The organism is Xylanibacter rodentium, from assembly GCF_013166575.1.
In the GTDB taxonomy this organism is placed as follows: Bacteria; Bacteroidota; Bacteroidia; order Bacteroidales; family Bacteroidaceae; genus Prevotella; species Prevotella rodentium.
Window position 1 is genome coordinate 1 of record NZ_JABKKE010000006.1, and the last position, 115343, is coordinate 115343.

77 protein-coding genes and 1 tRNA gene (1 of these 78 running past the window's edge) are annotated in these 115343 nt (G+C 49.2%); 40 read left to right on the plus strand and 38 right to left on the minus strand.

What is annotated here, in order from left to right; translation table 11 throughout:
- Nucleotides 1–150: 150 nt before the first annotated feature.
- From HPS55_RS04680 to HPS55_RS04740, 13 genes are all read right to left on the minus strand, one after another.
- On the minus strand, nucleotides 151–741 hold the full coding sequence (locus HPS55_RS04680) for a T6SS immunity protein Tdi1 domain-containing protein (protein ID WP_172324726.1): 591 nt from the start codon (nucleotides 739–741) through the stop codon (nucleotides 151–153).
- Nucleotides 742–822: 81 nt separating this feature from the next.
- Nucleotides 823–1239 (minus strand): hypothetical protein, encoded by a 417-nt coding sequence (locus tag HPS55_RS04685; RefSeq protein WP_009291867.1) that lies wholly within the window; start codon nucleotides 1237–1239, stop codon nucleotides 823–825.
- A gap of 80 nt (nucleotides 1240–1319) precedes the next feature.
- Entirely contained in the window at nucleotides 1320–1658 is a 339-nt protein-coding gene (locus tag HPS55_RS04690) for a hypothetical protein (protein ID WP_149968744.1), read from the minus strand.
- 106 nt (nucleotides 1659–1764) lie between these two features.
- The gene (locus tag HPS55_RS04695; protein ID WP_154956076.1) at nucleotides 1765–2358 is read right to left on the minus strand and encodes a hypothetical protein; all 594 of its coding nucleotides are present in this window, start codon (nucleotides 2356–2358) and stop codon (nucleotides 1765–1767) included.
- Between the two features lie 551 nt (nucleotides 2359–2909).
- The gene (locus HPS55_RS04700; RefSeq protein ID WP_239653897.1) at nucleotides 2910–3590 is read right to left on the minus strand and encodes a BatD family protein; all 681 of its coding nucleotides are present in this window, start codon (nucleotides 3588–3590) and stop codon (nucleotides 2910–2912) included.
- 141 nt (nucleotides 3591–3731) lie between these two features.
- Nucleotides 3732–4838, minus strand: coding sequence for a tyrosine-type recombinase/integrase (locus HPS55_RS04705; protein ID WP_172324728.1), 1107 nt, complete (start codon nucleotides 4836–4838; stop codon nucleotides 3732–3734).
- 126 nt (nucleotides 4839–4964) lie between these two features.
- Nucleotides 4965–5576: a TetR/AcrR family transcriptional regulator gene (locus HPS55_RS04710; RefSeq protein WP_065540271.1), complete on the minus strand. Its 612-nt coding sequence runs from the start codon at nucleotides 5574–5576 to the stop codon at nucleotides 4965–4967.
- 147 nt (nucleotides 5577–5723) lie between these two features.
- A complete protein-coding gene (locus tag HPS55_RS04715; RefSeq protein ID WP_172324730.1) occupies nucleotides 5724–11534 on the minus strand; it encodes an N-6 DNA methylase in 5811 nt (1936 codons plus the stop codon).
- Nucleotides 11524–11976, minus strand: a complete 453-nt coding sequence (locus HPS55_RS04720) for a DUF1896 domain-containing protein (RefSeq protein ID WP_172324732.1) — start codon at nucleotides 11974–11976, stop codon at nucleotides 11524–11526. The genes HPS55_RS04715 and HPS55_RS04720 overlap by 11 nt, the downstream gene beginning before the upstream one ends.
- A gap of 167 nt (nucleotides 11977–12143) precedes the next feature.
- Complete coding sequence (locus HPS55_RS04725; RefSeq protein ID WP_172178371.1) at nucleotides 12144–14234, minus strand: type IA DNA topoisomerase; 2091 nt, start codon at nucleotides 14232–14234, stop codon at nucleotides 12144–12146.
- 62 nt (nucleotides 14235–14296) lie between these two features.
- Nucleotides 14297–15898 (minus strand): DUF3945 domain-containing protein, encoded by a 1602-nt coding sequence (locus HPS55_RS04730; RefSeq protein ID WP_172178373.1) that lies wholly within the window; start codon nucleotides 15896–15898, stop codon nucleotides 14297–14299.
- 20 nt (nucleotides 15899–15918) lie between these two features.
- A complete protein-coding gene (locus HPS55_RS04735; RefSeq protein ID WP_172178375.1) occupies nucleotides 15919–16269 on the minus strand; it encodes a helix-turn-helix domain-containing protein in 351 nt (116 codons plus the stop codon).
- A gap of 3 nt (nucleotides 16270–16272) precedes the next feature.
- Nucleotides 16273–16629, minus strand: coding sequence for a helix-turn-helix domain-containing protein (locus HPS55_RS04740; protein WP_172178377.1), 357 nt, complete (start codon nucleotides 16627–16629; stop codon nucleotides 16273–16275).
- 204 nt (nucleotides 16630–16833) lie between these two features.
- Here HPS55_RS04740 and HPS55_RS04745 point away from each other — a divergent pair, with 204 nt between their 5' ends.
- Together HPS55_RS04745 and HPS55_RS04750 are read left to right on the plus strand one after the other, a co-directional pair.
- The gene (locus HPS55_RS04745) at nucleotides 16834–17133 is read left to right on the plus strand and encodes a helix-turn-helix domain-containing protein (protein ID WP_458695155.1); all 300 of its coding nucleotides are present in this window, start codon (nucleotides 16834–16836) and stop codon (nucleotides 17131–17133) included.
- Nucleotides 17134–17163: 30 nt separating this feature from the next.
- The gene (locus tag HPS55_RS04750) at nucleotides 17164–17469 is read left to right on the plus strand and encodes a helix-turn-helix domain-containing protein (protein ID WP_172178379.1); all 306 of its coding nucleotides are present in this window, start codon (nucleotides 17164–17166) and stop codon (nucleotides 17467–17469) included.
- Between the two features lie 82 nt (nucleotides 17470–17551).
- On the opposite strand, the gene HPS55_RS04755 is transcribed toward HPS55_RS04750, so the two are convergent.
- Nucleotides 17552–17914, minus strand: a complete 363-nt coding sequence (locus HPS55_RS04755) for a RhuM protein (RefSeq protein ID WP_172178381.1) — start codon at nucleotides 17912–17914, stop codon at nucleotides 17552–17554.
- Between the two features lie 12 nt (nucleotides 17915–17926).
- The gene (locus HPS55_RS04760) at nucleotides 17927–19162 is read right to left on the minus strand and encodes a site-specific integrase (protein WP_172324734.1); all 1236 of its coding nucleotides are present in this window, start codon (nucleotides 19160–19162) and stop codon (nucleotides 17927–17929) included.
- A 333-nt stretch (nucleotides 19163–19495) separates the two neighbouring features.
- On the opposite strand from HPS55_RS04760, the gene HPS55_RS04765 reads away from it, so the two are divergent.
- On the plus strand, nucleotides 19496–20923 hold the full coding sequence (locus HPS55_RS04765) for a sodium:solute symporter (protein WP_172176938.1): 1428 nt from the start codon (nucleotides 19496–19498) through the stop codon (nucleotides 20921–20923).
- Nucleotides 20924–20939: 16 nt separating this feature from the next.
- Here HPS55_RS04765 and HPS55_RS04770 read toward each other — a convergent pair whose 3' ends face one another.
- From HPS55_RS04770 to HPS55_RS04785, 4 genes are all read right to left on the minus strand, one after another.
- A complete protein-coding gene (locus HPS55_RS04770; protein ID WP_172176940.1) occupies nucleotides 20940–22394 on the minus strand; it encodes a sensor histidine kinase in 1455 nt (484 codons plus the stop codon).
- The gene (locus HPS55_RS04775; protein WP_172176941.1) at nucleotides 22378–23076 is read right to left on the minus strand and encodes a response regulator transcription factor; all 699 of its coding nucleotides are present in this window, start codon (nucleotides 23074–23076) and stop codon (nucleotides 22378–22380) included. Before HPS55_RS04775 ends, HPS55_RS04770 begins: the two co-directional genes overlap by 17 nt.
- 227 nt (nucleotides 23077–23303) lie before the next feature.
- Nucleotides 23304–23380: transfer RNA gene (locus tag HPS55_RS04780), tRNA-Asp, on the minus strand.
- Between the two features lie 84 nt (nucleotides 23381–23464).
- Nucleotides 23465–27829 carry a hybrid sensor histidine kinase/response regulator transcription factor gene (locus HPS55_RS04785; protein WP_172176943.1) on the minus strand — a complete coding sequence of 1455 codons (4365 nt, stop codon included), beginning with the start codon at nucleotides 27827–27829 and terminating at the stop codon, nucleotides 23465–23467.
- A gap of 205 nt (nucleotides 27830–28034) precedes the next feature.
- Between HPS55_RS04785 and HPS55_RS04790 the strand changes: the two genes are divergently transcribed.
- From HPS55_RS04790 to HPS55_RS04805, 4 genes are all read left to right on the plus strand, one after another.
- Entirely contained in the window at nucleotides 28035–29648 is a 1614-nt protein-coding gene (locus HPS55_RS04790) for an alpha-galactosidase (protein ID WP_172176945.1), read from the plus strand.
- Nucleotides 29649–29705: 57 nt separating this feature from the next.
- The gene (locus HPS55_RS04795; protein ID WP_172176947.1) at nucleotides 29706–32387 is read left to right on the plus strand and encodes a family 78 glycoside hydrolase catalytic domain; all 2682 of its coding nucleotides are present in this window, start codon (nucleotides 29706–29708) and stop codon (nucleotides 32385–32387) included.
- 58 nt (nucleotides 32388–32445) lie between these two features.
- Nucleotides 32446–33822, plus strand: a complete 1377-nt coding sequence (locus tag HPS55_RS04800; protein ID WP_172176949.1) for a sialate O-acetylesterase — start codon at nucleotides 32446–32448, stop codon at nucleotides 33820–33822.
- Nucleotides 33823–34008: 186 nt separating this feature from the next.
- Entirely contained in the window at nucleotides 34009–35478 is a 1470-nt protein-coding gene (locus HPS55_RS04805; RefSeq protein WP_172176951.1) for a rhamnogalacturonidase, read from the plus strand.
- A gap of 172 nt (nucleotides 35479–35650) precedes the next feature.
- Here the strand turns inward: HPS55_RS04805 and HPS55_RS04810 are convergent, their stop codons facing one another.
- The 6 genes from HPS55_RS04810 to HPS55_RS04840 all read right to left on the minus strand — a co-directional run bounded on the left by HPS55_RS04810 (nucleotide 35651) and on the right by HPS55_RS04840 (nucleotide 45893).
- Nucleotides 35651–37093 (minus strand): glycoside hydrolase family protein, encoded by a 1443-nt coding sequence (locus tag HPS55_RS04810; protein WP_172176953.1) that lies wholly within the window; start codon nucleotides 37091–37093, stop codon nucleotides 35651–35653.
- Entirely contained in the window at nucleotides 37090–38277 is a 1188-nt protein-coding gene (locus HPS55_RS04815) for a glycoside hydrolase family 88 protein (protein ID WP_172176955.1), read from the minus strand. Before HPS55_RS04815 ends, HPS55_RS04810 begins: the two co-directional genes overlap by 4 nt.
- On the minus strand, nucleotides 38274–40613 hold the full coding sequence (locus HPS55_RS04820; RefSeq protein WP_172176957.1) for a heparinase II/III family protein: 2340 nt from the start codon (nucleotides 40611–40613) through the stop codon (nucleotides 38274–38276). Before HPS55_RS04820 ends, HPS55_RS04815 begins: the two co-directional genes overlap by 4 nt.
- A gap of 269 nt (nucleotides 40614–40882) precedes the next feature.
- Complete coding sequence (locus HPS55_RS14205) at nucleotides 40883–43066, minus strand: rhamnogalacturonan lyase (RefSeq protein ID WP_253945838.1); 2184 nt, start codon at nucleotides 43064–43066, stop codon at nucleotides 40883–40885.
- Between the two features lie 1170 nt (nucleotides 43067–44236).
- Nucleotides 44237–44548: an MGMT family protein gene (locus HPS55_RS04835; RefSeq protein WP_172176959.1), complete on the minus strand. Its 312-nt coding sequence runs from the start codon at nucleotides 44546–44548 to the stop codon at nucleotides 44237–44239.
- A gap of 67 nt (nucleotides 44549–44615) precedes the next feature.
- Nucleotides 44616–45893, minus strand: a complete 1278-nt coding sequence (locus HPS55_RS04840; RefSeq protein WP_172176961.1) for an ATP-binding protein — start codon at nucleotides 45891–45893, stop codon at nucleotides 44616–44618.
- Between the two features lie 320 nt (nucleotides 45894–46213).
- Here HPS55_RS04840 and hflX point away from each other — a divergent pair, with 320 nt between their 5' ends.
- The 3 genes from hflX (at nucleotide 46214) to HPS55_RS04855 (ending at nucleotide 52400) form a co-directional block, all read left to right on the plus strand.
- Nucleotides 46214–47464 (plus strand): GTPase HflX, encoded by a 1251-nt coding sequence (gene hflX, locus HPS55_RS04845; protein ID WP_172176963.1) that lies wholly within the window; start codon nucleotides 46214–46216, stop codon nucleotides 47462–47464.
- A complete protein-coding gene (locus HPS55_RS04850) occupies nucleotides 47454–49310 on the plus strand; it encodes a DUF4954 family protein (protein ID WP_172176965.1) in 1857 nt (618 codons plus the stop codon). The genes hflX and HPS55_RS04850 overlap by 11 nt, the downstream gene beginning before the upstream one ends.
- Before the next feature lie 186 nt (nucleotides 49311–49496).
- Nucleotides 49497–52400, plus strand: coding sequence for a M16 family metallopeptidase (locus HPS55_RS04855; RefSeq protein ID WP_172176967.1), 2904 nt, complete (start codon nucleotides 49497–49499; stop codon nucleotides 52398–52400).
- A 117-nt stretch (nucleotides 52401–52517) separates the two neighbouring features.
- On the opposite strand, the gene HPS55_RS04860 is transcribed toward HPS55_RS04855, so the two are convergent.
- Nucleotides 52518–52961 (minus strand): copper resistance protein NlpE, encoded by a 444-nt coding sequence (locus HPS55_RS04860; protein WP_172176968.1) that lies wholly within the window; start codon nucleotides 52959–52961, stop codon nucleotides 52518–52520.
- A gap of 429 nt (nucleotides 52962–53390) precedes the next feature.
- Here HPS55_RS04860 and HPS55_RS04865 point away from each other — a divergent pair, with 429 nt between their 5' ends.
- The 3 genes from HPS55_RS04865 to HPS55_RS04875 all read left to right on the plus strand — a co-directional run bounded on the left by HPS55_RS04865 (nucleotide 53391) and on the right by HPS55_RS04875 (nucleotide 59442).
- On the plus strand, nucleotides 53391–55040 hold the full coding sequence (locus HPS55_RS04865) for a fumarate hydratase (RefSeq protein ID WP_172176970.1): 1650 nt from the start codon (nucleotides 53391–53393) through the stop codon (nucleotides 55038–55040).
- 189 nt (nucleotides 55041–55229) lie between these two features.
- Nucleotides 55230–55814 carry an HD domain-containing protein gene (locus tag HPS55_RS04870; RefSeq protein WP_172176972.1) on the plus strand — a complete coding sequence of 195 codons (585 nt, stop codon included), beginning with the start codon at nucleotides 55230–55232 and terminating at the stop codon, nucleotides 55812–55814.
- 538 nt (nucleotides 55815–56352) lie between these two features.
- Complete coding sequence (locus HPS55_RS04875; RefSeq protein WP_172176974.1) at nucleotides 56353–59442, plus strand: leucine-rich repeat domain-containing protein; 3090 nt, start codon at nucleotides 56353–56355, stop codon at nucleotides 59440–59442.
- Between the two features lie 220 nt (nucleotides 59443–59662).
- On the opposite strand, the gene HPS55_RS04880 is transcribed toward HPS55_RS04875, so the two are convergent.
- Nucleotides 59663–60205, minus strand: a complete 543-nt coding sequence (locus tag HPS55_RS04880) for a beta-class carbonic anhydrase (protein ID WP_172176976.1) — start codon at nucleotides 60203–60205, stop codon at nucleotides 59663–59665.
- A gap of 388 nt (nucleotides 60206–60593) precedes the next feature.
- Here HPS55_RS04880 and HPS55_RS04885 point away from each other — a divergent pair, with 388 nt between their 5' ends.
- Nucleotides 60594–61067 carry a GNAT family N-acetyltransferase gene (locus HPS55_RS04885; protein ID WP_172176978.1) on the plus strand — a complete coding sequence of 158 codons (474 nt, stop codon included), beginning with the start codon at nucleotides 60594–60596 and terminating at the stop codon, nucleotides 61065–61067.
- A gap of 373 nt (nucleotides 61068–61440) precedes the next feature.
- On the opposite strand, the gene HPS55_RS04890 is transcribed toward HPS55_RS04885, so the two are convergent.
- Nucleotides 61441–62733, minus strand: coding sequence for an aminoacetone oxidase family FAD-binding enzyme (locus HPS55_RS04890; RefSeq protein WP_172176980.1), 1293 nt, complete (start codon nucleotides 62731–62733; stop codon nucleotides 61441–61443).
- A gap of 103 nt (nucleotides 62734–62836) precedes the next feature.
- Nucleotides 62837–63319, minus strand: a complete 483-nt coding sequence (locus HPS55_RS04895; protein ID WP_172176982.1) for a ferritin — start codon at nucleotides 63317–63319, stop codon at nucleotides 62837–62839.
- A gap of 308 nt (nucleotides 63320–63627) precedes the next feature.
- Here HPS55_RS04895 and kdsA point away from each other — a divergent pair, with 308 nt between their 5' ends.
- The 5 genes from kdsA (at nucleotide 63628) to HPS55_RS04920 (ending at nucleotide 71778) form a co-directional block, all read left to right on the plus strand.
- A complete protein-coding gene (kdsA, locus tag HPS55_RS04900) occupies nucleotides 63628–64404 on the plus strand; it encodes a 3-deoxy-8-phosphooctulonate synthase (RefSeq protein WP_256372665.1) in 777 nt (258 codons plus the stop codon).
- Nucleotides 64405–64592: 188 nt separating this feature from the next.
- A complete protein-coding gene (locus tag HPS55_RS04905) occupies nucleotides 64593–65540 on the plus strand; it encodes a KpsF/GutQ family sugar-phosphate isomerase (RefSeq protein WP_172176984.1) in 948 nt (315 codons plus the stop codon).
- Between the two features lie 47 nt (nucleotides 65541–65587).
- The gene (locus tag HPS55_RS04910; RefSeq protein ID WP_172176986.1) at nucleotides 65588–69337 is read left to right on the plus strand and encodes a two-component regulator propeller domain-containing protein; all 3750 of its coding nucleotides are present in this window, start codon (nucleotides 65588–65590) and stop codon (nucleotides 69335–69337) included.
- A gap of 2 nt (nucleotides 69338–69339) precedes the next feature.
- Complete coding sequence (gene cls / locus HPS55_RS04915; protein WP_172176988.1) at nucleotides 69340–70602, plus strand: cardiolipin synthase; 1263 nt, start codon at nucleotides 69340–69342, stop codon at nucleotides 70600–70602.
- A 27-nt stretch (nucleotides 70603–70629) separates the two neighbouring features.
- Nucleotides 70630–71778: an acyltransferase family protein gene (locus HPS55_RS04920; protein ID WP_172176990.1), complete on the plus strand. Its 1149-nt coding sequence runs from the start codon at nucleotides 70630–70632 to the stop codon at nucleotides 71776–71778.
- Here HPS55_RS04920 and HPS55_RS04925 read toward each other — a convergent pair.
- Together HPS55_RS04925 and HPS55_RS04930 are read right to left on the minus strand one after the other, a co-directional pair.
- Nucleotides 71736–73994, minus strand: a complete 2259-nt coding sequence (locus HPS55_RS04925; RefSeq protein ID WP_172176992.1) for a tetratricopeptide repeat protein — start codon at nucleotides 73992–73994, stop codon at nucleotides 71736–71738. The genes HPS55_RS04920 and HPS55_RS04925 overlap by 43 nt on opposite strands.
- Entirely contained in the window at nucleotides 73981–74943 is a 963-nt protein-coding gene (locus tag HPS55_RS04930) for an ABC transporter substrate-binding protein (protein WP_172176994.1), read from the minus strand. The genes HPS55_RS04925 and HPS55_RS04930 overlap by 14 nt, the downstream gene beginning before the upstream one ends.
- Nucleotides 74944–75210: 267 nt before the next feature.
- Between HPS55_RS04930 and HPS55_RS04935 the strand changes: the two genes are divergently transcribed.
- Entirely contained in the window at nucleotides 75211–77730 is a 2520-nt protein-coding gene (locus tag HPS55_RS04935; RefSeq protein WP_253945839.1) for a glycoside hydrolase family 2 TIM barrel-domain containing protein, read from the plus strand.
- A gap of 157 nt (nucleotides 77731–77887) precedes the next feature.
- Nucleotides 77888–79279 carry a DNA repair protein RadA gene (gene radA, locus HPS55_RS04940; RefSeq protein WP_172176996.1) on the plus strand — a complete coding sequence of 464 codons (1392 nt, stop codon included), beginning with the start codon at nucleotides 77888–77890 and terminating at the stop codon, nucleotides 79277–79279.
- Between the two features lie 659 nt (nucleotides 79280–79938).
- Here radA and HPS55_RS04945 read toward each other — a convergent pair.
- Nucleotides 79939–80733, minus strand: coding sequence for a M48 family metallopeptidase (locus tag HPS55_RS04945; RefSeq protein WP_172176998.1), 795 nt, complete (start codon nucleotides 80731–80733; stop codon nucleotides 79939–79941).
- Nucleotides 80734–81231: 498 nt separating this feature from the next.
- Between HPS55_RS04945 and HPS55_RS04950 the strand changes: the two genes are divergently transcribed.
- Together HPS55_RS04950 and HPS55_RS04955 are read left to right on the plus strand one after the other, a co-directional pair.
- The gene (locus tag HPS55_RS04950; protein WP_172177000.1) at nucleotides 81232–81477 is read left to right on the plus strand and encodes a hypothetical protein; all 246 of its coding nucleotides are present in this window, start codon (nucleotides 81232–81234) and stop codon (nucleotides 81475–81477) included.
- 168 nt (nucleotides 81478–81645) lie between these two features.
- Complete coding sequence (locus HPS55_RS04955; RefSeq protein WP_172177002.1) at nucleotides 81646–81834, plus strand: hypothetical protein; 189 nt, start codon at nucleotides 81646–81648, stop codon at nucleotides 81832–81834.
- A gap of 157 nt (nucleotides 81835–81991) precedes the next feature.
- Here the strand turns inward: HPS55_RS04955 and queC are convergent, their stop codons facing one another.
- The gene (gene queC, locus HPS55_RS04960) at nucleotides 81992–82666 is read right to left on the minus strand and encodes a 7-cyano-7-deazaguanine synthase QueC (protein WP_172177004.1); all 675 of its coding nucleotides are present in this window, start codon (nucleotides 82664–82666) and stop codon (nucleotides 81992–81994) included.
- Nucleotides 82667–82823: 157 nt separating this feature from the next.
- On the opposite strand from queC, the gene HPS55_RS04965 reads away from it, so the two are divergent.
- The 6 genes from HPS55_RS04965 (at nucleotide 82824) to HPS55_RS04990 (ending at nucleotide 89117) form a co-directional block, all read left to right on the plus strand.
- Entirely contained in the window at nucleotides 82824–83459 is a 636-nt protein-coding gene (locus tag HPS55_RS04965; RefSeq protein ID WP_172177006.1) for a C40 family peptidase, read from the plus strand.
- A gap of 182 nt (nucleotides 83460–83641) precedes the next feature.
- Nucleotides 83642–84061 carry a nuclear transport factor 2 family protein gene (locus HPS55_RS04970; protein WP_172177008.1) on the plus strand — a complete coding sequence of 140 codons (420 nt, stop codon included), beginning with the start codon at nucleotides 83642–83644 and terminating at the stop codon, nucleotides 84059–84061.
- Nucleotides 84062–84314: 253 nt separating this feature from the next.
- Entirely contained in the window at nucleotides 84315–85565 is a 1251-nt protein-coding gene (locus tag HPS55_RS04975; RefSeq protein WP_172177010.1) for a phosphoglycerate kinase, read from the plus strand.
- 89 nt (nucleotides 85566–85654) lie between these two features.
- Nucleotides 85655–86479 (plus strand): RsiV family protein, encoded by an 825-nt coding sequence (locus tag HPS55_RS04980; RefSeq protein WP_172177012.1) that lies wholly within the window; start codon nucleotides 85655–85657, stop codon nucleotides 86477–86479.
- A gap of 59 nt (nucleotides 86480–86538) precedes the next feature.
- Complete coding sequence (locus tag HPS55_RS04985) at nucleotides 86539–88371, plus strand: SLC13 family permease (protein WP_172177014.1); 1833 nt, start codon at nucleotides 86539–86541, stop codon at nucleotides 88369–88371.
- Nucleotides 88372–88415: 44 nt separating this feature from the next.
- Nucleotides 88416–89117 (plus strand): 4Fe-4S binding protein, encoded by a 702-nt coding sequence (locus HPS55_RS04990; RefSeq protein ID WP_172177015.1) that lies wholly within the window; start codon nucleotides 88416–88418, stop codon nucleotides 89115–89117.
- 261 nt (nucleotides 89118–89378) lie between these two features.
- Here the strand turns inward: HPS55_RS04990 and HPS55_RS04995 are convergent, their stop codons facing one another.
- Both HPS55_RS04995 and HPS55_RS05000 read right to left on the minus strand, forming a co-directional pair.
- The gene (locus HPS55_RS04995) at nucleotides 89379–90278 is read right to left on the minus strand and encodes a diaminopimelate dehydrogenase (RefSeq protein ID WP_172177017.1); all 900 of its coding nucleotides are present in this window, start codon (nucleotides 90276–90278) and stop codon (nucleotides 89379–89381) included.
- Between the two features lie 278 nt (nucleotides 90279–90556).
- Nucleotides 90557–91693, minus strand: a complete 1137-nt coding sequence (locus HPS55_RS05000) for an AAA family ATPase (RefSeq protein ID WP_172177019.1) — start codon at nucleotides 91691–91693, stop codon at nucleotides 90557–90559.
- A 703-nt stretch (nucleotides 91694–92396) separates the two neighbouring features.
- On the opposite strand from HPS55_RS05000, the gene ruvA reads away from it, so the two are divergent.
- From ruvA to HPS55_RS05015, 3 genes are all read left to right on the plus strand, one after another.
- Complete coding sequence (ruvA, locus tag HPS55_RS05005; protein WP_172177021.1) at nucleotides 92397–92999, plus strand: Holliday junction branch migration protein RuvA; 603 nt, start codon at nucleotides 92397–92399, stop codon at nucleotides 92997–92999.
- A gap of 185 nt (nucleotides 93000–93184) precedes the next feature.
- On the plus strand, nucleotides 93185–100882 hold the full coding sequence (gene sov, locus HPS55_RS05010; RefSeq protein WP_172177023.1) for a T9SS outer membrane translocon Sov/SprA: 7698 nt from the start codon (nucleotides 93185–93187) through the stop codon (nucleotides 100880–100882).
- Between the two features lie 111 nt (nucleotides 100883–100993).
- Nucleotides 100994–102433: a glycoside hydrolase family 28 protein gene (locus HPS55_RS05015; protein WP_172177025.1), complete on the plus strand. Its 1440-nt coding sequence runs from the start codon at nucleotides 100994–100996 to the stop codon at nucleotides 102431–102433.
- 104 nt (nucleotides 102434–102537) lie between these two features.
- On the opposite strand, the gene HPS55_RS05020 is transcribed toward HPS55_RS05015, so the two are convergent.
- Genes HPS55_RS05020 through HPS55_RS05030 form a run of 3 tightly spaced genes read right to left on the minus strand, consistent with a single transcriptional unit; the run spans nucleotide 102538 to nucleotide 106025 of the window.
- Nucleotides 102538–103722 (minus strand): MalY/PatB family protein, encoded by a 1185-nt coding sequence (locus tag HPS55_RS05020; protein ID WP_172324736.1) that lies wholly within the window; start codon nucleotides 103720–103722, stop codon nucleotides 102538–102540.
- Nucleotides 103723–103750: 28 nt separating this feature from the next.
- Nucleotides 103751–105160, minus strand: a complete 1410-nt coding sequence (locus HPS55_RS05025) for an MATE family efflux transporter (RefSeq protein WP_172177029.1) — start codon at nucleotides 105158–105160, stop codon at nucleotides 103751–103753.
- Between the two features lie 28 nt (nucleotides 105161–105188).
- Nucleotides 105189–106025 carry a DUF3737 family protein gene (locus tag HPS55_RS05030; protein ID WP_172177031.1) on the minus strand — a complete coding sequence of 279 codons (837 nt, stop codon included), beginning with the start codon at nucleotides 106023–106025 and terminating at the stop codon, nucleotides 105189–105191.
- Between the two features lie 929 nt (nucleotides 106026–106954).
- Here HPS55_RS05030 and HPS55_RS05035 point away from each other — a divergent pair.
- The 8 genes from HPS55_RS05035 to HPS55_RS05065 all read left to right on the plus strand — a co-directional run.
- Nucleotides 106955–107209 carry a helix-turn-helix transcriptional regulator gene (locus HPS55_RS05035; protein WP_172177032.1) on the plus strand — a complete coding sequence of 85 codons (255 nt, stop codon included), beginning with the start codon at nucleotides 106955–106957 and terminating at the stop codon, nucleotides 107207–107209.
- A gap of 186 nt (nucleotides 107210–107395) precedes the next feature.
- Nucleotides 107396–109441, plus strand: a complete 2046-nt coding sequence (locus HPS55_RS05040; protein ID WP_172177034.1) for an AIPR family protein — start codon at nucleotides 107396–107398, stop codon at nucleotides 109439–109441.
- A 171-nt stretch (nucleotides 109442–109612) separates the two neighbouring features.
- Nucleotides 109613–109741 (plus strand): hypothetical protein, encoded by a 129-nt coding sequence (locus HPS55_RS14290; RefSeq protein WP_256372666.1) that lies wholly within the window; start codon nucleotides 109613–109615, stop codon nucleotides 109739–109741.
- A 19-nt stretch (nucleotides 109742–109760) separates the two neighbouring features.
- Nucleotides 109761–110897: a DNA cytosine methyltransferase gene (locus HPS55_RS05045; protein WP_172177036.1), complete on the plus strand. Its 1137-nt coding sequence runs from the start codon at nucleotides 109761–109763 to the stop codon at nucleotides 110895–110897.
- Between the two features lie 3 nt (nucleotides 110898–110900).
- A complete protein-coding gene (locus HPS55_RS05050) occupies nucleotides 110901–111974 on the plus strand; it encodes a DNA cytosine methyltransferase (RefSeq protein WP_172177038.1) in 1074 nt (357 codons plus the stop codon).
- Nucleotides 111967–113031: a protein NO VEIN domain-containing protein gene (locus HPS55_RS05055; RefSeq protein ID WP_172177040.1), complete on the plus strand. Its 1065-nt coding sequence runs from the start codon at nucleotides 111967–111969 to the stop codon at nucleotides 113029–113031. Before HPS55_RS05050 ends, HPS55_RS05055 begins: the two co-directional genes overlap by 8 nt.
- Before the next feature lie 583 nt (nucleotides 113032–113614).
- The gene (locus HPS55_RS05060; RefSeq protein WP_253945840.1) at nucleotides 113615–115090 is read left to right on the plus strand and encodes an AAA family ATPase; all 1476 of its coding nucleotides are present in this window, start codon (nucleotides 113615–113617) and stop codon (nucleotides 115088–115090) included.
- 13 nt (nucleotides 115091–115103) lie between these two features.
- Nucleotides 115104–115343 carry the 5' end (the start) of a restriction endonuclease gene (locus HPS55_RS05065; RefSeq protein ID WP_253945841.1) on the plus strand. The gene runs 1896 nt beyond the window's last position, so the window shows 240 of its 2136 coding nt (coding positions 1–240); its start codon is at nucleotides 115104–115106; its stop codon lies beyond the right edge, outside the window.

Sequence of the window (115343 nt, forward strand, 5' to 3'; positions counted from 1 at the left end):
CTATCAATTCAGGAAAATAGTCTTTGTGTATAATAAATGGTTTCAGATAATCCGGTATATATTCCATATATTTCTGTATTAAGTTGTCTGTAATGGTTAGCAGGGAACGGCTTGTCCGTTATCCTGCGTTGTTATCAACCTGTTCTAACCTCAAAGTTTATCAGACCGCTTAAATCTGCCGATTGTTTGCGTGCTAATATCAATGTATGAAAGTGTCTTGACTATCTCAATATTTTCAAGGTTCTCACTTCCACCCATTGCCAGTAGTGGGGAATACCCGAAACACTCGTCAAAGTCCGGTGTTCCGAGTTTCTCTTGTATTGTAAGATAATTTTCCAAATCAAACCAACCTTTCAAGGTGCTTTTATTGAAAATTATTTTATTCAGCAGTAATACAAGATTATCAGGGAGTATTAAATACGTTCCGTATCTGACATTCAAATAAACGATGTAGTTATTCAATTTCGGATTCTTTACATAAGCAAAGACATCACCGAAAGCCGTACACATGAACGGCAGAAACGATTTATCATACTCCATGACATAACAAGAGTTTAGCACATCTTGGTAATCAGACGGATTAATGATTTTAAGCATCCCGTCACAATAATTGCCGAACCCGACTTCCTGCCATAAAGTAGTCAGTTCGGGATAAGACAAATCGGCATATTTAGCAATAAAGGTATCATCTACTGCTTGTCTGATACTATTGAGGTTCTTTTCTAAAAATTTCTCGTACATATTTGTGCGCTTTATGGTTGATAATGGTTAGCAGGGAACGGCTTGCCCGTTATCCTGCGTTGTTAGCATCATATTTAACTATCAGCAGAAAGCGACATCTCCAGTTCCCACTTCGATAATATCATATTTGCCATTATCGACCTTTATCTTAATACCACAACCATGTTCAACGTCAAATTCAACTCTGAACTCTACTCCAAACAGTTCATCTTCATTTTGTTCAAACAAGACGAAAATGTTTATCAATTCTATATCTTGTACGTGTGCATCAATCTTGTAAGTATCTTTAGCCCATGCTATAATAGAATTACAAGCTCTACTATACCATTGTGGCATATTGTTTACAAAAGAAGCTATCTTTCCTTTATAATCTTCTGTCAGTTCTTCTTCTGATGCAGATAAACTATCTGATAAAGTGATACAAACCTCATCATCCAAGTCTTTCAAGAACACATACATTTCGAGGTCTTCATTAAAAATTATTTCTGTCGCTTTCATATCTTATTACTTTTTAGTTTGTTGATGCTAATGGCTGGACGGGGAACGGCGTTAGTCCGTTATCCCGGCTTGTTATGAACTTACTTTACCTCTTGTGCCTTTTTATAATTTGCATAGCGAGCATTTAGAGTGTCCCGCCATTCTTGGCTTGGGCAAGAGTTTATTAACTGAATATACTTATTCTCATCGTCAACACAAACAGACTCCACAAGTTTTAATAAACTCCATTGCAAATCATAAAAAGCATTCTCAGGAAAGATTTGTATCAACACCATAGCTTCATCAAATGATATGGGAAGTTGTATTTGTTCTAATAAGGCATCATAAGTATTTACTAATTCATCAATACTCTCTGTATCATTGATGCTTTCATTAGGCATACGACCCAAATCTTTCAACTGTAAAATTTCATTTCTCATATAGTGTACTCTAATTGTTCATAATGGCTTGGCGGGGAACGGCGTTAGTCCGTTATCCCGGCTTGTTACCAATATTTTTTTAAGTATTAGCCAAAGATTTCTATTCCTAATTATTAAGAGCAATCTCTTTACCAACAAATATGGCATCACCACATTTCATATAGAAACCATTTTGACCGTTGTATTTCCTAAGAGCATAGGGATATGCAACAATTCCTTTTTGTGGCTTTATACTAATTTCACAACATCCATGTGATGTTTGGTAAAGCAAAAAAACTTTTTCCCCATGCCTTTTTAAAATGTCATATACCTTATTCTTCCATTCTTTTTCATCCTTATCTTCAATGTTATATGAATCAGCAATACGACCATTTCTTAAAAAATGGGAATCATTAACATCCGGCTTAGAGCGTAAGAACTGCATTTGCTCCCTTGCAATACTACCAAAATGGTAATATTCGCCATATTTTTTGTATCTCGTTTTTAATTCTTCCATTGTCATCAAATCAAAATTTACGATAGAGAAGAAAGAACTTGATGAATTTACAACAGACGTATATAGTCTTTTGCTAATGTCAGCTTCCAAAGAAGGAGAAATATCTAAAAAGAATATATTAGGATTGTACCCTCGTAATTCATCACAAAATTGCTGCTCATCATTTTGAGTCATAAATAACTGAAAATCTCTACTTTTCTCCATTGTATTTAATTTTGATGATGATAAAATCTTTGGCTTACCTTATCGCACTGTTATTGGTAATGTATTTATAAGATCACCTGTTGGTGTTGTTTGTTTTGGTAAACGACACCCAGCAGGTGTGTTTCCTAATCTCTATTAGCAACAATCAAATCATTATCGTTATTATGGACATTTAAAGTAAAAAAGATATTCCTATAATGATTAAAGCAATAGATGCAAATATGTATCTATATCTTTTTGTAGAAAACATTGCACCTATACAGGAGATAGATACAGCAAATTGCATACATTTCAAACTTAACTCTGTAGTCTTAAATATACACATAGACAAAAAAGATAATGCCAAAACAAATATTATAGCATTCAATATATATTTCAGTTTCATATTACTTTGATTTACATTGACCTTATTATCAGTAGCATATAAATTGCTCATCCTATCCCAATAACCAATCCTATACAAGAGAACAAGGTGAATCTCTTTTCCTTGTATTTCAGCACATAGACCAGCCCGATAATAGCACATAAAGGAATAATAGCTGCACCTTTTGTTAATGCCTCTTTTTGCACTTTCGTGGTCGGAGTTTATATGCTTTCCCTCCAAAGGTCAGTTTCTCGCAAGCTACTTTATAGCCTTCGCTGTTAAAATAATACCGGTAAACATATTCTTCCTTGCCTTCTGAACCTGAATAGGATGTGCTGCTTGGACGGGTTGTTTCCCCGTTAATTGACAACAACGGAGGATTCTGATCGGGACGAGTATTGCAGGTAAGGGTGGCACAGTATCTCACGTAATCTCCGACCAGTTGCTCCACATTCAAACTGCATTTCAATCTTTTTCTGTCCACTCCGGCAGAATTTACATGCACACGACATTCAGGAGTGGTATAGGTACGGTTCCCTACCGTTACAGATGCGGCAGGGAGCTGAATCTCGCCGCTTTTCCTGAACCGCACAAGATAGCTGAAACAGGTTTCATCACTCTTGCTTCCCACTCCGTTCACAAGTGTGTAACTGCTACATTTATGTTGTTTCGGACCACTCACCACTTCAATGTTGTCATTGAATACCGGATAAGAAGCCGTGTCGAACTGGGAATTGACCAAAGCATACGTCAGTTCCACCACTTGTCCCGCACGGATTTCCCGTATTGTGTCTGCCTTTATGTGGAAATACACGGAGTCTGCGGTAGTCGAGGCGTACACTCGAACTCCCGAAAAAAATACATACATCCATATACAACAGATTTGTATGTTCCTGATTGACTTTCTTGTTATGTATCTGACCTCTTTTTTCATTTATTGATGTATCATATCAAACATTGCCGTAATCTATTCTTTCTTGCTCTCACTATAATAATGACGGAACAACATTCATGAATCGTCCAATGAATCAAGCGGATTCGGTATGCTCGACTTGTGGGCACTTGTAACATGAAGGTAGATGCTCGTAGTCTTGATGTCGTTGTGTCCCAACAACTCCTGTATGGTTCTCAGGTCCGTTCCCTGCTCCAGCAGGTGAGTGGCAAAGGAGTGGCGGAGCATGTGTACGTGTACCCGGTGCTTGATGCCTGCACGATCGGCGGCTTCCTTCAACACTTTCACCAATGCACTTGCCGAATATTGCTCTCCGGGTGTTTCGCCCTCGAACAGCCATTTTTGCGGGCGATATTCCTTGAAATATTCCCGAAGTTCGCACAATACCTTCTCCGACAGCAGCGAGTAGCGGCATTTTTTGCCCTTGCCCATAATGCGAATCAGCATACGTTCGCTCATAATATCCTGCGGAGTGAGGTTAAGCAACTCGCTCCTTCTCAATCCTGCGGAATAAATCAACGAAATCATACAGCGATGCTTGCGGTTTGCAAGGCATGAAAGAATGCGCCGCACCTCGTTGCGGCTCAACACTTCGGGCAGGCTCTTGTACTCTTTGGCACGGGTGATACCGCCGTAGTATTGCCGTTTGCCGCCACGCACCTGCTCATAGTAGAACTTGATGGCGTTGATGCGCATATTCTGTTGCGACACCGAGATTTTCTTCTCGTTCACAAGGTAGAGTATGTAGCGGTTGATGTCGGCAACCTTCAGACGGTCGATGTTACGCCCCTTGTGATATTCCATGAAGTCGCTGAAATAAGCCTTGTAGGTCTTGACGGTCGAAGGGCTGTAACGCTTCTGTTCCAGCAGTTCAAGATAGCCTTTCGGCAGCACATATTCCCGTTTTGGCTTGGGATGGCGTACATATACACGGCTGTAGTCAATATAGGCGTGCGGAGAATAGCGGTCATAGAAGGCGGGAAGGCGGAAAACGGTGGCTGGAATGTAGCCGGAGCCGTCCACGACCGCAGCCACGTCGGTGTCCTGTGTCAGCAGCAGGGTTATGGCTTGGCTGTCCGCGTAGTCCACCCGGATGCACTCCTCACCGTTGTACCTGTCTTTATGCAGGACGATGCTGCCACGTTGTTTTAGTATCTTATCCATAATTTCCCGGCTATAGATTCCATGACCCCAAAATTAGCGAAATAATCCGAAAAACAAACCGATTGGTTTGTTTTTAACACAAAAAAAAAGCGGCTGAAAACACAAAACCGCTCGAATTTTAACATTTCAGGCTTTTAACAGCGAATAGACGAAGCGCAGTTCCCTTGCAAGCCGTTGTATGTCAAGCCCCCTCAAAAAAGACTGCTCAAAAGACAGACCGAAAAACACCTGCCGGAACAGCATGGCTGTGTCCTCGATGTCCACATCCTGCCGTATCTCCCCTGTGTCCTTTGCCGACTGTATGGCGGCTCTCCAAAACTCGTAGTCCTGCCGGAACATGCCTGCTATCTTTTCCTCCACATCCGGATAATAAAGCCGTACCTGCATCATAAGATGGTAATAATAGAAATTGAAGCTGCATCCTGCCGGATTGTTGCCGTCATCAAGAAGCGATATGAGTTTCCGCATGGTCTGTTCCACACCTTTTATATATTGTTCGATAAATTCCGACAGGGTGGCAGCCTTGAACCGGAACTTGTTTGCCACCGACTGCATCCCGAACACGTATTTATCTATAACCGCCACGAAAAGGTCCAGCTTTATCGGATAATAGTACACCAGCCCGGCTTTCGTCAGCCCGCAGGCTTTTCCGATCTCTACCTGACTTGCCTTCTCATAATTCATCTTGGCGAAAACGCGCAGTGCGTTTTCAAGCACTTCTTCACGGTTGGTTATCATGATAAAATTAAATTGATTGATATTTATCTTCCAAAGATAGGACATTATCTTGAGATACAGGTAAGAAACGCTGAAGAATCTTCCATATTCAGATAGATAGACCGACCGCGTCTGCATAACAGTGCGGTCGGTCTGTAATGGCATGGGTCATATCTTTATCCCTTTCGGGCGGTTTTCATTCTTTAACTGAAAACCCGGACGTCCGATGATGACACGGTCGGCAATGAAGTTGCCTGACGGACTGCGTATCTGCGGGGATTCCCCGGTGTGCTGTGGCGGCACGTTCCGTACACCTTCCGAAACCGGCTTGACCTCCTGCCCGTCGTTCTCCTTTTCGGCGACTTCCGGCGCGGGCGGTGCAAGCTCCAACTGAATCTTTCGGTCAAGCGCGGCAAGTTCGGACTTCAGCTGTTTCAGCTCGTCCTCTTTCTTCCACACCTTGCCCGCTATCTCCTGCAACTGCGGAATCTCCTTTTCCAGCACCTCGTTCTTTGCCTTGTACTGGTCGATGGTGGAGGGTATCTTCTCCAGCGCGTTCAGGAAGTTGCGTGCAGCGGCTACCGGGTCAGCCATCGCCAGATGCCCGTTGTTGTAGGTGTACTTGTAGTTGCCCTCCACCACAAAGCGGTTGTCGGTAAACTCCAATCCTTCTTTGAGCATCCTTTCGCTGACCACCTTTATCGGGAATCCGTACAGCTCCCCGACAGCCTTGTACAGTCCGCCCGTCGTGGCATTCTTGGCTATCTCCTGCAAACGCTTTCCGAGAACCTTCTCGTCCATTGAATCCACGCCGTCCAGCTTGACAAGATTAAGGCGGCTACCTTCCTTATCTGTCTGCACAACGGAAAGAAAACGGTTCCAGTCTTCCGTCATGGCTTCGATGACCGCCGTGTTGTTGCGCAGTTCTCCTGTTTTGGATTCCAGCTTGAACTCCGAATCGCGCTTGCCCTTGTTGAACGACTTGCGTTCCCCTTCGAGCGAGGCGATACGCTTCTCTAATTTCGCCTTGTCGAGCAGGTCAGTATTGCCGGAGAGCAACGCCATATACTCCGAGAAGTTCATACCCGATTTTTCGTCCATCGCCCCCTCATCAATGGTACGTGCGCCCATAGCCCCACTTTTGAGCTGCGATATGAATGTCTGTTTACAGTGCAGCAGGTTGAACTTGTAGCTGTCCAGCGACTTCTCCACGGCATAGATGATGACATCCACGTTGTTCCCGGCAAAATGCTTGGCAATCTCGTTTCCGGCTCTAACTCCCCGTCCGTCACGCTGTTGCAGGTCGGATGGTCGCCACGGCGTATCAAGATGATGGATAGCCACGCACCGTTTCTGCGCGTTTACGCCCGTTCCGAGCATGGAGGTGGAACCGAACAGCACGCGCACCCTCCCGACGTTCATGGCATCTATCACCGCCTTGCGTGCCTTATCGGTCTTGCACTCCTGAATGAAGCGTACCTCGCTTGCCGGTATGCCGTAGTCCTCCGTCAGTTTCCGCTTTATCTCGCTGTACACGTTCCACCCGTCGCCCGGCTGGTATGTCCCCAAATCCGAGAAGACGAACTGTGTTCCCTTGTGCGCGTCGTATTTATGGTAATACTCCGCTATCATCTTGGCGCAGTGGCTCGCCTTGTTGTCGGGATGGTCTTCGTAATTGGGGTCTATCATACGCATATCCAAAGCCATCTTCCGCGCATAGTCGGTAGCGATAAGCATCTTTGCCTTCTCCTCCGTTTCAGACAGCGGCAACCTGCCCAACAGCGTGGCGTCGCCCGTCTTCGCAAATTCCATCAGCTGTTTGATGAAATACTCTTGGTCGGGTGTGGGCGGTATGTGGTGCAGTATCTCGTTCTTGTGCGGACGATCCACACCCACGTCCTCCGCCGTGCGGTAGTCGGTGATTTCGTTGTAAAAGGCGGCAAGCTCCGGCACTTTGATGAAGTAGCGGAAACGCTCCTTTTGAACCACGTTGTTCGTTACATTGAACTCAAAGTCGGTCGTCTTCTTTGCAAAAATCGCCGCCCATGCGTCGAAGCACCGAATATCCTGCCGTTCCAGTTCCTTCGGACGCAGGTACTTGAAGAGCAGGTACAATTCCGTCAGGCTGTTGGAAATGGTTGTGCCGGACAGGAACGTAGCCCCCAAGTCCTTGCCCGTACGCTCCTGTATGGTGCGTATGGCAAAAAGCATATTCAGGGCTTTCTGGCTTCCTTCCGAGTTTCCCAACCCCGCCACACGGTCATGCCGGGTGTTGAAAGTCAAGTTCTTAAATTGGTGGCTCTCGTCCACGAAGATATGGTCGATGCCCATCTGCTTGAAGTCCACCACGTCGTCCGTGCGCGATTGGATGGCGTGTTCCACCTTCTCCAGTTTCGCCACAAGGTTGTGTTTGCGTTTCTCCAATCCTTTCAGCATCGCCCGCGACACGTTCTTGCCCTGCTGCCGCAAGACTTCGAGGTTTTCCTCCACCGTGTCAAGCTCCGCTTGCAGGATGCGTTGCTGCAACTCCGGTGACTGTGGTATCTTGCCGAACTGGTCGTGTGACATGATGACGCAATCATAGTCATTGTTTTTGATGTTGTTGAAGAAACGCACACGGTTGGCGGTCGAGAAATCCTTTTCCGAAGCGTAGAGGATGCGGGCATTCGGATAGGCAGCTTGATAAGTGGCGGCAATCTCCGCGACATTGGCTTTCAGACCAATAATCATCGGCTTATGCGCCAAGTGCAGACGCTTCATTTCATGCGCTGCAATGCACATTATCAGCGTCTTACCTGTTCCAACCTCGTGGTCGCAGATCCCGCCGCCGTTCTGTTTTATCATCCAGACGCAATCCTTTTGTGACGGATAAACGCTCTGAATACCACGGCTTGCCAGCCCTTTGAGGTTGAGGTCGGGGAAGGTCTGGTGCGAGCCGTCATACTTGGGGCGCACGAAACAATTGAACTTGCGATTGTACATCGTCGTAAGCCGTTCCTTGAACTGCGGCGACTGCTCTTCGAGCCATTCGGAGAACCCGTTGCGAATCTCGTCAATCTTGGCGTTGGCAAGCTGGATACCTTCGCTGTCACGCACCTTGATATCGTTGCCATGTTCGTCCTTGCCTATGGACTTCATCATGTCCGGACAGGTGTTGTGCAAGGCGTGTTTCAACAGGTGCATACCGTCATAGTTCCGGTAATAGCCCTTCACCAGAAACTCGTCCGTGATCTTCATGGTGCGGTAGCCGCACGCCACAGAAAATTCGTCCATGCTGGCGGAATAGGCGATTTTCACGTCCGTACCGAAAAGATGGCTCATGTAGGCGGCATACACTCCCGTGGGAATCCAGCGTTCACCGAAGTTGAAGTCGAGATCTTCAAAGGCGATACGCTGCGGTTCGGCTTCTTTCAAAGCCTCCAAAGCCTGTTTCACATCCGACAATCTTTCGCTTTCCGTATTATTTTCCATCCATGCCTCTATGCGTTCCGCTTTCTCTATCACGTTCCCCGCAATGAAGCGGTCTTTAATCTCGTAACCGGTTACGAGCGGATTGTAGAAGACACGTCCTTTGAGGGCATTGAGCAGCTCCTCTTCCGTACTGTCGGTGATCTCCCGCATATAGTCGAGATTGACCGTACCGAACTTGTTGAGCGAAGCGGACAAGGCTTCTTCGGGAGAACCGACATTGGCGTGATTCTCCACCGAGAAGGAAACGGGACGTTCGAAGATGTCCGCCTTGACAAACTTGCCGTCCTCCGCACGTTCCAGCGAAAGGATGTCGCGCCCGCCGGCATCCATCATCACTAACTTCACGTTTTGTTTGGCGTTGAGGTTGCCATAACGCATGACAAACTCGTCGTAGCAGGTGTTCAACGCCTCACGTTGCGCCACCCCTTCATCGTGATACTCCGCTTCGTAGTTGTATAAACGCTCGTATGTGTCACGGAGCGACACATACAGCATAGCTTTCTCCTTCTGGTAACCGATCAGGTCAAGCGGCTGGAATGTCGCGCCGTAAGGCGTGATGTCTTTCAGGTAGCCGAGATTGCGTGAAGCGTCCAACACCATCGAGCCGTCACGATGGTGCGGCTCCAGCATACCATTAAACGGACGGGGAGAAAGGTCGAGAGGTTCTTCCTTCGGCTTTTCCGTTTCAAATTCCGGGAAAAGAGAAGTCGCCGGTTTCACACTTGCATTATTGTCTGTAACGTGATCGGGGGTGACTTCCTGCTGTGCTTCGGGCTGTTTCCTCGCTTCTTTTTCCGGTATGGCAGGAGCGGCTTTTACATCCGTGCCGTCTACCCGTTGTTTCTCCTGATGTTCCGCAGCCAGCCTTCGAAGCTCCTTTCGCCGTTCCGGTGTCAAACCCATCATCATCTCGTAAAAGCCGTTGATGGGAGGATTGGTTTCCCAGTCCAGTGTGGCATAAATATCGTCAGGGTCGCTTTGTTTAACGGTATTCTCCGGCTTTGTTTCCTTGTTCCCGTTTACAGCTTTGGCGGTTTCAACAGGAGGTACAGCCGTAACCTGCGGCTTGGGATTAGGTACAGTTCGTTTTGTCGTGTTTCCTTTCTTCGCTGTCTTTTTCTTTTTGACAGGTTCTTCTATGGGCATTCCCCAAAGGTCAAGCAGGGTGAGCTGCACGGCTGCCGAGTGATTTTGTTGGCGTGGCTCTATTTCCGGTTTTTCCTTTATTGGTTGTGTCTGCGGTTTATCCACGTGGATTTCTTCTACCCGTGCCGAAGATACCGTTTCCAGCTTTGCAGTTTGGGGTTCCACCTTTGCTTCAACGGCAAGCCGTTCCCGTGCCTGCCCGGTTACGCCAGAATACAGGCGCATGGCAAGCCTCATGTGGCAGTCCTCGTCAAGCATACGTCGCAAGTCCTCCGCGATACCTGCGGTTTTCCCCTCGTGCAGATAGACCATAGCGGGCTTGCCGTAAGGGTCGGTATCAAGTTTCGCGGTCGTATGCACGATACGTTCGGGATGGTGGATGAAATAGGCGTTGTCCGTCAGGTTTGTCTTCGTATCCGTCTGTATCACGGTCAGTAGCCGTTCATCCTGCGACATTTCCGTCTTGTGCAGGTTCTTTTGCAGAATTATTAGGTCGCTGCCCACCTCTGTCCCCGCGTTATCCGAAAACAGGTTGTTGGGCAGTCGGATTGCCGATACCAGATTCGCCTGACTGAAAAGTTCGTTGCGCACGGAGGTCTTGGCACTGTTCAGCACTCCCTGCGACGTGATGAAAGCTACGATGCCGCCGTCGCGCACCGTGTCCAGTCCTTTTAGGAAAAAATAGTTGTGGATGGCTTTCTGTGATGAGCGTCTGCCGAAAGATTCACTCCTTTGAAATTCAGCGTCAAACACGGCTATGTCACCAAACGGGATGTTGGACATCGCCAAGTCGAAATAGTTGTTGAACGGCTTTTCGATTTTCTCAAAACCGTCTATGCGCATCTTCTTGTCGGGGTGGAGCTGTCGCAGGATCGTACCCGTGAGCAGGTCTTTTTCAAACGCCATCACATCCGCGTCGGGATTGTGCCGCAGCACGGCGTCCACGAACACGCCGACACCGGCCGACGGCTCCAACACACGCGACGGGCGGACACTGTAATCCGCCAGCACATCGGCTATGGTGTCTGTTATCTCTTTCGGTGTGTAGAAGGCTGTCAGCACGGACGCTTTCAGCGAATCCACAAACCGCTTGTACTCCATGTCGTTCCGGCTGTTCTCCCGTATCAGCCTGTGCAGTTCCACGGTAGGGGCAAACAGTTCGAGGTCGGATTTCGCCCAATGGACGGCATCCGTCAGTTCCCTCGCAGGGTTCAGAATACATTTCAGGCCGCCGAAACCGCAATACTTCCGGAGTATCGCCTGTTCTTCGGCTGTCGCCGTTCTCTGTTCCCTCTCAAGGATGAATGCCGTTCGTATCGCCTCGATGTTGTCCCGCAACCTTTGTTTGCGGTTAAACGCCATATTCCTCTATGTAGAGGACGACAGCCCCCGTCAGTTCCGTGTAGAGCAGGTCATAATCGGGCGACAGGGCGAAATTGTCGTCCGAGAGGTCATAAATGGAGAATACGTTTCCGACAAGCGGCAGCAGTTTTCGGGTAAAGGGTTCACGCTCCGCTTCCGGCACTTCGTTGGCAAACTCGTTTTCCACGACTTCGCGCAGGATGGCGTACTTGGAGTAGCGAAGCCCCTCCAGCAATGTGTTCATCGCCAGTTCCTGCGCACCTGCGGCGGGATAGCCTTCGAGTATTGCCCGTTCATACGTTCCGGCGGCACGGTCGGCGCGTTCACGGATGAAGGCTTCGTCGGAAGCCTGTTCAAACCTGTTCGTGCGGAGATAGTCCAGCAGATACAGACCGTAGTAGGAAAAGTCGGTCTGCCCCTCGTTTTTCTTCTTGTTGTTCATTACTTTGGAATTTAGTGGATTGGTAAATCATGACCGGGATAATTGTCTGAAAGGAGAAAGAAAAGGCACTCGGTATCCCTCCGAGTGCCACCACTAAATCCAAAGCATGAGTGTAATCCGGTATCGAAGAACAATTCATTACTCTGAATCAGTGGCAAAGTTACTCATTATTTTCTTCTTCTCGCAGAGGTTGCCTTACTTTTCCTTTCGGGGAACACGAAAGTCGTGTTATACTCCCCGTCAAAGGCTACTATGGCATCGAAACTCTTGCCCTGCTTGCTCTTGAAGCCTTTGAGCAGCTTCGTGTGTCCGTCTGTAAGCAGGTCTTTGATTTCGTCATCGGTGAGGGTACGGTTTGCCTTCAGGCGGAACACGGGCAGCCCGCACTCCGCGTTGTCGCAGCGGACGACCTTGCCGTAGAACTGCATACTGCCCGTTCCGCACTTGGGACACTTGCAGCCGGAATCCTTGCGTGCAAACAGTTTGTCGCACGAGAGCAGTTCGGAGGTAATCTCCTTTGTGTACGCCTCTATCTCCTTGCGGAATGTGTAGGCGGGCAGTTCCCCGCACTCGATGCGTGCCAGTTCCTTCTCCCATTCGCCCGTCATGGCAACGTCGGCGATGCGCATCGTCTTCACGACCGAGTAGAGGGCAAGCCCCTTTTCGGTGGGTACAAGCGATTTCTTGCAGCGTTCCATATAACCCCGTTTGAAGAGCGTTTCGATGATGGCGGCACGGGTGGCGGGGGTGCCGATGCCGCAGTCCTTCAATGCCTGCCGCAGTGCGTCGTCCTCAATCTCCTTGCCTGCCGTTTCCATTGCGGACAGCAGGGTGGCTTCGGTATGCAGCGGCTTGGGTTTGGTCTTTCCCTCCGTGATGGAAGCGGCTTTCAGTGCCAGCGTATCGCCTTCCTGCCAGCCGGGGATGATGGTTTCCTCTTTCTCTTCCTCGACATAAACGGCACGCCACCCGGCTTGTTTGATGATGCTGCCTTTTGCCACGAACTCTACTCCGGCACACTCCGCCGTAACAGTAGCGGTGTCTTTGACGCATTTTTCAGAGAAAGCCTCAATCATGCGTCCGGCAATCATCTGATAGACGGTATTATCTTCTTTGGAGAGGAACAGTGGTTTCTCTCCCGTGACGAGTAGGGCATGGTGGTCTGTTACCTTGCCGCCGTCCACGCTGCGGCGTGTAGGCACTGCCTTCGGATTGACTTTGTCTTTCCATTCGGGCAAGTTGCCGATGAAGGCGAGCAGCTTGGGGATTTCCACGAACACGTCTTCGGGGATGTAGCGGCTTCCGGTTCTCGGATAGGTGATAAGTTTCTTCTCGTAGAGCTTCTGCGCGATTTCAAGTGTCTGCTCCGCCGTGAAGCCGTGTTTGGCGTTGGCCTCCTTCTGGAGCGTGGTCAGGTCGTACAGGAGAGGAGTGTCCTCTATCTTCTCCTTGCGCTCGGCTTTCGTGACGGTGGCTGTGCCTGCTTCCTTCACCTTATTATATAGTTCCGTCGCAGGCTCTTTTGCTTTCCATTTCTCGGAAGAGGAGAATTTCACCACTTCGCCGTTGCCATCGTCGGCGGCAATATGGAGCTGCCAGAAAGGTTCCACCGTGAAACGACGGTTCTCCCAGTAACGTGCGCATACCATTGCCAGCGTGGGTGTCTGTACCCGTCCGACGGAGTACGTGCCGTGTCCGGCGGCGATGGAGAGTGCCTGAGTGCCGTTGATACCCACGAGCCAGTCGGATTCGCTCCGCGCTTTGGCAGCAAGATAGAGGTTGTCATACTTGCTGCCCGTTTCAAGGTTGCGTAATCCCTCGCGGATAGCCTTGTCGGTAAGCGAGCTTATCCAGAGGCGCACGAAAGGAGTAGTACATCCGATATAATGGTAGAGGTATCGGAAGATAAGTTCACCTTCTCGTCCTGCATCGGTCGCCACGATGATCTGCTCGCTTTCCTTGAAAAGACGGGCGATGATTTTTATCTGCGACACCACGCCGCTGTCGGGTTTGTAGCCCTTCTCTGTCTTTTCCTGACGGGGAATGAACGTGAAGGTTCCGGGAATGACGGGCAGGTTGTCACGGACGAAACCGCGTATGCTGTATCCGTCAGGCATGGCAAGCTGGACGAGGTGTCCGAATGCCCATGTCACGGCATAGCCGCCTCCCTCGAAATATCCTTCCTCTCTTTTTGTCGCGCCCACGATGCGGGCGATTTCACGTGCCACGGATGGCTTTTCTGCAATGATTGTCTTCATGTTTTCTTGATTTTTAGTGATACTTTGGATTCTATTTTGGATTTAGTGGTGGACACGGGAGATTACATCTTCATGCCCTTGTTGTTTTTCTTCTGTGGTTTCTCCTGCTGCTGTTGCTGCTTGTCGTCCTTCGGAGCGGTCTGTCCCTTCTGCAACGGCTCTTTCAGGTTCTTGGTCGCCTCGTTGGTCTTGCCCTCGCTGTTCACCGCCACCTGTGTGCGGCTCTCGTTGGAGGGGGCTACCTTCTGTGCGTTGTCAGGATTGGTGTCGTAGCGATAAGGACGACCTTTCTCCGGGTTGAACTTGATATACATCGTGGCGTGGAAGCCCTGTTTGTCGGTCACGTTCTCTAACTTTATCGCCTTACCCGCAGCGTAGTCGGCTTTCTGTTTGTCGGTGAAGTTCACGCCGCTCCATTTGCTGATGGGGCGGATGCTGCCGTCGGAATTCGTCCACGTGTTGCGGCGTTGCTCTTTCTGTGGGGCTGCGGAATTTTCCATGCCCTGCGCCTGTTCCTGTGTGGGATTGTTCTTGGCTTCCTGCGTCTGGGCGGTACGGGGCGACCTGCCGGTTCCCGGTACGAACTCCACGCCTCGCTGCTCCACATTCACTTGCAAGGTGGTGACGAACTTCCTGCCGTCGTTGCGTTCGATGAGCTTGTCGCGCACAGGCAGCCCGGCACGCAGCATATCCTGTTCCTGCTTAGTGATTTCTGTCTTGCCGATACGTTCCGGTATGCGCACCCTGTTTGCGGGAATGTCAGTGATTTCATTCGTCTTGCGGTCTATACTGATGAACGAGGGGATGATTTCACCCGTTTCTTTGTCCACGATGTCCACGACCCTGCCGAGGTTGCCCGTTTCGCGCAGGTTCTTACGGTCTTCGTCGGAGAACTTGTGTTCCTTGTACTCGTCGAGTTTCTGCTCCTTGCGGATGAAGTGCGGCACGAGGCTGATATTGCCTTCACCGTCTTTCTTGAAGGAGAGGCGGGCATCCAGTTCAAAAGCCTCGCCGCCGAACTTGGGCGACACCTTTACCAAGTCGGACTTGCCGTAGTTGAGCATCTTGGTAAGGTCGCCGGACTTTTCAAGGTCGTCACGTTTCACGCCCCATTTCTCTTCCAGTTCCTGCCAGTTGATTTTGCTCTCGTCGATGGGCTGGTAGCCCCGTCTGCCCTGCGTCTGTTGTTGCGGGCTTCCCTGATTCTGTTCCTGTTTCTTTTCCATTTCTTCCTGTTTTTGGGTTTCTTTGGGTTGCTCTTCCTGCTTTTGTTCCGTCTTCTCCGTCTTTCCGGCAGTCTGTTCTTCCTTTACCTGCTTTTCGTAGCCGGAAGTGTCCACCTTGTGGGGCGCAAGCAGTTCCTTGTTGGCTTCGGGGTCTTTCAGCAGGTCTTTCATCACCTCCAGCAGTTTGTCGGCTTGGTCTGCCGCGACACGGTAGAAACCGAAGCGGCTGGGTTCCTTGCACTGCCGGAAGAAGTTTTTGAAGAAGTTGTCCAGCACGTCGCCGTGGCGGTCGAATTGCAGGAAACTCTGCGTGTTCTCCGCTTTCGCGGGAGTGCGCTTGGGGGAACCGTCGGCATCCAGCCCGGCTACCACGCTGATCTCGCCCGTCTTCTCGTCACGGACTATCAGCACGTCCTTTTCAGTTGTTTTCTTTGCCATTTGAAAAATGTTTTAATAGGTTATTTTTGAAAGAAATTATGGATACGAGCCTTGTAGAAGGCTATATCTTCTTTTTTGAAGTCCTTTACGTGTCCGGAAAGGAACGTCAGCACGTCCTCTTCGCTGTAATAGGTCTTTTTGCCGAGCGTCTTGTACGGCAACGCGCCGATGCTGCGGTAGCGTTGCAGGGTGCGCTTGCTTATCTGGAGCAGCATACAGAGGTCTTGGTTGTCGAACATCCTGATACGTTCCATCGGGTCCGGGGCTTTGCCGAACGGCTGCATGGACAGCAGCAGTTCATCCTGACGGTCGAGCCGTTCCATCAGTTTCTGCATCCAGTTCTCGAAATTGTTTCGGGTAAGCAGTTCCATACGTCATGTCCTCCTTCCTTTGGGTTTGCCACCCGTGCGCAGCGTGTGGTTGCGTTTCAGTTCCGTTGGTGTCGCCGCGTCTTCCACGACGGTGCAGTCCGCAAGCAGACGGTCGATTTCCGACTGACGGTAACGGCACTTGCCGCGCAGCACCACATAGCCGATGCGATGTTCGCTGCGCATACGCTGGAGGGTGCGGGTACTCACGTTCAACAGGTGCGCCGCCTCGCGGGTGGTCAGCAGCCTGTCCGCGGATTTTTCCTTCCTTTCGCCGGAAACGGCACGCACGTGTGCCGCTATCTCGGCTATCTGTTCCGTCAATGCGGTGAAGGCGGAACTTTCCATTGTTATTACTTTCATAATTCAGTCCTTTCTTTTGGTTTCTGCGGCAAAATTCGGCAATAAACAAAAGGGGCTTTAACAGCTCACTACGTGTCTCACGTAAGATTTTTATCGGAAATGGCTCCGTTACCCGGACAGACGGCGCAACATACAGCCTTTCAGCGGGAAACGATATGCGTTCATGAGGATGGCGTTACCTTTGCGGCAAACTCTAAAAATATTTTGAATATGGAAATTGTATCTATCGAGAAAAAGACCTTCGAGATGATGCTGGCGTCCTTCAACGCCCTCTCGGAGAAGGTTGCCGCCCTGAGGCACAAGAGCGACGGTGGGCGGCTGGAAAGGTGGCTCACGGGTGAGGAAGTCTGCGGGCAGTTGAGAATCAGCCCGCGCACGTTGCAGACGTTGCGCGACAGGCGGCTTATCGGCTACTCGCAGATAAACCGCAGGTTCTATTACAAGCCGGAAGAGGTCAGGAGGCTGGTTCCGCTTATCGGTACGCTCTATCCCGGCGGCAGGTAATCTTATTATTCACCCACTGAATCCGAAGTTATGATGAACGAGAACAACGATGTTTTTACACTGGAGGACGAGCCGCTTGCCACCGTGGTGCAAAATATGCGCAAAGGATCTAAATGGCTCTCCGCATTTTTGGAAAACTACCGTCCGCCGCTGGACGGGGAACGTTACCTGACTGATAGGGAGGTAGCGGAATTGCTCCGCGTGAGCCGCCGTACCTTGCAGGAATACCGCAACAACAGGGTGCTGCCCTTTATTCTTTTAGGCGGGAAGGTGCTTTACCCCGAATCGGGATTGCGTGAACTGTTGGAGGCGAATTATCGCAAGCCGCTGGAATAAAGGAAGTATGAAAACGAACAAAAAGGAAACGGACAATTCAAATTAGGCTGTCCGTTTCCTTTTTGTTGGCACGTATGCGTGTTCAGCAATACCCGGCTTTCCCGTTCTGTAAGAACATCACGTATGCCTGTCGCTTTTCTTTCGAGAGAGCTTTACCCACCAGCCATGTGCGGAACACGTGCGTGCAATAAGTATTCAGCCGGAAAGCAATGGGTATGATGATCTCAAGCGAGTAAACATCCGCATACAGACCGTTTTCAAGTTGAATGTAGCGGCATACCTCGTAGTCGCTCAATACGTCCGCTTTGAGAATGGCTTTGATGGCGGCGTTTACTGCCGGGACACCCGTGTGGAACAGTCCGGCGATTTCTCCGGCGGTCATCCATACATCGTTACCGGTTACGCTGACCGCCTTGTCCTCAATGATGATTATGTCACGTTTCATGGCGTCTCTGTTTTAGATGGTGCAACCTGCAAATTCCTCGATTTGGTTCAATCTCGCGGCAAGGTTCTCCATGTCTTGATTGAGCTTCTCTTTGGTTATTTTCGCGTATATCTGCGTTGTCTTTATGCTCTTGTGTCCCAGCATGGAACTGACCGTTTCGATGGGTACGCCGTTGGAGAGGAACACCGTCGTGGCTGCCGTGTGGCGGCTTTGATGCCATGTAATATGTTTGGTGATACCGCAACGCTTGGCAACGGCACGGATTCCGGCAAGACACGTGTTGTAGTGGGGTACAGGGAAAATCCTGCCGTCCCCGCACAGCCCACGGTATTTGTCGATGATGCGCTTCGCTATGTCGAGCATACGGATGTTGGACACCACACCCGTCTTCTGGCGGTTGATATTTATCCACTCGTGTTCATCAAAGTAGGTGCGGATATTCTCTTCCGTGAGGTTACGCATATCGGCGAACGACAAGCCCGTGAAGGTGCAGAACAGGTATAGATCACGATACAGTTCTTGCTTCGCATTCTTCAGCTTGCCTTCCATCAGTAGGCGGATTTCATCTTTCGTCAGAAAGCTGCGGGTCGTTTCCTCCTTCCTGATTTCATACTCGCGGAACGGGTCGCGCGTGAGCCACTCATTGTTGATGGCGATGAACACCATCGTCCGAAGCGGGCAGACATACAGCCACACGGTGTTGGTGCAGCAGTGTTTGTCCGTGCGCAGGAACATTTCAAAATCGGAAATGAAAGCGGGAGTAAGCTCTTTCAGGGCGATGTCCTTCACATGGTAGCGGATGGTGAGAAACTCTTGCAGGTGCTTGTAAACGATCTTGTACTTGTCAAACGTGCCTTTGGCTTTCATGCCTGCCTCCACCTGCTTGGCATAGTCCTCGTTGTGTTGCCGGAACACCTGCAACAGCGTGTGGTAGCGGTGTTCCAGTCCGAGAAAGGCGTTTTTCACCTTTTCCGCAGTGACGAAGTTATCACGCTCCATGATTTCCTGATAATGCTTGTTGATGCGTACGCGCATCTTGTCAAGCATACGGTTCGTTTCGAGTGCAGCCGTGCTTCTGCCCGTGACACGTCCTCCTTTGGTGTCCCACAGCTTGGGATCGACGGTCAGTTTGCAGCTGAACTGTGTCTGGCTGCCGTCCACCGTGATACGTCCCATGACGGGTACTGTCCCGTCCTTTTTCACTACCTGACGTTTGAGGTAGTAGATAACTGAAAATGTACTCTTCATCGTCCTTAATTTTTTTAGGTTCAAAATTAGTCGGTGAAGAATCCTTCGTCGGTACGCAAAACACGGAGGAACGGCGCAATCTTTTTCCGTAACCGGATTTGTTGCGTGAGTTGTCAGTAACTCACTATATCACAATGTCTTGTTTTGCCATTCTTACCCATTTCGTCACCTATATGGTGTGGTTACGAACAAGTAACGTAGCGGCGTCTTGACTTGGCTTCGGCAAGGATTGTGGTGGCGTTGGAGATAATCGGCAGATTAAATGAAACCTCTGTAAATCAATTCTATTACTTCATTCTTCCGTATTCCACTTTTTTGTAGTAACTTTGCACCATGATTATCATTATGACTATTCTATTATACTTTGCAGTGCTGCTGGGTGTAAGCCGGCTGACGGCAAAGAAGGCGACAAACGAGACCTTCTATCGTGGTGAGCGCCGTTCACCATGGTACGTTGTCGCGTTCGGCATGATAGGCGCGTCGATAAGCGGCGTGTCGGTGATGTCGGTGCCGGGCATGGTAACCGAAACCGGCATGACCTATCTGCAAGCCTGCATGGGATTCATACTCGGATATTTTGCGGTAGCATTCCTTTTACTTCCGGTTTACTACCGCCTCAACCTTACCACTATATACACCTATCTCGACCAACGGCTCGGGACAGGAGCATACAAGACGGGGGCATGGTTCTTCATGCTGTCCAAGATGACGAGAGCCGCCGTAAGTTTTTATGTGGTATGTGTCATTCTGCAACGCTTTGCGCTCGAACAGACCGGGATGCCGTTTGCCGCTACCGTTGTGTGCATGGTGGCGCTGATATGGCTGTACACCCGCAGAGGCGGCATAAAGACATTGGTATGGACGGACACTCTGCACACTGCATGCCTCTTGACATCGGTAGTACTGATATTGGCCGGAGTGGCCGATGCACTCGGTATGGACGCAGAGGAGGCCGTACGGGCCGTGGCAGCATCACCGATGAGCCGTATGTTTGTATTCGACGACTGGATGTCCACACAAAACTTCTGGAAACAGTTCCTGAGCGGCATATTTATCGTCATTGTAATGACTGGACTCGATCAGGATATGATGCAGAAGAATCTGACATGCAAGACTCTGCGTGAAGCACAAAAAGACATGTGCACCTACGGTTTCGCCTTTCTACCGACCAATCTGCTGTTTCTCTCGCTCGGTGTACTGCTCGTGATGTTGGCTGGCCGCCAAGGCATGCCGCTGCCGGCATCGGGCGACGAACTGCTTCCTATGTTCGCGGCAACGGGAAATTTGGGAACCGCCGTTGTCGTACTCTTCACCATCGGTATCGTGGCAGCTTCGTTCAGCAGTGCCGATTCGGCACTTACATCGCTCACCACGAGTTTCTGCGTGGATATCTGCCGACGTCCTGCCGACGAACGGTTGCGCTGCAGAGTCCATCTGGGCTTATGCGGGTTGTTTGTAATGTTTATCCTGCTGTTCCGCATGATAAACTCAACAAGCGTCATCAATGCCATATACATTCTTTGTTCATATACCTACGGCCCGCTGCTGGGGCTGTTTGCCTTCGGTCTGCTCACAAAGCGATGTGCCGACAACCGTTGTGTGCCGTGGATAGCCATAGGGGCGCCGTTGGCATGCTTCGCAATAGACAAAATGACGGTTGCCACCACGGGCTACCGCTTCGGCTACGAATTGCTTATGATGAACGGCCTGATTACCTTCGCGGGGCTTTGGATTACTGGAAAACGAAGAAAAGCGGCTTGACAACGGCTCTTTACAATCACCGCGAAAGTACAATCGTAAAGAACAGTCCCCCACCCGGCCGATTTTCAACAGATATGCTGCCACCGTGCAAAAGCACGGCATTCTTGACGATGGACAGGCCGAGTCCCGTACCTCCGGCCGTGCGCGAACGTCCCTTGTCTATGCGGTAGAAGCGTTCAAACAGACGCGGAAGATGTTCTTGCGGCACACCACAGCCATTGTCGGACACGGAAAGCACTATTTTGTCGTCGCCATCGAAACAACAACCGGATAACAACGGCATTATGCTGATTCTGTCTCCTCCACTGTAAGCTATGGCATTGTCTATGAGATTGCGGAATACAGACGCAAGGAGCGAGGCATTTCCTGTTATCAGCAACGGTCCGGTGACGCCATTGACAATCTCCATCCCTTTTCCGGCAGCCACAGGGCCGCAGTCGTCTACCACCTCGGCTATGATGGCGGCCAGGTCTATCGGCTCACGCATCACCGATGATGGGGCATCATCCATACGTGTGATGAGCGACACGTCGTTGAGCAAACTCCTCAAACGCCCGGTATCGGCAAGACAACGGCGAAGAAAGTCGTCGCGCTTCTCCTCGCTCAAGTTATTGTGTGCCAGCAATGTTTCCACACACAACTGTATTGAAGCCACCGGTGTTTTCAATTCGTGATTGATGTTGTTGGTGAGCTGTTTCTTTATACGCTCCTTCTCCCGTTGCTCGTGCAATGCCGCACGATGTTCGCGGTCGCGGTCGGCATTGGCTTGTTGCAGACTGGCATAGAGACGCACTATATGATTGGATATGGAACCAAGCTCGTCACGCGGAAACGGCTCAGTATCGTAAATGCGTTCACCACGTTCGGCCCGTTCGGCAAAACGGTTGAGCCTAAGGATATGCTGTCCCAACCGTCGGGTTACAAAGAACCCTAACGTACACATTACAAATGTCACACCGCCCATTATCCAAAGAAAGCCGAAATCAGCACGCAGCAGTTCGATGAGTGATACGGTATAGGGCACCGCGCTGCGAACAACATATCCGCCATTACCTCGTGTGGCAGAATAAAAATATGTCTTGCCCGTACTCTCACTATGTCGGCGTACTGTATAACCGGAACCTGTTTTGAGTGCAAGGGCTATTTCTTCTCGCGAAAGATGACTAGCATGAGGAATGGTGTCAAGGGTATTGTCATAGACAACATTTCCGGAAGTATCAATCACACTGACCCTCAGCTCGTCGAAAGGATGCAGCAATGATTTTGATATATGCAAAGCATCATCGCCACCGGCAAGGTCGTCAAGTATGTAGTGGTTTATCAATTGTAACTGTACATTCAGTTCACCGGTCTTGAACATCTTTTCACGATGATACTGAAAGCATACGAAACACCCCACAAGCAACACCGAATAGCCGAACAGCCACATGAAAAGTCGCTGCGAATATGTTATCTTATTCCATAAAGCCATAACCGTAACCTGAACGTGTAACGATGTTCTTACCGTAAAGACCTATTTTCTGACGTATACGTGTGATATTGACATCAACAACACGGTCGAGCACCACCACCCCATCAGTCCATATACCTTTCAAGAGTTCGGCACGGGTGAATATCCTGCCCCTGTTTGACAACAGTTTCAACAGTATCTCGAACTCCTTGCGTGGCATGTTCACTTCCTTGCCATCCACCATGCACACCTTTTTCGACGGGATAACCCTCAGCCCGAGATAGGATATTTCGTCGTCAGGCTCGTGGACAGCCGGTACTGCATGAATAGTGGCACGACGCAGCACTGCCCTGACACGGGCAAGAACGTTACGCAACGAATAAGGTTTCATGATATAGTCATCGGCACCGAGGTCGAGTCCGGCCACCATATCTTCCTCAGTATCCTTGGCCGTACAGAATATCACGGGCCGTGACGCCGTGGCCGGATTGGACTTTATGATACCGGCAAGCTGTATGCCCGATATCTCTCCCATCATGATGTCAAGCAGGAACAAATCATAACCGGTGAGGTCGAATGCCAGCGCCTCTTCGGCACTGCACGCCGTATCCACCTCATACCCTTCAGACTCAAGATTGAAACGGAGCGCCTCACAGAGCGTCTCTTCATCGTCAACTACAAGTATACGTGTTTTTGTATCCATAAAAAACGACTTTTTATATGTTGCAAAGATACACAATAGCATAATAATAACCACAATGTTACAATAAGTTTAATAAAAAATTATCAATATTTGCCATAAAACAAAGTCTGTAGGAAATTAGTGGGTAAAATTTTTCACGGCCACCGATATTCTTAAAATAGTCATAACAAACGATTATATACAACAAAAAAGGTTTCAAAGCATTTGCTCTGAAACCTCTTAAAAGTTGGCGGTGCGTACGGGACTCGAACCCGTGACCCCATGCGTGACAGGCATGTATTCTAACCAACTGAACTAACGCACCTCTGTGCTTTCTTGATTGCGGATGCAAAGGTAGGAAGTTTTTTCGGATTAACCAAATTTTTTACGAGAAAAATCAATGATTTTTTTAAATCCCATTATTTTTATCCTGTGGTTTATCTTTGTTTTCGTGTATATTTTCTTCTTGATTCAACTGTTCCTTATTTCCTGAATACTTACTTGGAACAACTCCGTATTTAGCCTTAAAACACTTGTTAAAATATGAAGCGTCTTTAATTCCCACACGATAACTAACTTCTGATACGGTAAGATTACCCTCCGCCAACAAGTCGGCGGCTATACGCATACGTTCGTTTTGCAGATACTTGTTTGGCGACATACCGATAAGCTCTTTCATCTTGGAAAAAACCTTTGTACGCCCAATTCCCATCTGAGCCGCAAGCACATCAACAGTAAAATCGGGATCAGCAACATGCTGTGCCACAATCGTTGCCACCCTGTCTATGAAATTCTTGTCAGCCGGTGATGTCAGTATGCACGTCTTTACGCCATATTGTCCGTCAGACCTAACATCAACAGGACAACAATCTGACGGAGAGGTCCCGGAAGAGACATCCGAAGAAGTGGAGGAAAAAGCAGAAGATACCGAAGAAGAATTTACGGCACGTGCCTGCCTTATCAACTGAACGGCACGTCCTATGAGCAGCCGGAAGTTGCAGGGTTTTACCATATAATCATCGGCCCCGGCATTATAGCTGCGCAGCTGATGGTTCTCGTCGTCAAGTGCCGTAAGCATTATCACGGGAATGACAGCCGTAACATCAGCGCTCTTCAACTGTTTCACAATGTCATACCCGCTCATATCAGGCAACATAACATCGCATATGACAAGTGCCGGCATTCTCTCTGCAATACCAGTGAGGGCAGCCAGCCCGGTGGTATAACAGTCGGTGCGGAAATACCGCCCCGTCTCACAGCTTATCTGCTCCATCATATCCGGGTCGTCCTCTATTATAGCTATACGCGTATCGTTGAGAGCCTCCGGACGAAGCTCACGTATTATATCCTCACAACCGTCATCATGCCGTTGACCAACCGATGTGTCCACTGCCATCCCCCGTTTACGGTCGGCATCGGAATAGGCATTGCCGTCAGCCGGCAACATCACCGTAAACACCGAACCACCTTCCGGCTTACGCCTGTATGTCATGGTACCATGGTGCAAAACAGCCATACTGTGAGCCACATAAAGTCCTATTCCCATGCCACCCTGCGATACATGCCCCTGCATGAACGGCTGGAACAGACTTGCCTGCTGTTCGTCGCTGATACCCGGTCCGTCGTCTTCGACAGCTATCACAATGCTATCTCCGTCAAGACGCACTGAAAGTGTGGCCATTCCATGCTCAGGTGCATATTTTATGGCATTGCTCATAAGATTATATACAATGGTCTCCACCATACGATGATCGAACTCCACATCGTAACGTTTGGCAAACGGTGTGAAAACGGTGCGCATATCTTTTCGTCGGGCTATGCTCCAAAAGTCCTGATATATGTTCCGGACAAAACCTATTATATCATCACGCTCCACTTGCAATCTGATATTGCCGGTGTTTACCCGCCTGAACTCCATCAGCATGTCCACCAGACGGAGAAGCCGGCGTGTGCCCCGGCGGGCAGTCTGCAGAGCCGCACGCGACGACCTGTCGTTGTTGAGCTTGTCCACAGCCCCCTGAATGATGGCCAGCGGTGTACGGAACTCATGTGTGATACTGGTAAAGAAATTCAGTCGGAATTCAGTAAGCTGCTTCTCCAACTTCATCTGTTGATGCAAACGTAGACGTTCACGCGCGTTCGTATATATATATAACCCAAACATCATCGACAATGCGGCATATATAAACCACGCAGGCCACGTGCTGTACCATGGTCGACGGATAATTATTGTAACGTCACGCTCCGGACTCCACTTGTTATTGCTCAATGCACGGATATGAAAAATGTATTTACCGGAAGGAAGATTGTTGTATTCTACATGGTTGATGCTCGTCACCGGACGCCACGTGCGGTCGCTTCCTTCCAGATAATACTGATAGAGCGAAGAGTTGATATCGTCATACTCAAAGTTTGAGAATGACAGCGAAATGGTATTCTCGTTATGTCCAAGCACAATTTCGCTTATAAGGCTTACTGCCTGATTCAATACGCTGTCGGCACTGACAGAACGACCGTTGACCAGTATATCAGTGACACACACCTCAGCCGGCCTGCGGCTGTCACTCTCGTAGCGTTGTCTCGGTGTGATCAAAGTAAGTCCATGGCGTGTACCGAACAACAGCCTACCGTCAGCCAGCCGCAAGGCGCAGTTGTCCGAATAGTCGTTTCGTTCGGGCATATTACCGAACATAAATGTCTTGACCTTCATGTCACGGTCGTAAATACGTGAAAGACCGTTTGTCGTGGCCACCCAAATATTGCCGAAACGATCGTCAAGAATCGAACAGACATTGTTGTCTGCCAATCCCTTGCCTGTGGTCAGTGCGGTACATTCGGTGATAGCCATATTCTTGTCAAACTTGCATCTCACCACCCCACTGCCCTTCCCACCGGCCCACAGATACCCTCCGGCATACCTTATCGTACGCATCTCGTCGAACGGGAAACGTCCGTTGGCAGTGTTGAAGCACAGAAAATCATCGTTGGTTATATTTTGCCGCTTGGTATCTACGGCATACAGGCCGTTGCTCGACGCTATCCACAGCCACCCGTCCGGTCCCGGTTCAAACTTATGCAAACGCGACTCGTTTATACTGCGGGTGAGAAGATTGAGGAAACGAAGATTGCCGTCAGCCTCATATTCAGTAACCACTATACCATTTTCATACGATGCCAGCCACACCCGGCCGTAACCATCTTGCCAAATGTCATAAAAATCATTGGTAGGGATATGCCGGCCAGCGTCATGCTTACTATACCGCCGGCCGTCGACATACAGACCGGCACCACGCGTGGCTATCCACTCATGTCCGTCAGTGTCGGTCATGTAGGCATAAGCACAGGCTTTCGTTTCCGTCGGTGTCCCAGGAGTCAGTGTCAAGGCATCCATGGTATACATCTTGTTATCCCGCGTGCTCATCACTATTGAGCCGTCGGGCTTCATAGCCGTCATCATCACATAATTGGCCCAGTCGCCTTTATGTCCTGGTGCCGGCATAATGATATCGGCCACCGGCTGTTCCGTAACCGATATACAGGACACGCCGGCCGACTCCTGCGATGCCCATATATTGCCGCGACGGTCGACAAACAAGCCTGTAAGATAGTTGCTTCCTATCACGGCCTGCTCGTCCGAGGCCGACAAGTGACGTATGGCACCCGTAGTATGGTCGTAGATGAATAGTCCGTTGCCGTAGGAGGCTATATAGAACAAGCCGTCATGTCCTCTCCTGACATTGTATTTCCTTTGACGCTCTGCCGTAAATTTCATGTCGGGCAACAGTGACAGCATCCTCACACTGCCGTCAGGAGCAAATATCCACAGCTTCCCGCTACTGTTCGACTCAAAGAAAAAACCGTCGGCAGAATCGAGCAACAGCCCGTTGGCTACCTGATATTGTTGCGGTTTGGAACATTCCCATGTATTCAGATCTACACAGTAAGTCTCGCCACTGAACACCATCCACTTGTCACGCCATACAAAATTGCTCCTTATCGTCCGAACATTTCCCAATGCCGGCGGTATGACGACAGAGCGCAACAATCGTCCGTCAGGTGCAAACATCTCCACAGTATTGTCTTCCGACAGACACAGCACATTGCCATGATACTCGTTTCCCATGATATATTTGCGTCCCGCCACCACGGTATGCACCTTTCCCGTACTGTCTATACGCAATAGTCCGCTTGAAGTAAAAGCCCAGATATTGTGCCGGCCGTCCTCAACCAGACGGGCTATGGTATCGCTCGGCAGCCGTCCACCGGATTTTGTATAGTCTGTACATGCAAATACGCCATTCTTATAACTCACATGTCTTATTCCCGACCGCGTGTCATACATCCACATATCGTCTCCCGAGAGCAGAAACCGGCGGTATGAACGGTGCTCGTCGCCACGTCCGGTATAGTCGGCAAAACGCCCTTTCTTGAGGTCGTAGCAGGCAAATGTAAACGTCGACGTGTGTACCCACAACAGCCCGTTGCGGCTGTCATGATACAGATTGCCGGGCGTGGCATCTATCTTTCGTGTCCGTTCGCTCCCCAACGAGTAGTAGTTTACGAATGAGTATCCATCGTAACGGCACAGTCCGTATGACGCCCCCATCCACATAAATCCGTCATTGTCCTGTACCATGTCGTATACGGTATTGCTCGAAAGACCGTCAGCCGAAGAAACTGTCTTTCCGGAGAATGCCATGCGATATATGTCTGCACCACCGGCAGAGACATGTATAATGATTGCGATTAGTAGTAGTAAAGTTCTTATGTACATGACATACAGTTTGTTATTTGTCTGCAAATATACTAATAAAAAAGTCATAATCGTACGATTTTACTGTTTTATGAACGATAATACTCTAATTTGAAGTCTGTTTATTGTAATTTTGTTGCGTGAATGTTCCATATCCACAAGGCCGGAATATACGGATATCAAATATTACGAAACATATATGACGATCTATTATAAAAAAACATTTATGAAAAAAGCATTCTTATATGCACTGTCATCGGTTTTCCTGCTCGTACCTGTCATCTCTTCGGCATCATCATATAACGACGTAAAAGCGAAGACAGTACAGTCACCGATAATGGGCTGGAGTTCGTGGAACACTTACCACGTCAACATCAGCGACTCGCTTATCATACGGCAGGCCGACGCTCTGGTCTCCACAGGCCTATCACGTGCAGGCTACCGTCAGATAAACATCGACGACGGTTTCTTCGGATGGCGCGACTCCACAGGCACTATGCATCCTCATCCACAACGCTTTCCACGCGGCATGCGCTTCGTTTCCGACCATATCCATTCGCTCGGCCTCAAAGCCGGCATATATTCGGACGCCGGAGCAAACACCTGCGGTTCGCGGTATGACGATGACGAGAACGGTTTTGGCGCCGGCCTCTACGGTCACGAGGAACAAGACGCGCGTCTCTATTTCGGAGAATGGGGGTTCGACTTCATCAAGATAGACTATTGCGGCGCAGGCCACGAGCTCAATCTCAACGAACAGAAACGATACACCGAAATAAGCCGTGCTTTCCGCGCTGCCGGTCACGGTGATGTGGCGGTGAACATCTGCCGGTGGACATTCCCCGGAACGTGGGCGGCAGAGCTGGCCGGTTCGTGGCGCATCAGTCAGGACATACGTCCACGGTGGTCGTCGGTGTCCGACATCATCGGCAAGAACATGTATCTGTCGGCCTATTGCAGCCCCGGACACTACAACGACATGGACATGCTCGAAATAGGTCGCGGACTGAGCGACAACGAAGAAGAAGTACACTTTGGCATGTGGTGCATAATGAGCTCACCGCTACTTATCGGTTGCGACCTCACCCGCTTGTCCGAAGCATCGCTGAATCTGCTATCCAATCCCGAACTTATAGCACTCAACCAGGATTCCCTCGGTCTTCAGGCCCGTGTGGTAGCACGTTGCGGCAATGGCTATGTGCTGGCCAAAGACATCGAACGGCGCCATGGGAAAGTACAGGCTGTAGCTCTATACAATCCGTCGGACTCTGCGTGCCATTTCTCCGTACCGCTCTCACAGTTGGGCATGGGCGGCCGTGTGAGTCTGCGCAACCTTATCCGCCGTTGCGACATGAAACCTGTACGCGACAGCATTGTCCACACCCTGTCTCCGCGCAGCGTCCTGATTATGCGTGCCGAAGCCACCCGTCGCATAGAGACATCACACTATGAGGCGGAGTGGGCCTATCTTCCGTGTTTCGACGCCCTCGGGAAACGCAAATACCAGGTTATCTACGCCCGCAACGAGGCGGCATCGGGCGGCATGGTAGTGTCATATCTCGGCGGTAGACCAGAGAACACAGCCCGATGGACCGACGTCTGGAGCGACCGCGGAGGCCGCTATCTACTCACTGTGAGATATGTCCCTGCCGTACGTCGTGCACTTGAGATTTCCGTTAACGGTGGCAAACCGACACGTCTTGACCGGCTTTCCTACACGGACAGCATGGCCGAAGTAACCGTTCCCATCACACTTCATCCGGGATATAACACCATCGAGATGGGCAATCCATACGGTTGGGCACCGGACATAGACTGCTTCAAACTGTCCAAACTATAACCGATGAATTGTTACACGGCCCGTATAATAAAAGAAAAAAAACAACTCAAACAATATATGAGAACAATAATCATATTGCTTGCCGCGATAGTACTGACCGGCACTACTGCTCAAGCCAAGATCTCACTGCCCCGCCTCACCGTCGAAGGACAGACACATCCAGTCGGCATAGATGTTGCGACACCACGCTTCGGATGGCAGATATGGTCAGACCGCAACAATGTTGTCCAACGCTCCTACCGCATACTTGTTGCCTCTTCCATGGAAAATATAGAGCGCAGTGTAGGTGATGTATGGGACAGCGGCACAGTCATATCCGGCTCATCACAGTGGGTTGCCTTCAAAGGCCATCCACTGCGGCCCAACACCGAATACTTCTGGAAAGTGCAGGTGGCCACCAACCGCGGAACAACAGAATGGAGCCACGTGTCCAGCTGGAGCACCGGACTGATGTGTCCCGGCCAATGGCAAGGCCACTGGATAGGTCTCGACTCACTGCTGCCCGACGAGAGCGACAGCCGTCACAGCCGCATAGCCTCGCGATACCTCAGACGCGAGTTTGAGACAGCCGGCTGTAGCGTACGCCGCGCCACAATACACATCTGCGGTCTCGGTCTATATACATTATATATAAACGGACACCGCGTAGGCAATGGCGACGTACTGACACCGGCACCTACTGATTATACCAAGTCCGTCATATACAACACATACGACGTAACGACACTCATCAGCCGGCGCAATGCTTTGGGTGTAGCACTGGCCGGCGGCCATTATTTCGCCCAGACGCAGAATTATCATACAAACGTGCGCGTCACTTACGGATATCCCAAGCTCATGGCAACACTGTTTGTCGAATATACCGACGGCCACACGGACACCCTGTCGGCAGACAGCACATGGCGCATCAGTGCCGAAGGGCCCGTACGCTATGCCAACGAATACGACGGAGAACTCTATGATGCACGCAGGCAGCTTGCAGGATGGACGGAATGGGGGTATGACGACAGCAAGTGGATGAAAGCCCGCAACGTGGGTGCGCCCGGCGGACGGCTACGCGGAAATGTAACACCACCGATGGAGGTCTATGAGAAAAACCGTCCCGTGGCTTTACGGCGATATGGCCGGCGGTATATCGCTGACTTCGGGACCAACGGCGCCGGTCGCATACGCATGATGATGCGAGGCCAAGCGGGCGACACCATTGTCATACGCCATGCCGAACGGTTGGACCGCGGCGACAGTACGCTATACACCGACAACCTGCGCAGCGCCGAAGCAACGGTGCGCTATGTCTCCGACGGGCAACAGCGGGAGTGGGCACCGGAGTTCACATACTACGGATTCCGTTATGCCGAGATAACGGGTACAGGACCATTGACCGAGAACGACATTGTGCGCGAACTGATAGCCGACCGCATGGACGACACCAACACAGACTTCCATGCCGGGACCACCGACGGCAGCACCATGCTCAACGACATCATATCATGTGCGCGCCGGGGCATCAGGAGCAACTACAAGGGCATGCCCGTCGACTGCCCGCAGCGTGACGAGCGCATGCCTTGGCTGGGCGACCGCACTACGGGATGCTTCGGTGAGAGCTACACGGCCGACTGCCACAGTCTTTACGCAAAATGGGTGGCCGACATATGTCAGTCGCAACGCAACGACGGATGCATCAGCGATGTGGCTCCGGCCTACTGGCGACTGTACAACGGCAATGTGACATGGCCCGCGGCACTGCCTTTCGCCTGCGACATGCTATACCGCCAATACGGAGACCTGCGCCCCATGCAGGAGAGCTACGAACCGATAAAGCGCTTCATGGAATATGTCGAAAAGAAGCACCAGCGAGATGGTTTGATACAGTACGACCGCTATGGCGACTGGTGTGTGCCGCCGGAATCGCCAACGCTTGTCCACAGCAAAGACCCTGCAAGACAAACCGACGGCCGGCTGATTGCATCGGCATATTATCTGTATCTGTGCCGTATGATGGAAGGCTACGCATCGTTGCTGGGCCATACGGCCGATGCAAAGTATTTCCGCCACAAGGCCGATGCCATGACCGTGGCTGTCAACGACACTTTCTTAGTCAACGGACGCTATGCCAACGGCACCGTCACGGCCAATCTATTGCCGCTGGCTATGGGAATCGTTCCGCAGAACCACGCCGCGGCACTGTCCGACAGCATTGTCAGCACAATCACCAAGCGGCACAACGGACACATCGGCGCCGGAGTAATCGGCATACAGTGGCTCATGCGATGGTTGTCCGACTCCGGTCATGGTGACATGGCTTATACCATGGCCACATCCGATACATATCCCGGATGGGGATATATGGTACGGCAAGGCGCCACAACCATTTGGGAACTATGGAACGGTGACACGGCCAATCCGTCTATGAACAGCGGCAATCATGTGATGCTGCTCGGCGACCTTCTCCCCTGGTGCTATGAACGGCTGGGCGGAATACGCCCGGATATCAGCCGGCCCGGCTTCCGTCATATCATTCTTAAGCCCGACTTTTCTGTCAAAGAGCTGGAAAGCATCACAGTTGCCCACCCGTCACCATACGGTATCATACGGAGCAACTGGAAAAGAGATGCCGGAAAGATAGTCTGGAATGTCAGCATTCCTGCCAATACCACGGCTGAAATACATCTGCCGAACGGTCGGGTCAAGCATATCGGCTCGGGAGAGTACCGGTTTAAATGCCGTAATGGATTGTAACATCTATAAGTAAGTGAACAACATTATTATTTTATATAAGTTAGTCCAAACAACTACAATGAAAAGATTATTTTATATTTTAGGATTGTTACCCCTCATAACGATACAAGTAGTAGCACAGAGTCTGACGCTTGGTCCCATATTCTCTGACAACATGATTCTGCAGCAAGGACAACCGTTGCCTGTATGGGGCAAAGCGGCACCAAAAACAAAAGTGACCGTAACCTTCGGCAAATTCAAGGCGAAAGCCGTAGCCGACGGCAAAGGCCACTGGCAGGCCATGCTACCATCACAAAAAGCATCTTTCGAAGGGTGTGTGTTTACCGTCAAGGCAGGCAAGCAGCAGCTGACACTCGACAATGTGGTAGTGGGCGAGGTATGGGTGGCCGCCGGACAGTCAAACATGGAGTATACAATGAAGAAGTATCGCACTTACCAAAAACCATACAAAGGCAAAGATCTGGCCGCAGAAGAGCTGACAAAATCCGAGAACACCAAGATACGCGTGTTCACGTGTCCGCGCAAAGGAAATGATACAGGCTGGAACAATGCCAATAGTGAGAGTCTGCCTATGGTCTCGGCTCCCGGCTATTTCTGTGTACGCCATCTGCAAGACTCCCTACAGGTGCCTGTTGGCATCATCAGTACAGCAGTAGGCGGTACGATGGTTGAGACATGGCGTAAGGGAGGTGAGTGGTACAACAAAATGATTGCACCTTACGTGCCTTTCGCCATACGCGGCTTTCTGTGGTATCAAGGCGAGAACAACTGCACTAACCGTGAGCGCAATTACGCCTCAATGTTCAAGGCGATGACAGAAGAGTGGCGACAGGAATGGGGTGTCAGCGAAGCCCCTTTCCTTACTGTAATGCTGGCTCCTCATATATATAGCGACCGTCACCATAGGCGCGGTGTAGTGGATGCCGAGGAACTTCCGCGTTTCCGGCAACAGCAGATGGCCTGCCTGGACAGCGTCAGCAATACGGAAATAATCTTCAACCCCGACCTTGTGGACGACCTCTTCGATATACACCACTCTTATAAATGGGAAGTAGGCCGGCGTCTTTCCGTACTTGCACTGAACAAAGTATATGGCCGTACGGAATTGGAGTGGAGCGGTCCGAGAGCCGACACCATGACACGTGAAAAGAACAGATTGACAGTACACTTCACACACGTAGGCACCGGATTTGAAAAAAAGCAGAAAGGCCTGGAGCGTAAGTCGGGAAGCATGCTCCGATGGTTTGAAATGGCCGGTAGCGACGGCGTGTGGCATGCCGCCAATGCAGAAATCATCGACAACAGTCACGTCAGCGTATGGTCGGAAGCCGTACCCCACCCCGTCAGCGTGCGGTATCTGTGGCACGAGACCGCCACATCTGTCGATCTGCGTAACTCCGAAGGTCTTTGCGCATTTCCTTTTCTTCTACAATAGTTTCATCATAGATACGCAGATATTCGTCTGCCTCCGACAGAAAGCCGACAGCAGACGATTTTTTTCTTTGTTTGAACTAGATGAATATATATTATTTAATTAAAGAAAGAGGCTTCTGCAGTATAAACCCAAGATTATATTCACTTTATCAGTATACAACAATAACTTAAAAAAACAAATAACAAAATGAAAAGAATACTTTTACTGTCAGCACTCATGATGAGCCTCGTCATCAATGCCGCGACCGATTATGACGTGAGAGACTTCGGAGCCTTGGGCGACGGCAAGACACTCGACCACACGGCCATCAACCGTGCCATAGACACTTGCGTGGCACATGGCGGCGGTCGTGTGGTGCTGCCTGCAGGCACGTATCTGTGCGGAAGCATACGTATGAAGAGCAATGTAGAGCTGCACATTTCGGCCGGTGCCACTATCCTGGCCGCACCGGCATCCATGAAAGCATATGACGAGGCCGAGCCATGGGAGGGGCCGGCCTATCAGGATGGCGGCCACACCTATTTCCACAACAGTCTCATATGGGCCGTGGGACAGAACAACGTTTCTATCACAGGCCGCGGAATGATAGACGGCAAGGGGCTGACCAAGAAAGATACAGAGAAAGGCGGCAATCTGCAGGGCGGCAACATAGGCACCGGTGACAAGGCCATCGCACTGAAAGAGTGCCGCAACGTACTCATACGCGACGTGACGATATATCGCGGAGGTCACTTTGCCATCATCATGACCGGTTGCGACATAGGCACAGTGGACAACGTGACGATAGACACCAACCGCGACGGCTTCGACATCGACTGCTGCAAATATCTCACAGTGAGCAACTGCAAGATAAACACTCCGAGCGACGACGCGTTGGTGCTCAAAAGTTCGTATGCGCTGAAACGTCCTGTGCTATGCGAACACATCGCAGTGACCAACTGTGTCATCACAGGTTACAAGATGGGTACGCTACTCGACGGAACTTACATACCGGAAAAGGTGAACTGGGTGTGCGGCCGCTTCAAGCTGGGAACGGAGTCAAACGGCGGCTACCGCAACATCGCTCTGAGCAACTGCACGTTCATGTACAGCAGCGGACTGGCATTCGAGGAAGTGGACCAGGGACTGATGGAAAACATCGTTGTCAGCAACATCACCATGAGCCACGTCCACCACTATCCTATATACATCACTACAGGCTGCCGAAACCGAGGACCTAAGGAGCGCAACACAGTGTCTTCGGGTGCCGACATACAGATAAGCAATGTCATAGCCGACGATGTGGACTCATTGGCAGGCATCATCGTGACCGGCATGCCGGGCCATCCGCTGCGCAACATCGCACTGAACAACATCCGTATAAAATACCGTGGCGGCGGCACAGCAGACCTTGCCAAACGCGAATACCGTGAACAAGGCACCAACTATCCCGAACCACGCTTCGCCGGTCCTACTCCTGCATACGGCCTGTATGCCCGGCACGTGGACGGACTTGACCTAAACCACATCACGTTCTACACCGAACGTCCCGACTATCGGCCTGCAGTGATGCTGGACGATGTCAAGAACGAGAGCATCACCGATCTGAAAGCACCTGAGGTGAAGGGCGTGAAAAAGGTGGTGAAACTGTCCGGCAACAACCGAAACAATAAATGAACTGAACTCCAGGCTACCTGAAGAACAAAGATAAAATCGAAGAATCCGAACGGAGAGTTGACACTATGAATATGCCGTCTCTCCATTCGGATTCTTTAATTTCGGGATGTTTAAGAAGTGATTCCCGAACGTTTTTCCTATCGCTTAGGAATCACTTCATCCGATATATTCACTACTTGGTGAATGTAACGTTCTCCACATGCTCGCCCAAAAATATGCCGGCATAGTCGGAAGTCTTATACCACTTCAGTTTTTCCGGCATGTCGTCATATATGGTCCGCCCGTTGATTCGCAGATTCTCAAAGTGTATGTTCTTCACCGTACGCTCCTCGTTATATCCTGCAATAATGGACATCTCCGGCTTCACACCGTTATATGATATGTCGCGCAAGTAAATGTCATGTATGCCACGGCCCGGAGCAGCACAATATTTCTTGTTGTAGCACACACGGAAATTGAACAGCATACCACCGCGTGAAAGACTCTCCACCCTTATGTTCTGGAATGTAACGCGTCTGACAAGATTGTTGTCACCGTTGTTAATGCCTATACACCCCTTGTAGTCTATCTGCCGCTCGGGATTTTCCAATATGTCAATATCCTCGTATACCACGTTCTCTATCACTTCGTTCTTGTTTATATCACCGTGCAAACCTATCATTATGGGATGGGCCACGTCCGCCCAGTACACGGCATCCGTCACACGTATGTCACGACAACCGCCGGCATACCCCTTGCGGGTGCAATATATGGTGGAGCAGTCGTCGCTGGTGCGGCAGAACACATGTTCATAACTGACATGGTTGCTCGCAAACACATTCATACCGTCACCCCAACCGTACCACGACATAACCTTGGCATTGCGCACTCTCACCGAACTGCTGCCACCGACGGGAATCTGCGTGGTAAACGGTCCGTCGATAACGACATTGTCAGAATAGCGCACCATTATGCCTTCGTGCTGACGTTCAGGATTGACCATGCCGTGGCCTATAACTTTCACATTGCGGGCTCCATACACCGACATCCACCCCTTGATATAAGCACCGCCGTCGATATATACGGTCGCTCCGGTAGGAATGCTTATGGAATCGCCACCAAGGTCATAATAACCAGGACCGTAATATATGAAACTCTTGCTTTTGCGCATCTCCTTTGTCACCACAGGAGCAGGATTGTTGGCGAATATCTGCAGATTATGGAAAATATCACCGTTCACCTCTACCGACACATAACGTGATTCTGTCAGCGAAAAACGTATGGTATCACCGTTTACGGTATGCTTTATGTCATAAGACAACGGGCGTACACGGCAACTGTCCACCCGTTGGCGGCGGCTCACAACTGCAAGTTCAACAGCCTGCCCAGTGGAAAAATCAAAGTCGAACGAAGCTACGGAAGTGTTCTCCACACTATGCTTACCGCTAATGGCGTTGTCGACCTTCCACAAATACGTGGGAACCGTCTGCCATGTTCCTCCCGGCTGACGCACGAGCAAAGTAAAGTCATCGTTCAACGGAGCTCCGTCGGGAGCCGGATAGGTCTTCAGTCCGGCGGCATAGCCGACCATGGACAGCATTGTCAAAAGCATCAATAATGATAGTTTGCGTTTCATTGTATTTTATTTAGTTTTAGTAATGCTTCAATATAATAATAGTCTGCATAGACGATACTCGCGTCAATCTCGCTCCCCGCCGGATGATGACCGGTGGAATGCCTGAGAAAAGCCACATTACGCTTGCCGCTCTGATATCTGTCGGTACTCAAATCGGACAGCATCCGTATTGCCGCATCACGATAAAAGTCGCCTTTGAATCCGCCGACATATCCACTCAGTTCGAGCAGGGCGGAAGCTACGACACAAGCAGCCGAAGCGTCCTTGGGAGCATTGGAACGCAGGTCGTCCATATCCCACAACGGCACCCAGTCGTCACTGGTCTCTTTCAAACGCTTCAGATATATATCGGTAACCTTTTGGGCAAAGTCGAGAAACAGCTTGTCTTTGGTATAACGATACACCATCGTATAGCCATAGACGGCCCAAGACTGCCCACGCGACCACATGGAACAGTCGGACAAACCCTGATGTGTCTGTCCGCGGAGGAACTTGCCGGTCAAAGTGTCATATACAGCCACGTGATAACAAGAACCGTCGGCACGGAAATGATGACGCATTGTTGTCACGGCATGGCTCACAGCCAAATCTTCCAACAACCTGTTTCCACCGTTCCGGGCTGCCCAAAACAGCAGTTCAAGATTCATCATGTTGTCCATGATTGTGTTGTGTCCTTGATAATCGTTGACATGACGCGGCCAACTAAGCATCGTGCCGGCCTTGGGATTGAAAAGTGTCGCCAATGTATCGGCCGCATCCAATATCACCTTTTTATAAGTTTCGCTCTTGGTCTGCTCATATCCTTTCATAAAAGAGTTGATGATAATAAAACCCAGATCGTGGTCATAGGCCGGCCTACCTGACAGATATGCAAGCTGACCGGTATAGCCCTCGGCGGCTTTGCGCACTTCCTTGTCGCCGGTATAGGCATAATCCATCCACAGTATGCCCGGCCAAAATCCCGAACACCATTCCTCAGCCACTGCTTTACGGCAGTTCCACCCTTCCTGCTTGTCGGTGGCAAGAATATTGCGTGGTGCTATTTTGAAATCATACGGTCTGAGCAACCTCAATGCCCTGCCTACCTGCGATGAGCAATACTCCAGCTGTTTGTCCGCATCAAATGTTCCGGCATTCGCATACATCGAAGCGATACATGCCAGAATAAATACAATCCGTTTCATCTGCACAATATTGTTTTTCCATTGGATATTATAGAATATACGGCATCAACCTTCATGCCGTCATATTTCATCTTCGTCTTTTGCGGGGCCGAGAAGATATAGTCCGTACGTCCGTTCTTCAAAACGACCTTTATACCGACGGCATCCTTGCCCGACGGCTTGAAAAACTCTACGGTCCGTATCTCTGAAGGCTCATCGGTGTCGCTCGGTTCGAACACGGCTACAAAAGGCTTTGTCCATGCTTCGCCGCACTGCCGGGCCACATAGGTCAATACAGGCTGCTCCCCGACATTATACGGCATAAACTTGGGCAACCGTTCATACTCGAGATTTACAGGCGACAACGCCTTGAACACCTCACGGTCACGGTATCCCTGCATCCACATCGTCATGTCAATCTTCCTCCCGTCAGGGCACTCTGTGGTGAAGGTCGCCTTGACGTCGTTGCCCGTACGTGCGCTTTTCTTGTCGTATATATAAGAATAAGCATACAGATTTCCACCGGCAAAGGCCAGCTCTTCACTCGGTTTCAGTGCCAGGTCCCCGTTGTCTGCACCCGTCAATGTCATCGTCTGTCCAAGGTTGTGATAGAAGTAATCATGAAACTGTCCGTCACCGACGGCCCTGCTTCGGAATATGTCTATATAGTATCCGCCGGCATCGCTTGTCCTGACAATACCGTTGGTACGCATCTGACGCGCCTGTGTCTCAGGCTCGACAAAGCTCACCTGACTGAATGTCGCCGGGCCGAATCCTACCTTGTCATTGGTATCAGGATAACGCGCCTCAACCTTGAAAGCATGGTTGGACATCATCACGGCATAGCCCGACTTTCCGTTGACGCACACCGTATTGTGGGCAGGAAACTGCGAATAGTACTCTTTATAGTCGTCACCGCTATACAGCGTACGTCCGATACCACCGTCAGGACCAAGCACAAACCCCTTGCCATACAGTTCCATTGATATGCCATTGGCGTGCATATGGTTGCCCAACGAGCCGTTGAGGGATATGGCAAGATCGTGACGCTCGTCCATGCCTGTACGCTGCATGAGCCACGACACGTTGGGAGCATAGAATGACGGAGACACATATTGCTCGATCTTCTCTTTAGGAGCATCTGAGGCTATTGCCTCCTTAAGGCCAACAAACTCCTGCTCAAGGGCTTTGTCTCCGTGTCTGCGGGCATAGTCGAGCACCTGGTCGGCAGCCCTCATACTAAGATAGTTGGGATGTGTGTCGCCAAAACCACATATCATCCGGTTGGGCATCAGATACTGGGGCGATGCCATAACAGCCCTTTTCAGCACAGGCAAGTCCTTGAACATATCCATTCCGGCCTCTACATCCATGCGGTTGGCAAAGGAGGCGAAGTCGTTAAGCACAGTAGTACTATATCCGGGAGACTCGTACCATATGGCTGTGTTGTGGTCAAAACAATAGTCAGTCATGCGCTTCATGCTCCATTGGCGTATGCTCGACTTATTTAGCACCCTGTCCTGATAGTATTCCCTGCCCTTTCCGTCACTGTAGGCACTGTTCGGCTGCAACGCTGAAGCTATCTTTGCCACAAACTCGGCTTGAAACAGGTTCCAGTTGTTATGGGGTACACCGTTGGCAATGATGTTTTCCGCCCACTTCTTCATGGCAGCCTCATGCAAATCCGACCGTCCGTAACGCGGCACAAGCAGCCTGTATGTCTCCGTGACTTCGTTCACGGCATCTTCGTGTATCACCTCGAACGTCGTCATTCCGACGAGTGTCTGCATATGACCGTGCATCAAGTCTGTCGGAACGTTGCGATGGTATATACCTTTCAGATAAGTGTCGAGCACAGGCCTCGCGAGATTAGCATAAGCCGTATCGCCGGTGGCGGCAAAGATGCGGGCCGCATCCCGGGCAATACCGAGAATCTCACGGTTCACACCGGCTATGTTGCATCCCGTCTTCGCCGGACTTACCTTTTCCTTAATGCCTGTTGCCTTGTTGATGTACGTGACGTTCGACTGTGCGTCGTCGTCATACGGAACAATATCCTCCAATTTAGGCCGAGAATAGGCCGCACCGTTGCTCCGCGTACCGTTAAACCTGACCGTAGGAACCGGTGCCCGGTTGCCGCCCGCATGGTCAAAAGTCTCACCGTTTACATATACATCCGTAGCATGCGAATGCCAATACATCTGCAAACGCGACGTGAGCCAGTCGCTTTGTACGGCCACTTTGTTCATATACACGTCTACACGCTGTTTCAGTTTGCTTGCGTCATAGTCTTGCGCGTGGCCCGAGAACTGCATGCACAGGCAAAGGCACAGACTTATCATTGCCTTTCTTTTCATATTTTGAATTCGTCGTTATTAAATATGAGTATGACAGATTGTTCCTACAGGAACACCTTTTATATAAATACGGATAAACAACATGTCTTACTCAAACGAACGGGATGAAATTTAGACCAAACATCAACTTTTTACAGACAAAAATGCCGCATGGCTTCGGAATCGTACCAAAGTTCCAATACCGGTATGGACTTTGATGTGACTCCGAAGCCATGCAACACTCTTATTAAAAACGTCAAGAGCAGAAAACCTTAACGGCCCGCGCCCGTTCATTTCAGGAATTCCACGACCGTATTGTCTGGACCGAGATAAAATCCTGTCCACGGCGGCTGGTTGTACGCCACATTCTCCGTGGCCACGCCAAGACGATATGGTATGTCTTCCATAAGACAGTTGATGCGGTAGTCGGTAGGTATGGGCGACACGTATATGCGCAACTCGCTGCTGTCATCGGTGCGGGTGACGACCTCCTCACGCCAGTCGCCGAGTATATCGGCACTGACACAGGGGTTTGACTTGGTGCCGTTGTTGAACTGACATCCGTCAAACTTCACTATCGGATAAACCTTTCCCGTGGTCCAGTCATACTTTGATACTGTGGCATGATCGAGCATCTCGCGCAGCAGGTCACCGTCCCACCATATACCGAAATTGGTAGGCAGACGCATACCGCGCATATACAGAGCCGTATCGTCCGAATTGGAAGAGTCCTGATTGTCATTTTCAGATGCTTTCTTGACTGCCGGCTTGGTCGGCTTTGACGCTGCTCCGTCAGAATGGCCTTCAGCGTTACGCTGTGACAGAGGCTTCAATATCTCACCTTTTATCGTCCTTATCCCCTTGCTGTCTGAGCTCCACATCTCCAGTCCAGGGTTTGTCGGGTCAATATCGGCAGCCATGCAGCGGCCGACATCTATACCGCTCTTTATCTGGAAGAGTATCTTGCCCGTCGCGGCATCGCGCAATTCGCTGCCGTCACGTCGGTTTTCATGACAGTCCCACAACTGCAAACGGTCGGACGAAGGGTCAAATACAGTCAAATGCATAGCGTCGCCATGCCCCATACCCGTATTATATAATCCCGTGCCGTCATTATCTACAGCCATCGAGCCGTATATAATCTCGTCGCATCCGTCACCATCTACGTCGGCTATGCGTATGTTGTGGTTGCCCTGCCCGGCATAGCTGCGCCAACGCTCGTCGTCGGTGTCAAAGGTCCATCGGTTTTTCAGTTCCTTTCCGTCCCAGTCCCATGCCGCAATGACGGTGCGGGTGTAGTATCCGCGACAGAAAATGCCGCTCGCCCTACGACCGTCAAGATAGCCTACAGCGGCCAGATAGCGCTCCGAACGGTTGCCACGTTCGTCGCCCCACGCCCTAAGCTCGCCACGTTCGGGAACATAATCCACCGTTGCCATGGCCTCACCCGTCAGTCCGTTGAACACCGTGAGATATTCCGGTCCGTCAAGTATGCGGCCGGACTTTGACATGATTCCGGGCCATTGGTAGCGGTTGGCGTTTCTGTTGGCATTGCCACGTCGGTTCCGCTGCTGTCCGCGTCGGTCTTGCTGTCCTTTCATTTGTCCCTGCCGCTTTACCTGCCGGCTGTCACGCTGCCTGCCGTTCTGCCATTGCTTGCGCATCTTCTCGCGTTCTGCGGCCTCCTTCACGGCATAGGTACGGTTTTCCTCGAAATGTTCCATAGCCTCCTTTATTCCATACCGCCAGTCGGCTTTGGCGTCACCGATAACCTTGCCACGCCCGTCAACAGTGCCGTCGGCTGTCTTTACCATCATCTCGGCACGGCCGTCACCGTCGAAATCATATACCATAAACTGCGTGTAGTGTGCACCTGCACGGATATTCGGTCCCATATCGATGCGCCACAGACGCTCACCGCTGATACGGTAGCAGTCGAAAAGTACCGGACCTGTAAATCCGTCGTGCGAATTGTCGTGCGCGTTAGACGGTTCCCATTTCAGTATTATCTCGTATTGTCCGTCACCATCGACATCGCCCACGCTTGCATCGTTGGCCGAATACGTGAATGCACGGCCATCGGGTGTGATGCCTCCCTCCGGCTTGTCGAGCTTTATCGGCAGATAGCCGACCGGAGCATCGGCCCTGAGAGTATAGATGCCGTTACGGCTGCCGCCGCGAATCTCGTATGTCACGTCGCCCCCGCCTGTGTTCCTGTCGATGAAAAACGTACCGCCTTCGGTGAGCGGCTTGTCGTTCAGCTTCACTCCGTTGCGGTATATGTCGAACGGTTCTCCCTTACGGTCGCTCATCAGTGTGCGCCACGTAACCACGGCCGAGCCGTCCGATTGTCGCAAAGCCACAATACCACGATCAAGCCTTTCGCGGCTTATCCGTTTCATGTCATAGCGCGGCTGGCACCACGATGCCGTAAAGGCGAGTGCGGCAACGGTTGATAAAAGTATCTTCTTCATTATTTATTAGTAGATTGTTTTTATATATAATAATAGATGTGGCCGTGTGCCACCCTCCTATTTGTTTTGACGCATTGAATACGGAAAGGTTTAATGTCGGTTGAATTTATCGATATGTTTTCTAATATCCATATTGATTGTATTCCAAAAACACTGTAATTTTGCAGAGAATTTTGAATAAACAATAACAAGGTTAGTGCTGCAGAAAAAATAGTTCTGAGCTATTAAGTTGGTCAACAAAATTAAACTACATAATCGTCCGGATATAGAGTGGATGCGCCTTGAAAAGGCAACAAGCACATAGCCCGGGGCAGAGCGAAGCGGCACCCCGGGAATCAAACACCGACACTCCGCGCCCTGCAAGGGCAAAAGCATAAAAACATACAATATATAAACTGTAAATACCTGATAATTAATGCTTTTGCCCTTTCTGGGCGAGTGTATACAATCGTGTTGTTCCCGGGGTGCCGCTTCGCTCTGCCCCGGGCTGTGTGCTTATTGCCCCGTTGGGGCGCGTTATAGTTTAATACTGTGACTAACTTATATATTATTTGACTATGATTTTAGAAATGAACGACAAGTTTTGGACACCCTATCCGTTGGACACGTTCTGTCCGGACACGTTCTGTCCGGACACGTTTTGTTCGGAGGATGATATAGTTTAATTTTGTTGACAAACTTATCCGTATAAGGTTGACTGTTTTTATTTTTAGAGAATATCATGTCATATGTCTTGATAATTCCGAATTTCGCACATCACGAAATAGAAACGGAAATGCACCGGTTTCTCGTTTCCGGCTCTGCTGAATCGCCAAAATTCCATCAAAGTTCTGCCGTAAAGGCCTTATTGGGTTGCCATAACGGCCTCTTTACCCTCCCATTACGGCCTCGTTGCAATGCAACTACGGCGCCGTTGCAACCTCGGGAGGCCCTTACGGCAAAACCCGCAAAGCAAAAATGAGGTGATTTTATTGCACACTTACGTTACAAACACGACTATACCTCTGATAGACAGGCTATTAAAGATACACGCTCAAAACTCGCATATTTGCACAAAAAAAATATTCTGTCGAGAATTTGCGAGTTTTACGGGCTATAGGTAAAGTATTTTCAGTACAAACATTTGATGATGTTCCAACATATCCGCAATGCCTCATGCTTGTACTGCTCCTACAGTAACTGCCAACGACACGCTTTCATGTCAACGAAACCGGATTTCCGGAACACCACCCCCTCGACTTCGAGCAATGCCTGTTGCTGCGGCCAGCACGGGGCCGTGCGCCCTTGGGAGTTGACGACACGCCACGCCGGAACATGATGTCCGGCCGGCAATGAAGACAAGGCACGGGCCACAAGGCGCGAATGGCAAGGATAGCCTACGAGCCGTGCCACATCTCCGTATGTGAGAACCTTGCCCTCGGGTATATGACACACCACCTCGCAAACTTCCTTATAAAACTGTTCGATGTCAGGTCTAAGCATTAATACCGGTATTTCAATTTCCAAATGGCGGTCAAAACCGTCTGTCTGCCGAGCAGCCTGGCTGCAACTAATCTTTCAGACATCCCACGGGAACAACATACACCCCATCTTCGCGCCGATAGGCATAAAAGCCTACCGCTGTAAGCACCATAAGGAACGACGGCTGTTTCATTCGGCCGGTATCTATCTTGCCAGAAAGTTCCTTTAATGTCTTTACTCCTTCATTTATCAAATCGTCCCCCCCGAGCTTGATTTCCACAAGTCCGTATGAGCCGTTTCGGAGATGCACCACCGCATCACACTCCAGTCCATTCCTGTCTCTGAAGTGATAAACACGCCCGTTAAGAGCCTCGGCATACACCCGCAAGTCCCTCACACAGAGCGTTTCGAATATCAATCCGAATGTATTCAGGTCGTTGATAAGGTCGGACGGGCCCAGTCCCAAGGCTGCCGTTGCTATCGACGGGTCGGTGAAATAGCGGGTATCCGACGTTCTTATAGCCGACTTTGAGCGCAGATTCGGATTCCACGCCTCCGAATCCTCGATTACGAATATCTTCTTCAGTGCGTTTATATACGATGCTATCGTATCTTCGGCAAACGAGTCGGACTCGTTTGCCATCAAGTCGGCTTTGATAGTGCCATAAGAAGCCTGCGCCCCCTGATGGCGGGCATACGAACGCAGAAGCCGATGGGTGCGCGCCGGGTCGCGGCTCACGCCATCGACCATCGATACATCGCGCTTTTCCACTGCATCGATATAATCGAAAGCCTGGTCGAGAGCTATGTCACCGCTCATGTTTACGGCCAACGGCCATCCGCCACGGCATGCGAGAAAAGCCATCTTTTCAAGGTTCATCGACGACATCCCGCCTATAATCTCGGGGGTAGTAAACAGCTCTGCCAGCGACACTTCGCCCGTTGATTCGCCTGATTCCCACAACGACATAGGCCGCATGCGCAACCATCCAATCCGCCCCGTGCCGGAATGAACGACCTCACTCATGTCGGCCGGAACCGACGAGCCTGTAAGAATGAACAATCCCAAATGCGGACTGTGGTCGGCCTCGAACCTTATACTGTCCCACAGGGCCGGTGCCACCTGCCATTCGTCTATCAGTCGCGGTTTGTCGCCCTGCAGCAATATAGCCGGATTTATCTTGGCCAACTGCTTGTTCTGCTCCACCTTTCCCGTTTCAGACATATAAAGAACGCTCTTGGCTATCTGTTCGGCGGTTGTTGTCTTGCCGCACCATTTGGCACCTTCAAGCAACACGGCGCCCTTGCCTGCCAATTTGCGGGCAAGAAGTCGGTCGGCTATTCTATTTTTATATGCTTTTTTCATCTTCTTATGCTGTTTACAGCGGCAAAAATACAACTATTTTTTCATCCGAACAAATATTTTTGAAGATAATTCGGCCGTTTGACGTAATTTCGTTCGGTCATTTGACGCAATTTCGTTCGGTCGTTTGACGCAATTTCATTCGGCTATTTGACACAATTCTGTTCGGCTATTTGACGTAATTTCGTTCCGGCGTTTGACGCGATTCCGTTCCACCGTCTGGCATTTTGCAACGCTGTGTAACAATAAATACATATATATCTTGTGTAATTCGCGGTAAATCGTTAATTTTGTGGCGAATTATATATATTAATGTATATTGGATGAAAGAATTTGTAATATCCGAAGCAAAAACAGAAACCGCCGTGCTCGTCGGCCTGATAACCAAAGACCAGGACGAGGCCAAGACCAAAGAATATCTCGACGAACTGGAATTTCTGGCCGATACCGCCGGTGCCGTCACCGTGAAACGATTTACACAGAAGGTGAACGGACCGAGTTCGGTAACATACGTAGGCTCCGGAAAGCTGGAAGAAATAAGACAATACATAGAGGCAGAGGAAGACGCCGAACGCGAAGTGGGCATGGTGATTTTCGACGACGAACTGTCGGCCAAACAGATACGCAACATTGAGAAAGAACTGAAAGTGAAGATACTCGACCGCACAAGTCTGATACTCGACATATTCGCCATGCGGGCACAGACGGCCGAGGCCAAGACACAGGTAGAGCTGGCACAACACCGCTACATGCTGCCGCGTCTGCAACGCTTGTGGACCCACCTCGAGCGTCAGGGCGGAGGCTCGGGAAGCGGCGGCGGAAAGGGAAGTGTAGGTCTGCGCGGACCGGGCGAGACACAGCTCGAAATGGACCGCCGCATCATCCTGCAGCGCATCACACTGCTCAAACAGCGCCTTGAGGAAATCGACAAGCAGAAGACTACGCAGAGGAAAAATCGCGGACGCATGATTCGCGTGGCCCTTGTGGGATATACCAATGTGGGAAAGTCGACGATGATGAACCTGCTGTCTAAGAGTGAAGTGTTTGCCGAGAACAAGCTCTTTGCAACGCTTGACACGACGGTCCGGAAGATGGTGATAGACAATCTGCCGTTTCTGCTGGCCGACACAGTGGGTTTCATCCGAAAACTGCCCACCGACCTTGTCGACTCTTTCAAGTCGACACTCGACGAGGTGCGCGAGGCCGACCTGCTGGTGCACGTGGTTGACATTTCGCATCCCGACTTCGAGGAACAGATAAAAGTGGTGGAGACGACACTTTCCGAGTTAGGCTGTGCCGACAAACCGTCGATGATTGTATTCAACAAGATAGATGCATATACATGGGTGGAGAAGGACGACGACGACCTGACGCCGCCTACGCGCGAAAACGTGTCGCTCGACGAGCTGAAAGCAACATGGATGGCCAGGATGGCGGACAGTTGTCTGTTTATCTCGGCACGCGAGAAACAGAACATTGACGAACTTCGCGACGTGCTATACAAGCGCGTACGCGAACTGCATGTGCAGAAGTATCCGTACAACGACTTCCTTTACGAAAATTATGAGCAGTAATCCCGATACCATCCCCGACGGATATCGCAGTCTGACCCTCGACGAGATAAGCTCTCTCGAGAAAAGCGGATGCCACGCAGAAGACTGGGGAGACATCAGCGTGGCGGCCGACTTCACACCGGAACGCATAACCGGTGTGTCGTTCTTCGGCAGCGTGTGCCTCGGAATATTCGACAAGAGGATAGAGACGGAAGAAGGATTCCGGCGCCCTACCGGTATACACAATGCCGTTCTGCGCGACGTAACCGTGGGCGACAACTGTCTGATAGAGAACATCGGATGCCATATCAACCGCTACGACATAGGCGAGGAATGCTACATAGCCAATGTTGGACGGATGACAACCGACGAGGCTGCGACCTATGGCGAGATGAACATAATACCGGTGATGAATGAGGCGGGCGACGGCAACGTCATCATCTACGACGGACTGACATCGCAAATGGCGGCATTCATGGTGGCCCATGCCTCCGAACGCGATGTGTGGCCGGCACTGAAATCGGCCGTAAAGAGACTCACCGACGGTCACCAGCGACAACGGGGCATGATAGGCAGCAGGGTGAAGATAGTAAACACACAAGAGATAATCAACACCATCATCGGCGACGACTGCGAGGTGAGCTGCGCATCGCGGCTGAACGAATGCACACTGACGGGCAATGACAATGCCGGCATATACATCGGCAACGACGTAATATGCGAGAACACCGTGATTGCGGCAGGCGCATCTGTACTCGGCGGAGCAAAGACCGACAACTGTTTCATCGGTGAGGCCTGTCACATCGGAAAAGGCTTCTCGGCCGAAAACAGTGTGTTCTTCGCCAACTCATACATGGACAACGGTGAGGCTTGCGCGGCTTTTTGCGGCCCGTTCACCGTCAGTCATCACAAATCGACACTGCTCATCGGCGGCATGTTCTCATTCTACAACGCCGGTTCGGGCACCAACTACAGCAACCATGCCTACAAGCTCGGCCCCATACACCACGGTACATTGGAGAGAGGGGCAAAGACGGCAAGCGGAGCACATCTGCTCATGCCGGCACATATAGGGGCATTCTCCATGCTTATGGGCAAGGTGCAGAATCATCCCGACACGCGCGACCTGCCTTTCTCCTACATAATAGCCTCCGGAGACACCACGTTCGTCGTTCCGGGACGCAACCTTGTAACCGTGGGAACATACCGCGACACGGAGAAATGGCCCAGACGCGACATGCGGCCGCGGACAAACCGCACCGCCATTGTCAACTTCGACTGGCTCGGTCCCTATACCATACAGGCTGTGATACGTGGAAAACATACGCTCGAAAAACTGAAGAAAGAGCAGGGCGAGGACGCTGCAACATACGTCTATGGCGGATGCACAATACGCAACAGCGCCCTGCAAAAGGGCATCAAATATTACGACATGGCCATACGCCTGTATATGGGCGAAGCCGTACGCGACCATTTCTGCGAACTTCCCGAAAGCAGCATCGGCACCGGCGAATGGACAGACATGGCCGGACTGATGGTTCCGGAAAGCGAAGTGTCGCTATTGGCAAACGAAATAAGCAGCGGAGCCGTGGACGATATCCAGACTATTGAAGAGCGTTTCGGCACGATGCACGCCAACTACGATACTTACAAATGGAACTGGACTTACAGTGTAATCCTCGACTACTTCGGCCTCGACACTCTTACCGAAGACGATATTATAAGCATAGGCAGGGAATACGAGACAGCACGCCGCGAATGGCTCGGTGCCATCCGTCACGATGCAGAACGGGAATATGCATTGGGAGACATGGACGAAAATCTGCTTGGCAGCTTTCTGGCAAAACTTGAACAGGAACAGATATGAAACTGTATGTCTATAGATAGTTTCCTTATGTCAGAAAGAAACGCGATATACATATCATACTGACCATTTTACACGAATAAACATGAAATAATGCAATTTTTCATTTGTCTTGTTGATAGAAAACATTAACTTTGCAGACAATTTAGATTAAACTTATAAAAAATCAATAAAACAATAAACAGCACAATGAGGTTAAAAACATTTATTACAACCTGTATGTTCACGGCTGCCGCACTTACGGCACAAGCCAAGGACTACAAGTATCAGACCGTTGAAGGCGACCTGATGAACACACGCATCTACACACTCGACAACGGACTGAAGGTCTATCTTTCGGTCAACAAGGATGCACCGCGCATACAGACTTACATAGCCGTACGCACCGGAAGCCGGAACGATCCGGCCGAGACAACAGGACTGGCACACTATCTGGAACACCTGATGTTCAAGGGCACAAAATCGTTCGGTACAACCGACTACAGCAAGGAGACTCCACTGCTCGACGCCATAGAGGCACGCTACGAAACATACCGCAAACTCACCGACCCGCAGGAACGCCGGACGGCATATCGGGAGATTGACAGCCTGTCGCAGTTGGCCGCACAATACTTCATCCCCAACGAGTACGACAAGATGATGGCATCTATAGGTGCAGAGGGCACCAACGCCTACACGTCAAACGACGTGACATGTTACACGGAAGATATTCCGGCCAACGAAGTCGAGAACTGGCTTAAGGTGGAAAGCGACCGCTTCCAGAACATGGTGATACGCGGTTTCCACACCGAACTCGAGGCCGTATACGAGGAGTACAACATTGGTATCGCGAAAGACAGTTACAAGATGTATGACGCCCTTTTTGAACTTGCTTTCCCCGGACATCCCTATGGCACACAGACCACAATCGGTACGCAGGAACACTTGAAGAATCCTTCGATAACAAACATCAAGAACTACTTCAACCGTTACTATGTGCCCAACAACACGGCCATCTGCATGGCCGGTGACATGAACCCCGACGAGGTGATAGTCTTGATAGACAAGTATTTCGGCACATGGAAACCTAATCCCGCCCTCTCACGTCCGGAATATCCGGCGCTGAAACCGCTGACGGCAATCAAAGACTCTACCGTAATAGGTCAGGAGGCAGAGAGGCTGATGATGGCATGGCGGTTCAAGAATGCTGCCGATGCACAGGCAGACACGCTCGAAGTCATATCAAAAATGCTCGCCAACGGCAAAGCCGGACTGTTTGAGGTGAATCTGGAACAGAAGATGCTGAGCGGTGGCATAGGAGCTTTCTGCTACGGACTGACAGACTACTCCGGATTCGTTGTCAGCGGGCAGCCTAAGGACAACCAGACGCTCGAAGAGCTGCGCGGACTCATACTCGGCGAAATGGACAAGCTGAAAAGCGGCGACTTCTCGGACGATCTGCTGCCGTCTGTAATCAACAACATGAAACTTGAGTACTACAAGAACTTGAAGCAGAACGACTACCGTGCCGACGCTTTCGTAAGCGCATTCGTCAACGGAGAGCAGTGGGCCGATGTTACTGGCAAATACGGACGTATAGAGAAGATGACCAAACAGCAGATTGTGGATTTTGCCGGCAGACACTTCGGTGACAATTTCGTTTGTGTATACAAGAAAATGGGCAACGACACCACACTCAAGAAGATAGACAAGCCGCAGATAACGGCAATACCCACCAACCGCGACCTGAGCAGCAAGTTCCTTATGGAAATAACCAACACTAAGACCGAACCGATACAGCCGCGATTCATTGATTTCAAGACAGACATGACTGTTTCGAAAATTAAGAACCTGCCGCTGCTATACAAGCACAACAACGAGGATGATCTCTTCACTTTGGCTTTCTGCTACGACTTCGGAACGGAAGACGTAAAGGGAATAGATCTCGTGGCCGACTATCTCTACTACATCGGCACCGACAAGAAGACATCGGCTGAAATAAAGCAGGAGTTCTATAAACTGGCATGCAACTATTCGCTTTCCGTCAGCCAGAACACATTGTGGGTATACCTCAACGGTCTCAACGAGAATCTGCCAAAAGCCCTCGCTCTGTTTGAAGACTTCCTGAAGAACGCAAAGGGCGATGCCGAATCGTACGAACAATATGTCAACCTGCTGAAGAAGAACCGCGATGACCAAAAGACCAACCAGAACTACAACTTCGCCTATCTGCGACAGTACGGACAATACGGGCCTTACAACCCCTACCGCAACACTCTGAGTGAAAAGGAACTGCGCGAAGGCGGGGCACAGATGTTGCCGGATATGGTGAAAAACCTCAATTCAATGGAACATACTGTGATGTACTACGGCCCATACACAGAGAAACAACTGGCCGCACTCATCACCAAGACCCACAAGACACCGAAGAAGCTCGCTCCCTTACCCTCGGGAAAGAAGTATGCCATGCAGCCCACTCCGAGCAACGAGGTATACATAGCACCATACGATGCAAAGAACATATACATGGTACAGTTCCACAACGAAAACCGTCCGTGGAATGTAGATGAAGCTCCGGTAAAGGCTGTATTCAACGAATACTTCGGCGGCAGCATGAACGGCATCGTGTTCCAGGAACTGCGTGAGGCCCGCGGTCTGGCGTACAGCGCATCCGCCTATTACCGCGAGCCGTGGCGCAAGACGGAGCCGGAATCATTCTACACATATATCATATCACAGAACGACAAGATGGGCGACTGTATCAATGTGTTCAACAATATAGTGGACACCATCCCGCAGTCACAGGCCGCTTTCGACATAGCCCGCCAAAGCATCACCAAGAAACTGCAGAGCCAGCGCACACTCCGCGAGAACGTACTCTATGCTTACTATTTCGCCAAACAGCGCGGCATAGACTATGACATCGACGAGAAGATATACAACGCCCTACCCTCGCTCACAATGAACGACATCGTCAAGTTTGAACAGCTGAACATGGCACACAAGCCGTATAGATACATAATACTCGGCGACGAGAAGCAACTCGACATGAAGTTGCTTGAGAAAATCGGCCCTGTAAAGAGACTGACAACAGAAGAGATTTTCGGATATTAATCAGACAGAAAGGCATTCCATACGATTTAACCGGAATACCTTATTATACTATCAAGAGCGGCAGTACCTGTTCCAATGGTACTGCCGCTCTTGATGATATGGAATGATTGGTCTGTATCACTGCTTTTTAAGAATATAGTATTCTGCAAGTTCTCCCTTGGTAATCATTCCTGTGCTGTCTGACAGTGCAATCGCTCCGTCAAGAATCTTATAATAGGTCCTGTACCCCGAAGACGGAGTTATAAGTTCTATAACGTCTTCAGCCACAATATTATAAACTCCGCTTTCCTCAAACACGGCGTCTTTCTTGCCAAGATATTCGCTACGCAACTCGTATGTCGTATCTCTGTTAATCTTAAGTCGGGTTTTTATACCGCCACAGTCTGCACATGGAAGCGTACCGGTATACGTTCCGTAAAAATCGGCCGGTAACACTTTGGCCTTATTTGTTTCAACCACAGCGGCTCCGTCTTTGTTATAGCAACACGACTTATTCCTACACCCGCTACAACCTACGACTGCCATTACGGCAATACCTGCCAATAAATAAAATCCTTTCATACCTTATGAGTTTTAATTAGTTGATAAAAATAAACAGCGCGTTTTCCCGTCATGACAAGCCCAAGGCAAATTCGCCCGTCTCATTCGTCCTGACGTGAAACGTTCATAATTCCGTTGCAAATTTAATGCTTTTCCACAACGTCACTCCAATTATTATCTTATCTTTCCTAAATGCGAATACAAATAATCTTAATGTTGCAGACAGGTTGCAAATTATTATAAAAAAACACGATCTATAACCGACGGTTCATAATCTGTGCAGCTATATTGCAACGTCAGATAGAAACGAACGCCACATCATAATAACGCCGCAGAGCAAGGCTCATGTTTCACATTTTTACGCATTTTATACATATATGGAGCCGTATATCGGAAAAAAATCATAACTTTGCAGTCACGACATTAACATATAACAATATATAACTTATTATGGCAACAACACCCGAATTCAAGTACGCTCCTATGTTCCAGGTGGGCAAGGACGACACCGAATACCGCCTGCTCACTAAAGAAGGCGTGTCAACCGGCGACTTTGAGGGCCACGAAATCCTCAAAGTATCCAAAGAAGCTCTCACACTGCTCGCACAGCAGGCTTTCCACGACGTGGAATTCATGCTGCGTCGATCGCACAACGAACAGGTGGCACAGATACTCACTGACCCGGAAGCGTCGGAGAACGACAAATATGTTGCTCTCCAGTTCTTGCGCAATGCCGAGACGGCATGTAAGGGCGTGCTGCCTTTCTGTCAGGACACCGGCACCGCCATCATCCACGGCGAGAAAGGACAGCAGGTATGGACCGGCTTCGAGGACGAGGAGGCCCTGTCGCTCGGCGTATACAACACATTTACACAGGACAACCTACGCTATTCGCAGAACGCCCCGCTCAATATGTACGACGAGGTGAATACACGCTGCAACCTTCCGGCACAGATAGACATCGAGGCTGTAGAAGGCACGGAATACCGCTTTGTAATGGTGGCTAAGGGTGGCGGCTCGGCCAACAAGACATATTTCTACCCCATGACCAAGGCTACCATACAAAACGAGGGCACCCTGCTGCCATTCCTCGTGGAGAAGATGAAGAGCCTCGGCACAGCAGCATGCCCGCCTTATCACATTGCATTCGTTATCGGCGGAACATCGGCAGAGAAGAATCTGCTCACTGTGAAGCTGGCATCAATAAAGTATTACGACAACCTTCCCACCACCGGTGACGAGACCGGCCGTGCCTTCCGCGACATCGACCTCGAGAAGAAACTGCTCGTCGAGGCTCAGAAAATCGGTCTCGGAGCACAGTTCGGCGGCAAGGCCCTGGCCCACGACATCCGCGTAATCCGTCTGCCGCGTCACGGTGCAAGCTGCCCCATCGGTATGGGTGTGAGCTGCTCGGCCGACCGCAACATCAAGGCCAAGATCAACAAGGACGGTATCTGGCTGGAAAAGATGGACAGCAATCCAACCGAACTCATCCCGGAAGAAATGCGCAATCCGGGTGAAGGAACCACAGGTATAGTGATAGACCTCGACAAAGGCATGGATTCGGTACGAGCCGAACTGACCAGATATCCCGTCAGCACACGCGTGAACCTGAAAGGAACGATCATCGTTGCCCGTGACATTGCCCACGCCAAACTTAAGGCACGTCTTGACGCCGGTGAGGACATGCCACAGTACTTCAAGGACTATCCCGTACTCTACGCCGGACCGGCCAAGACTCCGGAGGGTTATCCCTGCGGCTCGATGGGGCCGACCACGGCCAATCGTATGGACCCCTATGTCGACGAGTTCCAGGATCATGGTGCCAGTCTTGTGATGATAGCCAAGGGAAACCGCAGCGACGTTGTTACCGAGGCTTGCCGGAAACACGGCGGATTCTATCTCGGCACCATCGGCGGTGTGGCTGCCGTATTGTCGCAGAGCAGCATCAAGAGCATCGAGTGCGTTGAATATCCGGAACTGGGCATGGAGGCTATATGGAAAATCACAGTCGAGGACTTCCCCGCATTCATACTTGTAGACGACAAGGGTAACGACTTCTTCAAGCAATTGAAGCCGTGGACACCGTGCGCTAAGTAAAGGGAGGCCCCCTATAATCCCCCAAGGGGGATGTGCTGTGTCAAAATATTAATATTGCACAGTAGGGACATATTCTTGGATTTGTCCGCAAAATATATATCTATATATTATATAAACGGACAAATACAAAAATATGTCCCTACATATGAACTGAACCACCCTCCATTCACAAACAAACCATGTGCACTTATGAAAGACAAGTTTGTATCTCTGCTCAACGCCACAGGACGTCAAGGCATCAACAGCGTGATAACATATCTGGAAAAGGTTGGCTTCTTTGAGGCCCCGGCATCAATAAACCGCCATCTGAGCTATGAGGGCGGGCTCGTGGAGCATTCGCTCAACGTATACCGCATGGCGATGATGCTACGTGAACAGATGATACTGATGAAGCCCGACACAGCCGAACAGCTCACCAAAGAAAGCATCACCATAGCTGCGCTACTGCACGACGTGTGCAAGGCCAACATATACAAACAGGCAAAGAAATGGCGCAAGGACGAACAGAACCGCTGGGAGCAGTATGACACATACGAGGCCGACTACTCGCGCTTTCCACTCGGCCACGGCGAGAAATCGGTGATAATGCTGCTGCGCCTCGGCCTACAGCTCACCAACGACGAGGTGCTGGCCATTCGCTGGCACATGGGGGCTTGGAACCTCCCTTTCCAAAGCTACGAGGACAAGTGCAACATATCAGAAGCAAGCGACCATCCGCTCACTGCCATCATCCAGGCAGCCGACGGTCTGGCCACGCATATTATGGAGAAATAGACCGCTTTTCAATCTATTTATATCGCTGTATTAGATTTTATTCGTATCTTTGCAAACGTATGGCCACTGCTATGCGGACAGTGTCGCGTACATCCCTCCGGACAGCAGCCGTATGCGGTGGGTATTATATACCATGCCATAGATAACCGAAGTTTAAATAAAATAAACAATTTAAAAGAAAGAAAGGAACAAACAAGGAAAGAAACGGAAAGATAAAAGATATCGGATTATAATATAGGATATACTGAGCGTTAGCTTTTATTCTCACAGTAGAAAATCGCCAATTAACTCTTGTAGAGAATCAAACACAGCTAATAAAAGTAAACACTCGCCCTGAAAAGGCGTGGGTTTACTGGTTGTGTTTGATAGGCGTTTGGCGATGCCTCTACTGTGGACAAGTAAAAAACCACGCCTTTATCTCTTTTGTTTATGCTGTTCAAGACGAAACAGCCCGATGAAAAACTCAGACTACACCTATTTTTATTTACCAAGACAAAAGTTGCACACAACAACTTGCGTCGTTTAAAAACTAATTCGTATGAATAAGACGAAATTACTATTTTCAGTCATTGCTCTTTTTACGGCATTGACGGCACATTGCCAAAAATTCTCTGTCGGTGATTTGAATTTCACCATTCTTGATGCCGATGCCCGCACAGTACAGCTTAGTGGTGGAGGTACCACAGACGACACGCTCCATATCCCGGGGACAGTGGAAAATGAAGGAGTGACATATACAATCACTTCAGTAAATCTAAGGTTGAACAGATTTTCACCTCTCGGTAAGAATGTCACTACGATAACAGTGCCAAAGACCGTGACGGAAATTGTGAGTATAGGCGGACAGATTATAAAAAACATACTCTTCGAGGAAGGCTCTCAGCTGGCTACCATTAAAGAGAGGGCCTTCAGTAACTGCAGCAGGATGGACAGCATAACGTTTGAAAACTGCCGCCAATTGAAAACCATAGGCACCACAAAATATTACAGTAGCAGTAGCAATGGTGTATTCCATGTAAACATCAAGAAAGTAGTGCTGCCGGAAAGCGTTAAGTATATAGGAGACCATGCTTTCACCGGCACACAAATAAAAGAACTCACACTGTCAAACTTAAAGTATTTGGGAACGAGTGCGTTCAAAGACTGCGAATCCCTGCAAAGCATCAATATACCCGAAAATATAGACACAATCAGGTCAAGAACTTTCGAGGGATGCATAAGTCTGACGGAATTAAAGCTCCCCTATGGTTTAGAGGTGATAGAAAACAGTGCGTTCAACGGAACGGCAGTAAAAGAGTTTGTGCTACCTGAGAATCTCAAGGAAATAGGTTCTAACGCCTTCCGCAACACTACCATCTACCCCACCGGCGCCATACCGGCAGAACTGTCAAGCCATGCCTTTGAAGACCATGTGGACGTAATCATAAAAGACCTTGCGCTATTGGACGCATACATGAACGCTCCAGTGTGGAGCGACTATGTGAAAGGCCCGGAGTTTTGGGCCTACAACGTGAAATATCGTTTCCAAACGAGCACCACAGCAATTGTTTGCGATGTTACAGGTTCTTCTGTAACGATTCCGGATACCGTAAACTACGAAGGATACCGTCTCGCTGTTACAAAAATCGAAGACTATAGTCTCAATTACCAGTGTCGTGAAGTTTACATAAAAGCGAAAGTGACCACAATCGGACAACAGGATTTCACATTCTTCGGACGTGGAAGTGAATTATCGAAAATTGAATTACCCAACACTCTGCAACGTATAGAAGAAAAAACTTTCTGGTGTTGTAAGAAACTAAAAAGCATTGATCTGCCCGACAGTATATCATATATAGGTCCCCAGGCTTTCGCAAATAGCGGAATAGAGAACTTCACCGCACCCAAAAGTCTGACCGGAATAAACGTTGAGGTATTCGCATCCTGTAATTCACTGAAAATAGTGACGCTGCACGATGACATAACATATATCGATGTACAAGCTTTCAGTTATACCGCCATTGAGAGTATCAAACTGCCGAAAAATCTTCTCACACTCGATAGCGAAAGTTTTAGTAATTGCAAGAATCTGAAAGAGCTGACATTGCCTGCCGGCATCAAGAACATTGAACTTAGTGCCATTGGCGGAACGGCAATCACCGAATTGCGCATTCCACACACGATAAATAACATTTACAATTCCTTTACCTTCAATAACTATTCTTCGGCAGACAGCCTCAAGAACATATTCATCAACGGCGGCACCAACCCTAAGTATTTCGACATTGACGGTGTTCTATTCAGAAACCTAAACGAAAAAGACCCGCAGTACAATCCGGACACAGAACAGCAATACAAGCTGCTGTGCTATCCCGCCAACCGCGACGCGGCCGAATATAACGTGCCCGCCGGTACTACCGTAATATCGTCATCAGCTTTCCAAAAATCTTCCGGCAACACGGCATTCTTCCCCTTGAAAAAAGTTGTTCTGCCGGAAAGCGTAACAGTGATCGAGCCGTATGCCTTTGCCTATAACCCACAGTTTGAAAGCGTCAATCTGCCGGAAGGACTGACAAGGATTGAGGATTATGCTTTCCGTAGCGACCTACGACTAAATAATGTGCGTATACCCAATACGGTGAATTACATAGGCAGCATGGCCTTCAACATCACCACCGTGTTTATCGATGCCATCGAACCTCCGACATGTCGTGACCAATCACCACTCCAAACAACTTTAATATGCGTAAAGCCCGAGGCCTTAGAAGCATACCGCAACCATGAAGTATGGGGAAAGTACCGTAGAATAGAATGCGACGTTCACAATATCAACGGGCTTATATATGTGGCTCATGGCAGCACCGACGCAGAACTTGCCGGCTACGTCACCATGCCAGACAGCACTCTCAACATCCCTCAGACGGTAACCATCGACGGCACACAGATGAACGTGACAACAATAGGTGACCAGGCGTTGGTGAATGCAGCTACCACAGCTATAAACGTGCCGAGGACAATGGAGAACATAGGCACAAACAGTTTCACCGGGTGCTACGAACTGACATCGGTGAACATTGCCGATGCAAAACTGCAAATGCCCAACTTAACCCTATTGCCCAAATTACATGAAATAACCATCGGCAACAACAACGGCCATCACACTCTCATCAACGGTGTACTCTACAACAAGACGGCAAACACACTTCAGGTTTATCCTTATGCTTTGGATTGCGAAACATATGTTCTACCCGAGAGTGTAAACACCATTGAAGAGTATGTACTGATGCATTTTTCCTATAACAACAAAGATCTCTTAAATCTGAAAGCACTGGTTTCGTTGGCCACCACACCTCCGGATTGCCATACCGGATTCAACTTCTCCAGATTGGACAACACAACCCTATATGTACCGAAAAATTCGATGGAAGCATACCAAACAGCTCGCGGTTGGAACAACTTCCAAAACATCATCGGTCTGACCGAAGAGGAAATCAACGCCATGCTCACTGGCATAAAAGGCATTGAAGCAGACAATGCCACGACAAATCCCGACGGCAACGGCACGTTACATACCCTCGACGGTCGGTGCACATCCACGCCTGCCAAAGGTCTTTATATACGTAACGGGAAGAAGGTGATAGTACGATAAACAGTCCTTTCCAAAAAGACAATACGATAAAACAGCAATAAAGAGAAACAGGTTCTTTGCAACGGATATAATATACCTATTATACCCATTGTTGCAAAGAACCTGTCTTTTCTTATTTGTGGCCCTAACGGCAAGGCTATGGCCAGGTTGAAGGTATTATCTACAAACTGAAAGTATACTCCGGCAAACAGAATTATGCCTCAGCAAACGGAGTTATACATCAACAGACAGATGTCAGCTCTCCCGTAACCGAATCGATGATGAATCCCCGCACGTTGACATCTTTCGGCACGAGCGGATAGTTGCGTATGCAGTCCACCGTCTTTCGTACCGATTCATCCGTATCGTGGAATCCTTCGAGCCAATGATCGAGATCGAAACCGCAACGGCGAATTGTCTCAAGCGTCTCTTCCGTGATGCCGCGTTGTTTCATCAGGGCTATCATCTCTCCGCCGTCCATATGGCAGGCTCCGCAAGTGGTATGGGCTATGACCATAATCTCGTTCACACCAAGTTCATAGATAGCCACGAGGAGGCTGCGGATATTGCTGTCAAAGGGATTGAGTATTGTTCCACCGGCATTCTTTATCAATTTTGCATCACCATTCCTGATGCCCAACGCAGCAGGCAGAAGTTCTGTCAGCCGAGTGTCCATACAGGAAAGTATGGCAAGTTTCTTGTCGGGATACTTGCTCGTCACATACTTCTCGTATCCCTTTTCCGCCACGAACTGACGATTGAATTCCAATATTTCGTTTATCATAACAAGTATAAACTATTTTAAATTTTCACCGGTTTTACTTAACCGGTTGGCAAATAAGTTTTCAGCTAATTATTCAAGAAACAGATGTATGACTATTCAGCAACTCTGCCAAAATCCAGCCTTTTGCGTTGCCATGTTGTCAAACAACTCTTTTCTGCAAAGGTATAACAATTATCTGAAATGACAATACATGGCATATGGATTTCTTCATTTCACATTTACAAACAGTTCTTTGAAAAGGTTGCAATTTCATGAATTATAGCTACCTTTGCAAGTGAGCACCAAACCAACAAGCACAAATGCAATTGCAAGATCTATTCCTTAAAACTGTCTTGCTGTTGGGATTATTTGTAAGTTGATAAAATCATTTCTTAATTTGTAAGCATCTATGAACGAACAATTCTCAATCAGGGCAGCTCGTCAATCTGACGCTGTTGCGATAAAAGATTTATTTCAAAATACAGTACTTACGGTCAACAGGCTGAACTACTCGCAAGAGGAAGTTGAGGATTGGGCTTCATGCGGAAATGACATTTCCCACATAGAAGACATGATAAATACACATTACTTCATAGTTGCAGTCAGTCAAAAGTCGCAGATTGTAGGTTTCTCGTCCATTACGCTTAAAGGCTATTTGCATAGTATGTTTGTCCACAAGGATTTCCAAGGGAAAGGTGTGGCTACGGTTTTGCTAAATGAAATAGAGCGATATGCAACTGCCGTGGGAATTAAACGGATAATGTCCGAAGTAAGCCTGACCGCCCGTCCTTTCTTTGAGAAAAGAGGATTTGTAGTAGAAAAAGAACAAAAATACAAGGCCAACAAACTCTCCTTGACAAATTTTGTGATGACAAAAGGATAAGATTGTCCATACCATGCAGTGTTATAGTCAGGCTCTCAAATATCTTTACTTTAACATGTGTTAAACGGTATCACAATGGTATTTCTCAGCAATGCCCCCGAAAACCGCGATTTTCGAGTCAAATGGGAAGTACTGATAATCAGCATGTTACACCCAAGCGGCTTTGTCAAGAAAGCAGAGAGGGCCGTTTGGCATTGCAATAAGGCCGTTATTGCATTGCGACGGCGGCCTTATTGCAATGCCAAACGGCCCTTACGGGAGTGTCGGGAGGCCCTTACGGCAAGTTGAACATGCAAAAAACGTGTGTCAAGAAAGCAGAGAAGGCCTCCCGGCTTTTCTATTTCGAGAAAAAAGAAAAGTTAAAATTTCAGAATTAACAAGACAAATTACTCACAGCTCTTGCCACTACATAGCCCATTGACCATGCCGCCTGAAGATTGAATCCGCCGGTAATGGCATCCACATCAAGCACCTCACCGGCAAAGTACAATCCCGGGTGAATGCGGCATTCCAGCGTACGAGAGTCTACCATATCGAGCGACACACCACCGCAGGTGACAAACTCCTCCTTGAACCGGTTCTTGCCATCCACACGATAGCGGCTGTTCACGAGCGTGTTTACCAACCGGTTCATGCCCTTGCGGCCCATTTCGGCCCACCGCATAGCCGGATTGAGCGCACTGCTGTCCAGCAGATACTGCCACAAACGCGCGTTAAACTGCTGAGGATACAGAGACGACAAATGTTTCTGAGGATGCCGCACCGCCAACTCCATTACCGTCTCTACGGCCTCCGCCTCGCTGGCGTCTCCAAGCCAGTTTATACTCAGTTCGGCCTTGTAGCCGCCATCATGCAACAAACGGGCAGCATAAGACGACAACTTGAGTATGGCCGGACCGCTCATGCCCCAATGGGTAATGAGCAACGGTCCCGAGGCACGCAATTTTGTTCCGGCCAATCCGGCTGTGACGTTATCAACCACAGTGCCTGTCATCGCTGTAATACCGCTTTCAGGAAGACACAGACTGAACAGCGACGGCACCGGACTCACCGTCTCCACGCCCAGCGAACCGAGCATGCCGAATCCGGATGCCTTCGGGCTTCCACCCGTGGTGACAATCACCACGTCGTAATCCGCTGCCACCTCACTGCCATCCGGCTGTCCGGCCCTGCCGGCCACCACCGTGTAGCGTGGCGCTGCCGGCCCGTCACCATGCTGAGCAGCGTCGGCAGCGTGCATAGCAGCTACAGGCCGTATGTCCACCACCCTATGCCCCGTGAGCAGCTTCACCCCGCGGCTGTGCATCAGCCGCGTTAGCGTGCCCACAATCTCCATGGCATCCTGCGACTGCGGAAACACACAACAGTCGTATTGCGTTACCAGACGCACGCCCTCGTGCTCAAACCACTCATAGGTATCCTCATGGCTGAACTCCCTCAGCAGGCGTTTCATCAGCCGATGACCGCGGGGGTATACCGACTCCATACTCCTCACGCCCTCAAAAGAGTTGGTCAGGTTGCAGCGCCCTCCGCCCGTGACAGACACCTTGGCGAGCGGCTTGCGTCCGCTCTCATACACGGTGACATGAGCCTCGGGGCGCATTTTTTTCAAATTCACAGCAGCGAAACATCCTGCCGCTCCGGCACCGACAACAGCTACCTTCATATAATGCTAACGATAATCCAAACCGAACGAAAATAGGGACAAAGAACCAATCTACGTTCTATGTCCCCATGAATAATTTTAGAATATGCTGCCTTCACCCGGCTTATACCCTGCTGCCATACTGCTGGTCGAGATTGAAAATGGCAGTATTGCCCATCTTCTTGATGCGGTCAACGATGCCGGAAGCGGTAGCCTCTTCTTCGACCTGCTCGCGAACGAATCCCCACAGGAAATCCTGAGTAGCCTTGTCGTTCTCGGCAGAAGCGATGTCCACCAGTTCGTCTATCCAACGCGACACCTTGCACTCATGATCGTATACCTGCTCAAACACTTCGAGCGGTGTACCCCACTGGGTTGGAACAGCGTCAATCTGTCCCAAAACGGCCGTTCCGCCACGTTTGATGACATAATCAGCCATCTGATAAGCATGGTCCATCTCCTCCTGCGACTGCTTCTTCATCCATGTGGCAAAGCCAGTGAAACCTTCCTTATCAAAATAGAAAGCCATTGACAGGTACAGATTGGCCGACCAAATTTCTCTTGCAATCTGCGCGTTGATCGCGTCCTGTAATTTCTGTGTAATCATAATTTCAATAGTTTTAAAATGAATAACTTTGGTAAGAACGAAGCAAAAGTTATACCAAATATACCTTTTGACAATATGTCAGTAAAAAATAAATGTATTTTAAGATTTGTCACACGAGCCTTGTAACCAATGTTATACGACTTATGTAACATATTAAACGGCCTGTATAACAAATCCGGTTATAATCGTCTTTTCTGATTTCACAATAAACAATAACAGACATAACCCTAAATTACTGGCAAACCTCATTTTTATCAGCAATTATAGGCCTTTTACACCAAAATTCTATAACTTTGCAAAATAATACATTGTATATACGACAAGAAATGAAAACAACCATCATAGCCGGCCCATGCGTCATCGAGTCGGCCGAACTTTTGGACACCGTAGCCCGCAAATTGGTGGAAATAAACCACAGTCAGGGCACTGACATAATATTCAAAGCCTCGTTTGACAAGGCAAACCGCACATCTATAACATCGTTCCGCGGACCCGGACTGGAAAAAGGCATGCAGATGCTGGCCGATATAAAGAGCCGCTACAGACTGCGCATACTGACAGACATACACGAAAGCTGGCAGGCCGCTCCTGTGGCCGACGTGGCCGACGTGCTGCAAATACCGGCTTTTCTCTGCCGGCAGACCGACCTCCTCGTGGCCGCAGCACGCACGGGCCGTACTGTGAACATCAAGAAAGCCCAGTTCCTGAGCGGACAGGACATGCGCTATCCTGTAGAAAAAGCGCGTGATGCCGGTGCACAGGACATATGGCTGACGGAACGTGGCAACATCTACGGATACAACAATCTGGTGGTAGACTTCCGTAACATCGATGACATGCTGCAAATAGTACCGACAGTAATAATGGACTGCACCCATAGCGTGCAGCGCCCCGGAGGAGCCGATGGAAAAACCGGCGGCGACCGCCGCTTCGTACCGCAGATGGCTATGGCCGCCAAGGCTTTCGGCGCCACCGGATGGTTCTTCGAGGTACATCCTGATCCTGACAACGGACTGAGCGACGCCGCAAACATGCTGGAACTGTCCAAATTGGAGGATGTGGTAAAAGAACTGAAAACTTTTTAGGTGTTTTATTTTTAGGAATTAAATGAGTTATCGCCACCGACAGTCATTAATGGATTAAGGCCGATACCTAAGGATTCTTTTCTGATTCAGAACAATAAAGACTATCTCCTTTCACAAATATACATTTCCATTAATTAGGATACGGAGCGGCTTTTAAGGTGACGAGACTTACAATAAAAGATTTTATAATGACAACAAGAGAATACGCAATAAGATGTATCAGAGACGAGGCTGAGGCACTGCTCGACCTCATACCCTTGATGGACGAGAACCTTGACAGCGCCGTTGAACTGATATACAACTGCCACGGCAAAGTGATAATAACAGGTGTTGGCAAGAGCGGACACATAGGTGCGAAAATCGCCGCTACACTGTCGAGCACCGGCACCCCGTCGTTTTTCATAAATCCCCTCGACGTGTTCCACGGTGATTTGGGCGTGATGACACGCGACGACGTGGTCTTGGCCATATCCAACTCCGGACTGACGGACGAACTGCTACGTTTTATCCCCATGGTTCTGCACATGCAGATACCCATCATAGGCATGAGCGGCAACCCACAGTCGTTACTTGCCAAATACTCCACATACCACCTCAATGTCAGCGTGAAGAAAGAAGCGTGTCCACTAAACCTCGCTCCCACAAGCAGCACCACGGCCATGCTGGCCATGGGCGACGCATTGGCCGTGGCACTGATGGAACGCCGCAAATTCCGCCCGCAGGATTTTGCACAGTTCCATCCCGGCGGTGAACTGGGCAAACGGCTGTTGACCACGGCACAGGACGTGATGCGCACTACCGACCTGCCCGTAATATCACCGGATATGCATCTCGGAGAAGCCGTAATTCTTGTAAGCAAGGGCAAACTGGGTCTGGGCGTCGCCGTAACCGACGGATATATCGCCGGACTGATTACCGACGGGGACATACGCCGCGCAATGGAGAAATGGCAGGCAGAATTTTTCGACCACACCGTAACCGACATCATGACAGTAAACCCAAAGACGGTATCGCCACAGACCAAGATTTCAGAGATACAGGCCATCATGAACCGTTATAAGATACATACCGTACTTGTGGTGGACGACAAGCGGCATCTGCTCGGAGTTGTAGACCACTATGCATGCATGATATAACCAAACCATGAGCGAATCTTGAATACAGACTATATCAATCAAAAACAATGGGACTATTAAAAAAAGCACTACTGATAATAATGCTGATGCTGCCGCTGACAGCAGCAGGCATATATCTGTTCAAGACGCTCGACGCCCGTAACGGGTTAAACAGCAGCCAGATTAACTGTATACTCAAAGACTCACGCGGATTCATCTGGTTGGGTACGCCGGCCGGGCTGTACCGTTACGACGGATATACATTCAAATATTTCCAATGTAATTCACAGGAAGGTTCCTCACTGCCTGACAGCTATATTGCAAGCATACAGGAATCACTCGAAGGAAATCTTTGGATAAAGACAACATCAGGGCTCTGCATCTACCATCCGCAAACGGAAAGTTTTGAACGTGACATGCGGCAAGTGTTCAGTAAGATGGGCATCAACGGTACGCCCGACATTGTATACATAGACCACAACAAAAACCTATGGGCCTCAATACCCAAGAAAGGCGTTCTGGCCTACAACATGCAACAACAACTGCTCTATGAATTCGGCTACACGAACGATGCACAAGGTATACCCGAAGGCAATATATGCTCTATAAGCGAATGCCGCGATGGAGCAATAATGGTATACGACGACGGACGACTCGTATGCTGTGACATACAGCACAGACAGCAAACCGTGTGGCAGACCGATGCTGTAGCCGCAATCAAACTAAGAAAATCAACATCGCTCAAGGCTTTTGCCGACCAAAAAGACAACATATGGCTGTACGGTCAAGGAACATTGATGGTATACAACAAAAATGCCAACACATGGGACATGGCATTCGGCGACAAGCTGGGACTTACAGGTACATCCGTGGACCGCAGCGTAAACGGCATGGGCGGAGACCGCAACGGCAATATATGGATAGGAACTGACAGGGACGGCCTCATACGCATGAACGTCAATACGTATGAAATGGAACACGTACAGCCACGCAACATCAACGATAAGGCTCTGGGAAACGGTGAAACGGTAGCAATACAGAGTATATATGTGGACGACACCGATCTTTTGTGGGTTGGTACAGAAAAATCAGGTGTGGCTTTCAGCGGAAACAATATATACAAATTCCGATCAGAACTGTGTGGAGATATCACTGCCATAACCCAAGATGCGAACGGGAAAATATGGTATGGCACAAGCGACCGCGGCGTAATAGGCTATAATGGGCCACTGGCCAGTCTGAAAGTATCTGCCATGGCCGTGACCCCCGACGGAAGTCTGTGGGTAGGCTCAAGACGCAACGGACTGACACGTATCATGAGCGACCGCACCATAATATATTCTGCAGCACGTGACAGCATGCACACACTGATAAACGATTGCGTGAACGATATCTGCACCGACAAGACCGGCAACCTGTGGATAGCCACCAACGGTGGCCTGCAGGTATTCAACCCGCGGATGAATACATTCTCCACATACACAAAAGAGAACGGACGTCTGAGCACCAACAACATCACATCACTTTACTACGGCAGAGGCAATAATCTTTTTGTGGGAACCGGAGAAGGACTGATGATTATCAATCTTTCAACGACCGGAAAAACCATTCTTACCGGAAACTCGACAAACATGAAGACATTCACGAACAACTATATTACACAGGTACTCGAGGACTCAAGAGGACTACTGTGGATAGGTACGCGTGAAGGCGTGAATGTGCTCAACAGGGACAACGACAATCTGAGCTACATCACAGAGAAAGAAGGACTGTGCAACAACAGTGTACGTGGATTGACGGAAGACCAGAACCACAATGTATGGATAACGACAGGCAATGGAGTCAGCCGCGTGGTGGTACAAAGAAATCATGACAGCGGAACCTTTACGTACGGACTTTACAACTACAGTACGGACGACGGTCTGCAAAGCAATGAGTTCAACCAAGGCTCTATTATTACCAAAAATGACGGAAATGTAATCATGGGCGGACTATATGGCGTGAACTGGATAAGCCGTCAGAACAAAGACGACAAGGAATCACTGCCAAAGGTAATGCTCACGCAACTGTTTATCGGTGACAAAGAAATAATTACAGGACACGAATATGACGGTCACGTCCCCCTACCGCAAGCCCTCAACGAAAGCAACAGAATAAAGCTGAACAGCAACCAAAACACATTCACCATAAAGTTTGCCGCAGGCAACTACAATCAAAGCGAACGACTGCTGTTCATGTATCAACTGGAAGGCAGAGACGACTATTGGCAAAACGGCGACGCACTAACACACGGCGTGACATTCAACAATCTTAGCAGCGGCACTTATACCTTGCACGTAAAAGCCATAAGCGCCAGAGGAGCCGTGAGTAATCAGGAACGGACGCTCGAGATTGTAATCATGAGACCATGGTGGATGTCATGGTGGATGATTTTCATATATGCCGCCGCATTGGCCTTAATTGCGTATTTCTGGATGGCAGGTGTCAAAAACATCACTTATTTATGGACAAAAAAGAAAGCTATAATAAGAGAACTGACCATGCAACGCAACGAGATAAAAGCCGCAAGCGACGATCTGCGCCAACCAATGTCGCGCATGACATCCATCATCAGCAACATGGCCGAAAAAGAAAATACAGTCGACGGAAAAGAACAGATAAACTCGCTGCATTTCCAAATGCTGCAAATCATAACGAGAATATCGGAAATGCAGATGGCACTTGAAAACCCTGAAGAAAAAGCCACGGCAGACGCAACTGGGAAAATGTTGCTCAACGATAAAGGTGAAGTGAATCTTCAACAGGCAGAAAGCGATGTACTCACAGCCGGAATAAGACCAAGCCGCACCGACATCGCCACCAAACGGTACATAATGGTAGTTATTGATGACAACAAGGAATTCATTAAGTTTATAATGAGCCACCTGAACCATATCTACAATCTGCACACATACTGTGACACAAAAGCTGCCATAAGCGATCTGGAAATACTCAAGGCTGACATAATCGTATGCAAGCATAACATGACGGACATTACAGGAAGTGAACTGTGCAACCGCATAAAGACCAACCCAACGACAGAGAATGTCAAGTTTGTCATCATGACAGACGGAGTTCTCACTACTAACGACATGAAGGATATGAATGTCACTCTGTCGGCCGACGACTACCTGGCAAAACCGTTCAACATACAAGAAGCCGTAATGCGTTTCAACCGCCTGCTCGGCCTGGCTCCCGAAGAGGGACTTGACAATGTCATCGAGGGCAAGGAAACACGAATGCTGGAAGGATACAACTCAAGCATGACCACCGCCACTACAAACGACGATGCAACAACCGACTACGACATGGCATACATCGCAGATGAAGAAGAACGGACTTACGGAGACCGGACTCCTCAAGAACAACCGCATGGCAAGCAACAGGATACGAACATGTCATACTACAACGGCAACACCATCGGCGATTACTCAATGACCAGTATTATGGACAGACAACTGATGAGAAACGTGGAACAATATGTATTGCAGAACATGAGCCGCGGACAAATAAACGTAGAAGAGATGGCTGCGGCAATGGGAATGGGACGCGTACCGTTTTTCCATAAGATAAAAAGCATAACCCAAAAGACTCCGGCCGAGTTAGTAAGAGAGCTGAGACTGAAACATGCCTGCACACTACTGATACATACCAACATCAACATCAGTGAATTGGCCATATCCCTCGGCTTCACAACGGCAGAGAACTTCACTATAATATTCAAGGACAAACACGGCATATCGCCATTGGAATACAGACTAAAACGCAGAAAAGGATAATAATGAGACAGCATTTGTTCATCGCCGCCTGTCTGTTGATATTCGCGACGGAAATGAGGGGCGAGACCAGCGACTCGACCATCGTCAGGATACTTGAAAAAGAAGGTGTGAACTTTTCACACAATAACAAAGTGACGTTGCTCACAACTGGTAAGGAAAAGTTTGACGACATGTTCAAGGCCATCCGGCAAGCCCGTAGCAGTATACATCTGGAATACTTCAACTTCCGCAACGACTCAATAGCGTCCGAACTGTTCAATCTGCTACGCGAAAAAGTAAAGGAAGGTGTAGAGGTAAGGGCACTGTTCGACGGATTCGGCAACGACTCCAACAACCGGCCGCTGCTCAAGGAACACGTAGAGAAATTAAGAAAGGACGGAGTAAGAATATACGAATTTGACCCTATACGTTTCCCATGGATCAACCACATCTTCACACGTGATCACCGAAAGATTGTGGTTATAGACGGCAGCATTGCATATACCGGCGGCATGAACGTGGCCGACTACTATATCAACGGCACCGAACAAGTAGGCGAATGGCACGACATGCACTGCCGCATAGAGGGTGGAGCCGTCAATGAATTACAGATGATATTCTCCAGAATATGGGAGAAAGTGACCGGTGAGGACATCTGGCGACCCGAATATTTCCGGGCCTACACTCCGGAAACTTTTGTCGGACTGAAACCTGACACCACCGTCACCGCCGGACACAAGAAAGTGGGCATAATCAACCGCGAGCCACGTAAGACGAACAGAATAATCAGGACATTCTATCTCGGTGCACTTGACAGCGCGCAAGACTCCATCAAACTGATAAATCCGTATCTTACACTCAACCGCAAGTTGAAAAAGGCCATAAAGAACGCTGTCAAACGCGGTGTGAAAGTGGAGATTATGGTGGCCGCCAAGAGTGACATACCGCTTACACCGGATTGTGTGTTCTACAATGTCCACAAACTGATGAAAAAGGGTGTCGACGTATGGTTGTACCAACCGGGATTCCACCACACCAAGGTAATCATGGTAGACGGACGCTTCTGCACTGTGGGCAGTGCCAATCTTGACGCCCGCAGTTTGAGGATGGACTACGAGGAGAACGCCGTGATAATAGACAAACACACGACAAAGGAACTCGACAATCTCTTCGAGCGCGACAAACAAGAGAGCGTATACCTCACGGAAGAGGTGTGGGATGAATTCCGCACACCGTGGCAAAAGTTCAGAGGATGGTTCGCCCATCTTCTCGCCCCGTGGCTGTAGGACAAAAAAGCTATCACAATAACGGCAATGCTCCGCAATACAACCATATCAATATGCAAAGCCATCGGTATAATACTGATGGTCATCGGTCATACAGAGGGAACAGGCTGGCTTGGCTCGTTTCTCTACGAGTTTCACATGCCACTGTTCTTCATCACTGCCGGCTATTTCTTTTCTCTGAAGTATCTTGACGACGAGGCAACGTTCGTCAAGAAACGTTTCAAGTCGCTTTATCTGCCCTTTCTTAAATGGTCAATTCTTTTCCTTGCACTGCATAATTGGATGTTTCGCCTGGGTATCCTCAACGAACAATATGGCAACGGTGCGGGAGGAGTCACCCATCCATACTCGTGGCATCAGATGCAACAGAACCTGTGGACCATGGTAAGCGCCATGGGCGGCTACGACCAATTTCTCTGCGGAGCTTTCTGGTTTTTCCGCGGACTGCTCGTTGCAAGCATATTCTATCTGGTACTGTTCAAAATCTTCGACAATATATTCCGGAAATGCGGCTGTTACAACTTTAATGACAACCCAGACCACTTCAATGATGTCTATAGGAAGAGCATCATTCCCATAGCCGTATGCCTGACGGCGCTGCTGCTCGCCATGTGGAAGACATGCGAAGGACTGAAAGTAATCAACCTCATACAAGGCGGATACCGTGAAATAATGGGAACATTCTTTTTCGGATGCGGTTTTCTGTTCCGGCAATATGCCTACAAATACCGCGTGAACTGGTTGGCGACGGCAATATTTGCCGGTACGGTGTTTGCTTTTTCAAGACTGGCGTCGACAAGTATGGCATGGAACGCCAAGTTCAACGATTTCCTTGCCCTGCCGATACCTGCGCTCTGCGGCTTTCTCATGACTTACAACATCAGCACCATGATAGACAGACATGACAACCTGCTGAGGAGATTTCTCGTGTTTTGCGGTGACAATACGATGTGCATCTTTGTGTTCCATATCATCTCATTCAAACTCGTAAGCCTCGTCAAGATATGGTATTACGGCCTCGATTTCCTACAGATAGGCTGCCACATGGTAATACACGAGCACGCCAACGAAGACTTTTTCTGGGTGTTTTACACCATTGCCGGCGTCTGCGTACCACTTGCATGGACCTTTGCCTACCGCAAGACAGTTGCACATATAAGGTCGACCATCAGCTGAATATCGGTCTGTGTCACCCCATGTCCTTTCAGAAACTCCTGTTCCGGTACGATAATATCTTTCTCGGCATATTCACGATAACTGCCAAGACCTGATTGCGGATAGCATTTCTTCAGATAACGCACAAACAACTCTGCGGCAGTCTGATTGTTGCCTGCAAACCATTCGCAATAGCCGTTGTTGATGATATCCTCATTCTCAACGTTTCCACTTTCGTAAAGCCTCTCATATATTTTGCGTGCCTGCCCATACTTGCCGCTGCCGGTAAGGGCACGGGCCTTCACACGGTTTACATTGCTGTTGTCGGGATACTCGTAACTGAGCCTGTACAGCATCTTCAATGCCTCGTCATAACGTTCCATGTTGGTCAGACAGACACTGTAATTCAACATGAAGGACATATTGTCAGGCTGTATACGCAGCAATGCCGCATAGTCATCGCATGCCTCGGAATAACGTCCCTCACTGAACAATGAGCGTGCATGTCCGAGAATGGCTCGCGGCTCGTCGGGATGCAACTCCACGGCATGGCGAAAACATTCCTCTGCCGTAAGTCCCGACATTCTCGAACGAACGACAGCTCTGTCACGACTCGACAACACGGCACCGGCAAGCATATAATACTGGTAGTCGTGTGCTTCTTCACTATAATTATCAAGCAAACCGGCCGCCTCCGCATACATCTTTCTCTTGACCATAAACGAACCTATCTCGCCGAAACGACTTTCAAGCCGTGTGCCACGGAACATCGGATTGGCAAAGAACAAATATCCCGCCGGCCGGTCTCCGCCGCCATTACGGTCGAAAGGATTGCAGAACCGGTCGCGCATCGGGAACAACCTGAAAAAACGATAAAGATTCTGCAGATATATACGTCTGATATATGCCGGTGTCTGCTGCGCCTCGGCCGATATCTCGTTCATTACCATCATTCCGCTTCCATTGGCAATCATCTCACGTATATTCTGCGGTATGCGGTCGACCACCTGCCTGAACGCAATGGCAAAAGAGTATTTGTCGCTGTCGCAAAACAATCCTCCTTTAATTATATTTTGCAGGAATTGCCCGGTCCCCTTATCATTGTACATACTGCTTATGGCCGGATGATCAAAATAAAAAGGAACAAACCAATTGCTTATGCTGTCAAAAAACGGAAAACGTTTCATTTGCGAGAATCCTCCGAAGTAAATGTCCGATCCGGCCTTCTGCATGTCCATCATCTTCCGGAAACTCTCTTCCATCTTCTCCATATTGCGCTCCGACGCCTCCGGATCCAGAATATCCTGCATCGGGTCATCAGCCTTTTCCTCTATACCGCCGGGAGTGATATTCATATTGTTGTGCTTGAGCAGCTCGGGCATTATCTCCTTCTGAATCCTGCTGTTGTCGCTCTCCGCCATTATACAGTACATCAACTGTATCTGCAATTCAGTAAGTTCGGCACACACCTGTGCGTCGGCAAGCAGTCCGTCCACGAGCTGTCTCTGCTCCGCAAAAAGCACATCACGCCCCTGCCCTATCGACATAGTCCATCCCACAAGTGCACGCTGCCTCACATTCTCATCGCCACTGCGCCGGTATACATTCACAAGAATACGGAACTTGTTGATATCAAACATGTTCATCGTGCCCAGCATCAGCGCTGATACAATAAGCGACTGGTCGTTGGCATCGACCGTGGGCGACAGCAATATCTGCTGAAAAGCATCCGCCATGCCGTCCGACCACTGTGGCGAAGTCCATATATAGTCGAAAAGGTCGTTCATCATCTGCTGATGATCAGAATAAAGTCCGGTTTTACGGGCCGCCCTTACGTGCTCAGGCTCCAGTCCGAGCATAGCGACATCGGTGACAAAAGTCTCCAACATTCCGCGCAGCACGCCTTCCGACCAGTCGCGGCCGGCCACGTCGATACGCCGGCAGATTCCCGACATATACGATGAATGTGCAATGGCATAACGCAGATACACATCTGCCGTAAGCCGGTACACACGCCGCAACAATTCGTCGTAAATACTGTCAAGTTGCGGATCGCGGTAACCCATGCTCCAATAACCCGACATACGCTCATAGTCGCTACGTATATCATCAAGCGGCCCCGTCAGATTCAGTTCCGGATATTTGCATCCGAACGTACCGAGCAGTTCCATTGCCTCGCTGAGGCGCCGGCTGTCAAGCAGCCTCAATATATCGTCAAGTTCTTTATTTGCTTCCATCACCACTTTGTATTGTTGCGTCGCTTTCCATCCTTTCCCTCAGCCATGCCTCGGCATAGTCTATATCAGCCTTGCGCGGAGACGCCGCATGCACAAACTTCATGTCCTCAGGCAGTCTGCCGACAACCTCCCGGCTCACCTTGCAATGCCTTGCTATCGCCTCGCCATATCCCCTCACACCATACTTATTGATAGAGTCGCACGCCATGTCATATGCCTTTATCAACACATCCACCTGCCTACTCCTGGCCGTATCCTTCTTCAGGTCAGCCCTTACGGCCACAGCCCCGAGACGCAATCCCAATTTGCGCGAATCCATCAGCACGGGATGCTTCCGGATACGTGCAGCCGTAGCCTGTGGCTCTGTGAGCAACATGGCGTCCATCTCGTTGTTCTCAAGCATTTTAAGTCGCAAATTGACATCGTTTATCTGTATTCTGAACACCATCTCTGGCTTCAGTTTCACACTGTCCACGGCATAATCGCCAAGCAAATCGGTTGCCGAATAGCGTGTCATGGCCAGCATCTTGTCATTGAGTTGCTTCAGATTCCTGATACGTGCATTGCGGTTGGTAATCAACTGCCAACAGGCATCGGTGGCCGCAACATATTCCAATGGCATGCCGCGCTCCATAATATACTGTCCGCGGACAAGGTCAGTTACCGTACATTCCACCCTGCCTGCCAGCATTGCCTCATCGCAATCCATCCGTGCTGCATAATATTTCAGTCTGACATCGGCTCCAAGCGTCCCGAACAGTCCGTAGTCCGCAGCCACATACAGGGGCAGACAATCGAGTGTAGGGGTCACGGCAATCTTCAGTGCTGCCGAATCTTCGCGTGCCTGCCGTGCACGTTGCTGCCTCGTCTGGAGTTTCTTTTCCTCATACGACTGCCCGCAGGCTACAAGCATTGCCACTGAAAGAAGTATAAAGACGATATGTTTCATCACGCCGGTATCATTTAAATAAAAAGGGCGCCCACCGTATTTATAATATACACGAGCCGCCCTTCCGAAGTTTATTAATGTGCGATATTAGCCTTTATCACGCTGCAAAATTAATAAATTAATCCGTAAACACTCCATTATTTTCCATAAATATTGCTATCCGATGCTTTATGTTACGTACAATTATACTATATTCCGTACAATTTTCATATAATGATAATGACATTTATACCTAATTTTGCAAAAAACAAAACCAAAACAACGTATATGACAACTAATATCAGAAACTGCATCATGCCATACATAGCATCCTTTGCCATGACTATGTATGCAGGCATCCACATGCCGGCACAGGCACAATATCAGAACATTAAAGAAACCGTCACCACAGCCAACAGGCCACTGGCCGACTTTGCCGGGCACCAACGTACACTGTTCAACTTCGGATGGAAATTCTGCCAGGCGACAAAGGACAACAAAAACACAGACTTCGCGTCGCCCACACTCGACGACAGCGCCTGGCGCACGCTCGATCTGCCCCACGATTTCCAGTTTGAGCAACCTTGGAGCAAGATCGGCGGAGGCGCGCGCGGGTTCAAACCCATGTGCGAAGGATGGTATCGCAAGACATTCCGGGCCGACAGCCTGTGGCGCGGGATGCAGGTTTCACTCGACTTCGGCGGAATAATCTATCTCGGCGACGTATACATCAACGGTCATAAGGTGGCCTCAACCGACTATGGCTACGTGGGAATGGAAGCCGACATAACCCGCCACCTGCGATACGACACGGAAAATGTCGTAGCCGTATATGCATCTACAGGCCCGAAGAAAGGTTCGCGATGGTACACCGGAGGCGGACTCTTCCGCGATGTCCACCTCAAACTGACCAACCCGACGCACATCGCCCGCCACGGCGTGTTCATCACCACCCCCGAGGTGAGCAGCGACAAGGCTACAGTCAGAGTACAGGTGGAGGTTGAAGGATGGCAGAAGAACAACGTGACCATACATACCCGCCTCCGCGATGCCGGCGGCCGTGTCGTCGGTTCGGCTTTAAGCGGCATGCCGGATAACACAAACCAGTCTGTAACGGAAGTGGTCTTGCCGGAAGTTGAAGTCGTCCGCCCCTCATTGTGGTCACCTGACACACCTTATTTATATACAGCCGAGGTGGTGATATATGCCGGAAAGACACCCGTAGACAGTATCTGCGAGACTTTCGGCATACGCAAGCTCGAGTTTTCTCCTGAATTCGGCTTCCGTCTCAACGGCCGGAAACTGTTCCTTCAAGGCAATTCCGGGCATCATGACCTCGGCGCCCTCGGTGCCGCAGCCCACGACAAGGCCATCGAACGAATGATGCTACGCCTCAAGGAATTCGGATACAACACGATACGGTGTTCACACAACCCCTATAGCGACAGTTTCGCACGCATTGCCGACCGTGTGGGAATGATAATCGTAGACGAAATCTTCGACAAGTGGAGCGACAACGACTATTGGGGCGGGCGCCAGCCCATGACCAATCTGTGGTACCGGCTTATACCCGAATGGATAAAGCGCGACCGCAACCGTCCGAGCATCATCATGTGGAGTCTGGGCAACGAGCTCCAGATACGCGAAGCCTGGGCCGGTTTTTCCGGCATGAACGACTGGGGCGTGACCACATACAGGATATTCGACACACTGGTAAAACGCTTCGACAGTACCCGACCCACCACCGTGGCAATGTTTCCGGCACGCGCCGGAGCCATCACGCGCAAGCAGGGTGAGTTCAACACTTATCTCGTTCCGCCCGAACTGGGATGCGCCACCGAAGTGGCCTCGTTCAACTATCAGTCGGACAAATATGCCGACTATAAGAAACATGCTCCACATCTGATAATTTTCCAAAGCGAGGCCGAGACGTCAAAAATGCTCGAACCTTACTACAACATGGACCGCGAGCACAGCGTAGGCATGGCTTACTGGGGTTCGATAGAATATTGGGGCGAGTCGAACTCATGGCCGAAGAAAGGCTGGAACTACTCTTTCTTCGACCACACCATGCGCCCCTACCCTCAAGCCTATCTGATCCGTTCGGCATTCAAGGCCGACGAACCGGTGGTGCGCATCGGCGTAATCGACCGCAAGGGCGGTGAAAGCGTCAGCTGGAACGACGTCATAGTGGGCCGTCCTACCATTCTCGACCACTGGAACTTCGCCGACGGAACCACACAGGACGTCATCACTTACACCAATGCCCACTCCGTGGAGCTGCTCGTCAACGGCAAGAGCATAGGTACAAAGCCCAACAACACCTCCGATGCCGACAAGTCGAAGCGCAACACCATCCTATGGACCGGTGTGCCATACGGCCATGGCGGAAGCGTAGAGGCCATCGCCCGCGATGCCGACGGACGCGAGACGGCACGCCACCGCATCGAAACGGCCGGACAGGCCGCCGCAATCGTGATCCACCCCCAAGGCACCGCATGGACAGCCGACGGCATGGACCTGATGTATCTGGACATAACGGCAGTGGACAGCCGCGGACGTACGGTGCCGACATTCAACGAAGAGATGACCGTCGACATCAGCGGAGCGGCCTCACTCGTTGCCATGGACAACGGCGACCACTACACTGACAGCCTCTTCAACGGTGTCACGACAAAGCCGATGAAAGGCGGACGGATGCTTCTGATAATGCGGAGCAAACGCGAAGCGGGAACGGTTGACGTGAAAGTGAAAGCCGGAAAGATGTCGAAACGCAAGACACTGAAGACGCTCAAAAAGGTTCTTTAAAGGATAACACTCGAAAAAGTGAAGACGCTGAAACGATAGTCTCTTGTTCAAGACACCGGATTTTCTGAATAAGAAATTTACCGTTTCAGCGTCTTTCATAAAAAAGCGCTCTATAAAATCTCCCGATTTGGATTTTATTTGCTACTTTTGCGGTATTATGGCAAAAGACAAGACAGCATACGTATGCAGCAACTGCGGTCAGGAATCGGCCAAATGGATAGGCAAATGCCCCAGCTGCGGACAGTGGAACACATTCAAGGAGATACGCATAGCCGCCGACACAGGCACCCAGGCTGCCCGTCAGGCAGCCGTATCGGTACGTGCGGCAACGGACAGGAACAAAAACCGCCCGCTGTTTCTGCATGAGATAAGCGCCCGCGACGAGCCACGCATGGACATGCACGACGAGGAACTCAACCGCGTGCTCGGCGGCGGGCTTGTACCGGGCTCGATAGTGCTGCTCGGCGGCGAACCCGGCATAGGCAAAAGCACTCTCACGCTACAGACCATACTGCGGCTGCCGCAGCGGCGGATACTCTATGTGAGCGGTGAGGAAAGCGCCCACCAGCTCAAGATGCGTGCCGAACGCATAGCCCACTCGCCCAACGAGACATGCCAGATACTCTGCGAGACATCGCTCGAAAGCATCTTCGCCCACATCCGCGACGTCAAGCCCGAACTGGTGGTGATAGACTCCATACAGACCATCGCCACCGAAGACGTGGACACAAGTCCGGGCAGTGTGACGCAGGTACGCGAGTGCGCCGCTGCACTGCTGCGCTTCGCCAAGACGAGCGGAGTGCCCGTGATACTCATCGGACACATCAACAAGGAGGGCACACTGGCCGGACCGAAGATACTGGAGCACATCGTCGACACGGTGATACAGTTCGAGGGCGACCAGCACTACATGTACCGCATACTGCGGAGCATCAAAAACCGCTTCGGCAGCACATCCGAACTGGGCATCTACGAGATGCAGCAGACGGGGCTCAGACAGGTAAGCAACCCCTCGGAACTGCTCCTCACCCAAGACCACGAGGGCCTGTCGGGCATAGCCATCAGCTCGGCCATCGAGGGCGTACGGCCTTTCCTGGTGGAGACACAGGCCCTCGTCTCGTCGGCAGCCTACGGCACTCCGCAGCGTTCAGCCACGGGGTTCGACCAGCGCCGCCTTAACATGCTGCTGGCCGTGCTCGAAAAGCGCGTCGGATTCAAGCTGATGCAGAAAGACGTATTCATCAACATTGCCGGCGGACTGCGTGTAACCGATCTTGCCATGGACCTCAGCGTGATAGCCGCCGTGCTGTCGAGCAACGTCGACACGGCCATTGAGACGGGATGGTGCATGGCGGGCGAGGTGGGACTGAGCGGCGAGGTGCGTCCCGTAAACCGCATAGAGCAGCGCATTGCCGAAGCCGAGAAACTCGGGTTCAGCCACATCATCGTGCCGCGATACAACATGGCGGGCATCAGCGCCCGCAAGTTCAACATCGAGCTGCACCCCGTGCGCAAGGTGGAAGAGGCACTGAGAGAGCTGTTCGGATAACGACTCCGACTACTGACGCGACTATGAACAATCGTGACAAACACGCTCTGTAGCGCGCGATATTCTGAAACAGAAAGCCATTCGTCGAAAATATCGCAGTATTTCGTGTGCAAACACAATCAGCTGATTATCATTCGATTGCATTGTCAAGCAGGAATATGTGCAACGGTTTGTAAGTAATAATTCTGCGAAACGGCCGTAACGGGAGTGCAACGAGGCCCTTATTGCACTCCCGTTACGGCCGTTTCGCATCCTCATTAGGGCCGTTTGGCAAGTAAATTCGGGTGTAAAATAAATATAGTTTACATAAAACGGGAGTCAGACACCGCTTTTCTGCAATTCCGTTACCATGTAAACATCTTTTAGGAACTATTCCGCATACAGGATTTTTGCATAGTTTTGTTTACAAAATACGCTGCAATCAGACGTGTCTTCGCAACGGGACATGGCGTCACAACTCCGTTTTTTATATCATCACGGCTCCGTTTTATATCAACAGCAGGGGCATAATCCTGCATTGTCCTGAGCGTAACCGCCGGCAGTCTATATGACGGTGACGGACAAAAACAAGATTATGCCCCTGCGATATGAATGAAAATGCACAAAGAGAGACAGGATGATAATGCGCAAAGGTCAAATATCAAACCTGTTGCCGGCATTTACTTGTTCTCCGGACGTGCTATGCCGTCGGCCTTGGCACGCTCTGTCATCTTCTGGATACGCTTGTCGGTATCGGGATGGGAAGACAGCAGGCGATCCATCTTTGAACCTTTGGCCGCCCCGTTCTCCAGCTGCTTGAGCTTTTCGAACGACAAGGCAATGGCCCATGGATTCTTGCCTTTCTTCTTAAGAAAATCGTAACCGTAGTCATCGGCCTGGCTCTCCTCCTTCTGCGAGAACTGCGAATTGAGAACGGCCTCGCCAAGCTGTCCGAGCTGCGAATCGGTAAGCGAAGCGGCCTTGCCGCCCGTCGAGGCTATACCGTCCTTCAGTGCCGATGCCAGCAGCGCCGTGCGATATGCCTTCTTAGAGTGCTTCAGAGCCACATGACCGAGCTCATGGCCTATCACACCGAGAAGTTCGTCGTCGGTCATGATGTCCATCAGCGACGAGAACACGCGCACACTGCCATCCGGACAAGCGAAAGCATTGACGTCGATAACGTCATAGACCTTGAAATTGAGCGGAATCCCCTCCACCTCGTTCAGCCCGTCCACCAATCTGTTGAGGCGCTGCGTATAGGGACTGTTGGCATCGCACACCTTGTTGTTCTTGTCCATCCAGTCGATGGACTCTTTCACATACTGGGCCATCTGCTCGTCTGTCAGCGTCACGGCCTTGCCGGCCTTGAGCGCTCCGCCGACAGCCTTGCCGAGATTAAACTGTGCCACGGCCGGTGCCGAGCACGTCAACATAAACAGCAGAAAGGCTGTACTTCTGAAAATCTTATTCATACAATAATACTGTTTTATTATACATGTATTGAATTATAACACCATTATAACTATAACTTATCCTGTTTTATTGCATAAACGACGAAAAAAAATCCGCCGTTCCACTGTATGCCCAAGACAGAAAATATCTCCCGGACCTGTCTTTCCTTTGAAAGCCGCCTCTATCTTACGCCGAATACAGTACCGGGCCGGTTCCTATATAATAAAGACATTCTCACTATACAGTGTCTCGACAAGTAAAAACAGAGTCTGATTAAACGAATATTATGATTATGGAAACGATATAAAAGTTTTTTAGTTTAACGGTACTTAATAGTATTGAACAAACCGTATTTTATTTTCAGTATGTATTCATTATACGTATATTTGCAATAGAATCGCTGACGACAACATATGGAAGCATAAAAAACAACAGGATAACACGCGACATCCCCCGCGTAGAACAAAATAAAAAAATAATGAAGTGGGATAATTGTTTAACTATAAAAAGTAATGACTATGGAAAAGAAAGAGAAATGTTGCAACAAACCGGTAGAGAAAACGGAGTGCAAGAACAAGAAAAACAGCACGGAAAACTGTGACAAGGAAGTAAAGGACACTAAGTGCTGCGAGAAAGAGAAAGACGCAGAAAGCTGCGACAAGAAAAAGAAAGATAAGGCAGTCGAAGACTGCACGACAGAAAAAGGCAACAAGCAAAAGACCGAGACTCCAAAAAACGGAAAATCTTCTGCTGACAAGAAGTAAAACTGCTGATCTGTCCCGGCGGACACTGTAATTGATATTCCGGCTGTCCGCCGGTTATCACTCTCAAAAAGAAATTATAAATACAATACGCAGACTTGTTTTTTTTACATGAAATGAAAAACAAATGTCTGCAAGTATTCAACAAAAAACAAGTAGGAGGAAACAATCATGATAGGACTTATCATCTGGATTATAGGAGCTGTGCTGACAATAAAAGCATGCTTCGAGATATTGATGCTTGATGTTGCATTATGGAAACGCATATTGGTGGCCATCGTGCTGCTTGCCACAAGCTGGTTCGGACTGGCATTCTACTATCTGGTAGCCAAAGGACGCATTGAGGACTGGCTCAGATAGACACGGCACAGGGCTGATGACATACGATTATGAAAAAGGAGGGAAATCAACAAAAACAGGACATGGGACGGACTGGACAATATCCGTATTTGCTTTATCTGATACCGATACTATCACAATATGCACACTGTTCATCCGCTCCCGGTCCTTATTGTCATCATTCATACGGCATCGTTAACGGACTGTCGTACACCGTATTGTCTTTTATCCCGGCTTCGGCCAGCGCCTCACGCCGCTCCACACATGTGCCGCAGCGGCCGCAATGACGCACGCCACCCTTGTAACACGACCATGTCTCGCCGTAGTCTATGCCAAGAGCATGGCCACGACGGGCTATATCGGCCTTGGTTATACCGGTATAAAGGGCCTCTACGGTGATTCCTTCGTAGGTTCCGGCTGCCGTCGCCGAGCCGAACGCTGCAACAAAATCCGGACGGCAATCGGGATATATTGTGTGGTCACCACCGTGGTTGGCCATCATCACGTGTCTGAGACCGTTGCTCTCGGCTATACCCGTGGCTATGGCAAGCATTATGCCGTTGCGGAAAGGAACGACGGTCGACTTCATATTATCATCGGCATAATGGCCCTCTGGGATGGCATCCGGCCCCTCAAGCAGCGAACTCTTGAAATAACGGTGCATGAAGTCCAGATTTATCACAATGTGGCGAATGCCGAGCCGCTCGCAGTGCATGCGGGCAAAAGGTATCTCACGGGCATTATGATTGCTGCCATAGTCAAACGACAGACCTATGGCTATGCGGTCTTTGTATTCATACAGCATGGTGATGCTGTCCATTCCGCCACTTACTATCAACACAGAATCTTTCATATCCATTTAATTGTTGTGCGTCAATATATACAAACATGCGCAAAATTACAGAAAATCACAGTAAGAGCCAACGATATGAAAGATTTTTATGACAGTTCAACAGAATATTGACGAAATGTCTTTGGTTTATCACCGGATTTGTTTAATTTTGCATAGAATGACTTACAATTGTCTGACACGGAACTTTATAGCTGCCGGTATCGTTGTTGCACTATGCAGCCTGACAGGTTGCGGATATGACGGCGACAGACAGACGACAATCCTCCCGGACAGCATAAGACTATGTCCCGGCGATGTGGTTCTAAGGCGGGGATTCGGATTTACGAGCCACGCCGTTCTCGTTGCCGACCGCGGCGGAGGCTACTCGCATGTAGGCATCGTGGTCGACTCGGCAGGAGCAATGATGGTGGTACATGCTGTACCGGACGAACCTGATTACGATGGTGATGCAGACCGCGTGAAAATGGATATTCCGACACGTTTCTATGCTCCTGAAAATGCCGAAACGGGGAGAGTGATGCGCTGCAAAGACAGCACTGCCGCCGCGCGGGCAGCACTGGTAGCCATGCGGGTATACGCACGGGGCACACTTTTCGACCATGACTATGACGACCGCGACACCACCCGGATGTATTGTTGTGAACTTGTGGAGTTTGCCTACAGACAGGCCGGAATGCCACTGGTGACCGCTCCCCGGCACAATTTCTCCATACCGGGCATGCAGATAGAAAATGTGATACTTCCGTCCGACTTCATGTCGTCGCCACATTTGTACAGTGTGATATGTTTTTAGGACTACGAGCATATTGAATCATTATCACGAAATGCAATCAACCAAAAGACAATCATTTATGATGATGTATACAGCAACACCGGTCCGGGGATGAGAAATATCTGAGGATTGAAACAACCAGCCGAATAACAAAGAAATATTTTACAACCAACAATTTATTAATTTCTAAAAACCAATTAAGTATGAAAAGACTTTTTAAAGTGGCTTTCCTCTTCATTGTAGTGATGGCAATGTGTGCGTGTGGCGGCGGAAACACTCCGAGCGCAGTAGCAGAAAAAGCTATGGACTGTTTCGTTGACGAAGATTACGAAGGCTATGTAGACCTTATCTACATCAAGAACGAGGACACCAGAGACAAAGAGAAACTGGAACAGGAAAAGAAACAGTATGTAGCAATGCTGAAAGAAAAAGTAACAAAGAGCGCGGAAAAGAGCGGCAAAAAGCCGAAATCGGCCAAAGCCGTGTCTGAAGAAATATCTGAAGACGGCGAAAAGGCTACCGTAGAAATGAAAATCACATACGATGACGGAACCGAAGATACAAACAAAATGAAGATGTGCAAAGACAAGAACGGCAATTGGCGGGTCGATGCAGGCAAATAAATAGAAGTATACTCTGAATCAGAAAGTTCGTGAAACGAGATTGGTACTCATGGTTTCACGAACTTTTCTATTTCATACCACAAACCGCATACTGCATATTATATTGCAAACTCCATATTACATTTATTCCGGATTGGCGCAAAAAATATATAAAAACCTCATATCACTCATATAATTACGGATTTATTTTACTAACTTTGCGTTCGCAAAATCCATAACAAGAAAGTTATTTTATATTTAAATAGATACTATTATGACTATCGATCAATTCAACTTTGCCGGCAAGAAGGCAATCGTGCGCGTAGATTTCAACGTTCCTTTGGACGAGAACGGTAATGTAACCGACGACACCCGCATCCGCGGAGCACTCCCCACACTGAAGAAAGTGCTCAACGACGGCGGTGCACTCATCATGATGAGCCACATGGGCAAACCCAAAGGCAAGAAAAAGCCGGAACTTTCACTCTCTCAGATTGTGAAGAACGTATCGGATGCTTTAGGTGTAGAGGTAAAGTTTGCCGACGACTGCGCCAATGCCGACGAGGCTGCCGCAGCACTGAAGCCGGGAGAAGCATTGCTGCTTGAGAACCTGCGCTACTATGCAGAGGAAGAAGGCAAGCCTGTAGGCGTGGAAAAAGGCACTCCCGAATATGACGAGGCAAAGAAAGAAATGAAAGGCCGTCAGAAAGATTTCGCAAAAAAACTGGCAAGCTACGCCGACTGCTATGTAATGGACGCATTCGGTACTGCTCACCGCAAACACGCCTCTACAGCCGTAATCGCAGACTACTTCGATGCAGACAACAAGATGCTTGGCTATCTTATGGAGAAAGAAGTACAGGCTGTTGACAACGTTCTGAGCAACATCAAGCGTCCGTTTACAGCCATAATGGGCGGTTCGAAGGTCTCGACTAAGATTGGCATCATTGAAAATCTGCTTGGAAAGGTCGATAACCTCATCCTCTGTGGCGGTATGACATACACATTCGCAAAGGCACAGGGCGGCAACATAGGCAACTCCATCTGCGAGAACGACAAACTCGACCTGGCTCTCGACATCATAAAGAAGGCAAAGGAGAACGGCGTAAACCTCGTACTCGGCACAGACTGCATCGCTGGCGACGACTTCAAGAACGACTGCAACACACAGGTTTGCCAGTCAAACGACATTCCCGAAGGATGGGAGGGTCTGGATGCAGGTCCGGAAACACGCGAGAAATTTGCCGCTGCCATTGAGGACGCAAAGACAATCCTGTGGAACGGACCGGCCGGAGTTTTCGAATTTGACAACTTCGCCGGTGGTTCAAAAGCCATTGCCGACGCTATCGCCAAGGCTACAGCCAACGGGGCTTTCTCGCTCATCGGCGGTGGTGACTCCGTAGCATGCATCAACAAGTTCGGCATGGCCGACAAAGTCAGCTATATATCTACCGGTGGCGGTGCTCTGCTCGAGGCCATAGAAGGCAAAGTTCTGCCGGGTGTAGCTGCCATCAAAGGCGAATAAGAAAAGAGAATACTGATACACATATATCCGAGGGCGGCCCAATATCAATACAGAGCCGCCCTTTTTGTATAATATAAAATCATTGATATATGAAGATAAAGCGTATTCCGGCACTATCGGCCGCCGCGATATCATTAGCATTTGCAGCACTCACAGTTGCATGTCAAAACAACAGTCAGACAAAAGAGAGCCCTCTGACAACCGATTCGTTAACATACGAAAGCAAAAGCAACAATTCCGAAGTAAGCATAACTGTCGACTTCCCCACCGCAGGCCCAACGCCACTGGCCAATATAATCCGTGAATACATCAGCGAAGAGCTCGGAGGAACCTACCGAAACGACATCAACAACCCTAACTCAATGCTTGCATATTATGGTAAGGGCATGGAAAAGAATCTGAAAGACATGACCGTGTATGACAACAGGGAAAGCATGCCCACCTTATCTGACTCCAGAAGCATTAGCAAAACATACGAGACAGACAAGTTCGTAGTCTATACAAGCCGCATAGAGACATACTATGGCGGTGCACACGGAATGCATACGGGCACAACGGCCACCTTCAGAAAATCCGACGGGCGCCGCTTCGGCCATGAAATGCTGACAGGCACCAACACCGAGAGCTTCAAACTGCTTATAAAAGAGGGCCTGAAAGAATACTTCAAGGAAGACAGCAAAGCACCGATAAGTGATGAAGACTTGAAGAACATGCTGCTTACGGAATACAGTGTTGACTTCCTGCCATTGCCACAATATGCCCCGGCACTTGGCAAAGAAGGCGTAACATTCACCTATCAGCCTTACGAAATAGCGCCATATGCCGCCGGCATGCCGTCGTTTACCGTTCCGTATGACAAAATACTGCCATATCTGACAGCCACGATTACCGACATGATTGAACTACATGATTAAACCAAAGAAATATTGACATTCATTAAATAAAGACACAGACACCTATCACTATCTCACAAATGACAGCAACACTGACAATACTTGCCATAACGATAATACTGTTCGTCAACGGACGCATACGCGCCGACATCGTAGCACTGTGCGCCCTTGCCGCCATGCTCCTGCTTGGTATACTTACGCCCGAGGAGGCACTCGCCGGATTCTCTTCCACCGTTGTAATAATGATGGTAGGACTGTTTGTTGTGGGCGGTGCGATTCTACAGACCGGACTGGCCAAGGCTGCAAGCCAGAAGATAATGAAACTCGCTGCCGGCAGCGATATCAGGATGTTCCTGCTTGTTGTAACGGTGACGGCTGTGATAGGCGCCTTCATCAGCAACACCGGAACCGTGGCACTGATGATGCCCATCGTTGTGAGCATGGCGGCACAAGCCAACATGCGCCCCGGCCGTCTGCTCATGCCACTGGCCTTTGCCAGCAGTCTCGGCGGCATGCTGACGCTCATCGGTACACCGCCTAACCTCGTCATACAGCAGGCACTGACAGGTGCCGGCTACCAGCCGCTCGGCTTCTTCTCATTCTTCCCTGTAGGCATTATCTGCATCATCATAGGTATCATAGTCATGATGCCACTCACAAAACTGTTCCTGTACAAGAAGAAAGGAAAGGCAACCGGCAAGGCCGGCGGAGGCAAAACGCTCGACGAACTGGTAGACGAATATCAGTTGTCCAACGGCCTGCGCCGTTATATGGTGAAAGAACAATCGGGAGTAAGAAACAAGACCGTGGCCGAACTTAACCTTCGCGGACGCTACGGCCTGTCGATAATAGAGATACGCAGCGAAAGCACCGACCGTAGCGGACTTATACGCAACGTGCGCCAAAGCCTCGCCGGTCCGGACAGTATCCTCTCCGCCGGCGACATAATATACCTTATGGGCGACACGGCTGTGATGGACAACTTTGCAAAAAGCAACGGTCTGAAACGTCTCGACAACAACAACATGGATTTCTATGACATCGGCATTGCCGAGATTGTGCTCATACCTACGTCGCGCCTTATCGGCACGATGCTGAAAAATTCGGGATTCCGCGAGCGATACGACATCAACGTACTCGGCATCAAGCGCTCCGGCAACTACATAATGACCGGCCTGCCGGAAGAAAAACTGATGTCCGGTGACGTGCTGTTAGTCCAAGGCAAATGGAGCAACATATCGAGACTGGACGAGCAGGAGACCGACTGGGTGGTGTTGGGACAGCCGGAAGAGCAGGCCCGACAGGTGACACTCAACTACCGCGCTCCCCTTGCCGCTGTCATCATGGTGGCAATGGTGGCCATGATGGTGTTCGACTTCATACCTGTTGCCCCCGTCACGGCAGTAATCGTAGCCGGGCTGCTCATGGTGCTCTGCGGATGTTTCCGCAACGTCGAAGCCGCCTACAAGACCATCAACTGGGAAAGTATCGTACTCATAGCGGCAATGATGCCCATGTCTGTAGCTCTGGAAAAGACCGGGACGTCAGCCATGATATCCCACTCGCTCGTGTCGTCGCTCGGTTCGATGAGTCCGACCGTTCTTCTTGCAGGCATCTATTTCACCACTTCGCTGCTCACGATGTTCATCAGCAATACGGCAACGGCTGTGCTCATGGCTCCCATCGCCATGACATCGGCCATAGAGATCGGTGCAAGCCCCTACCCGTTCCTTTTTGCCGTGACGCTTGGAGCGAGCATGTGTTTCGCCTCACCGTTCTCCACGCCTCCCAACGCTCTTGTGATGCATGCCGGCGAATACACCTTCAGCGACTATGTCAAGGTAGGCTTGCCGTTGCAGATCGTAATGGGAGTGGTCATGACATTTGTACTTCCACTGCTGTTCCCTTTCTAAACAACCTGTCAATAATCCAAACATCAATAAAAAGAAACAAGAAAATGTCAACAAAAAGATTTCACCGCCATTTTCCTACCAAGGGATATCCGCTATACTGGATGCTATTGGCCTATCTTGTAATAGGATGGTTTTATCCCGTTGTAGGCCTGCTGGCACTTATCTGCATGATAGCTCCCGTCGCATTTGCCGTAAGACGCGGAAGATGGTGGTGCGGCAACGCCTGTCCGCGTGGCAGTTTCTACGATCGCGTCTTGTCCGAACACTCACCCCACCGCCCCATTCCACGGTTTGTCCGCACATCCGGTTTCCGTCTGTTCATGGTGATGTTCATATTCACCGTCTTCGGCGTACAGATGTACTTTGCATGGGGCGACTGGAACGCCATGGGGCGTGTGTTCTGGAACATCATCCTTGTGACAACCGTCGTGGGCATAGTCCTCTCGTTCGTCTATGCTCCCCGGACATGGTGTTCCTTCTGTCCTATGGGCACGCTATCGTCGTGTGTATCGCCAAAACAATCCCCGTTGCCCTCCGGCTTTACCAATATCCACGTTGCCGACACATGTCAGATGAAGTGCAAGAGCTGTGCCAGAGTTTGCCCGATGCAGCTCACGCCATACGACTGCCGTGGTACAGCAACAGGTTATCTTGACACCGACTGCATAAAATGCGGCAAATGTATAGCCACATGCCCTCTGAAAATAATGAGAATGGAGCACAACCGAAGTGTAAACGGCAACTGATACAAGATAAATCAGGACTCCTTCAGTCGGAAAGAAATGAAGAATGAAAAATAGAAAACCGAGAATTACGGCTACCTGTGCCGGTTCTTTACGCAAGTCTACATAAACAAACGAGACCGGCAGCAAAATGTGAGAATTATAATTGCCTTTACAGATTAAGTACGACATGCACCGCACTCGAATCCATAAAGGCAATTATAATTCTCACATCTCAATTCACGTTTATCTTTTTATCTCCTTCCGGAGACATACAATCGCGGTCTACACCAGATGCGCAATCAGGTCTTCACGCTCACCCGGCAGCATGTCAACAACAGGCAGCTCTATCATGGTGTAGCAGCCGGGCTGCTGACGCATCGATGCACGTGCCACGTTGACGAGCACCTGGGCCGTAAGAGCAGGGTTGTTGATGCTCATATTGAACTCCAGACGCTGGTTCTGCGTCTTTCCGCTCACACCCTTGCGCACCAGATTCACGCCGTGGCCCATATCGCGCACGGCATCCACCGACCCGACGGCAAAGACATGAGTCTCGTCATTGGCAAAATACGGATCGGCCTTGATGGCAGCCGTGACATCCTCCAGCTTTGCCCCGTCCTCCAGCTCTACATATACCATGCGGCGATGTATGCCCTCGCCGAGAGGAATGGTCATTGACAGGGCGTTCTTCACACCCTCTTTAGAGCGCACGCATACGCTGTGGCCCATCGACATTCCCGGCCCGAAGTTGGTATAGCTCAATCCCTTCGGAGCGAGGCTCTGCATCAGTGTTCGCACAATCGAGTCCGAACCCGGATCCCATCCGGCTGCAATCACGGCCACGGTACCGCTCTGCCGACACACTTCCATCAGATTCTTCCGATAGTCCACGATACCGGTATGTATGTCAAAGCTGTCCACCGTGTTGATGCCCAACGGAAGAATCTTTCTGGCATATTCCTCACAACTGCGTGTCGGTGTGGCGAGAATGGCCACATCCACGTCTTTCAGCTCGGTGATGTCCTTCACCACGTCATACTGCGCCAGCTCCGCGGGCTTGTCCTCGGCACCGTTGCGGCGCACCACACCTGCTATCTCAAAATCATCCGATGCCTCGAGTGCCTCAATGGTATACTTTCCAATGTTGCCGTAACCTACTACGGCCGCTCTTATCTTCTTCATTTCTTTTATGTATTTGTTTTTTAGATGATTGCGTACTTTGTCTACACGGTCAGACCGTTTCCGGTTGCAAAAGTACATCATTGACGCGAAACAAGTGACATTATGCCATTAATTTTTCAATAAAAATGTGAAAACGAACATTTCGCAGCATATCGCGGGCGATAGCTTACGAATTGAACGCCATCATCAACATTTCACTTACATATTCAATAATTGTCCGGATTTCATTATATCGCACCCCTTACTGAGTTCATAAGTATCAACCGCCTTTCCGTCGCTCAATACTCATGAGCCAACCAATAGGCAAGGAAATGGTCATATACACGATATGCGTCTCCGTCCTGCGTGACCAGTTCCGTTTTCAACAGACTCTTGACAGCCGCCTGTACCGAACTTGCTGACGTCAGTTTGTATTTTTTTACGAATGCTCCGGAGGTGATGCTACGTGCCATTCCCTCACGTGCAATGGCCTGCAGAACCTGTTTCTGCTTTGGCGCAATGTGTGTCAGAAGTTCCTTGTATGTTCCCTCCTGTGCTATTATTACATTACGAATAGCCGTGTCCACCATGTCTTTCCCACAGACACCACCATGAGGAGTCAGGGCGAAGAGTTCGTTCATGATCATCTGGACAAACCAAGTACATCCGTCGAACCGTTCGTGCACTGTCTGTGCCACCCCGTCTTGGATGCGGCGTCCATGGTCCTCAAACATTTTCGATGCAAAGTCGGCATAAACACCGGACGGTATCGGCCCGAGCCCCATCGTGACGGCACTTTGATAGAAAGGTTTCGCTGCCGAGTTGAACATATTGCTCATCAGATGACGGCGGCTGCCGGCAAAAATAAAAAACGTGTTGTGACACTGCTGTATCCTGGTGCGCAGCATGGCTTCCACATTGTTCTCCACATAGTTGCCGATTTGCTGGAACTCGTCTATGGCTACAACGCATGGACGGTCGGCCGTCTCCAGATACCGGAAAATCTCATCAAGCGTTGTCTGCGGCGCCTGGATGTCTCCCAGACTGATGTCAAGTACAGGATCGCCCGTAACCGGGTCGAACTTGAATCCCATGCGCAGCGAACCGACTGTCCGGAAAAACCGGTCGACCCATTTACTGCTGCGCGGTTTCAGTTCGTCATAGATGGCTTTACCAAGCAGGTAGACAAGTTCGGCCAGCGATGTCGTGGCATATATGTCGACGAAGAACGTGTGATAAGAGGCCAGCCGGTCCTGACCGAAACAGTGGTGTATAAGCCCCGTCTTTCCCATGCGTCTCGGTGAGATGAGAGCCACATTGCGGCCGTTCCAGATGTGCTTCAAAAGTTGGGCGGTCTCGTCCTTGCGGTCGCAGAAATACCGGTCGCTGACATATCTTCCCACGACGAACGGATTGACTTGTATGATGTCTTTCATATAATATGATACTATTTTATTGCAAAGATAATAATTATATTCACAATAAAGTGTCTTTTCGCTGAAAATATGAGTTATAACGGCACTACACCTGCCGAAAACCAAATTTGCGATGTATGTGTTTGCCATTAATTGATTGAAAGAATTATGGTCTAAAAGGTTTTATTGAATTATCACAACAAAAGCCATCCGAATACTGCGTTATTTTGAAACAGAAAAATCTTGGACCGAAATTCGCGAGTTTTACGTGTGCAAATTCAATTATCTGATTTACAAGATATTACAACCAATCAGCAACAACTGTGCAGAAAACGCAGCTTCATTTTTATGCCGTAAGGGCCTCCTTGCATTGCAATTACGGCCTCGTTGCAAGCCAACGAGGCCGTAACGGGAAGGCAACGGGGCCGTAATTGCAATGCAAGGAGGCCCTTACGGCAAGAGATTCACCCGAAAATCGATGCAGAAGAGCGCCGCTATACCTCGTCAAGGGCTTTCCGGACGCGTAGAACAGTGAGTCCGGAAGTGTTAAATTCCGGCAAAATATCATTACAGCGACAGCAGGAACCGCGCCGACGGAACCACATCGGCAAAACACTCGTCAGATATAGTATCCGGAACAAACGGCACATTCACATTGGCTGGTATACAATAATTAACGGCTTTTGTCGTTAATTGTAATGTATATATACGAAAACAGCATATAATGATAGAATACATAAGAGGTGAACTCACCGAGCTTACGCCCGCACTGGCTACAGTGGAGACGGGCGGGATAGGCTACGGACTTAACATTTCGCTCAACACCTACACCGCCATCCAGGGACGCAACGAGGTACGACTGTATGTGTATGAGGCTATCCGCGAGGATGCCCATGTGCTCTACGGCTTTGCCGACAAGAAGGAACGCGAGCTCTTCGTGCTGCTTATAAGTGTATCGGGCGTGGGCACCAACACTGCCCGCATGGTGCTTTCGTCGATGAGCCCCGCCGAACTGTGCAACTGCATATCCACCGGCAACGAACGGCTGATGAAGAGTATCAAGGGCATCGGCCTCAAGACGGCCCAGCGCATCATCGTCGATCTGCGCGACAAGATTGTCGCATTAGGCATAGCCGAAGAGATACCTGCCGGCGGAGCAATACAGTCGCCGGTGAACAATGAGGTAAAGGACGAGGCCGTGAGCGCGCTGACAATGCTCGGCTTCTCGCCCGCTCCCACACAGAAAGTTGTGGTACAGATATTGCAGGAGCATCCCGACGCACCGGTGGAGATGGTGGTAAAGATGGCGTTGAAGATGATAAAATAAGGAGTTAAAAAGGAGTTATCACTTCGCTACGCTCCGTTAGGAATTAAAGGGAGTTATCGCTCCCTACGGTCGCCCGGGAGTTAAAGACAGATGCTTCTTTCAGTGAATTTATATCCCCAACGCTTCTTAAACCTTCCCGGATGCGGCACGGACATAAACAGAAATAGAACATATACATAACAGTGATGAAGGACAAGAAACCACACATATATAATAAGGATAAGGCAAAAGACAAGAGACCTGCCGGCGGCAAGTCTCCCATATCCCGTATCGTGTCGGCCCTGTCGTTCATCACCGGACACAAGCCGCTGCTTGTCATTCCCGCACTGGGACTGATAGGCAGCATCGCACTCGCCACAGCACAGGACGACAAGACCCGCACTGCCAACAAGCCCGTACCCAAGGCACAACCGAAACTCGTGGTTGAAGACGAGGCCATACCCGACTCGCTGCTGCACCCGCGATGGAAGATAAGGAAGACCACGCCACTGCTGACAGCAGACCTCGACTCGGCCGCCATCGACCTGAAGATGCCCGACAACATCAGGCAGGAGGCCGTATACGACGATTCGCTCAACGTATACTTCATAGGTTCGAAGATAGGCGACTCCTATCTTAACACGCCTGTGATGATGACTCCCGAGGAGTACCGGCGGTGGAGCGGGCGACGCGCCATGCAGGAGTTCTTCCGACGCAAGGACGCTGAAAACGTAGCCGCACAGGGCAAGAACAAGTTCGACTTTACCGACATGCACTTCGACCTCGGCCCGGCCGAAAAGATATTCGGACCGGGAGGAGTACGCATCAAGACACAGGGAACGGCCGAACTAAAGATAGGCGCCACGCTGAACAACATCGACAATCCGTCTCTGCCCATACGCAACCGAAAGACAACGGCATTCGACTTTGACGAGAAAATCAACCTGAGCCTCAACGGAAAGGTGGGCGACAAGGTCAACATGAACCTCAACTACAACACCGACGCCACATTCGACTTCGACACAAAGAACCTCAAGCTGACATACGAAGGCAAGGAAGACGAAATAATCAAACTGGTGGAAGCCGGCAACGTGTCCTTTCCCTCCAACTCGTCACTAATCCAGGGCGCCTCGTCGCTGTTCGGCGTGCGCACCGACATGCAATTCGGCAAGCTGAAACTGCAGACCGTGCTGTCGCAGAAAAACTCCACATCGAAAAGTGTCTCGTCAAAAGGCGGCACACAGCTCACTCCGTTCGAAATCAACGTGGCCGACTATGAGGAGAACCGCCACTTCTTCCTCTCCCACTACTTCCGCGAACGCTACGACCGCGGAATGGCATCACTGCCCAACGTGCTGACGGGAGTGAAGATAACACGCGTAGAAGTGTGGGTGACAAACAAGACGGGAACCACAAGCAACACACGCAACATCATTGCACTGGCCGACCTCGGCGAGGGCCGCAACACATCAAACCCGCTGTGGGGAGGAACCGGCGACGTGGCACCGAGCAACAGCGCCAACGGTGAGTACAGTGCCATGACAAACGAATACGCAGCAGCGCGCAACATCGACCAGACGAGTACCGTGTTCGACGCCATAGGCGGATTCACCGGAGCCGTAGACTACGAGAAGCTGCAAAGCGCGCGTCTGCTCACATCATCCGAATACACTGTCAACACAGCTCTCGGATATATCTCGCTGAAAACCACGCTACAGTCGGATCAGGTTCTGGCCGTAGCTTTCGAATATACCCTCAACGGACAGACATATCAGGTGGGCGAATTCGCATCCGACAATACAAATACAGAGGAAGCCCTATTCGTAAAGTCACTGAAAAACACCAACAACAGCCCGCAGATGGCCAACTGGCGGCTGATGATGAAGAACGTATACTATCTTGCATCGACAGTAGAGAAGACCAAGTTCCGCCTCGACGTGAAATATCAGAACGACACCACAGGCGTATACCTCACCTATCTGCCCGAACCGCAGGTAAAGGACAGGCCGATAATCCGAATACTGGGAGCCGACCGTCTGGACAATAACAACAAGGCGAACCCTAACGGCTACTTTGACTTCGTCGACGGATATACCGTCAGCAACGGACGTGTGTTTTTCCCGGCTGCCGAACCGTTCGGCTCTTACCTGCGAAACTATCTCGTAACGGCAGGCATAACGGAGGCAACAGCCGACAAATACGCCTTCACCGAACTGTATGACACGACAAAAACAGCCGCAAAACAGATTGCAGAGAAAGACAAATTCATTCTTACAGGACAATACAAGGGAACATCGGCCAACGTAATATCTCTCGGTGCATACAACGTGCCGCAAGGCTCGGTGGTGGTAACTGCTGGCGGTGTGGTGCTGAGTGAAGGCTCGGACTATAGTGTAGACTACTCGGCCGGCGAGGTTACCATACTCAACCAAAGCATCATCGACGCCGGAACATCGGTCAACGTAAGTCTCGAAAGCAACACAGACTACGGCATGATGCGCAAGACAATGATGGGACTCAACTGGGAATATGACTTCTCTAAGGATTTCCAGATAGGCGGTACTTTCCAGCATCTGCGCGAACAGACACTCACATCGAAGGTAGCCATGGGCTCCGAACCGCTCAACAACATACTGTGGGGACTCAACATGAACTGGAAGAAGGAGAGTCAGTGGCTCACCAACCTTCTCGACAAAGTGCCTTTCCTGCACTGTACACAGCCGTCGCAGATATCATTGACAGGCGAATTCGCACAGCTCATCGCCGGACAAGCCGGCGGAACACAGGACAACGCATCGTACATCGACGATTTTGAGAACACAAAAAACGGCATAAGCGTTTCCGACCCCAAGTCGTGGGTGCTGTCAAGTGTGCCGTCGATGTTCCCCGAGTCGTCCGACAAGGATGGGCTCTCCAGCGGCTACAACCGTTCGTTGCTTTCGTGGTACACCATCGACCCGCTGTTCACATACAAAAGCAGCTCGCTCACACCGGGACACATCAAGAGCGACCTCAACCAGCTGTCCAATCACTACGTGCGCGAAGTATACATCAGCGAACTGTATCCCAACCGAGACCAAAGCACATACAACGGCGCCACGGCTACACTGTCGATACTCAACATGGCATACTACCCCAACGAGCGCGGCCCCTACAACTTCTCAACGGCCGTCAACGCCGACGGTACCATGCTGAACCCGGCGGCAAAGTGGGGCGGAATGATGCGAAAACTGGACACCAACGACTTCGAGACTGCCAACATCGAGTATATCGAGTTCTGGCTGCTCGACCCGTTCATATACTCACGACAGAACGGTGATGCGTCGTCATACGGCGGCGACCTCTACATCAACCTCGGCGAGGTGAGTGAGGACGTTCTGCGCGACGGCAAGAAATTCTACGAAAGCGGCATGCCTGTGGACGGCAGCAGCAGCTTCACCACCACACAGTGGGGCAAGATTCCGGTACAGGCCACACAGACCTACGCCTTTGCCACCACGGCCGGAGCACGCGAGAAACAGGATGTGGGACTCAACGGACTCAACGACGACGAGGAGCGTGCATTCCAGCCATACGCCGAATTCAACACTTTCGTGCAGTCAATCACCAACGACAGCATACGCAACGCATGGCAGGCCGACCCAGCCAACGACAACTACCAATACTTCCGCGGTTCCGAACTTGACCGTCGGCAAGCATCGATACTCGAACGATACAAACGCATCAACAACCCACAGGGCAACTCACCCGACAACGACGGCAACAACGAAAGCTACGATACGTCGTACAAGACGACACCTGACGTAGAGGACATCAACCAGGACTATACGCTCAACGAATACGAACGCTACTATCAGTATCGCGTGAGCATACGCCCCGAAGACATCAACGAGAACAACATCGGCAACAACTATATTACCGACAAGCGCTCGTACACGGCTACACTGCGCAACGGGAATAAGGAGACGGTCAACTGGTATAAGTTCCGCATACCAATCAACGCTGCCGACAAGGAACGTATCGGTTCCATCAGCGATTTCTCGTCAATACGTTTCATGCGCATGTTCCTGACCCGGTTTCAAAGACCAATCGTTCTGCGATTCGGCAGCCTTGACCTGGTGCGCGGCGAATGGCGCATGTATGAGCAGAACCTGAACCAAAACGCTGCCGGCGGTAACGGAACAATGGAAGTGAGCGCAGTAAACATAGAGGAGAACAACGACAAGCAACCCGTGAACTATGTACTGCCGCCGGGCATCAGCCGCGTTACCGACCCGTCGCAGCCACAACTCGTCGAGAGCAACGAGCAGGCCATGAACATGACTGTGAAGAATCTTGCAAAAGACGAGGCCAAGGCCGTATACAAGACAACTGCACTCGACCTGCGACAGTATAAGCGCCTGCAGATGTTCGTACATGCCAATGCAATGCTGCAAAACACGACCAATCTTCAAAACGATCAGCTGGCCCTGTTCGTGCGTCTTGGAAACGACTACAAGAACAACTATTACGAATATGAGATACCGCTGAAACTCACTCCCGAGGGACAGTATGACAAGTTCTCGCCCACAGACTGCCGTGCGGTGTGGCCCGAAGAGAACATGCTCGACATAGACATGTCAGTATTTACCGGTCTGAAAAAGGCACGAAACAAGGCAAGAGCCACCGGCGGAGCATCGTACACAACGGTTTTCTCAATGTACGACGACAACAAACCCAACAACAAGATAAGCATCATCGGCAACCCGTCGCTCGGCGAGGTGAAGACGATGATGATCGGTGTGCGCAACATATCGTCGACGGTGAAGTCGGGCGAGGTATGGGTAAACGAACTGCGGCTGCTCGAGTTCAACAACAAGGGTGGATGGGCCGCGTCCGGTGCGCTCAACATGCAGTTGTCCGACTTCGGTACCATCAATCTTACGGGAAAGATGGTGACCGAGGGATTCGGCGGACTTGAAGAGGGACTCGCCCAACGTTCCACCGACGACTACAAGACATACAGTTTCACAGCCAACCTTGAGTTGGGAAAGTTCTTCCCGGACAAAGCAAAGGTGACGGCACCGCTCTACTACTCGGTGACCAAAGAGGAAACACGCCCGAAGTACAACCCGCTCGACACCGACATGGAACTGGACGATGCTCTTGAGTCGGCAAAGGACTCGCACGAACGCGACTCCATAGAGGCGATAGCAGTGACGAAGACCACCAACACCAACTTCTCGCTGTCAAACGTGCGTGTGGGCATCAAGACCAAACGCCACCCCATGCCGTACGACCCTGCCAACTTCTCATTCAGCTACAGCCATTCGCACAGTCACACTTCGGGCGAAACCACAGTCTATGAGAAAGAAGACCAGTGGCGCGGTTCGTTCAACTACAGCTACACACCGGTGTACAAGACTTTCGAACCGTTCAAGAAGCTGAAAGGCAAGAGCAAGTGGCTCAACTTCCCCAAAGCCATCGGCATCAACTATCTGCCACAGAACATCGCGTTCAACACCGAGATAATACGCAATTACTACGAATTGCAGGAGCGCGACATGGATCCCGCAGGCGCAGGTTCAAGTCTGCCGCTTACTTTCAGTGAGCAGTTCCTTTGGAACCGCGACTTCTCCATACGCTGGGACCTCACCAAGAATCTGCATATGAACTTCCAGTCGGCCACACACGCCGAGATTGAAGAGCCGTACACACCGGTCAACAAGGATCTTTATCCCGACCAATATCATGTATGGAAAGACTCTGTGTGGCACAGCATCAAAAACTTGGGAACTCCGCTCGACTACCAGCAGTCGTTCTCGGCCTCATACCAGATACCCCTCAACAAACTGCCCATATTCGACTGGCTCAATGCTGACGCCAGTTACACCGCCAACTACTCATGGGTGCGCGGTACGGAACTCGATGACGGCACTTCACTCGGCAACACCATCGCAAACAACCGCAACTTCAACATCAACTCCACGCTCAACATGGAGACACTGTACAACCATATCCCTTTCCTCAAAAAGGCCAACGAGCGGTTCAACAAGAAACAGACAATAACCAACAATAAGAACAAAAGGAACAACAACGCCCAAAAACTTCAGACGTCCAAGAACAACAAGAACAAGGACCCAAAAGACCTGAAGGACACCAAGGAGGACAAGAAGCAACAGAGCGAACTGCCCAAAAACAAGAACACCTATCAACGGGAGATAACACTGAAAGCCGACACCACCATCACCGTGACACACAACAAGAAAAGCAAACGCCTGATGGTATCGGCAAAGACAAAAGACGGCAAGCCGTATAACCTGAAATACAAGGTGGTGGATGCCAACAAGATACTGATAAAGAACCTCGACACCATACAGATAAAACTGAGCGTCACACCAAAGGAACCGCTTGAAAACCAATGGTGGTACAAGCCCGCACAGTCAGCGGCACGCTTCCTGATGATGGTACGCAGCATAGGCATCACATATCGCAGCCAATACTCGATGACTCTGCCGGGATTCATCCCCAACATCGGCGACGCATTCGGACAGCGCACCGGCAGCGTGCTCTCACCGGGTCTTGACTTCGCTTTCGGACTGACCGGCGACGGCTACCTGCAGAAGGCCTACGACAACAACTGGCTGCTATGCAACGACAGCGTAGCCACACCGGCCACGACATCAAGCAGCGAAGACCTTCAGGTACGCATCACGCTCGAACCCGTCCGCGACCTTAAGATCGACCTTAACGCCAGCCGTACCGTCAACAAGTCGCGCAGCATACAGTATATGTACGCAGGCATGCCGGGCACTCACAGCGGAACGTTCAACATGACGACAATCAGTCTCAAGAGCGCCCTTGAAGGCATGGGCGACGCCAACAACGGCTACAGTTCGAAATCGTTCACGCAGTTCTGCAATTCCATAGACGGATTCCGTGAGCGGGTGCAGGCCCAATATGCCGGCACACACTATCCGCAGGGAACATACGACGCTAACGGCATCAACCTCAGCGGCACGCCCTACAACCCAGAACTCGGCACGGTCAACAAATACAGCGCCGACGTTCTCATACCGGCATTCCTCTCGGCCTATACCTCAGGCTCAGGCTCGTCGCTCGACATATTCCCCACCCTCAGACGGATGATGCCCAACTGGACATTGAAATACAGCGGACTCGGCAAACTGCCATGGCTGCGCGACCACTTCAAGAGCGTCAACCTCAACCACTCTTACAAAAGTGTTTTCGCCGTGGGCAGCTACGCCTCGTACAGCACATATCAGGAATACATGAACGGTTTGGGATTCATCACCGACGTGACTACAAGCAACCCTATTCCCAACAGCATGTACAACGTGAGCACGGTGAGCATCAACGAAGCATTCTCGCCACTGCTCGGCATCGACGCAACGCTGGAGAACAACCTCACCTGCAAGCTCGAATACCGGACCACACGCGTGCTCAGCCTCAGCATGACAAGCATACAGCTCAACGAGGCGCTTAGCAAAGACTGGGTGATAGGCATGGGATACAAGATAAGCAATTTCAACCTCTTCGGCAGCGGAACCTCACGCAAGATAAAGAAGACACAGCGCGGAAATTCCAAAAACACGACTAACAATACCAAGCAACAGACAAATACAAGAGGACGGGGCGTAAACCACGACCTCAACCTGCGCCTTGACATATCCTTCCGCAAGCAGGCCGCCATCACACGCGACATCGCCACCGTGACGAGCTCGGCCAGCAGCGGCAACTCGGCGTTCAAGATGTCGTTCATGGCCGACTACACCCTCTCGCGCCTGCTCACGCTCAGCGCCTACTACGACCGTCAGACCAACACGCCGCTGCTCTCGAGCAACAGCTATCCCACGACAACGCAGGATTTCGGATTCTCACTGAAGTTCTCGCTGACAAGATAAAAGAGCAGACACCGACAGATACGCGGATATGACGAAAGCCTACAGCGCCTAATGTCTGTATTGACAGTGAATCCCATAAAGAATATACATTAAAAACCAATCTCAAGAAACATGAAAAGAATACTAAAGACGCTGACGGCGGCCATACTCACGGCATGTTCCGCGTACGTCGTCACAGCATCCGACTATGCACACTACTATCAGAACCTGCCCGTCGGACTGCGCAAGGCCACGCCCGTAAGCGTGCCGGAAAAGAATGTAAGCATAACGGACTTCGGCGCCAAAGGCGACGGGCAGACACTCTGCACCGCAGCATTCCAACGGGCCATTGATGAACTTTCGGCACAAGGCGGTGGGCGCGTCACCGTGCCACAAGGCATATGGCTAACAGGACCTATCGAACTGAAGAGCAACATCAACCTCCATGTCGAGAAGAACGCCATAATATACTTCTCGCCCGACAAGTCGCTTTACGTAGACACAGATCCAAAGGCATCGCGAGTGAAAGCATGTATCAGTGCCGTGCGCTGCAAAAATATAATGATTACCGGTGAAGGCATCATCGATGGCAACGGATCGCAATGGCGCCCGGTAAAGCGCGGCAAGGTGAGCGACGTGGAGTGGAAACAGTATAAGGAAACGGGCGGAGTGGAACGCCAAAACGGCGGTCTGTGGTATCCGTGGGAGATGAAATCGGGTTATAAGGACATAGCCGGAACACCTGAAAAACAGGAAAAGATGCGCAACGACCTGTTCCGGATATACCACTGCGAGAACGTGATGCTGACGGGAGTGACTTTCCAAAACGCCCCCAAATTCCATGTACATCCGTTCAACAGCCGCAACATCATCATGGACGGCATCACCGTACGCTGTCCTTGGAACGCCCAAAACGGCGATGCCATCGACCTGAGCGACTGCCATCAGGCTCTCATCGTAAACTGCACCGTGGATGCCGGTGACGACGGCATCTGCATGAAGAGTGGCGACTACAAGGAAGGAGCACTCGTGAACGGATGCGAAGACATACTGATAGAGAACAACACCGTATATCATGCCCACGGCGGCTTCGTCATTGGCAGCGAGGACATTACGGGAATGAAGCGTATAGTGGTGCGCCGCTGCCGCTTTTCCGGCACGGATACCGGCCTGCGCTTCAAGAGTGCCATCGGTCGCGGGGGCCGCACGGAATCAATATACATCAGCGACATCGTGATGACGGACATCGTGCACGATGCCATAACGTTCCAGTGTGACTACCTCAACAAACCGGCAGGCGGACAAACCGACAATACTGATAAGCCGAAGATGGAGAAAGTGCCCGAATTTACAGACATACACATTTCGTCCGTAACATGCCGCAACACGAAGAATGCAATAACGGCAAGCGGAATAGAAGGCATGAACTGCGTGCACGGCATCACCATAGACAACAGCACATTCGTATACACCGGACAAGGCAACAACATCGACACCAAGACAGCCGATATAAAACTCACCGGTGTAAGAATGGTGAAAGACATATGCTCTACAGAAAGCGCAAAGGAATAAGACATGGAATAGCCTTTTTCCGGTAATATGTATCAAAAATCTCCTGTCCCCATACAGACAGGAGATTTTTGACTTTCTTCCCTCCAATCGGTTTCAGTCACCAACTACAAATTATCAACGAAGCCGGCCAGACGGTCGAGCGCCTCAATGAGCCGGCTGCGAGGACAGGCGATATTGATTCGTACGAAGCCTTCGCCCGCATCACCGTACATGGTCCCCTCGTTCAACCACAATCCGCAGTCGGAAAGCAGCCGCTGGCACAGTTCATCGGATGTCATCCCAAGACGGCGGCAATCCACCCAAACCAGATAGGTGCCTTCCAACCGTGCCACCTCCAACTGCGGAAGATGCCCGGCAAAATATCCGCAAAGGCAGCGGTAGTTGTCGTACAGATACGCTTTCAACGCCTCAAGCCAATCCTCACCTCCATTATATGCAGCTATGAGCGCCTCGACGCCGAACGGATTAACGTCGCATACCTCATTGTCGTTTATGGCACGGTCTATCCGCCGGCGCACATCCTCGTCGGCAACGATGATATTGGCTATCTGCAGACCGGCTATGTTGAACGCCTTGCTCGGCGACACGCAGGTGACGGTGTTTGCAAGAAACGCTCCGGAGTGTATGCCGAAATCGGATGCAAGAGAAGCAAACGGGATGTAACGATGGGGAGAGAATACGAGCTCGCAGTGAATCTCGTCGGCCACCACGCGCACACCATTACGCAAACATATCTTACCGATTCGTATCAGTTCGTCGCGTGTCCACACCCTTCCGGCAGGATTGTGCGGATTGCACAACAGCATCAGCTTTACATTCGGCATCGACGCCTTGCGCTCCAAGTCGTCAAAGTCGATACGGTAGGTACTGTCTCCATATATCAATGCGCTTTCAACGATGTCGCAACCATTGTTCCGTATCGACGAGAAGAAACAATTATATACCGGTGTCTGTACCAACACGCCGTCACCGGGACTGGTCAGAGCCTTGATAACGGCCGACAATGCCGGCACCACACCACTCGTATAGACTATCCACTCGCGTTCAGTCTGCCAGCCGTGACGACGGGCGAACCAAGATGTCACGGCATCATAATAGGCGTCAGGCACACGCGTATATCCGAATATGCCATGCTCCACGCGCTTACGCAGTGCCTCCGTTATCACCGGTGCCGTACGGAAGTCCATATCGGCCACCCAAAGCGGCAACACGCTGTCATCGTCAGTTCCATCCCATTTATAGGAATTTGTTCCTCTGCGGGAAATCAGTTCATCAAAATCGTAAATCATATATTTTAAATTTAATCCCATCAAGAAACTATACCTTCACCCACTTCCCCCTCCACAGCCGCACGAGAAATATGACACCGCGGAAACACAGTTCCACACACATGGCTATCCACACACCGTGCAGCCCCATCGTCGGGGCGAGCAGCGCAGCCAGAGTGAGACGCACCGCCCAAATGCTCAACAGATTCATGCAGCAGGGAATGAGTGTGTCGCCCGCACCGACAAACACACCATATGTGACAATGGCGGCAGCGAACATCGGTTCGGCAAAGGCTTCGGTACGCAATGCCGTGACGCCGAGCGAACGCACAGCATCGTCAGGCGTAAAGAACGACATCATCTGCGGAGCAAAGACATACATCACCACAGCCATCAACGTCATTATCACCATGCCCGTACCGACGGTGATGTACGCGAAACTGCGTGTGAGCCGACGTCGGCCGGCCCCTATGCTCTGCCCGACGAGTGCCGTGGCCGCCTCCGATATACCATAACCGGGCATGTAGCAAAGAGCCTCGGCCGTGATGGCAAAGGCATTGGCGGCGATGGCAGCAGTGCCGAGCGGAGCCACGATGACAGTGGTGAGTATCTGCGCGCAGTTGAGCACCACACGCTCACCGGCCATCGGCAGACCTATATGCAATGCCTTGCGCAGACATCCTGCACGCAGGCGGAAACTGCCGACGGGACCTTTCAGACTCAACTCGGGAGAGCGTCGCAGCATATACCACATCAGCACAACCATGGCTACGGCCTCAGCCATAGCCGTGCCTATGGCAGCACCGGTGACGCCAAGACCGGCACCCGGCACGACAATCGTCATACCGGCAACATCAAGCATACGCGTGGGGAAGATCAGAAAAAAGTTGAACACAACATCGAGCATGCACATCACACCGCCCATCACACCCGGAACAAGCATATTGCCGCTACAACGCAACATGCCGCCAGCCAGCGAGTAGAGCTGAAGAAGAGGCAACGACATGGCAAAGATACGGAAATAAGACGTGGCACCCGAACACACGGCTTCTTCACCGCCCAACCACACGGGCAACACACCGCTGAGGCCTACCCCTATCGCTGCAAGCACAACGCTGAAGCACGTCACGGCCAAGAGTGCCTGACGCATCACCGAACGTGCATCATCGTTGTGCCCCGCACCTACACAATGCGCCACCTGCACGGAAAATCCCGTTGCCGACGACGACACAAGCCCCCAAAAGAGCCATGTCGTGGTGGCCACAATACCTATCGAGGCCGACGCCTTGGCACCCAGACTGCCCACCATCGCAGCATCGATATATTCCATGATTATGGCAGATACCTGTGCGATAATGGAAGGTATGCTGAGTATGACAGTGAGACGCAACTGCTCGCCGAGAGTCATCCTGCTTCCGTTGCGTATCAGTGCCAACAGACTGTCCTTTGTCTTGTTCATATTGTAAATCGGGAGTTTCCTTTAACTCCTAACTTATAACACAATCCCCCGGTGCCTTGAGATTCTTGTCTATTATTATCTCGCCGTAACCCTCAGCCTTGATGCTGCCGCTACGCGGATTCTTCACACTCGTTATCCGGCTGCATATCGTAGCCTGTAGCGTCGAGCACTCGAAAGCCAGGTCGCAGTCGGCATCCATCGTGCAGTTCTCCATCACAAGGTCAGTGGCATAGCACAAAGGTTGTGTGCCGGATATACGGCAGTTCACAAGACGCAGCCGGCGTGAGTGCCATCCGAGATACTCACCATGTATCTCCGAGTTATATACAGTCACATCCTCCGTGCCCCAAAACGCATCTTTCGAATGGATCACGGCGTTGCGTATCTCCACATTGCGGCAGTACTGGAAGGAGTAGTTGCCCTGCTGGCGATAGTCTTCGATGCTTATGTCACTGCTGTACATGAACAGATAGTCGGCATTGGCCACCTCTACGTTCTTCAGCCTCGCTCCCTTGCAATGCCATAGCGTCTCCTGCGCATCGGGAATGACTACGTTCTCAAGCGTAAGGTCTTCCATTTCGCGGAACATCTTGGGCGCCTCCACCCTCGTATCCTTCATCACGAGCCGGCGAGAATACCACAACGCTGCACGCGCTCCCTCACGGAATGTGCAGTTCTCCACTCTAAATCCGTCTACATGCCAAAACGGATATTTACCCTGAAACTCACAACTCACTGCTTCAATATTGCTGCACTCCTTCAACGCAGACTCTCCTGGAAGTATCACAACATTCTCCAGACGAAGGTCTCGCGAGGCAAACAGCGGGCGCTCGCCTCCATAAGATTTGTTTCTTATCAGTTCCATCTTCTCGTTTTATCTTATATATTATTCTCTCTTTTATCGTTCATATTCATGCGCGTTTTCTCGCCATGGCAGAATTCGGGCAAGGCCACTTCTGCTCATTCGGTTTAGCGAAAACGTTGGATTTCATCCCACGTTTTACCGCACTGTTTTCCGGATGCAAAGGTAACTATTATATTCCAACTATGCTGTATATATATTAATGAGAAGACAACCAATTTCACAGAAATGCTCAAAGCCACACAAAAACAGCAAAGGTACAGAAACAAAACTGACTTGGACAACCGATGTAACATACCATCAGATGCGTCTACACACCTTTATGACACCGCTTCGCAAAAATCTGTAAGTATGCACGCCGTGCGTCCGATAAAAACAGTTATAATTTGACACAGGACCAAGCGAATTAAATACCAATCACAAATCAAAATGTATCAGAATACAAGCCTTAAACAAAAGCCTCGACAGAACGCTGACATAGCATGTCCATTCCGGCTTAACGCCATAACGGAAGAACAAAATCAATAACATCAGGTAATGAAGTCAATAACATCACTGAGTAAAGCTAATAACATCAAGAAGTGAAGTCAATAAGATTACACTGTAAAGTCAATAGCATTACATTCAGAGACCGGCATAGAAGCAAACAATAAAGGGGCTTATGCAAATCTGAAACCAACATGAAATGATCAATATACAATTAACAATAAGAAAACTCTTTAATACTTCATCAATATAATTACATCTGAATACCAATACTAATGAAGCAATATTAATTGAATGAAAAGACATGAAGGCATCTTGCCGTTTTAGCACATGTAATTATATGAAAAATGAAAATTATTTGCCAAAAAGCGCAATAACAAACCTTTTTATTCGTTCTTAATTTAAGAAGAGAAAAGTCCCGTACATTTGGAGCATACCATAAAAATATGACAAACAATAAAAGTTTAAACCGGATCAAAGTAGTTCTTGCAGAAAAACAACGTACCAACAAATGGCTTGCAGAACAACTTGACAAAGGTGAAGCGACAATCTCGAAATGGTGTACAAATCGCACTCAGCCGTCTTTGGAAACGCTTGTTGAAATAGCAAACGTACTACAAGTAGACGTGAAAGAACTTTTGCAGTCAACTGTCAAGGAATCTCACATGGTCTATATAAAAGTCCCAAAGGATGAACTTTAGAAATTGTCTTTATGGAACAGACATAAAACAACTATTAATTGCGCAAACAGAACAGCAAAAGTTGCAACTATCCCTAAAAGAGGGCTTCATATAAAAAACTTGAAGACGAGATATGTTTCCGACCTATAACCAAGAAATATCTTGAATATCGGGTTAACAAGTAAGATTAAACGTTACACAGCAGCTATGGATATAAGAGAATTTACACAAGAATTCCAAGACAGCATCAAATTAGCTGTAGAAATGGGCAACACCGATTACGATGAAGAACTTGCCTCAGCCATATTGGAATATATTGAAGACAATGGAGAAGTCAATGTTCCGGAATTGTGCGCGTTTCAAAAGACACGCACAAGAATCACTGCGTATGATTATAACGACGAAGCGGAATCCCTCGATTTGTTCTATCTAATCAAAGCTGATACATTGCTTGGAAAAATCAATAAGGGTAAGGTTGATCAAGGATTCAACTACCTTATGTCTTTTTACCGTGAATCCATGAACGGAACACTCCTAAAAGCTGTCAATGTTGGCAACAATGACGAAATTGCAGAAGTTGCCAAACTGGTTAAAAGTACAAAAGGCAAGATAAACCAACTGCGTCTTTATGTCATCACAGACGGCCTTACAGATCCTGATGCTGCAGGCGCCGCTGTTGAATCAGATGATGGAGAATACATTATTGAGTTTAATATATGGGATATGCAGCGTGTGTACCAACAGCATAATATCCGTGCCGGAAAGGAAAAAGTTGAAATAGACTTTCCAACTGAATACAACACAGAACTGCAATGTCTGAAGATGAGCGAAGAAAACCCGTTTATCGATGCCTATATGGCCATAATTCCTGGTGTTACACTGGCCAAAATATACAAAAAATACCAACAAGTGCTCCTTGAAAAAAATGTTCGTACTTTCTTACAGTTCAAAGGTAAAGTCAACAAAGGAATAAGAAAGACCCTACGTGAGGAACCTGACATGTTTTTTTCATACAATAATGGCATATCTACAACTGCCAGCGAAATAGACGTAAAAGATATAGATGGAATGCTGTATATTACACGTTTGTATGACTGGCAAATTGTAAACGGAGGCCAAACCACGGCATCAATAGCCGCATTGATGAATGACCGTGATGTGGAATTGAAAAAAGTGTTTGTTCCAATGAAAGTGAGCGTAATCCGTGACGCAGAAAACAGTGAAGAACTTATCAAAGCCATTTCAACTTCAGCCAATAGTCAGACAGCTATCAAAAATTCCGACTTCTCTGCTAATGAGCCCTATTTGGTTGACATGGAAAAGTTCAGTCGTTCGGAATGGGTTCCAAATGGGAAATCAAAACCTGTATGCAAATGGTATTTCGAGCGTACACGCGGTCAGTATCTGGATCAACTGGCACAGCTGAATGGCTTCAACGAAAAGTCTTTCAAAAGAGAATACCCGAAAAATCAGAAAATCACAAAGACGGACATTGCAAAATATGAGTCTTCATGGAATATGCAGCCTTATAATGTCTGTCGCGGTGCAGAAAAGAACTATACTCTTTTTGTTTCTGACATAAAAAGAGACAAACCTGTAGTCACAGGCAATTACTTCAAGCACACCATCGCCAAATGTATACTTTTCAATACGATTGACTCTATTGTAAAATCAAAGAGACTTGGTGGATATAAGGCAAATATGAACACATACCTGATGGCAGCCATTTCTTTCCTGTCGGACAGAAACCTTGACCTTACCTACATTTGGGAGCATCAGGCTGTCCAGCAGGATGTTATCAACCGCATTGAAGAACTGATTCCCTTGATATGGAATCATCTTACAGGAAGTTCCAACAGTGGTAATCAATCATCAAATGTTGGAGAATGGAGCAAAAAGCCAGAATGCTGGAATCGCCTAAAGTTAAAACTCGGAGAATTAGACAAATTCGACCAAAATTTAATGCAAACTGAAACAAATGAAGACGGCAGCTATCTGAATGAAGCCCAACAAAACAAAATTCAAGAAGCAGAAACCATTGAGGCAAACTACTGGTTTGCACTGGCCAATTGGGCAAAAACAAGTGATCAGCTTTCCCCTTTAGAACGAAAAGCTGCATTCAATTTTGGAACCATGCGCTCCCGTAACCGTGCATTCAAGTCTCTTAAGCAAGCACAGTTTGCTTTAAAGATAGTAGAAAAGGCTGAGGAATTAGGATTTGAGAACAAAAATAAAACAAATTGTGACGACTGATATTTATACAACAACAAATAGAATTGTTTATGAATAGTGAACATGATAACAAACTGATACAATTCCCTTAACATAACTTAAAAAGATAAAAACGACATCACTGCTAAAGCTATAGCCAAATGCTTTGTATCCCATTAAATTCCTTCTATAGGATGCAAAAAAGGACAAGGAATGGAAATAGCTGAAGTTTATGCCCACTACTTCAACGATGATATACTGACAAACAGGAATGATATGACTATGTCATATATACCAAATGAGAGAAGTTCTAGAAATAGCAAGGAGGGGGCGGCGGAATGAACATTTAAGTAATAAAAGAATGAGTAAAGAAAATACATACAAAATGGTTGATTTGTTCGCCGGCTGTGGAGGGTTAAGCCTTGGCATGGAACAGGCTGGATTCACTCCATGGTTTGTAAATGAAATTGTGGATACATTTTGCAATACATATAAAAGAAATCATAAACTTAGCGATGATCACTATTATGTCGGTGATATAAATAACCTAAATACACATATTGACGAATATCAAAAGTATTTATCTGATATAACTATTGTTTGTGGCGGTCCTCCTTGTCAAGGCTTTTCCATGGCAAACCGTCAGAGGATTCTTGATGATCCTCGAAATCAACTCTATAAGGCATACCTAACTTTTCTTAAAACTGTTCGTCCCAAATTTTTTGTTCTGGAAAATGTCAAAGGAATGGCGCACAGAATTGAAGACATAAAGCAAAATTTCAAAGATTATTTTGGAGAGGAGTATAAGTTTGACTATCAAATTCTCAAAGCACAAGACTTTGGCGTCCCCCAAAATAGAGAACGTTTCATCATGATTGGCAATTGTATGGGCATTGAACCTTCTGAAATATTTAAAGAAATCTTTAAGAACAAACGAGATCATTTTGTCTTGAAAGATGCCTTAGAAGGACTTCCTCATCTTGAAGCAAAAAAAGTAAAAGGTGTAAAATATACAGAAAATGCAGAGTCTGGTTTTACAGAATGTGATTTTGTATACCCTGTCACTGAATTCTACCATTTCATAAATGGTGAAAAAGAAATAAACAAATTATACAATCATAAAAACAGATACAATAATCCTAGAGATATAGAAATTTACCGTCGTTTGCCACAGGGTGCGAATTCTTTACATCCTTCCATTGCAGACATTATGCCATACAAAAGCCGTAATGGAATATTTAAGGACAAATACTTCAAATTGGATGAAAACCAAATTTGCAAAACCATCACTTCACACATGAGATTTGACTGCAATATGTATATTCATCCTTGGGAGCCTCGCGGATTAAGCCCTCGTGAAGCAGCTCGTATACAGACATTTCCCGATGACTATGTAATCACAGGTTCTCAAAATATTTGGTATGCACAAGTCGGGAATGCAGTTCCAGTAAAATTAGCCAAAGCCATTGGTGATGGTATAATGAAATTTTTACGCTAAGACATGACACATTTAGAATTATTTTCCGGGATTGGTGGGTTTCGTCGTGCATTGGATCTACTTTCACAAGATGGCATAATGCCATTTAAGTGTGTAGGATATTCGGAAATAGATACAAAAGCGAAACAAACATATAAAACAAACTTCAAAGTTGATGGCGAGGTTGACATGGGAGATATCGTCGCTTTTACATCAAAACCTAAAGCTATCGAAGCACTGCCCGATTTTGAATTACTGACAGGAGGATTTCCATGCCAAACATTTAGCGTCATGGGAAAACAAACTGGATTCGATGAAGAACGGGGACAGATGTTTTTCCGTATAATGGATATACTCCATGTAAAGCATCCCAAATATATTCTTTTAGAGAATGTCAAGAACCTGTACCGCCATGATAAAGGAAACACTTATGCCCGAATCCAAGGAGAATTGGAATATTTAGGATATCAAGTATTCCCAAACATATTCGATACTGTAGATTTTCATCTTCCACAGAAACGAAGTCGAGTCTTGATTTTCGCTACCACAGAACCTGTTCCTAACGATTTCCGTGATACATATACTTCCAATAGTGTTAAAACTCTTTTTGATGATATTTATCTCAAATCTGGTGTGCCTCATTATCAATCAACATTGGATATTCTAACAAAACAAGTTGAATTGAAATATTATCTTTCAGAAAAGATAAAACCAACAATCTTAGCGGATGGATCTGCAAAATTCAAATCAAAATCAGACATAAATCAATCTATTGCCAGAACCTTGACTGCCTCTATGCATAAAATGCACAGAGCTTGTCAAGACAATTATTACAGTCAAGATTTTATAGAATCACATGGAGCTGTAAATCCAGTACTAACACATACAAAAGAACAACTGTCCACTTTACCTATACGCAAACTCACCCCAGAAGAAGCCTTTATGCTGCAAGGATTTCCTTGTTGGTATGCTACAAATGCCAGAAAAGCAGGAGTTGCTGATGGCTCCCTCTACAAACAGGCAGGTAACGCTGTCAGTGTAAACGTGATATATGCAGTTCTTTATTATTTAATCAAAAGACAAATCATCCATGAATAATTTTTTCAAACTTAATCCAGAGAAAAGAATAGGTTACAAGAAATTAAGTGCAGCTGATCTTGGCTTGTCTTCAACAAGCCATCAAACACATATAGGTCTGTTTGATAACATGCTTACATTTCTTCCTAACGCACATATTGAAAAATATGCTATACTTATTTACAACGATTTCTGTGATATTCTATCATGTGAGTATGGTAAAATAAACAGAAAGAACGGTAAGATTGATGCTCCAAAAGTTCAATCTGGTAATAGAAGCAAAAATACAGTAGTAAGGAAAATACGTTCATTCGCTAAGGAAAAGCCAAATCTTGATTGGTTCATTGTTTGGTTTGGAACAGATAGCAATGAGCTTGTTTTTTGGCTGATTAGTTCCGACTCTCAAGATTACCTTTTCTTGAATGCAATTCTCTCTGATTTTAAAGTATACGATGAGAGCACTCCTTCTTTTTCTCAAATAATCAACTATCTGGAAAGCAAGATTAATGGTGTCAGTGTAAATATCTTGAAAGAATTGGAAATTGCTTCTCAAGTTGGAGATTTCAAGAACAAGTATAAAACTTTAGATCTTGACAAAGCCGCCGCAAGATGCCGGGATATCGGTCGCAGAGGTGAAGAATTAATTGCACAATATCTTGACAAGCAGAAGAATACAGGAAAGATTAATGATTACATATGGGAAAACAAAAGCCATGAAGTTGGAAAACCTTATGACTTTATAATAGTTTCCACACATGCAACAGAATACTTTATAGATGTAAAATCTACCTCATTTGATTTTTCTCAAGAAATAGTTTTCAGCGAAAATGAAATTTCTTTTGTAACAGAATTACACGATGACTCTCGTTATTCAGCTTTTCGAGTTTTTGATATTTATGAAGAACAGAAGAAACTGGCAATCTGTCGCAAATGCTACAGTTACCTATCAAAATTAGATTCTCGCGTTAAAATATTTCATAAAGATTTGGCAAAAAGACGTGCATTCACAAAATCATTGAACATTGCTATCAAACCGGAAATCTGTTTTAAAACAATTGACAACACCATAGTTTTGTAATATGGAAGAAATTATAAAGCACATAAATGACACAAATGCCAGTTATCGAAATATAAATGCTGGCGATGCAAAGAATACAGATTTGTTTCTTGACAATGAACACTTTGAATTGTTTCGTGATTGCGGTGAACAAGTAATTGTAAGATTCGACAAAGAGAATCTCACTAAAGCCATTCTTTTCATATGTTCTATACTCCCCAGAAAATTTGATCAATCTGCAACACATAAATTAGTAAAGTTCTCCAAAGAATTCGTTTTGAATCAATTGGCGCTTCTAGATGTATTATTTACTGTTGATGGGCAAACCGTAAATACGATTACCCAAGCATGGAATGCACGGAAAGACATACTAAAGAAAAATGGAGAAACAGATAAACGGTTTTATTTCAACGGGTTGCTTAAAGACATATCGTACATTGACCATTCTGGAAAACTCATACAAGACAAATTCACTATTAGAAATTATTTGGCAGGAGGGTATTCTGAATTACATATTAGAAAGGCCATTGATGGTGTTTTTGATATAAGAATAGAAAATGTTACAACTCCTTACGCTGATGGAAAAGAACATGGCTTTGAAGAATTGCAAATACAGGCATCAAATCCATCAAACCATCTTCAACAAATCTTCTATGGCGCTCCCGGAACGGGCAAGTCATACAAGATCAATGAAATCACCAAAGAAGAGGATGTTATACGAACAACCTTCCACCCCGATACAGACTATTCCACATTTGTAGGGGCTTACAAGCCAACGACGATAGAAGAGGAAGTAATGACAGTCATCGGGACCAAGGCCGTGCCTGTAGAAAATCCGGACGGGTCGCAACGAAAAGAATCAAAGATTGTATACGAGTTCGTACCGCAAGCGTTCTTGCAGGCGTATACTTCAGCGTGGGAAAAGTACGCAAAGGCAGAAAACGGTGAAGCCGAAAAACAATACCTTGTGATTGAAGAGATAAACAGGGGCAACTGTGCACAGATATTCGGTGACTTGTTCCAACTGCTCGACCGCAACGAAGCGGGCTTCTCCGACTATCCTATAACAGCCGACGCTGATATGAAACGACAGTTGAGCAAAACTTTCTCAGGTTTCACCTTGCCTCAGGCTGATGCAATAAATGCCTATTACCACGGACGCAATGTTTGCAAAGAAGTTCTGGACGGTGACATTCTGCTTCTTCCCGACAATCTTTATATTTGGGCCACCATGAATACCAGCGACCAAAGTCTGTTCCCAATAGACAGTGCTTTCAAACGTCGTTGGGACTGGACCTACCGGCCTATCTGTGATGCAGGAAAAGGCTGGCTGATAGAGGCTGATGGCAATCTGTACGACTGGTGGCAGTTTGTGGAAAGAATCAATGACAAGATTGGTTCCACAACCAATTCCGAAGACAAAAAGCTGGGCTACTTCTTCTGCAAGGCAACAGACGGTATAATTTCCGCAGAGACATTTGTAGGCAAAGTGGTGTTCTACCTTTGGAATGACGTGTTCAAGGATTACGAATTCAGCGACACGATATTTGATGACGGAAACGGCGGCAAAATCGCGTTCGACAGATTCTATACCGTTGTTGATGGAGCGACAAAAGTGGCAGAAGAAAACATATCACGGTTTTTGGAAAATCTTGGTATCAAACCGAAGACATCAGAAACTGTTCCCACAAAAGATGTTGTCAATACAACTTCTATAATAAAAGTAAACGGCGTGGAAGTAAAGAAAATCAATGCCATACCGTATACAGCAATAGAAGAATATGTAAAATTGAACAGCGAGAAGTCCGCACAAGAAGTCGTTGAAGTATGGGCACCGTTCAAAAAATACTCAGTGAGCAGTTGGGTTGTTGCAAACGAAAAAGAACATGACAGAATGGACGAACGCTATGCGAACTATTCCTACAGGATAGATTGTGCTGACGGCAATTCTATATGGGTCAACAAAGACGGATGGATGCACCACCCGGCCAATCAGAAACTCAGAGACACCATCAACGAATTTATCAACGCCGTCAATGAAGCAGACCTGGGTGTAACCATAACGGAAGAAAGAATATAATGCCGACAAGAACATGCGCATACTGATAGAAGAATACCGGTATGATGCGGCTGGTGTGAAGGACGTTCTTCATGGCATCGACGCCTTGGAGAATGTTGAAGGTCGCGTTTCCATACACTATGTAGGGTACTACTATAATACCCTGTTGAAAGACTGCGTATTCATTCTTCCCAAAGTGCTGCTGAAAGACACATGTGGCAGCGAACTGGTATTCGGCAAGTACCGTCCCGAAGACATTGCCAATCTTGACAAC

Coding starts and splice junctions, on each gene's coding strand:
- HPS55_RS04680 (WP_172324726.1), bottom strand. CDS start 741: ATGTACGAGAAATTTTTAGAAAAGAACCTCAATAGTATCAGACAAGCA.
- HPS55_RS04685 (WP_009291867.1), bottom strand. CDS start 1,239: ATGAAAGCGACAGAAATAATTTTTAATGAAGACCTCGAAATGTATGTG.
- HPS55_RS04690 (WP_149968744.1), bottom strand. CDS start 1,658: ATGAGAAATGAAATTTTACAGTTGAAAGATTTGGGTCGTATGCCTAAT.
- HPS55_RS04695 (WP_154956076.1), bottom strand. CDS start 2,358: ATGGAGAAAAGTAGAGATTTTCAGTTATTTATGACTCAAAATGATGAG.
- HPS55_RS04700 (WP_239653897.1), bottom strand. CDS start 3,590: ATGTATGTATTTTTTTCGGGAGTTCGAGTGTACGCCTCGACTACCGCA.
- HPS55_RS04705 (WP_172324728.1), bottom strand. CDS start 4,838: ATGGATAAGATACTAAAACAACGTGGCAGCATCGTCCTGCATAAAGAC.
- HPS55_RS04710 (WP_065540271.1), bottom strand. CDS start 5,576: ATGATAACCAACCGTGAAGAAGTGCTTGAAAACGCACTGCGCGTTTTC.
- HPS55_RS04715 (WP_172324730.1), bottom strand. CDS start 11,534: ATGGCGTTTAACCGCAAACAAAGGTTGCGGGACAACATCGAGGCGATA.
- HPS55_RS04720 (WP_172324732.1), bottom strand. CDS start 11,976: ATGAACAACAAGAAGAAAAACGAGGGGCAGACCGACTTTTCCTACTAC.
- HPS55_RS04725 (WP_172178371.1), bottom strand. CDS start 14,234: ATGAAGACAATCATTGCAGAAAAGCCATCCGTGGCACGTGAAATCGCC.
- HPS55_RS04730 (WP_172178373.1), bottom strand. CDS start 15,898: ATGGCAAAGAAAACAACTGAAAAGGACGTGCTGATAGTCCGTGACGAG.
- HPS55_RS04735 (WP_172178375.1), bottom strand. CDS start 16,269: ATGGAACTGCTTACCCGAAACAATTTCGAGAACTGGATGCAGAAACTG.
- HPS55_RS04740 (WP_172178377.1), bottom strand. CDS start 16,629: ATGAAAGTAATAACAATGGAAAGTTCCGCCTTCACCGCATTGACGGAA.
- HPS55_RS04750 (WP_172178379.1), top strand. CDS start 17,164: ATGATGAACGAGAACAACGATGTTTTTACACTGGAGGACGAGCCGCTT.
- HPS55_RS04755 (WP_172178381.1), bottom strand. CDS start 17,914: ATGAAACGTGACATAATCATCATTGAGGACAAGGCGGTCAGCGTAACC.
- HPS55_RS04760 (WP_172324734.1), bottom strand. CDS start 19,162: ATGAAGAGTACATTTTCAGTTATCTACTACCTCAAACGTCAGGTAGTG.
- HPS55_RS04765 (WP_172176938.1), top strand. CDS start 19,496: ATGATTATCATTATGACTATTCTATTATACTTTGCAGTGCTGCTGGGT.
- HPS55_RS04770 (WP_172176940.1), bottom strand. CDS start 22,394: ATGGCTTTATGGAATAAGATAACATATTCGCAGCGACTTTTCATGTGG.
- HPS55_RS04775 (WP_172176941.1), bottom strand. CDS start 23,076: ATGGATACAAAAACACGTATACTTGTAGTTGACGATGAAGAGACGCTC.
- HPS55_RS04785 (WP_172176943.1), bottom strand. CDS start 27,829: ATGTACATAAGAACTTTACTACTACTAATCGCAATCATTATACATGTC.
- HPS55_RS04790 (WP_172176945.1), top strand. CDS start 28,035: ATGAAAAAAGCATTCTTATATGCACTGTCATCGGTTTTCCTGCTCGTA.
- HPS55_RS04795 (WP_172176947.1), top strand. CDS start 29,706: ATGAGAACAATAATCATATTGCTTGCCGCGATAGTACTGACCGGCACT.
- HPS55_RS04800 (WP_172176949.1), top strand. CDS start 32,446: ATGAAAAGATTATTTTATATTTTAGGATTGTTACCCCTCATAACGATA.
- HPS55_RS04805 (WP_172176951.1), top strand. CDS start 34,009: ATGAAAAGAATACTTTTACTGTCAGCACTCATGATGAGCCTCGTCATC.
- HPS55_RS04810 (WP_172176953.1), bottom strand. CDS start 37,093: ATGAAACGCAAACTATCATTATTGATGCTTTTGACAATGCTGTCCATG.
- HPS55_RS04815 (WP_172176955.1), bottom strand. CDS start 38,277: ATGAAACGGATTGTATTTATTCTGGCATGTATCGCTTCGATGTATGCG.
- HPS55_RS04820 (WP_172176957.1), bottom strand. CDS start 40,613: ATGAAAAGAAAGGCAATGATAAGTCTGTGCCTTTGCCTGTGCATGCAG.
- HPS55_RS14205 (WP_253945838.1), bottom strand. CDS start 43,066: ATGAAGAAGATACTTTTATCAACCGTTGCCGCACTCGCCTTTACGGCA.
- HPS55_RS04835 (WP_172176959.1), bottom strand. CDS start 44,548: ATGCTTAGACCTGACATCGAACAGTTTTATAAGGAAGTTTGCGAGGTG.
- HPS55_RS04840 (WP_172176961.1), bottom strand. CDS start 45,893: ATGAAAAAAGCATATAAAAATAGAATAGCCGACCGACTTCTTGCCCGC.
- hflX (WP_172176963.1), top strand. CDS start 46,214: ATGAAAGAATTTGTAATATCCGAAGCAAAAACAGAAACCGCCGTGCTC.
- HPS55_RS04850 (WP_172176965.1), top strand. CDS start 47,454: ATGAGCAGTAATCCCGATACCATCCCCGACGGATATCGCAGTCTGACC.
- HPS55_RS04855 (WP_172176967.1), top strand. CDS start 49,497: ATGAGGTTAAAAACATTTATTACAACCTGTATGTTCACGGCTGCCGCA.
- HPS55_RS04860 (WP_172176968.1), bottom strand. CDS start 52,961: ATGAAAGGATTTTATTTATTGGCAGGTATTGCCGTAATGGCAGTCGTA.
- HPS55_RS04865 (WP_172176970.1), top strand. CDS start 53,391: ATGGCAACAACACCCGAATTCAAGTACGCTCCTATGTTCCAGGTGGGC.
- HPS55_RS04870 (WP_172176972.1), top strand. CDS start 55,230: ATGAAAGACAAGTTTGTATCTCTGCTCAACGCCACAGGACGTCAAGGC.
- HPS55_RS04875 (WP_172176974.1), top strand. CDS start 56,353: ATGAATAAGACGAAATTACTATTTTCAGTCATTGCTCTTTTTACGGCA.
- HPS55_RS04880 (WP_172176976.1), bottom strand. CDS start 60,205: ATGATAAACGAAATATTGGAATTCAATCGTCAGTTCGTGGCGGAAAAG.
- HPS55_RS04885 (WP_172176978.1), top strand. CDS start 60,594: ATGAACGAACAATTCTCAATCAGGGCAGCTCGTCAATCTGACGCTGTT.
- HPS55_RS04890 (WP_172176980.1), bottom strand. CDS start 62,733: ATGAAGGTAGCTGTTGTCGGTGCCGGAGCGGCAGGATGTTTCGCTGCT.
- HPS55_RS04895 (WP_172176982.1), bottom strand. CDS start 63,319: ATGATTACACAGAAATTACAGGACGCGATCAACGCGCAGATTGCAAGA.
- HPS55_RS04905 (WP_172176984.1), top strand. CDS start 64,593: ATGACAACAAGAGAATACGCAATAAGATGTATCAGAGACGAGGCTGAG.
- HPS55_RS04910 (WP_172176986.1), top strand. CDS start 65,588: ATGGGACTATTAAAAAAAGCACTACTGATAATAATGCTGATGCTGCCG.
- cls (WP_172176988.1), top strand. CDS start 69,340: ATGAGACAGCATTTGTTCATCGCCGCCTGTCTGTTGATATTCGCGACG.
- HPS55_RS04920 (WP_172176990.1), top strand. CDS start 70,630: ATGCTCCGCAATACAACCATATCAATATGCAAAGCCATCGGTATAATA.
- HPS55_RS04925 (WP_172176992.1), bottom strand. CDS start 73,994: ATGGAAGCAAATAAAGAACTTGACGATATATTGAGGCTGCTTGACAGC.
- HPS55_RS04930 (WP_172176994.1), bottom strand. CDS start 74,943: ATGAAACATATCGTCTTTATACTTCTTTCAGTGGCAATGCTTGTAGCC.
- HPS55_RS04935 (WP_253945839.1), top strand. CDS start 75,211: ATGACAACTAATATCAGAAACTGCATCATGCCATACATAGCATCCTTT.
- radA (WP_172176996.1), top strand. CDS start 77,888: ATGGCAAAAGACAAGACAGCATACGTATGCAGCAACTGCGGTCAGGAA.
- HPS55_RS04945 (WP_172176998.1), bottom strand. CDS start 80,733: ATGAATAAGATTTTCAGAAGTACAGCCTTTCTGCTGTTTATGTTGACG.
- HPS55_RS04950 (WP_172177000.1), top strand. CDS start 81,232: ATGGAAAAGAAAGAGAAATGTTGCAACAAACCGGTAGAGAAAACGGAG.
- HPS55_RS04955 (WP_172177002.1), top strand. CDS start 81,646: ATGATAGGACTTATCATCTGGATTATAGGAGCTGTGCTGACAATAAAA.
- queC (WP_172177004.1), bottom strand. CDS start 82,666: ATGAAAGATTCTGTGTTGATAGTAAGTGGCGGAATGGACAGCATCACC.
- HPS55_RS04965 (WP_172177006.1), top strand. CDS start 82,824: ATGACTTACAATTGTCTGACACGGAACTTTATAGCTGCCGGTATCGTT.
- HPS55_RS04970 (WP_172177008.1), top strand. CDS start 83,642: ATGAAAAGACTTTTTAAAGTGGCTTTCCTCTTCATTGTAGTGATGGCA.
- HPS55_RS04975 (WP_172177010.1), top strand. CDS start 84,315: ATGACTATCGATCAATTCAACTTTGCCGGCAAGAAGGCAATCGTGCGC.
- HPS55_RS04980 (WP_172177012.1), top strand. CDS start 85,655: ATGAAGATAAAGCGTATTCCGGCACTATCGGCCGCCGCGATATCATTA.
- HPS55_RS04985 (WP_172177014.1), top strand. CDS start 86,539: ATGACAGCAACACTGACAATACTTGCCATAACGATAATACTGTTCGTC.
- HPS55_RS04990 (WP_172177015.1), top strand. CDS start 88,416: ATGTCAACAAAAAGATTTCACCGCCATTTTCCTACCAAGGGATATCCG.
- HPS55_RS04995 (WP_172177017.1), bottom strand. CDS start 90,278: ATGAAGAAGATAAGAGCGGCCGTAGTAGGTTACGGCAACATTGGAAAG.
- HPS55_RS05000 (WP_172177019.1), bottom strand. CDS start 91,693: ATGAAAGACATCATACAAGTCAATCCGTTCGTCGTGGGAAGATATGTC.
- ruvA (WP_172177021.1), top strand. CDS start 92,397: ATGATAGAATACATAAGAGGTGAACTCACCGAGCTTACGCCCGCACTG.
- sov (WP_172177023.1), top strand. CDS start 93,185: ATGAAGGACAAGAAACCACACATATATAATAAGGATAAGGCAAAAGAC.
- HPS55_RS05015 (WP_172177025.1), top strand. CDS start 100,994: ATGAAAAGAATACTAAAGACGCTGACGGCGGCCATACTCACGGCATGT.
- HPS55_RS05020 (WP_172324736.1), bottom strand. CDS start 103,722: ATGATTTACGATTTTGATGAACTGATTTCCCGCAGAGGAACAAATTCC.
- HPS55_RS05025 (WP_172177029.1), bottom strand. CDS start 105,160: ATGAACAAGACAAAGGACAGTCTGTTGGCACTGATACGCAACGGAAGC.
- HPS55_RS05030 (WP_172177031.1), bottom strand. CDS start 106,025: ATGGAACTGATAAGAAACAAATCTTATGGAGGCGAGCGCCCGCTGTTT.
- HPS55_RS05035 (WP_172177032.1), top strand. CDS start 106,955: ATGACAAACAATAAAAGTTTAAACCGGATCAAAGTAGTTCTTGCAGAA.
- HPS55_RS05040 (WP_172177034.1), top strand. CDS start 107,396: ATGGATATAAGAGAATTTACACAAGAATTCCAAGACAGCATCAAATTA.
- HPS55_RS14290 (WP_256372666.1), top strand. CDS start 109,613: ATGGAAATAGCTGAAGTTTATGCCCACTACTTCAACGATGATATACTG.
- HPS55_RS05045 (WP_172177036.1), top strand. CDS start 109,761: ATGAGTAAAGAAAATACATACAAAATGGTTGATTTGTTCGCCGGCTGT.
- HPS55_RS05050 (WP_172177038.1), top strand. CDS start 110,901: ATGACACATTTAGAATTATTTTCCGGGATTGGTGGGTTTCGTCGTGCA.
- HPS55_RS05055 (WP_172177040.1), top strand. CDS start 111,967: ATGAATAATTTTTTCAAACTTAATCCAGAGAAAAGAATAGGTTACAAG.